Raw genomic sequence first — 83,849 nt, 5'->3', positions numbered from 1 at the left:
GGGACTGCTGCACGAGTAGGTGACATCTGATCTGTGGTGCCGCGAGGCGCCGCTGGAAGGATGTTCGCCGTGCCCAAGCCCTACCCCAAGGAGTTTCGCGACGACGTCGTGAGCGTCGCTCGCAACCGTGAGCCGGGCCAGCACCTGAAGCAGATCGCGGCTGACTTCGGGATCAGCGAGTCGTGTCTGACGAACTGGATGAAGGCTGCCGACGTCGACGAGGGCGTCAAGCCCGGGACCACCGCGGCCGAGAACGTCGACCTGCGTGAGGCCCGCAAGCGGATCCGGCTGCTGGAGCAGGAGAACGAGGTCCTGCGCCGGGCAGCGGCCTACCTGTCCCAGGCGAACCTGCCGGGAAAATGATCTACCCGCTCGTCCGTGAACTCGCCGTCGACGGGATCCCCGTGACGGTGACGTGCCGGGTTCTGAAGATCGCCCGCCAGCCCTACTACCGGTGGCTGGCCGCCCCGGTCACGACCAGCGAACTGGTCGCGGCCTACCGGGCCAACGCGCTGTTCGACGCCCACCGCGACGACCCCGAGTTCGGCTACCGGTTCCTCGTCGATGAGGCCGCTGCCAGCGGGCAGCCGATGGCCGCACGCACCGCGTGGGCGATCTGCGCGGCCAACCGCTGGTGGAGCGCGTTCGGCAAGCCGCGCCGGGGCAAGAGCGGCCGGCCCGGACCTCCCGTGCACGACGACCAAGTCCAGCGGGTGTTCACCGCGGCCGGACCCAACCAGCTGTGGTTGACCGACATCACCGAGCACCGCACGGCCGAGGGCAAGCTCTATCTGTGCGCGGTCAAGGACGTGCACTCCAACCGGATCGTCGGCTACTCCATCGACTCACGGATGAAGTCTCGGCTGGCCGTGACCGCGATCGAGAATGCCGTCGCCCGGCGGGCCGCCGACGGTGCCGAGGTCGCCGGCTGCATCGTGCATTCGGACCGCGGATCGCAGTTCCGCAGCCGGAAGTTCGTCCAGGCCCTCAACCGGCATCAGCTGTCCGGGTCAATGGGCAGGGTCGGTGCAGCCGGGGACAACGCCGCCATGGAGTCCTTCTTCGCGCTGCTGCAGAAGAACGTGCTCGACCGCCGCTCCTGGGCCAGCCGCCAGCAGTTGCGCATCGAGATCGTCACCTGGATCGAACGCACCTACCACCGCCGACGTCGGCAAGCCGGCCTCGGTCGACTGACCCCCATCGAGTACGAGACCATCATCTACACACCGGCAGCTCAGGCCGCCTGACCCAACCTGTCACCGATCCGTGCAGCAGTCCCCAACGTGCAGCCGGCCAGTCCGCAGAAAGTCCGCAAGACGCTCAGTTCTGCCCGTGAACCCCCATGAAGGCCCAACCGCGAAACCGCAGGTCCGAAGCCGTTTCCAACGTCAGCCATTCAAGGTTAAACGCCCCGGAATCGTTCCGCTTCAACGTCTGACGTGCCATCGGACGCAGGCTCTGGCGGAACAGCGGCTACAGCAGCGGCGTTCTGCTGTCGATGTCCCCGGTGGCCCGGAAATGCCGGGGCGGCAGCTCGACCCCACGACCGAGGAGACCTGATGGACTACCTGCGACAGCTGCAGGCGGAGCGGCCGCTGCTCTTCGGGCTACTGCTCCTGGTGGGCTTCATCGTCGCCTTCCAGCTCGCGATCTTCGTGATCCAGCTGATCGTCGGGCCCTTCGGCCTGCCGGGCTGGGCGCCCATCGTGATCCTGGTCGGCGGCCTCGTCCTCATCGCCCGCCGGCAGCAGCGGTAGGCACTCATCCGCCCGCGAGGGCGTTGAGCCGCGCCGCCTGCCGCGTCAGGTGGTCGCGCTCGGGCAGGTTCGGTGCCGACCGGGCGGCCTCGGCGTAGAGCCGCGCCGCGGTCGCCGGGTCGCCGTCCTTCTCGTGCAGGTACGCCGCGACGGCGGTGCAGCGGGGGAGCGACGGGTCGAGGTCGGCCAGTGCGGCCAGGCCGGCCCGCGCGCCGTCGGCCTCCCCGACCGCGACCGCCCGGTTGAGGCGGGCGATCGGGCTGCCGGTGAGCTGCACCAGCTCGTCGTACCACTCGACGATCTGCACCCAGTCGGTCTCCTCCGTGCTGCGTGCGTCGGCGTGCAGCGCCGCGATCGCGGCCTGGGCCTGGAACTCGCCCAGCCGGTCGCGCGCCAGCGCCGCCTGGAGCACCTCGATCCCCTCGGCGATCAGCCCGGTGTCCCACGCGCCGCGGTCCTGCTCGGCCAGCGGCACGAGGCCGCCGTCGGGTCGAGTCCGTGCCGCGCGCCGCGCATGGTGCAGCAGCATCAGCGCCAGCAGCCCCGCGACCTCCTCGGCGTCGGTCACCGCCGCCAGCTGACGGGTCAGTCGGATCCCCTCGGCGGCGAGGTCGACGTCGCCTGAGTAGCCCTCGTTGAAGACCAGGTAGAGCACCCGCAGCACGGTGCCGATGTCCCCCGGCCGGTCGAACCGGACGCCCGACACCGTCCGCTTGGCCCGGCTGATCCGCTGCGCCATGGTCGCCTCCGGTACGAGGTACGCCTGGGCGATCTGCCGCGTGGTCAGCCCGCCGATCGCGCGCAGCGTGAGTGCGACCGCCGAGGCCGGCGTCAGCGACGGGTGCGCGCACAGGAAGTAGAGCCGGAGGGAGTCGTCCGCGTCTTCGGCCGGCCCGGGCTCCGGTTCGGCGTCGACGCGGAGCTCCCGCTGCCGCCGGGAGGTCTCCGCCCGGGTGGCGTCGAGGAACTTGCGCCAGGCCACCGTGACCAGCCAGCCCTGCGGGTCGCGCGGTGGGTCGTCCGGCCACACGCGGACGGCCTCGACCAGCGCCTCCTGGACGGCGTCCTCGGCCGCCGCGAAGTCTGCTCCGCGGCGGCCGAGGATCCCGATCACGGTGGGGACGATCGCCCGGAGCCGGGTCTCGTCCACCGGTGCGGTCACTCCGTGATGGTGGGCGGCGCCGTCAGGAAGGGGCGCAGCTCCAGCCACTCGTGGATCGGCTTCCCACCCGCCCCCGGAGCCGCGGACAGCTCACCAGCCAGCTCGACCGCCCGCTCGTGGCTGTCGACGTCGATCACCATCCAGCCGGCGATCAGGTCCTTCGTCTCCGCGAACGGGCCGTCGGTGACCGGCGGCCGGCCCTCGCCGTCCGAACGGACCCACGTCCCCTCGGGGGCGAGCGCCTGCCCGTCGACGAACTCGCCGGTGCCCTCGAGCCACGTCGCGAAGTCCTGCATGTACTGCACGTGGGCCGAGATCTCCTCCGGCGTCCACTGCCCCATCGGGACGTCGTTGACCGCCGCCGGCGCGCCGCGGTAGTGCTTGAGCAGCAGGTACTTGGCCATGGTGTTCTCCCTGGTGAGGTACGGCCCATCGTGGCCGTTCGCACCCCTGGGACGGAACCGCCCGCGGTTTCTCGACATGGGCTGCCGACCCCGTCGAGAAAAGCCCGGAACGGCGTCAGACCCGGCCGCAGAGGATGCGGTGCCAGTACACCTGCGGCAGCCCGTAGCGGTCGAACAGCCACTGCCACCGCCGCGGCACGAACGGGTCCAGGAAGGGCACCGACGGCTGCGACCGGTTGTTGCGGTCCACCTCGTTGAGCATCAGCTTCCGGCGGCTCACGGTGATCGGCATGACGGTGTAGCCGTTGTAGTGCTGCATCGGCTCGCCCGTCTCGGCGGCCGACAGGTTCTTGCTCAGCACCTTGACCTGCTTGCGCAGCGCCCCACCCGACGGGCGGGTGGCGAGAGCGGCGGCGTCACCGAGACCCCAGACAGACCCGTGGCGGCGGTGCCGCATCGTCTCCGGGTCGACGTCCACCAGGCCCAGCGCCGGGTCGACGGCGAGGCCGGCGTCGGCGATCCAGTGCGGTGCCCGGTAGTGCGGGACGGCGTGCGCGAAGGCGACGTCCTCCAGCACCCGGCGGCCGCTCGGCGAGCCGACCGTGACCGAGTGCAGGTCGCCGTCCACCTCCTCGATCCGCGTCTCGCGGAGCACCTCGATGCCGTAGCCGGCGAACACGTCCTCCAGGAACCGGTCCGCCTCGGGGATCCCCGTCCCGGTCGCCTCCGGGAGGACGAGGCGCACCTGCAGGTCACCCAGCACCCCGGCGCGGCGCCAGTGGTCGCACGCCATCAGCAGCGGCTTGAGTGCGGTCGGCCCGCACGACGCCGGCTCCGGCGGCACGGTGAAGACCGCGGAGCCCGACCGCAGCGACGTCACGCTCGGCCAGACCAGCGGGGCGCTGCCCGGCACGTACGAGGAGGCGGCCCAGCCTTCGGCGTATGCCTGCTGCAGCCCCGGCGTCGCGCCCCAGTCCTCGACCAGGCCGGGGCAGAGCACGAGCGTCGACCAGTGCAGCGTCCGGCCTCCGCGCGTCCGCACCGTGCGGGCGGTGGGATCGACCGCCTCGACGGCGTCGCGGATCCACGCGCACCCGTCCGGCACGACCTCGGCCATCGGGCGTTCCAGCTCCGACATCGACGCCTCGCCGGCGGCTACGTAGTTCAGCAGCGGCTTGTACCGGTGCACCGGCTGCGGAGCCACCACGGTCACGTCGGGGACCCCGTCCCGGAGCAGCCGCGCCGCCAGCGAAATGCCGGCGTTGCCGCCACCGACGATGAGCACGTCCGATCCCGCCACGTCCGCTCCCCACGATCAGGCCGCGGACCTCTCCTCAGCGCCGCAGCTCGGCCACCGTGTCGAGCCTGCCCAGTTCGTGCGGGTTGCGAACCGCATACAGGCGGCTGATCCGGCTCAGCTGCTTCAGCCCGCGAGGCGGGTGCACTCCTCGCAGCGCGCCACCTGCCGCTGCGACGACCAGTCCTGCGCGGCGGCGGCGCGCACCAGCTGGCCGCACAGCGAGGACTCCAGCCCGTCGACCACCGGCTTGGCCACGGCGTGCGCGACGCCGGCGGCCCGCGCGAAACCGTCGTCCCCGGGCCGGACGTCGGGTCCGATCCACCCGACCCGGATACCGATCACGAAGAGGCTCGCCGTCATGACGCCAGCGTGGGCACCCGAGGTGTCCGGCAGGTGACGCAGCCCCGAACTCTCGGCGGGCGACCCGGCGCCTCAGCCCTGGGCGGCCGGCCGGTAGACCACGTGCAGCACGCCGGTCGGCAGCGCCTCGGAGGACACCAGCTCCAGCGGCGTGCGGTCCAGCTCGTCGGTCCAGCGCCGCTCGCCGGAGACCACGACCGGGTCGACCAGCAGCACCAGCTCGTCGAGCAGGCCGGCCGCCAGCAGCGACCGCACGGTGCTGAGGCTGCCCGACATGCCGATGGTGCCCTCGGTGCGCTCCTTGAGCGTCCGCACGTCGTCCAGGCTGCGCAGCACCGCGGTGCCGGCCCAGCCGGAGCGCTCCAGCGTCGTGGACAGCACGAACTTCGGGATCGGGTTGATGAACTCGGCGAACTCGTCGCTGTCGTTGCCCGGCCAGTACTCCGCCCACTGGTCGTGCAGCACCCGGCCCATGAGGTAGGACTCGCAGCGCCCCAGGTGCCGGTCCATGGCCTTGCCCATCGCCTCGTCGAAGTACGGGCCGTGCCACAGGTCGGGGCGCTCGGCCGAGCCGTCGACGGTCGTGAACAGAGCAGCGGCGATGCGTCCCACGGGATCTCCTTCGACGAAGCGGTCGTCGAGAACCTAGACGCGCAGGCGGCGGGGAACTCATCGGCCGGGCGCGCGGCAACGGCGCATCCCCGGCAGGCTGGCGGGGGTGGCCGGCCGGCGGCCACCCCGTGCCGAGGAGGTACCGCGTGCCCCGCCCCCCGTTCCCGCCGTTCACCCTGGAGACCGCCCGGCAGAAGGTGCGCGCCGCGGAGGACGCCTGGAACTCCCGCGACCCGGTGCGGGTGGCGCAGGCCTACACCGAGGACACCGTGTGGCGGAACCGCGCCGAGTTCCTGCGGGGCCGCGACGAGGTGGTGGAGTTCCTGACCCGCAAGTGGCAGCGCGAGCAGGACTACGCGCTGCGCAAGGAGCTGTGGGCCTTCACCGACGACCGCATCGCGGTCCGCTTCCAGTACGAGTGGCACGACGCGGAGGGCCGCACCTGGCGCTCCTACGGCAACGAGAACTGGGAGTTCGCCGCCGACGGCCTCATGCGCCGGCGGGAGGCCAGCATCAACGACGTCCCCATCGCCCTCGAGGAGCGGTGGATCCTCGGCCCGCGGGAGGACGGCGACACCAGCCCGCTTCCGCTGCGCTGAGCGGCGGCCCCTCGACGGCAACGCCCGGCGGCACGTCCGGCAGGGGAGACCCTGAGCCGGGAACCGGGGGCGGATCCGGGTGTCACCGGATGTTCCGGCGGCGCCGCGGGCCGCAGGCTCGTGGCATGACGAACTCGGTTCCCCTCCCTCCCCCCGCGGACGCCCCCGGCACGGAGCAGCAGCCCCCGCCGGGACGGCCCGAGCTCCGGCGCAGCACCACCGACCGGATGGCCGGCGGCGTCTGCGGCGGCCTCGCCGACTACACCGGCATCGACGCCGTCCTCTGGCGGGTCGGCTTCGTCGGCCTCACCGTCGCCGGTGGCGCCGGCGTCCTGGTCTACCTGCTGCTCTGGGTGCTGATGCCCGCCGGGCCGGCCCGCAGCGACGAGACCCCCAGCCCCCTGGAGCGGCTGGTCCAGCGCCTGCACGACGCCCTCACCGGGCGCCGGGCGTCCCCGCCGCGGTGAACGCGGCGGCGGTCCTCCCGACGGGCGACACGCGGACCGGCGCCGGCCCACGACCGGCGCCGGTCCGCCAGGATGGGCGGGCCACAGCCCCGATCAGCGACGGAGCACCGACGTGACCGTTCCCTCCGGACACCAGCCGGCCCCCATGGTCGTCCCGCAGTTCTTCGTCCGGCAGCGGGTCACGATGATGGTCAACCGCTACGAGGTGCTGGCGGCCAACCCCGACGGCAGCGAGGGGCACCTGCTCGCCCTCGCCGAGCAGAAGCGGATGAAGCTGCGCGAGGAGGTCGTCTTCTTCGCCGACGCGGGCAAGAGCCGGCGGGTGTTCTCCTTCAAGGCCCGGCAGCGCCTCGACGTCGGGGCCGAGCACGACATCTTCGACGAGTACGGGCAGCCCATCGGCTACTTCCGCAAGGACTTCGGGGCCAGCCTCCTGCGCTCCACCTGGCACGTCTCCGCACCGGGTGTCGAGGCGGTCGGCCAGGAACGCAACCAGTTCATCGCGGTGCTGCGCCGGGTGTGGAACTTCATCCCGTTCCTGAACAACATCCCGGTGCCGTTCCTCTTCCACTTCGACTTCACCGACAGCCGGACCGGTGCGGTCGTGATGAGCAGCGAGAAGCGGATCGCGCTGCGCGACCACTACACGGTGACCGTCCCCGACCCGCGCCTGGACTTCCGGGTGGCGGCGGCGATGGCGGTGGCCCTGGACGCGCTGCAGAGCCGCTGACCGTCTGACGACGGAGTGCGCGTACGCCCCGGTCCTGGCGGGGGGGGGACCCGGCGTGCGCGCCCCCCCCCCGGGGGACGACGGAGTGCGCGTACGCCCGGTTCCTGGAGGCGCTGGAACCGGGCGTACGCGCCCACACCCGGGGGAAGGACCCGGCCACGTCGGGCGTTGCGCTGGGCAACCGACGCGAAAGGCCGCACCGCATGAGCACCACCCTGTCCGTCCTCGACCTGGCACCCATCCCGCGCGGGGAGACCCCGAGCAGCGCCATCGCCGCGAGCGTGGCCCTCGCCCAGCGCGCGGAGGAGCACGGCTACGCGCGGGTCTGGTACGCCGAGCACCACAACATGCCCTCGATCGCGTCGTCGGCCACCAGCGTGCTGATCGCCCACGTCGGCGCGCAGACCCGCAGCATCCGGCTGGGCGCCGGGGGCATCATGCTGCCCAACCACTCGCCGCTGATGATCGCCGAGCAGTTCGGCACGCTCGACGCCATGTACCCGGACCGCATCGACCTCGGGTTGGGCCGCGCGCCGGGCAGCGATCAGAGCACCATGTACGCGCTGCGCCGCGATCCGCGCGCGGCCGACACCTTCCCGCAGGACGTGCTCGAGCTGCAGGCCTACCTCGCCGGTGAGAGCCGGGTGCCCGGCGTCGACGCGATCCCCGGCAAGGGCTCGCGCGTGCCGCTGTACGTGCTGGGCTCCTCGATGTTCGGCGCCACGCTGGCCGCCGCGCTCGGGCTGCCCTACGCCTTCGCCTCGCACTTCGCGCCCGCCATGCTCGAGCCCGCCGTGGCCGCCTACAGGCAGGAGTTCAAGCCCTCGGAGCAGCTCGCGGAGCCCTACGTCATCGCCGGCGTCAACGTGGTCGCCGCCGACAGCACCGCGGCCGCCCAGGAGCAGCTGCACGCCGTCCGCCGGAACCTGGCCGTCGGACTCTTCGGCCGCGGCCGGGCGCTCACCGACGAGCAGGCCGACCAACTGCTCGCCCAGGGGGCCGGGCACCACGTCGGCACGATGCTCACCCACACCGCCGTCGGCACCCCGGTCGAGGTGCGCGAGCACCTCGAGGGCTTCGCGAAGCTCGCCGAAGCCGACGAGCTGATCGTCGCCCACCAGTCGGGATCCCTCGAGGGCCGGCTGCGGTCGGTGGAGCTCGTGGCCGGGGCGATGGGATCCCGCGCGCTGTGACGTACCCGTGTTTCGGCCCCCGGGGAGCCACGGGTAGGCGGCGCCGGTGACGTACTCGATCGTGGCCCGCGACCCCGAGACCGGGGAGATGGGCGTGGCCACCCAGTCCCAGGCCTTCGCGGTCGGCAACAGCGTGCCCTTCGCCCTCCCCGGGCACGGCGTCATCGCCACGCAGTCGATGGCCGAGCCCATGTACGGCGCCGTCGGGCTCGACCTGCTCCGTGGCGGGTTCACCGCCCAGGAGGTGCTGACGGCGCTCAGCAGCGTCGACCCGCAGCCCGAGCGCCGCCAGGTCGCCGTGCTCGGCCTGGCCGGCGACTTCGCCGTGTACACCGGCACGAGCTGTGTGGACGCCGCCGGTCACCTGATCGGCGACACCTGCGTCGCGCTGGCCAACATGGCCAGCTCCCCGGCGGTGTGGGAGGCGATGGTGGAGCGGTTCGAGGGCTCCGCCGGCCCGCTCGCGCAACGGCTGCTCGGCTCGCTGGTGGCGGGTGAGGAGGCCGGCGGTGACTTCCGGGGGCGCCGCTCGGCCGCGATCACGGTCGTCCGCGCCACCACCACCGGGCGCCCCTGGCACGACATGGTGGTCGACCTGCGCGTCGACGACTCCCCGGACCCGCTGGGCGTGCTGGCCGACCTCACCGTCACCCGCGCCCGCTACCAGGACGTCGTCCGCGCGTTCCAGCAGGCCATCGACGGCGACCCGGTCACCGCCGACCGGGAGCTGGAGCTGCTGCGGCCGATGGACCCGGTCAGCGAGCCCGACCAGCTGATGTGGCGGGCCGTCGTGGCGGCGCTCGCCGGGCGCGAGGACGACGCCCGCGCGATGCTCGTGGACCTGGCCGCCTCCGCGCCGCAGTTCATCGAGGCCGCCAGCCGCTTCGGCAAGGCCGGGCTCATGCCTGCCGACGTGGTCGACCGCATCATCCCGCCGGTGCCGCCCAGCTGACCCCGCGGCGCGGCGTCCCGGTCTCCCCCCGGCGGGGGGATCGGACGTGATCTGCGTTTCAGACGATCCCGTATCGCGCCGATCCTGCGGCCATGGGACAGCGGCGCACCGGGATCGCACGGGAGCGGGGCGCGGACCGCGCGCTGCGCACCGTCCGCATCACCGCCACCGTCGCGACGGCCGTGTGGGTGCTCAGCCTGGCGCTGGCCGCCCTCGGGACGCCGTACGTCGGGGAGTACCTGGCCGCCGGGGGGAAGCTCGTCTTCCTCGCGGCGCTCACCGGCATGCTCGTCGTGCGGGCGCGGGTGTCGCCGGCCACCCGCCGGGCGTGGCACTGCTTCGCCGGCGCGGTCGGCGCCTACCTGGTGGGCGGCGCGGTCTACGAGGCGCACTACCGGTCCCTGGACGTCGTCCCCCGGCCGTCGTGGGCCGATGCGTTCCAGCTGGGCTTCTACCCGCTGGCCTTCCTGGCGCTCCTGCTGATGATCCGAGGCCGGGTGCGGCGCCTGACGGCGAACCTCTGGCTCGACTGCCTGGTCACCGGGCTCACCGCCGGTGCCGTGGCCGCGTCCCTGGTCCTCGGCGACCTGCTGCGCAGCGCCGCCGGTGGCGACGGTGCCGCGTTCGTCGGCATCGCCTACCCGGTGGGTGATCTGCTCCTGCTGAGCCTGCTGGCCGGCGGGCTGGTCGTCATCGGCCGGCACGGCGGGGGCGGGTGGTGGTGGATCGTCACCGGCCTCCTCCTCTTCGTCACCGGTGACACCGTGTACGCCTACCAGGTCGCGCACGGCACCTACGTCGTGGGCAGCCCGCTGGACGTCGTGTGGGGTCTGGCGTTCCTCTGCTTCGGGCTCTCGGCGTGCCACACCCCGAAGAGCGGGCGCACCGACGCCTCGGCGGGGCGTGCACCGCTGCTCGTGCCGGCGGTCTGCACCCTGACCGCGGTCGGCCTGCTGGCGCACGGCTACTTCCACGGGGGCGACCCGGTCGCCGGGGCGCTCGCGCTCGGCGCCGTCCTGGCCGCCCTGGCCCGCACCGCGCTCACCTTCCGCGCCGTGCGGGCGCTGGCCGACAGCCGCCGGCAGGCGCGCACCGACGAGCTGACCGGGCTGCCGAACCGCCGCTCGGTCTTCGAGGCCCTCGACGCCGGCGACGAGCGGCTGCTCGCCGGCGAGGAGATGGCCGTCCTCGTGCTGGACCTCGACCGGTTCAAGGAGATCAACGACTCGCTGGGCCACGGGGTCGGCGACGCGCTGCTGCGCGAGGTCGGCACCCGGCTGCGGTCCCAGGTGCGCGAGGGCGACCTGCTGGCCCGGCTGGGTGGGGACGAGTTCGTCGTCCTTGCCCGGGACCTCGACGCCCGGGGCGCCCGGGCCCTGGCCGAGCGGCTGCGCACCCACCTGCAGCGCCCGTTCCGGCTGGGCGGCATGGAGCTCGCCGTCGACGCCGCCGCCGGCATCGCCGTGGGGCCCGAGCACTCCCGCAACGCCGCCGAGCTGCTGCAGCTGGCCGACCTGGCCATGTACTCGGCCAAGTCCGGCCGGCTGGGCGCCGCCGTCTACGACGAGGACCGCGACGGCCACGGCCGGCACCGGCTCGAGGACATCGCGGCGCTGCGGCGGGCCCTGGAGACCGGCGAGCTGGTGCTGCACTACCAGCCGAAACTGGACCTCCCGACGGGCACCGTGGCGGGCGTCGAGGCGCTCGCGCGCTGGCAGCACCCGACGCGGGGCCTGCTCTACCCCGATGCGTTCATCGACCTCGCCGAGTCGGCCGGGCTGATGGCGCAGCTGACCACCCGGGTGATCGACATGGCCCTGGCCCAGTGCCGCCGCTGGGCCGACCAGGGCCGCTCGCTGACCATGGCGGTCAACGTCAGCCCCTCGAACCTGGTCGACCAGGGCTTCCCGGACGACGTCGCCCGCCTGCTCGCCGTCCACGGCCTCCCCGCCGGCAGCCTGGTGCTCGAGGTCACCGAGAGCCTCCTGATGGAGGACCGGGAGCGCGCCGTCCGGGTGCTCACCCGGCTCCGGGACGCCGGGGTCGGCGTGGCGATCGACGACTACGGCACCGGGCACTCCAGCCTGGCCTACCTCGCGGCGCTCCCGGTCACCGAGCTGAAGCTGGACCGCACGTTCATCGCCGCCATGACCGGCAGCGCACGGGCGGCGTCGATCGTCACCTCCACCCTCCAGCTCGCCCACGCGCTGGACCTGGTGCTGGTGGCCGAGGGGGCGGAGGACGCGGCGACGGTCGCGGCGCTGGCCGAACTGGGGTGCGACGTCGTCCAGGGGTACCACCTGAGCCGGCCGCTCCCGCCGGAGCAGCTGGAGGCCTGGCTGCAGGAGCGGGCCCGGGCGCACGTGTCCTGAGTCCCGGGGAGCGGGGGGCGCGAGGCCTCCCCGACGAGGGCTCGCGGGGCTCAGCCCTCGTCGGGGACGTCTCCTGGCAGCGGTGGGCCGGTCGCGGGGGCCCGAAGGGCCTCCCGACCGGGACACGGGCAGCGGCTCAACGGCGGTCGGGGACCGCACCTGGCCGCGATGTCATCCGGAGGATGACGACGTGCTCAGCTCTTCGGGCGGGCGCCCGCGCGCAGGGCGCCGAGCAGGTCGTGGTTGAGCCGGGAGATGGTCTCCATCGAGATGCCCTTGGGGCAGGAGGCCGAGCACTCGCCGATGTTGGTGCAGCCGCCGAAGCCTTCGCGGTCCTGCTGCGCCACCATGTTGACCACGCGGTCGTTGCGCTCGGGCTGGCCCTGGGGGAGCAGCCCGAGGTGCGTCACCTTGGCGGCGGTGAACAGCATCGAGGAGGCGTTCGGGCAGGCCGCCACGCAGGCGCCGCAGCCGATGCAGGTCGCGGCGTCGAACGCCGCGTCCGAGTCGGCCTTGGGCACCGGCGTCGCGTGCGCCTCCGGCGCGGTCCCGGTCGGCACGCTGATGTAGCCGCCGGCCTGGATGATCCGGTCGAAGGCCCGCCGGTCGACCGCGAGGTCCTTGATGATCGGGAACGCGGTGGCCCGCCACGGCTCGATGTCGATCGTGTCGCCGTCGGCGAAGGACCGCATGTGCAACTGGCACGTCGTGGTCTGCTGCGGGCCGTGCGCCTGGCCGTTGATCATCACGCCGCACATGCCGCAGATGCCCTCGCGGCAGTCGTGGTCGAAGGCGACCGGGTCGTCGCCCTGCATGATCAGCTGCTCGTTGAGCACGTCGAGCATCTCGAGGAAGGACATGTCGGGGGAGATGTCGGTGATCTTGTAGGTCACCATCTTGCCCTTGACCGTCGGCCCCTGCTGACGCCAGATGCGCAGCGTCAGGTTCATGCCGCGCTTCTCCGCCCCGGGGTTGCCGACGCTGGAGCGCATCGCGCCTTCGTGTGTGGCTGTCACTTGTAGCTCCGCTGGGCGAGGTGGACGTACTCGTACTCGAGGTCTTCCCGGTGCAGCACCGGGGGCTGGCCTTCCGGCGTCCACTCCCAGGCCGCCACGTAGGCGAAGTTCTCGTCGTCGCGCAGCGCCTCGCCCTCGGGGGTCTGGCTCTCCGCGCGGAAGTGCCCACCGCAGCTCTCGCGGCGGTGCAGGGCGTCGATGCACATGAGCTCGGCGAGCTCGATGAAGTCCGCGACCCGGCCGGCGTGCTCCAGCGTCTGGTTGAACGAGTGCCAGTCGCCGGTCACCTTCAGGTTGGTCCAGAACTCCTGGCGGATCTCCTGGATGCGGTCGATGGCCTTGCGCAGGCCCTCGTCCGTGCGCTCCATGCCGCAGAGGTCCCACATCAGCTGGCCGACCTCGCGGTGGAAGGACGCCGGGGTGCGGTTGCCGTTGATGCCGAGCAGCTTCTGGGTCTGCTCCTGCACGCCGGTGAGCGCCTCGACGGCGGCCGGGTGGCTCTCGTCGACCTTCTCGAACGGGCCGTCGGCGAGGTAGCTGCTGATCGTCGCCGGGAGCACGAAGTAGCCGTCGGCCAGGCCCTGCATCAGCGCGCTGGCACCCAGCCGGTTGGCACCGTGGTCGGAGAAATTGGCCTCACCGATCACGAACATGCCGGGGATCGTCGACTGGAGGTCGTAGTCCACCCACAGCCCGCCCATCGTGTAGTGCACGGCGGGGTAGATCCGCATGGGCACCGCATAGGGGTCCTCGCCCGTGATCTGGGCGTACATGTCGAAGAGGTTGCCGTACTTCGCCTCGACCGCCGGGCGGCCCAGCCGCTCGATCGCCTCGGCGAAGTCCAGGTAGACGCCCAGGCCGCCGGGGCCGACGCCGCGGCCCTCGTCGCACACGTTCTTGGCCTGGCGCGAGGCGATGTCGCGGGGCACCAGGTTGCCGAACGAGGGGTAGAGCCGCTCGAGGTAGTAGTCGCGGTCGGACTCGGGGATGTCCCGCGGGTCGCGGTCGTCGCCGCGCTCCTTGGGCACCCACACGCGGCCGTCGTTGCGGAGCGACTCCGACATCAGGGTCAGCTTCGACTGGTAGTCGCCCTTGACCGGGATGCAGGTCGGGTGGATCTGCGTGTAGCAGGGGTTGGCGAAGTACGCGCCCCGCTTGTGCGCCCGCCAGATCGCCGTGGTGTTCGAGCCCTTGGCGTTCGTGGACAGGTAGAAGACGTTGCCGTAGCCGCCGCTGGCGATGACGACGGCGTCCGCGAAGTGGGTGCTGATCTCGCCGCTGACCAGATCGCGCGCGACGATGCCGCGGGCGCGGCCGTCGACCACGATCAGGTCCAGCATCTCGGTGCGCGCGTGCTGCTCGACGCTGCCGGCCGCGATCTGCCGCTCGAGGGCCTGGTAGGCGCCGTAGAGCAGCTGCTGGCCCGTCTGGCCGCGGGCGTAGAAGGTGCGCGAGACCTGTGTGCCGCCGAACGAGCGGTTGTCGAGCAGGCCGCCGTACTCGCGGGCGAAGGGCACGCCCTGGGCCACGCACTGGTCGATGATGTTGACGCTGACCTCGGCGAGGCGGTGCACGTTGTTCTCGCGGGACCGGAAGTCGCCGCCCTTGACCGTGTCGTAGAACAGCCGGTGCACGCTGTCGCCGTCGTTCCGGTAGTTCTTGGCGGCGTTGATGCCGCCCTGCGCGGCGACGCTGTGCGCGCGGCGCGGGCTGTCCTGGTACCAGAACGACTTCACGTTGTAGCCGGCCTCGCCCAGCGTGGCGGCGGCCGAGCCACCGGCCAGGCCGGTGCCGACGACGATGACCGTCAGCTTGCGGCGGTTGGCCGGGTTGACCAGGCGGCCGCGGAACTTGCGCTCGCTCCAGCGCTCGCCGATCGGGACGTCGGTGGGGGCCTTGGTGTCGGCGATCGGCTCGCCGACGGTGAACAGCTCGAGAGGCATCTGGGGAGCTCCTCAGTCGATGATGTTGAAGAGGACGGAGAAGGGCACGAGCAGGAAGCCGAGCGTGAGCACGGTCGCGAACGCCACCGCGAAGAGGCTGACGGTCTTCTCGCGGCGGCGGTTGCTCTGGCCCAGGGTCTGCGTGGCGCTCCAGATCCCGTGCCGCAGGTGCATGCCCAGCAGGATCACCGAGATGGCGTAGAAGATCGTGACGAAGGGGTTCTGGAAGCTCGCGACGAGCCGCTCGTACGGCGTGCTGTCGAAGCCCTCGGCGTTCACCGTGCCGGTGGTGAGGTCGAGGATGTGGTAGATGATGAAGGCGCCGATGATCACGCCGCCCCAGCGCATGGTGCGCGAGGCGTAGCTCTGCGCGGTGGCCTTCTTGGTGACGTAGCCCTGCGGGCGGGCCCGCTTGGCCTGGCGCCACAGCGAGACGGCGGCCCAGAAGTGCGCCACCACCGCCACCAGCAGCACGATCCGGATGACCCAGAGCGTCGTCTGGCCCGGCAGCGCGGGGTTGCCGACCGTCCGGATCCAGCCCGAGTACGAGTTGAACGCCTCGGCGCCCGAGAAGGCCTTCAGGTTCCCGATCACGTGCGCGATCAGGTACAGCACCATGATGATGCCGCTGATGGCCATGACGGCCTTCTTGAAGACCGAATTGGTCTTCGCAACCTTGGGGGTCCTGCGCTGCGCGTGCTCCACCGTCACCACAAGTCCCCACGCTAGGACTACACGGTGCTTGCCACCAACCAAACACGAGGTGACACACCTCATGTAAGGCGACCCTCACCGGGCGCCCGCGGGTGGTCGGTGCGACGCCGCGCAGGTCACGCGCGCGGGCCGGTGGTCACGCCGCCCCCCGACCGGGCAGGCTGTGCACGTGCCCACCCCCACCCGCGGCTTCCTCGGCCGTCGCCGCGAGCGCGACCCGCGCCTGCCCCCCGGTCAGTACGACGTCGGCGCCGACTGGCCCGTGCTCACCGCCGAGCCGACCCCGCGCATCACCCCGGAGACGTGGAGCATCACCGTCGACGGGCAGGTGGAGCAGCCCACGACCTGGTCGTGGGACGACGTCCACCGGCTGCCCCCCTCGGAGTACCGCGGCGACATCCACTGCGTCACGACGTGGTCGAAGTTCGACACCCGCTTCTCGGGAGTCTCCGTCGACACGCTGCTCGATGCCGCCCGGCCGACCGCCGAGGCGCAGTTCGTCATGGCGACGTCGAAGACCGGCTACACCACCAACCTGCCGCTGGCTGACGTCACCGGGGGCCGGGCCTGGCTGGTCTGGGACTTCGACGGCCGTCCGCTCACCCCGGAGCACGGTGGTCCGGTGCGGCTGCTGGTGCCCCACCTGTACTTCTGGAAGAGCGCCAAGTGGATCAGCAAGCTCACGCTGCTCCGGCGCGACCAGCCCGGCTTCTGGGAGCAGAACGGCTACCACGACCGGGGCGACCCGTGGCGCCAGCAGCGGTACCAGGGTGACTGAACCGCTGGGGCCGGGGGTCGCCGACGCGCCCACCGGCGGATGGCGCACGGCCGCCGTCGCCGGCGTCCGCCGTCCGGTGCCCCGCTCGGTGCAGCTGCGGCTCGACGTCGCCCACCGGGTCGACCACCTGCCCGGCCAGCACTACGTGGTGCGGCTGACCGCCCCCGACGGCTACACGGCGCAGCGGTCCTACTCGGTGGCCTCGGCGCCGGGTGACCCGCTGCTGGAGCTGTTCGTGGAGCGGCTGGACGACGGCGAGGTGTCCACCCACCTGGCCGACGTGGTCGAGCCCGGCGACGTCCTCGAGGTGCGCGGGCCGATCGGGGGCTGGTTCGTCTGGGACACCGGGAGCCCGGCGCTGCTGGTCGCCGGCGGCAGCGGCGTCGTGCCCTTCGTCTCGATGCTGCGCACCGCGCGGTCGCTGGGGCGCACCGACCTGCTCCGCTGCGCCGTCAGCGTGCGGACCATGGAGCAGCTGCCCTACGCCGACGAGCTGCTCGCCGCCGGCGCCATGGTGGTCACCACCCGGGAGCCGCGCGGCATCCGCCCAGCCGGCCGGCTCACCGCCGCGGACCTGGTGCCGCTGTGGGAGCCGGGGCAGACGGCGTACGTGTGCGGCTCGGCGGCGTTCGCGGGGGCGGCCACCAGGCTGCTGGAGACCCTGGGGACCCCGGCTGCGGCCATCCGGGTGGAGCAGTTCGGCCCGAGCGGCTGAGGACCCCGCGGGGCCCTCGGCCGCCCCGGACCGTCAACCGGCCGCGGTCGGGTTGCCCGGGGTGAACAGCCACCGCTGGAAGAGCTCGTCCAGCTGCTGCCCCGACACCTTCTCCGCGAGCGCGACGAACTCCTCGGTGGAGACGGTGCCGCCGGCCTGCGACGCCACCCACTGCTCGATGATCGCGAAGAAGGCCTCGTCGCCCACCTCGTTCCGCAGCGCCTGGAGGGTCATCGCGCCGCGGTAGTAGACCGCGATGTCGAACAGGTCCTCGGTGGCCGGCCCCGGGTCGCCGATGGTGAGGTCCCAGAACTCCGGCGGGGCGTCGGCGGCGATGTTGTCGAACACCTCCTGCGGAGTCTGCAGCCCCTCCCGCTCGAGCCAGAGCCACTCGGCGTAGGTCGCGAAGCCCTCGTTGAGCCAGATGTGCCGCCACTCGTCGATGCGCAGCAGGTCGCCGATCCACTGGTGCGCCAGTTCGTGCACCACCACGAGGTCGCCGCTCACCGGGTCGGTGAAGAACACCGACGCGTAGATCGGCCTCGTCTGCGTCTCGAGCGCGAACTGGAACTCCGGGTGATCGTCGACGATGCCGCCGGCGGCGCGGAACGGGTAGCGGCTGCCGAAGACGCCCGAGAGGAAGTCGATGATCTCCGGCTGCCGGGCCAGCGACGCCTCGGCCACCTCGCCGGCGGAGGGCCCTTCCGTCTCCGGGTCGAGGTCGAGGGTGAACAGGTCGGGGTCGAGCGCGTCCCAGAACCGGATGCCGCCGGCCCGGTACTCGCGCAGGTCGAACTCGCCGATCGCCAGCGTCACCAGGTAGGTGGCCATCGGCTCCCGTGCCCGCCATTCCCACGTGGTCCACCCGTCCGCGGTGCGGCTACCGCGGAGGACGCCGTTGGAGACGGCCTCCAGCCCCGCCGGCACGGTCGCCCGCACGTCCACCGAGGCGGCGTCGCGGGGGTGGTCGTTGGCCGGGAACCAGGTGGCCGCCCCGTCGGGTTGGCCGGCGACGATCGCGCCGTCGTCGGTGTGCATGAAGCCGGAGGTCCCCAGCGCGTCGGTGAGGGTCTGCGGGACCCCGTCGTAGGTGACCGTGGCGGCGAACCGCTGCCCGGCGCGCAGCGGCTTGGCCGGGGTGATCACCAGCTCGCCGCCCTCGCGCGCCCAGGTCGCCTCGGCGGAGCCCACCCGCACGGAGCGGACCTCCATCCCCTCCAGGTCGAGGTTGAAGCCGGAGAGGTCCTGCAGGGCTCGTGCGGTGATCGTCGCGACGCCGTCGAGCACGTCGGTGGCCGGGTCGTAGCGGACGTCCAGGTCGTAGTGCAGGACGTCGTACCCGCCGTTGCCGTCGAGGGGGAAGTAGGGGTCCCCGATGCCGGGTGCGCCGGGCGCGGGCCGTTCCTCGGCCAGCGCCATCCCGGGGCTCAGGCCGAGCACCACCACCGTCGTTGCGGTCAGCAGCGAGAGTTTCCGGGACATGGCCGCTCCTCCGAACCGTCGCGCGATCTCCTGCGCGGGGACGGTGACGCTAACGGCCCGGGGCGGGCTCGTTCGTCCCGCGGGACCCGGTGCGGCGGCCGCCCCGCGTGGGGCCACCCGGAGGACATGCCCCGTCGCGGGCTGCGACCCGAACCCGGGCGGTGTGGCCCGAGGCAGTCCGGGTAGAGGGCGCCGGAGGACGTGCCGCCCGTTCCCCGGTCCCGGTGCCCCGGAGGTGGAGGAGGTGCGGTGGAGGACCAGGACGCCGAACGCGCACGCACCGAGCTGGGGGACACCGACGCCCCGGCCGAGGACGAGGTCACCGAGGCGTTCGACCGGATCGTCAGCGAAGGCGCGCAGCGGCTGCACCGCACCTGGCGCGAGGTGCTGGCCACCGGTCTGGCCGGCGGCTTCGAGGTGGCCACCGGGCTGCTCGCGCTGCTCGCGGTGTATGCGGCGACCGGCAGCCACCTGCTGGCCGGCCTGGCCTTCAGCACCGGCTTCATCGCCCTCGTGCTCGGGCGCAGCGAGCTGTTCACCGAGGGATTCCTCGTACCCGTGACGGCGGTCGCGGCGGGGCGGGCCAGCGTCCGGCAGCTCGGCAAGGTCTGGGGCGGCACCCTGGTGGCCAACCTCGTCGGTGGCTGGCTGGTCACCTGGCTGGTCGTCCGTGCGCTGCCCGACCTCCGCTCCACGGCGACCGAGCAGGCGGTGCACTTCGTCGACTCCCCGCTGAACCTGCAGTCGATCTCGCTCGCCGTCCTCGCCGGCATGGTCATGACCCTGATGACGCGGATGCAGCACGGCACCACGTCCGATGTCGCGAAGGTGGTGGCGGCGGTCGTCGGTGGCTTCCTGATCGGTGGCCTGCAGCTGTTCCACTCCATCGTCGAGTCGCTGCTGGCCTTCGCCGCCCTCCACGCCGGCGCGCCCTTCGGCTACCTCGACTGGTTGGCGTGGTTCTGGTACACGGCGCTGTTCAACCTGATCGGCGGCCTCGTCGTCGTGACCTTGACGCGGCTGGTCCGGAGCAAGGAGCTCATCGAGCGCGAGCGCGCCGCGGCCCGGCGGGAGGAGTAGGGGCGCGCCGCCACCGGGTGCGCGGCGGGCGTCGGCCATCCTGGCGCGCGTGATCGAGCTCCGCGGCCTGACCAAGCGGTACCGCGCCCGGCTGGCCGTCGACCGGCTCACCGTCACCGTCGAGCCCGGCCGGGTCACCGGCTTCCTCGGCCCCAACGGTTCGGGCAAGACGACCACGATGCGCTGCATCCTCGGGCTGGCCCGGCCCACCGCGGGGACGGCGACGGTGCTCGGCCGCGCGTACCGCGACCTCGCCCACCCGGTGCGGGAGGTCGGCGCGCTGGTGGACCCGCGCGCCCGCCATCCAGGGCGCACCGCGCACGCCCACCTGCTGACGTTGGCGCGCAGCAACGCGCTCCCGCCGCACCGGGTGGACGACGTCGTCGAGCTGGTCGGTCTCGCCCCGGTGGCCCACGAGCGGGTGCGCGGCTTCTCCCTGGGCATGGCGCAGCGGCTGGGGATCGCCGGGGCGCTGCTCGGCGACCCGGAGGTGCTGCTGCTCGACGAGCCGGTCAACGGGCTGGACCCGGAGGGCATCCGCTGGGTGCGCGGGCTGCTGCGCGACCTGGCCGACGAGGGGCGCACCGTGCTGGTGTCCAGCCACCTGATGAGCGAGATGCAGGACACCGCCGACCACCTCGTCGTCCTCGGCCGGGGCCGGCTGCTCGCCGACGTCCCGATGGCCGAGCTCCTCGGCGCGTACGCCGCGGTCCGGGTGCGCAGCCCGCAGGCGCCCCTGCTGGCGTCGGCCGTGCAGCGCGCCGGTGGGCACGTCGAGCTGGAGATCGACGGGGCGCTGCGCATCGACGGGCTGGCCGCGGCCGACGTCGGCGACCTCGCGCACGAGATCGGCGTCCGGCTGCACGAGCTCAGCCCGGTCGCCGGCTCCCTGGAGGAGGCCTACCTGGCGCTGACCGGGGACGACGTGGAGTACCGGGCGGTGGCCCCGTGAGAGGTGGCGTGCCGTTCCGGGCGGTGCTGGGCAGCGAGTGGACCAAGCTGCGGGCGACGCGCTCCACGTGGTGGTGCTCGGTGCTCTTCGTGCTGCTGGCCGGCGGCGCGGGCTGGCTCGCGGCGGCGACGACGCAGTCGGCCCCGCGGGCGGACCTCGCGGTCAGCTCCGCGCTCACCGGGTTCGGCTTCGGGCCGGTGCCGCTGGTGGTCCTGGCCGTGCTGGTGGTCAGCAGCGAATTCCGCACCGGTCTGGCCCTGGCCACCTTCACCGCGGTCCCGCGGCGCGGCCGGCTGCTGCTGGCCAAGACCGTCGTCGTCGTCGGCTGGAGCGTGCTGCTCACCGCACTCGTGGCCGCCGGCTGCCTGCTTGCCGCCACCCGGCTCACCGCCGTGCCGGGTGGCATCCCGCCCACCGACGCCGACGTGCTGCGCCAGCTGTGGCTGCAGGTCGCCGGGGCGGCGCTGACCGGGGTGCTGGCGGTCGGCGCCGCGGCGCTGCTGCGCTCGACGGCCGGGGCGCTCGGCGCCGTCCTCGCCCTCGTGCTCGTGCTCCCGCCGGTGCTGGCGATCGCCGGCACCGAGCTCAGCCTGCGGATCTCGCGCCGGCTGCCGGCGTTCCGGGTGGGGGAGGACGCCTTCCTGTCGGTCGCCACCTCCTGGCAGACCGGGCTGCTGGTGGCCGGCTGCTGGGCGCTGGCGGCCTGGCTCCTCGGCCTCCTGGTGCTGGTGCGCCGGGACGTCTAGCCCCGGGCGGCCCGGCGCACCGCCGCCACGTAGCGGGCGGTGGCCAGCCGCTGGAGGGCCAGGGAGAGCGGGCCCGCGAGCCGGGCGGCCGGTGACGCGAGCCGGAAGAACACGCGCAGGGTGAACACGACCTCGCCCGACGCGGTCAGCCGCACGGCGAACCGCTCCTCGCCGCTCTCGGGGTGGCCCGGGAGGGTGCCGTAGGCGAAGCCCCGCTCGTCGCCCCCGGTGCTGGCCCAGACCACGCGGCAGGGGATGTCGTAGCCGAGCCGGGGCAGGCCCGCCGTCAGGACGACGACCGTGCCGGGGGTGCCGGCCGGACCCGTCGCCCGCACCCGCAGCCCCGCGGCGCGCTGCACCCGCCAGTCCAGGACCGCACCGGCGGCACGCTCGAACGCGGCCCGCCCGGTGCCCACCACCGCCGAGTGCTCGGCCCCGTGGTAGCCGGCGGGCAGCTCGGCATCCGCCGTCGCCCCCACCTCGGCGTACGTGAACGGGGCGTCGGCGAGCCCGGCCGGGCCGAGCGCGCGCAGCAGTCCCACGCGGCCAGTCTCCCGGCCGCGGGCGGTCGCGGCGCGGTCAGACCACGTGCGGGGCGGCGAGCCGCCGGTGCAGGGCGACGACGGAGGCCGGGACGTCCGCGCCCGGCACCGGGCGGGCCGGCACCGCGACCGCCTCGCGCAGGACGCGGGCGCGCAGGGCACCGATGGCAGCCGGCGGTGCGGACGGGGCCACGCGCACCTCCTCCGGTCGGCGTCGTCGCGCGGGACGTGGACCGGCGCCGCCGCGTCCTCGAGCGGGGGTGGGCCGGGCCGTCCCCCCGTCGGGTGGCGCTGCCGCCGGCGGACGTGCCGTCGGGCTAGGTTGACCGCACTGTGCTGCCCTCGGTCACCGCCACCCGCTACGTCACCCCGCTGCGCGAGGGTGGCTCGCTGCCCGGGCTCATGGAGGCCGACGACCTGGGCACGTACGTGGTGAAGTGGCGGGGGGCCGGCCAGGGCGTGAAGGTGCTGGTGGCCGAGGTCGTCTGCGCCGAGCTCGCCCGCGCGCTGGGGCTGCCGGTGCCCGCGCTGGTCACCGTCGACGTCGTCCCCGAGCTCGCCGTGGGGGAGCCCGACCACGAGGTGCAGGAGCTGCTGCAGCGCTCGGCCGGGCGCAACCTGGGGCTGGACTACCTGCCGGGGGCGCTGGACTTCGAGGCGGGCGCCGACGGGGTCGATCCCGAGCTCGCCGGCCGGGTGCTGTGGTTCGACGCGCTGATCGGCAACGTCGACCGCTCGTGGCGCAACCCGAACATGCTGTTCTGGCACGGGCGGCTGCAGCTCATCGACCACGGCGCGGCCCTCACCTTCCACCACCACTGGCCCGGGGCAGCGGCGGCCGTCGAGCGGGCCTACGACGCCTCGGCGCACGCCCTGGTCGAGTGCACCCCCGACGTGGCGGCGGCCGACGCGGCGCTGGCGCCCCGGATCACCCGGGACCTGCTGGACCGGGTGCTCGCCCAGGTGCCCGACGAGTGGCTCGACGACCCCGCGGCCGGGGCCGCGCCCGATGCGGTCCGCGGCCGGTACGCCGACCAGCTGCTCGCCCGGCTCGGCGCCCGCACGGCGTGGCTGCCCGGTGTGGTCGCCGCGGCCGCCGCCGGGGGAGCGGGCCGCCGGCGGCCGCCGCGCGGGGAGAACCGGCCCGCGTGGCTGGGCCCCCCGCCGCCCGAGGGGATCAGCCAGCGGTGAGGACGACGACATCGAGGGACGTCTTCGAGTACGCGGTGCTGCGGGTGGTACCGCGCGTGGAGCGGGGCGAGCTGCTCAACGCGGGCGTGATCGTCTACTGCCGGCAGCGCGACTACCTGGGTTCCCGGCTGCACCTGGACGTCGACCGTCTCCACGCGCTCGACCCCACCGCCGATCCGGCGGCCATCGGCCGGGCGCTGCAGGCGGCCGCGGACGTCTGCGCGGCCGACCCGGTCGCCGGCGCCGCGGGGCGGGAAGCGCTCGGATCGCGGTTCCGCTGGCTCACCGCGCCGCGGAGCACCGTCGTCCAGCCGGGGCCGGTGCACACCGGGCTCACGGCCGACCCCGACGCCGAGGCCGACCGCCTCCTGGAGCTGCTGGTGCTGCCCGTCGCCGGCTGACCGCGATCGGTGTCCGACTGGTCGCCGGTCGTTCACCGTGCTGCCACCGGTGCGTCGTCCCGGCCGGTTTGGGTGCGAGGGCCCCCACCTCCTCGCGACCAGAGGGACCGATGACCGACATCTCCACGCCGCGCACCCGCGCGCTCCTGCCGCTGCTGACCGGCATCCGCCACGGCAGCCGCAGCCACGTCACCTGCTACTACAAGTGCGGCAACGCCTGCGACGCCGCCGTCCCGAACCAGACCGGCAACCCGACGTTCGCCGAGGTCGTCGAGACCGCCTTCAGCCGCCGGAACGTGCTGAAGGCCGCCGGCGCGAGCGCGCTGCTGGTCGCCGCCGGGCCGGTCGCGTCCGCGGCCGCCCGGGAGCGGCAGCCGGTGCCGACCGGTGGCGGCGTCACCCGCGCCCCGGGGAGCGACCTGACGTTCCAGCCGGTCGAGCAGAACTTCCTCGACGAGCTGGTCACCGCGAACGGCTACCGGTACTCCGTGGTCATGCGCTGGGGAGATCCGGTGCTGCCCGGCGCCCCGCCGTTCCGCATCGACCGGCAGACCCCCGAGGCGCAGGCCATGCAGTTCGGCTACAACTGCGACTACATCGGCTTCCTGCCGCTGGACGACCGCGACCGGCAGGCGCTGCTCGTGGTCAACCACGAGTACACCAACGAGCAGCTGATGTTCGCCGGGGTCGCCGGCGAGTCCGCGCCGACGACGCCGGAGCAGAAGCGCATCGCGATGATGGCCCACGGCATCTCCGTCGTGGAGGTGCAGCGGCACGGGAAGACCGGCGAGTGGCGCCCGGTCCGCAACGGCCGGCGCAACCGCCGCATCACCACCGACACCCCGATGGAGCTCACCGGCCCCGCCGCCGGGTCGCCCTACCTGCGGACCAGCGCCGACCCCCGGGGGCGCACCGTCCTCGGCACGCTGAACAACTGCGCGGGCGGGATGACCCCGTGGGGCACCACGCTGCACGGCGAGGAGAACTTCAACCAGTACTTCGGCACGGCGACGCCGATCACCGAGAGCGCGAAGGAACCCCGGCTGGCGCGCTACGGCGTCTCGACGACGCGGCCGCCGGGCCGGCGCTGGGACGAGGTCGACCCGCGCTTCGACCTGGCCCGCGAGCCCAACGAGGTCAACCGCTTCGGCTGGGTCGTCGAGGTTGACCCCTACGACCCGACCTCGACGCCCAAGAAGCGCACCGCGCTCGGCCGGTTCAAGCACGAGGGCGCGAACGTGCAGATCGCCGAGGACGGCCGCGTCGTCGCCTACTCCGGTGACGACGAGCGGTTCGACTACATCTACAAGTTCGTCTCGCGGAAGACCTACCGGCCGGGCACCGACAGCGCCTCGCGGGCGCACAACCTGACGCTGCTCGAGGACGGCGACCTCTACGTCGCCCGCTTCGTCGGCGACTCCCCGACGGGGGAGATCGACGGCAGCGGCGAGCTGCCCGCAGACGGCGAGTTGGACGGTTACGGCGAGTGGATCCCGCTGGTGGAGGACGGCCGGGCGATGATCCCGGGCAAGGACGTCGCCTGGGTGCTCACCTTCACCCGCCTGGCCGCCGACCGCCTCGGCAAGCAGCTCGACGCCAACGGTGACTTCCCCGACCCGGCGAACCCGGTCGTCGTCGACGCCGCGCTGGTGCCGACCAAGATGGACCGGCCGGAGGACATCCAGGTCAACCCGGTCAACGGGCGGGTCTACGCGGCCCTGACCAACAACTCCAACCGCACCGGGGTGAACGGCCGGCCGGGCGCCGACGAGGCCAATCCGATCACCCGCTCGTACGCCTTCGAGCCGGCGGACGAGGAGGCGGGGACGCCGGCGACCTTCGAGCAGCAGCCGGGCAACCGCAACGGGCACGTCATCGAGTGGGAGGAGACCGGGTCGGCCAGCGGCACGTCCTTCACCTGGCGGATCTTCCTGGTCTGCGGCGACCCGCAGTTCCCGGGCACGTACTTCGCCGGGTACGACCGGTCCAAGGTCAGCGCGATCTCCTGCCCGGACAACCTGGAGTTCGACCCCGCCGGCAACCTGTGGATCTCCACGGACGGGAACGTGCTGTCGGTCCGCAACCAGGCCGTCGGCACCCTCGGCGGGACCAACGACGGGCTGTTCGCCGTGCCGACCGAGGGCCCCGAGCGCGGGTACCTCAAGGCGTTCCTCACCGTGCCGCTGGGTGCGGAGTGCAGCGGGCCGCTGATCACCCGGGACGCCCGGTCGGTGTTCGTCGCCGTGCAGCACCCCGGGGAGACCACGGGGTCGACGGTGGAGAACCCGTCGAGCAGGTGGCCGGACTTCCAGGCGTACCGGCCCTTCCCGCGGCCGAGCGTCGCCGTCGTCTATCGCACCGACGGCGGGCGCGTCGGCAGCTGAGGCCGCCCCCACCCGCCGATCATGGCGCGGTGACCACGGGATCGCCCCGATCCCCGGTCACCGCGCCATGATCGCGGTCACGGGTGGGCGGGAAGCAGGGCGTCGATGCGGCGGGCGAGTTCGAGGTCCAGCTCGCTCACCCCGCCGGCGGAGTGGCTGACCAGGGTCAGGTGCAGCGTCCGCCAGCGCAGGTCGACGTCGGGGTGGTGGTCCATCTCCTCGGCGACGTCGGCGATCGCCACGATCGCGGCGACGGCGTCGCGGAAGCTCGGGAGCTGGACGGTCCGGCGCAGGCCGTCGCCGCCCCCCGACCACAGCGGGAGGGCAGGCAGCGCCGCGGCGAGCTCGTCGGGGGACAGACGCGGTGGGCGAGGCACCGGCCCAGTGTCACGCCTGGGACGGCCTCGTTCCAGGGCTCATGGTGACGTGCTGGATCGAGGTCCTTCAGGTGTGGAGGCCGCACTCCGTCTTGGTGGAGCCCGCCCAGCGCCCGGCGCGCGGGTCCTCGCCCTGGGCGACCGGCCGGGTGCAGGGGGCGCAGCCGATCGAGCCGTACCCGATCTCGAACAACGGGTTGACCGGGATCGCGTGCTCGGCGATGTAGCGGTCGACGTCCTCCTGCGTCCAGGCGGCGATCGGGTTGATCTTGACCATCTCGCGCTTGGCGTCCCAGTCGACGATCTTCGTGCCCGCACGGGTGGGTGACTCGTCCCGCCGGACGCCCGACCCCCAGGCGACGTACCCCGACAGCGTCCGGGCCAGCGGCTGCACCTTGCGCAGCGAGCAGCACAGGTCGGGGTCGCGGTCGTGCAGCGCGGCGCCGAACTCGAGGTCCTGCTGCGCCACGGTCTGCTCGGGCTGGACGTTGACCAGCGTGATCGGCAGCACCGAGGAGATCCACTCGCGGGTGCCGATCGTCTCGGCGAAGTGGTAGCCGGTGTCCAGGAAGACGACGTGCACGCCGGGGATCGCCCGCGAGGCCAGGTGGGCCAGCAGCCCGTCGGCCATGGACGAGGTGATGGCGAACTCGTCGCCGAAGGTGTCGCCGGCCCACGTGAGCACGGCGAGCGCCTGCTCGACCGGGTCGGCGATGCCGTCGAACCACGCGTCGGCGGCCTGGGCCAGCAGCGGCGTCGGCCGCAGCGCGATGGTCATTCCTGCACCCCCGTGGCGATCAGGCGGACCGAGAAGGCCCGCAGGCACGCGCCGCAGCGCCACCCGTCCTCGTGCGGCGTCAGCTCCTCGTCGCCGCAGTACGGGCAGTGGAACACCGGCAGCTGGCGGGCCCTTCCCGACGTCGGCTCCTCGGTCACAGCAGCCACTCCTCGTCCGCCCGGGACACGTAGTGGGCGAACGACTCGCCCGGCGTCCGGCGGTCGAGGAAGCCGCGGAGCACGCGCTCGCAGTAGTCGGCGGTCTCGGCCTTGGTCACCTTGTGGCCGCGGAACTTGCGGCCGAAGGCGGCCTCCACGCCGAGGTGGCCGCCGAGGTGGACCTGGAAGCCCTCGACCATCTCGCCGCTCTCGTCGCGGACCATCGAGCCCTTGAAGCCGATGTCGGCGGTCTGGAACCGGGCGCAGCTGTTCGGGCAGCCGTTGACGTTGATGCCGATCGGCACGTCGAAGTCGGGCAGCCGCTTCTCGAGTTCCGCGTAGAGATCCTGCGCGTGCTGCTTGGTCTCGACGATCGCCAGCTTGCAGAACTCCAGCCCGGTGCACGCCATGGTCCCCCGGCGGAAGGCGCTCGGGCGCACCTGCAGGTCGTGCTCGGCCAGCGCCTCGACCAGGGCCTCGACCTTCTCGTCCGGGACGTCGAGGATGACCAGTTTCTGCTGCGTCGTCGTCCGGATGCGCCCCTCGGCGTACTCGTCGGCGAGGTCCGCGATCGTGGTGAGCAGCGAGCCGCTGATCCGGCCGGTGCGCAGCGCGAACCCGACGGCGTTGCGGCCGTCCTTCTGCCTGCTCACGCCGACGTGGTCGCGCTGGTCGTGCTTGGCGGGGGCGGGGGCCGGGCCGTCGGGCAGCTGCTCCTCGAGGTACTCGTCCTGGAGCACCTGCCGGAACTTCTCCGGGCCCCAGTCGGCCATGAGGAACTTGATCCGGGCCCGGTTCCGCTGGCGGCGGTAGCCGTAGTCGCGGAAGACGGCGGTGCAGGCGGCCCAGACGTCGGTCACCTGGTCGGGCCGGACGAAGACGCCGATCCGCTGGGCGAACATCGGGTTGGTGGAGAGCCCGCCGCCGACCCAGAGGTCGTAGCCGGCCTCGCCGGCCTCGTTGACGACGCCGACGAACGAGACGTCGTCGATCTCGGGCTCGGTGCAGTGGTCGACGCAGCCGGACATCGACGTCTTCCACTTGCGCGGCAGGTTGCTGAACTCGGGGCTGCCCACGTACTTGGTGACGGTGTCGGCGATGACATCGGTCGCGTCGATCACCTCGTCCTCGAGGATGCCGGCCAGCGGGCAGCCGAGCATGACGCGCGGCACGTCGCCGCAGGCTTCCATGGTGGAGAGGCCCACCGACTCCAGCCGGCGCCAGATCTCGGGCACGTCCTCGATGCGGATCCAGTGGTACTGGACGTTCTGCCGGTCGGTGACGTCGGCGACGTCGCGGCCGAACTCGGTGCTGATGCCGCCGAGCACGCGCAGCGCGTCGCTGGTCAGCTGCCCGCCGTCGATGCGGGCCCGCATCATGAAGTAGGAGTCCTCGAGCTCCTCGGGCTCCAGCACGGCGGTCTTGCCGCCGGGGATGCCCTGGGCCCGCTGGGTGTAGAGGCCCAGCCAGCGCATGCGACCGCGCAGATCACCCGGGTCGATGCCGTCGAAGCCGGTCTTCGAGTAGATGTCGAGGATCCGCTGCTGGACCTCGAGGCCGTCGGAGTCCTTCTTCATCCGCTCGTTGGGGTTGAGCGGCTCGCGGTAGCCCAGCGCCCACTGGCCCTGACCGCGTTGCGGCCGGTTGCTGGTGCGGGTGGGGGTGCTCACGTGGCGTACTTCTTCCTGCGCTCGCCGACCGCCCGGCAGCCGGCCGGGGTGGGAGGCGCTGCTGGTTCGGGGCGCAGCGGGACAGCTGCGCGGAGGACCTGGGTCAGCGCAGGGCGCGACAGGCGGCGCTGGAGACGAGCGCCAGGTCGATGTGCAGGCGCGCGACGAGGAGGCTGCCGCGGTCCGTCATGCCGCCGATCCTCCCACATCCCGCGCGACCGGGTGCGGAGCTCACCCGACGGGGGCGGGCCCGGCGCCGCTCAGCGGGGTGCGGGCTCGCTGAAGGACCGCCACGCGGTGTCGATGGCGACCAGCTCGGCGGCGTGCGAGGGGAGCTGCCCGGCGACGACGTCGGCCACGGTGACCCCCTCGAGCACCCGGCGGTAGGCCTCGCGGGCGGCGACCCAGACCTCGGCCAGCCCGGCGGCGGCGCCCGGGTAGGTGACCTCCTCCGGCCGCTGGCCGTGCACCTCGGCCAGGAAGCCCTGCTCGACCCGCATCACGCGGGCGATGGAGATCTCCGATGCGGGCAGGGCCAGCCGGTACCCGCCGTCCCGGCCGCGCTGGCTGGTGACCAGCCGAGCGTGCTGCAGATCGGCGAGGATCGCCTGCAGGAAGCGGTTCGGGATGCCCTGGGCGGTCGCGATGCGGTCGCAGGTGAGCGCCCCGGGCGCCGCCGCGGCGAGCTCCACGACGGCTCGGACGGCGTAGTCGACCCGGGCGTTGATGCGCACGCTGCCCATACTGCCGCCATCTGCGAGAGTGCCCCGGTGTTCCGGCTGCGTTTCACCGCGTTGGTGGAGGCGCCGTTGACCGTGGCGTTCGACGTCGCCCGGGCGCTGGGCCGCCCGTGGCCGTTCCCGCTGGAGGAGGTCGTCTCCGTGCGTCCGGAGCACGACGTCTTCACCGCGCCGTTCGGCGCACGGGGCCGGGTCGCGCACTCGCGCCGCTTCACCCCCACCGGCGCCGGCACGCGCGTGGACGAGCAGGTCGAGTGGGAGAGCGGGCTACCCGGTGCGGTGGGCGCCGTCGTCGACCGGGTGGTGCTGCGCCCGCGGGTGGCCCGCGCGATGCGGGCGCACCTGGACGCCCTCGCCGCCGGGGCCGCGCTGCGGGCGCGCGAGGTGGTCCAGGTCGTGGGTGCCGCGCTGGTCGAGGGGGACCGGGTGCTGGTGGCGCAGCGCACGGGCGGGCCGTACGACGGGTGCTGGGAGTTCCCCGGCGGCAAGGTCGACCCGGGGGAGAGCGATCTCGCCGCGCTGGTCCGCGAGTGCGCCGAGGAGCTCGGGGTCGCCGTCGCGCCGCAGTCCTTCCTCGGTGAGGTGCCGCTGGACGGGGTCGTCGCCGGCGGGGCCCCCGGGGCCTCGACCATGCGGGTCTGGTGGGCGCGGATCACCGACGGCCGCCCGGTGGCGCAGGAGCACGCCGAGCTGCGGTGGGTGGGCGCCGCTGACCTCGACGCGCTCGACTGGATCCCCGCCGACCGCCCGTTGCTGCCCGCCGTCCGGGCCGTCCTCGCCGCGCGCTGACGTCACGTCCCCGCAGAGGGCGCGGAAACGCGACGGGCGCCGCTCCCCGGTCGGGAGCGGCGCCCGTGCCGACGTCGTGGAACGGTCCCGTCGCGAGCCTGCGAGCAGCGGGCGCTACTTCTTGAAGGCGTCCTTGACCTTCTCGCCGGCCTGCTTGAGGTTGCCCTTGGACTCTTCCTTCCTGCCCTCGGCCTGGAGATCGCGGTCGTCGGTGGCGTCACCCACCGCCTGCTTCCCCTTGCCGGACATCTCCTCGATCTTGTTCGTCAGCTTCTCCGTGCCGCTCATCGCGTGGTCCCTCCGGTCGTCGTCGGCTGCCTGGGGGCACCGGTACCCCGTCCGTGACCCGGCGACACGGCTGCCGGAAAGCCTCCGGCGCAGCCGACGAGGGGGCTGGAGGACGGCCCGCCGGACGGCCCGTGCGGCGTGGAAGTTACGGTTGCAACGCGGATCGTGAGCCCAGGTCACAAGTCGGTGACGTCCGTGGACACCCCCTCCGAGGCGTGCCTAGGGTCCACCCGTCGCAGTCTGCGGTCCCCCGTGGTCCGGCTGCGTCCGGCTCGAGACCAATCAGTCGTCCACTCGCCCGCGGGGCCTGGTCGACCTGTCCGTTCCCCCCGCAGACGCGGGACGAGGGAGGCATTGCACGTGAAGTTGAGCAAGCGCAGAGGTGGGCTCGTCGCCGCAGGCGTCGCCGCCGCGATGATGCTGTCCGCCTGTGGTGGCAGCGACGACAACGGCGGCGAGGGCGGCACCGCCGCCGAGGGTGGCGGCTCGTTCAGCGTCTACGTCGGTGAGCCGGAGAACGCCCTGGTCCCGGGCAACACCACCGAGAGCGAGGGCCACCAGGTCATCTCCTCCCTGTGGACCGGCCTGATCGAATACGCCGCCGACGGCGCCGTGGAGTACACCGGTGTCGCGGACTCGATCACCTCCGAGGACAACACCACCTGGACCATCGAGCTGAAGGACGGCTGGACCTTCCACGACGGCACCCCGGTGACCGCGCAGTCCTTCGTCGACGCGTGGAACTACACCGCCTACAGCCCGAACGCCCAGGGTGCGTCCTACTTCTTCTCGAACATCCTCGGGTACGACGACCTGCAGGCGCCGACCGACGAAGAGGGCAACGTCACGGGCGACCCCGCCGCCGAGGAGCTCGGCGGGCTGCGCGTCATCGACGAGAACACCTTCGAGGTGGAGCTCGCCGAGCCGTTCGCCCAGTTCCCGGTGACCGTCGGCTACAACGCCTTCTGGCCGCTCCCCGAGGCCTTCTTCGAGGACCCCGAGGGCTTCGGCGCCCAGCCGATCGGCAACGGCCCGTTCCAGGCCGAGGGTGAGTTCGTCCCCGGCCAGGGCATCACCGTCACCCGGTACGAGGACTACGCCGGCGAGGACCCGGCGAACGCCGAGACCGTGGAGTTCCGGGTCTACGCCGACCTGAACACCGGCTACAACGACCTGCAGGCCGGCAACCTCGACGTCCTGCCGGACCTCCCGCCTGACGCCATCGCCTCGGCCGAGGACGTGCTCGGTGACCGCTTCCTCGAGGCGCCGTCCTCCGGGTTCACCTACCTCGGGTACCCGACCTACGACGAGCGGTTCTCCGACCCGCGCGTGCGCCAGGCGCTGTCCATGGGCATCGACCGGCAGGCGATCTCGGACGCCATCTTCGCCGGTAGCCGCGAGCCCGCCGACGCATTCGTCGCGCCCGTCGTCGACGGTTACCGCGAGGGTGCCTGCGAGTACTGCGATCTGGACGTCGACGCCGCGAACGCGCTCCTGGACGAGGCCGGTTTCGACCGCAGCCAGCCCGTCGAGCTGTGGTTCAACGCCGGCGCCGGCCACGACGCGTGGGTGCAGGCCGTCGGCAACCAGCTCCGCGAGAACCTCGGCATCGACTACGTCCTCCGGGGCGAGCTGGACTTCGCCGAGTACCTGCCGCTGCTCGACGAGCAGGGCGTGACCGGTCCGTTCCGCCTCGGCTGGGCGATGGACTACCCGAGCCCGCAGAACTACCTGGAGCCGCTGTACTCCACGGCGGCGCTGCCGCCGGCCGGTTCGAACGCCACGTTCTACTCGAACCCGGAGTTCGACGCGCTGATCCAGCAGGGCAACAGCGCCGAGAACAACGAGCAGGCGATCGAGTTCTACAACCAGGCGGAGGACATCCTGCTGGAGGACATGCCGAGCATCCCGATGTTCTTCGACGTGGAGCAGGCCGCTCACTCGGAGAACGTCAGCGACGTCGTGATCGACGTCTTCGGTGACATCGACATCGCCAACGTGGTTCCCGTCAGCTGACGCGACCGCACACCGCAGGCCGCCGCCGGGGACCCTCGCCCAGACCGGGCAGGGCTCCCCGGCGGTCGGCCGCTCGGGCTCGTCCCGCATCATGGACGACGCGTCCGCGCCCACGACAGGGGCCGGCGTGTCCTGACCGAGGAGCGACATGGGCCGCTACATCGCGCGCCGCCTTCTACTCACGATCCCGGTCATGCTCGGGGCCTCCTTCCTGATCTTCGCGCTGGTCTACGCGCTGCCGGGCGACCCGATCCGGGCCCTGGGCGGTGACCGACCGCTCGCGCCGGCCGTGGTGGCCCAGCTGACCGAGGAGTTCAACCTCAACGACCCGCTGTGGCTGCAGTACGTCAAGTACGTGGGGGACCTGCTGCAGGGTGACTTCGGCACCGACTTCCGCGGCCGTGAGGTGCTGGACACGATCACCCAGCGGATGCCGGTCACGGTGAAGCTGGCGCTGGTCGCCATCACCTTCGAGATCCTCATCGGCATCGTCGCCGGCGTGATGGCCGGCATCCGCAAGAACGGCTTCTTCGACAACGTGGTGCTGGTGAGCACCACGCTGATCGTCTCGATCCCGATCCTGGTGCTCGCCTTCATCGCGCAGTTCACCTTCGGGCTCCAGCTGGGCCTGTTCCCGATCGCCGGCGTCAACGACGGGTGGTACAGCTACCTGCTGCCGGGTCTGGTGCTGGCCGCCGGGTCGCTGGCCTACGTGGCCCGGCTGACCCGGACGAGCATCGCCGAGAACATGCGGGCCGACTACGTGCGGACCGCGCGCGCCAAGGGCCTGCCCCGCCGGGACGTGATCGTCCGGCACACGCTGCGCAACAGCCTGATCCCGGTCGTCACGTTCATCGGCGCCGACATCGGCACGCTGATGGGCGGCGCGATCGTCACCGAGACGGTGTTCAACCTGCCGGGCATCGGCCGGGCGGTCTTCGACGCCGTGCGGGCCCAGGAGGGCGCCGTCGTCGTCGGCATCGTGACGCTCCTGGTCTTCGTCTTCATCTTCTTCAACCTGGTCGTCGACGTGCTGTACGCCGTCCTCGACCCGAGGATCCGCTATGAGTGACCCGAAGCTGACCGCCGTCGGCCACGACGAGGTCGGCGCCGGCGCCGTGACCGGTACGCACGACGAGGAGGCGGGGGCCCGCCAGAACAGCCTCTGGAGCGACGCCTGGCGCCAGCTCCGGCGCAACGTCCTGTTCTGGATCGGCGCCGTGCTGGGCCTGCTGTTCGTCGGGATGGCGCTGCTCCCGGCGGTCTTCGCCCGCGGCGTCGACCCGCGGTCGTGCAGCCTGTCCAACTCCAACGCCAGGCCCTCGGCGGAGCACTGGTTCGGCTTCGACCAGCAGGGCTGCGACTACCTGGCCAACGTCGTCTACGGCGCCCGGAACTCGCTGATCATCGGCCTGCTGGCCGTGATCGTGATCCTGGTGCTCGGGGTCCTGGTGGGCGCCATCTCCGGCTTCTACGGCGGTATCACCGACAGCATCCTGAGCCGGATCGCCGACATCTTCTACGCGCTGCCGCTGATCCTGGGAGCGCTGGTGGTCCTGCGCAGCGGCATCCTCGGCCGCGGCGTCGTCGCGGTCGCGATCGCGCTCGCCCTGTTCGGCTGGATGACCGCCATGCGGCTGGTCCGATCGCAGGTGATCGCGATCAAGAGCTCGGACTACGTCGCCGCGGCCCGGGCCATGGGTGCGTCCGACACGCGCATCCTCGTGCGGCACATCCTGCCCAACGCCGTGGCGCCGGTCCTGGTCTACGCCACGATCACCATCGGCATCCTCATCGCCGCGGAGGCGACGCTGACCTTCCTCGGGGTGGGCCTGCAGCCGCCGGCGATCTCCTGGGGGCTCCAGATCGACACCGGGCAGTCGTTGCTGCGGACCGCGCCGCACGCCGTCCTCTTCCCGAGCCTCATCCTCACCCTGACGGTGATGGCCTTCGTCCTCATGGGTGACGCCCTGCGCGACGCCCTCGACCCGAAGCAGCGTTCATGAGCACCGCGTCCACGTCCCTCCCGTCCGGCCCCGCCCCGCGCGGCGCCGGGGCGCCCGTCCTCGAGGTCGACGACCTGCGGGTGCAGTTCCGCACCGAGTCGGGGCTGGTGAACGCCGTCAACGGCGTGAGCTACACCGTCTCGGAGCGGGAGACCCTCGCCATCCTGGGCGAGTCCGGCTCGGGCAAGTCCGTCTCCGCACAGGCGATCATGGGCATCCTCGACTCGCCGCCGGCCGAGATCACGAGCGGACGCATCGTCTTCGAGGGGCGTGACCTGCTCACGCTGCCGGAGGAGGAGCAGCGCAAGGTCCGCGGCCCGGGTATCGCGATGATCTTCCAGGACGCGCTGTCCTCGCTGAACCCGGTGTACAGCGTCGGCTTCCAGATCGGCGAGATGTTCCGGGCGCACCGGGGCACGTCGCGCAAGGAGGCCAAGCAGAAGGCCGTCGAGCTCATGGACCGGGTCCGCATCCCGGCCGCCAAGCAGCGGGTGGACGACTACCCGCACCAGTTCTCCGGCGGCATGCGCCAGCGGGTCATGATCGCCATGGCGCTCGCGCTGGACCCGCGCATCCTCATCGCCGACGAGCCGACGACCGCGCTCGACGTCACCGTGCAGGCCCAGGTGATGGACCTGCTCAAGGACCTCCAGCGGGACACCGGGATGGGGCTCATCCTCATCACCCACGACCTCGGTGTGGTCAACGAGGTGGCCGACAACGTGGCCGTCATGTACGCCGGCCGCATCGTCGAGCGCGGGACGGTCGACGAGGTGTTCGGCAACCCCGCGCACCCCTACACCGACGGGCTGATGCGCTCCATCCCGCAGGTGGAGGTCAAGGGCGGCCGGCTCCAGCCCATTGGGGGGCAGCCGCCCAACCTCGCCGCCATCCCGTCGGGCTGCCCCTTCAACCCGCGCTGCCCCCGGCGCCGGACCGGCGCGGAGGCCGCCACCGGCCGCGACTGCGTCGCCGACGTCCCGCCGCTGCGGCTGGTCGTCCCGGGGCGCGAGGCGGCCTGCCACTACAGCGAGGAGGTCCTCGGTGTCTGACGCCGTCGACGCAGCAGCCGACCGCCCGGTGCACACGCCGGGCGAGGTGCTGCTCGAGGTCAAGGACCTCAAGAAGCACTTCCCCCTGACCCAGGGCATCGTCCTCAGGCGCACGGTCGGCCACGTCCGCGCGGTCGACGGCGTCAACCTGACGCTGCGCCGGGGTGAGACCGTCGGTCTGGTCGGCGAGTCCGGGTGCGGCAAGTCGACGGTCACCAAGATGCTGGTGGCCCTCGAGAAGCCGACCAGCGGGCAGATCCTCTACAAGGGCGAGGACGTCACGAAGATGAGCGGCCGCGCGCTCAAGCAGTACCGGCGCGAGGTGCAGATCATCTTCCAGGACCCGTACGCCTCGCTGAACCCGCGCATGACCGTCGGCGACATCGTGGCCGAGGGCTGGTCGGTGCACGCCGACATCGCGCCGAAGAAGGGGCGGCTGCAGCGCACGCAGGAGCTGATGGAGCGGGTGGGCCTCAACCCCGACTTCGTCAACCGGTACCCGCACCAGTTCTCGGGCGGGCAGCGGCAGCGCATCGGCATCGCCCGGGCCCTCGCCCTGCAGCCGGAGGTCATCGTCTGCGACGAGCCGGTGAGCGCCCTGGACGTCTCCGTCCAGGCGCAGGTCGTCAACCTGCTCGAGGACCTGCAGAACGACTTCGGGCTCTCCTACCTGTTCATCGCCCACGACCTGTCGGTGGTGCGCCACATCTCCGACCGCGTCGCGGTGATGTACCTGGGCAGCATCGTGGAGGAGGGCACCGACGCGCAGGTCTACGGCTCTCCCGCCCACCCGTACACGCAGGCCCTGCTCTCGTCCGTGCCGGTGCACGAGCCGCACCTGCGCGGGCTCAAGGAGCGGATCCTGCTGCAGGGTGACGTCCCGAGCCCGGCCAACCCGCCGTCGGGGTGTCGCTTCCGCACCCGCTGCTGGAAGGCCCAGGACATCTGCGCCACCGAGCCGCCGGCCCTGGTCGACCGCGGGCAGGGCCACCCGTCGGCGTGCCACTTCGCCGAGGCGCGCGCCGTCGTCCCCACGGAGGGCTGAGCCCCCGCGCCGGCGTCGGTCACGCGGACCCCGCTGGGATCAGGTGACCTGATCCCGGCGCGTCCTCCCTCGCGGTCCGCGGTGGGGGAGGACGCGCTCCGGTGGGGGTGGACGCGGGTGCGGCCCGGGCCTGCGCGCGCCGCGGACCGCCTCGGGGAGAATGGCCGATCGTGACCGCTGACCGACGCCTGCTGCTCGTCCACGCGCACCCCGACGACGAGACGATCAACAACGGGGCCACGATGGCCCGGTACGTCGCCGAGGGCGTCGGGGTCACCCTGCTCACCTGCACGCTGGGGGAGGAGGGCGAGATCCTGGTGCCCGAGCTGGCCCAGCTCGCCGCCGACCAGGCCGACCAGCTCGGCGGCTACCGGATCTGGGAGCTGCGCGAGGCGATGGCCGCCCTCGGGGTCGAGGACGTCCGCTTCCTCGGCGGACCCGGGCGGTACCGCGACTCGGGGATGATGGGGACGCCGGCCAACGAGCACCCGCGGGCCTTCTGGAACGCCGACCTCGACGAGGCGGTGGCGCACGCCGTCGCCGTGGTGCGCGAGGTGCGCCCGCAGGTCGTCGTCACCTACGACGAGTTCGGCGGGTACGGCCACCCGGACCACATCCAGGCGCATCGCGTGGCGATGCGGGCGGTCGAGGCCGCCGCGGACCCGGGCTACCGCCCCGACCTCGGCGCGGCGTGGGAGGTGGTGAAGGTGTACTGGAACGCCATGCCCCGCTCGGTGCTGCGCGAGGGCATCGAGGCCATGGCCGCCCTCGGCGAGGCCTCGCCCTTCGAGGGGCTGGGCGATCTCGACGACATCCCGTTCGTGGTGCCCGACGAGGTCGTCGCCTGCGCCGTGGACGCCCGGGCGTACGCCCGCCGCAAGGACGCCGCCATGCGCGCCCACCCCACCCAGATCACCGTCGACGGCCCCTTCTTCGCGCTGTCGAACAACCTCGGCCAGGAGGTGCTCGGCGTCGAGTACTACCGGCTGGTCGCGGGGCAGCGCGGCCCGGCCACCGGTCCCGACGGCCGGGAGGACGACCTCTTCGCCGGTCTCGAGGGGTGAGCGGCCGGGGGCCGGGCACGGTGGCCCTGGGCGTCGTCGCCGTCGTGGTCGCGGCGTGGCTGGCCGTCGTCGAGGTCCTCTGGCTGCCGCTGCGCGTCGGCGGCGTCCTGGTGCCGGTCTCGGTGGTGGCCGCGGTGGCGGGCAACCTGCTGCTGGTCGGCGCGGCGCTGCGGCTGAGCGGGTCCAAGGTGGTCGCCGCCCTCCCCGCCGTCACGTGGCTGGTGGTGGTGGTCGCGGCCGTGGCGCGGCGGCCCGAGGGGGACCTGCTGCTGGTCTCCGGCGGTGCGCTCGGCCTGGTGAGCACCGCGTTCCTGCTGCTGGGCGTGCTCGCCGGCGCCCTCGCGCTGGGGCTCGCGCTGGGCACACCCGCCCGCCGGATCAGCTCGGCGGGGCCCACCGGTAGTGGTAGCGGTGGTGCGTAGGTGTTCCCCAGCCGGGCGTAGAGGGCCAGCGCCGGGGTGTTCGACGCGGTCACCTGCAGGAGGCAGGACGTCGCCCCGCGGGTGCGCGCCTCGGTGGCCAGCGCCGCCATCACCGCCGTCGCCAGGCCGCGCCGCCGGTAGGGCTCGTCGACGGTCACGGCGCTGACCACGAGGCAGCCGCCGCTGACCACGCCTCGGGCGACCGCGGCCGGCCGGTCCGCCGCGGGGTCGGGCCGCACGGAGGCGAACAGCGGCCGCTCGGCGTGGCGCAGGACGGCCGCCGCGATGGCCGGGAGGGCCGCGCCGCGGTGCCGGTAGCCGGCCAGCCACACCTCGTCGGGGGCGTCGTCGAGCAGCACCGGGTCGTCGGCGCCGGGCCAGGGGCCGGCCGGCCCGACGAGCACCAGCGTGTCCTCGTCGCGGGTCCAGCCGGCGGCGGCGAAGGCGGCGTCGGCGGCCTCGCCCCCGGGGGTCGGGACGGCGGCGCAGGCGCGCAGCCCCCGGTCGGCGTACCAGGCGGTGACCGCGGCGACGGCGGCGCGCAGGCCCTCCGGCGGATCCCCGGTCACGAGCACGGAGTTGGCCCGGCCGGTGAACCCGCCGCCGGCGCGGAGCAGCCAGTCGCCGTAGGGCTCCTTCTCCAGCCCCCGCCAGGTGCGGGCGGCCAGACGTTCCAGCTCGGCGACCCGGGTGGTGGCGGCGGCGGTCACGGCGCCGATCATGGCGTCCGGCACCGCCGGGGGTGGAGGCGCCCCTGCTCAGTCCCGCCGTGGTGCCGCGGCGGGCAGGGGGCGGGCGTTGAGCCAGCCCAGCACCCGCTCGGCCGGCATGGGCCGGGAGATGTGGTACCCCTGCGCGACGTCGCAGCCCCACTCGCACAGCGCGCCCAGCGCGTCGGCGTCCTCGACGCCCTCGACGACCATGCTCATCCCGAGGTCGCGGCTCAGCTGCAGGGTGCTGCGCACGATCGCCGCCGCCCGCGGGTCGGACGTCAGGTGGGTGACGAAGCTGCGGTCGAGCTTGAGCTCGTCCACCGGCAGCGCCCGCAGGTAGGAGAGCGACGAGTACCCCGTGCCGTAGTCGTCCACCGACAGCCGCACGCCCAGCCGGCGCAACCCGGCCATCACCTGCTGGCTGCGGGCGGCGTCGGCCATCAGGACGTCCTCGGTGATCTCCAGGACCAGTGAGCTCGCCGGCACCGAGCAGGTGTCGAGCAGCATCTCCACCTGCTCGGGCAGGGCGACGTCCTGCAGGTTGGACACCGAGAGGTTCACCGCGACCGACAGGTCGTGGCCCTGCGTGCGCCAGGTGTGCAGGTCCCGCAGCGAGCGCTCGAGCACCCGCAGCGCCAGCCGGCGCATGAGGCCGGCCTGCTCGGCCAGGGGCAGGAAGACGTCGGGGTAGAGCAGGCCGCGGTCGGGGTGGTCCCAGCGGACCAGTGCCTCCACCCCGGCGACGGACCCGGTGCGCAGGTCCAGCTGGGGCTGGTAGTGGTTGACGAGCTCCTCGCCGTCGAGGGCCGATCGCAGCTGCTCCAGCGTCTGCAGCCGGTCGCGGGTGGCCGGGGTGCCGTCGGGGGCCCACACCTCGTAGCCCCGGCGCCCGCGCTTCGCCGCGTACATCGCGGAGTCCGCCCGGGCGAGGAGCAGCGAGCGGTCACGGCCGTGGTCGGGGCAGAGGGCGATGCCGATGCTGGCGTCCACGTGCAGCGACATGCCGGCCAGGACGAAGGCGTCACGCAGCGCGGCGCCCAGCCCGTCGGCCACCTCGCGGGCCCGGTCGGCGTCGGCGTCGGGCAGCAGGACGGCGAACTCGTCACCGCCCATGCGGGCCAGCAGGTCGCCGGGGCGCAGCGTCCGCTCCAGGCGGGGGCCGACCAGGCACAGCAGGTCGTCGCCGACGCTGTGCCCGAAGCTGTCGTTGATCTCCTTGAACCGGTCGAGGTCCACCATGAGCAGGGCGCACCGCCGGGCGCGGTCGCCGTGGACGGTCGTCTCGACGGTCTCGATGAACTTGCGGCGGTTGGGCAGGCCGGTGAGCGGGTCGTGGTGGGCCTCGGTGGCCAGCTGGGCCAGGCGCTCCTGCTCGGTGGCGCGCAGCTCGGCGTTCTCCACGACCAGCGCGCCCTCGAGGGTGACCTGCCGGACGGCGTCGCGCACCGAGGGGCTCCAGGTGCGGCTGCTGCCGACCGATCCGGTGACGACCAGGCCCAGGAGCCGGTCGCCGGACATCAGCGGCACGCTGATCCAGGAGCTCACCCCGAGGGTCCGCACGAGGTCCGGGTCGAGCAGGTCGGTGCTGGTCGCGTCCTCGACGAAGACGGGGGCACACTCCTCCGTCGCGAGCCGCCACAGGGGCACGCCGGACGCCGGCCGGCCGACCAGCCGGTCCTGCACGACCTGCTTGTGCTCCTCCGGCCAGTCGACGTGCCGGACCTCGCGGATGCGGTCGTCGCCGTCGACCAGGTAGGCGGCGCTGCGGTCGGTGCCGGCCAGCCGCTGGACGGCGCGGGCCACCACCTCGGCGGCGGCCGCCGCCCCGGTGACGGCCGAGCCGTCGACGAGCAGCTGCCGGACGACCCGGGCGGTCGCGAGCGAGGCCGCGCGGGCCTGGCTGGTGCGGGCCTGCTCGATGACGCCTCCCAGGTGGGCACCGGCGGCGGCGGCCAGCCGGCGGACGTCCTCGGAGAACGGCCGCACCTGGGTGCTGTCCAGGGTGAGGACCCCGGCCAGCTCGGGGCTGCGGCCGAGGGGGACGGCGAGCGCGGAGGCGATCTGGAAGGAGTCGACCCACCACCCCGAGACCAGGTCGGAGTCGCGGTCGGCGGTGAGCGGGTTGCCGGTGCGCAGCACCGTCTCGGCCAGCTCCAGGGCCACGGGTGCGGCGCGGAACTGCTGCCAGGTGGCGAGGTCGCGCCGCCCGTCGGCGTAGGCCGCCATGCGGGGCACGAGGCGGCCGTCCTCGAGGAGGAAGACGCAGGCGCGCTCGACTCCGCCGAGCTCGGCGAGCTGGCGGCAGGCCGAGCCGAGCAGGTGGTCCATCGACTGGGCCTGCGCGGCGGACTCGATCAGCGTGAGCAGGACGCCGGCCTGGTCCAGCCGGCGCTGCTGGGTGCGGCGGGTCCAGGCCTCGGCCAGCGCGGCGGCGATCCGGGGTGTGACCTGGCGCAGCAGGTGGGGGGCCGCGGCGGCGGCGGGCTCGACGGTCAGGACGCCGACGACCTGCCCGTCGAGCAGCAGCGGTTCGCCGTGGCCCGAGCGGATGCCGACCTCGGCGAGCTGGCGGTCCTCGGCGCGGCGGCCGTCGGCGTGGGCGACGACGGCCTGGCGACCGGTGACGACGGCGGACAGGAAGGGGGAGTCGCACAGGTTCGCGGGGGTCCGCAGGGCCGGGTGCAGGGGCAGCGGGTCGCGGGTGGCGGCGGTGGACTGGCGGAACGGGACGACGAGCTCGGTGGTGGCTTCGTGCACCCACACCGACACCCGGGTCGCACCGGAGGACGCGCGCAGCCGGGCGAGCAGGTGCAGCAGGGTGGCGTGGGCGTCGAAGGGCGACGCCGGCGGCTCGAACCGCGGCGCTGCCTCGTCCTGCGTCGTCCCGGGCACGAGGTCGAGATCGGCGTCCGGGCCCGGTGCTTGAGCGGCGGGCGGGGGCCCACCCCCCTTGGGGGGACACCGGGGGCAGCCGGTGCGCGGCCCGCCGCGGTGCCCCGGGCGGGGGACCCGTCGGGTGGCCCGTGGCACGGGAACCGGCGCCGGAGGTGATACTAGGTGCGCATCTGGCACGACCGGCCCCGGCCGGCGCGCCGCCCGAGCGTCCCCGGGAGGGAAACCCCGTGACCTACGTCATCACCCAGGCCTGCGTCGACGTTCTCGACAAGGCGTGCATCGACGAGTGTCCGGTGGACTGCATCTACGAGGGCGACCGGATGCTCTACATCCACCCCGACGAGTGCGTCGACTGCGGCGCGTGCGAGCCGGTGTGCCCGGTGGAGGCCATCTACTACGAGGACGACGTCCCGGACAAGTGGAAGGACTTCTACAACGCCAACGTGGAGTTCTTCTCCGACCTGGGCAGCCCGGGCGGCGCCGCGAAGACCGGGAAGATCGACAAGGACCACCCGCTGGTGGCCGCGCTCCCGCCCCAGGGCGAAGGTCACTGACCGCTCCGGTCCCCGGCGCGCCGCGGGCGCTGCCGGACTTCCCCTGGGATTCCCTGGCGGGTGCACGGGCGCGGGCCGCCCGGCACCCGGGCGGCGTGGTCGACCTGTCGATCGGCACGCCGGTCGACAGCACACCCGCGGTGCTGCGCGAGGCGCTCGCCGGGGCGGCCGACGCCCCGGGCTACCCGACGGCGCTCGGCACCGTGCCGCTGCGCACGGCTGCCGCGGGCTGGCTGGCGCGGCGGCTGGGCGTGCACGTGGCCGACCCGCTGGGCGCGGAGCCCTCGCTGATCCCGACGGTCGGCTCCAAGGAGCTCGTCGCCCTCCTGCCCACCCTGCTGGGGCTGCAGGGCGGTGCGAGCACCGTGGTCGTCCCGGAGGTCGCCTACCCGACCTACGAGGTCGGCGCGGTGCTGGCCGGCCTCGCGGTGCGCCGGAGCGACACCCCGCCGGCGGACGCGGCCGGCGTCTCGCTGGTCTGGCTGAACTCCCCGGGCAACCCCCACGGCCGGGTGCTGACGGTCGACCAGCTGCGCGCGTGGGTCTCCTGGGGGCGGGCGCACTCCGTGCCCGTCGTGGCCGACGAGTGCTACATCACGCTGGGCTGGGACGTGGAGCCCCGCTCGATCCTGCACCCCGACGTCGCCGGTGGGGACCACACCGGGCTGCTGGCGGTGCACTCGCTGTCCAAGCAGTCGACGGCGGCCGGCTACCGGAGCGGCCTGCTCTCCGGCGATCCGGCGCTGGTGCGCCGGATCTGGGAGGTGCGCCGCCACCTCGGCCTGCTGGTGCCTTCGCCGGTGCAGGCCGCCATAGCGGCCGCGCTGGACGACGACTCCCACGTCGACGCCCAGCGCGAGCGGTACCGCCGGCGGCGCGATCGGCTGGCCGCCGCGGTGCGCGCGGCCGGGATGCGCATCGACCACTCGGAGGCGGGCCTCTACCTCTGGGCCACGCGCGACGAGGACTGCTGGGCGACCATCGAGCGGCTGGCTGCCCTGGGCATCGTCGCCGCTCCGGGCAGCTTCTACGGCCCGGCCGGCGCCCGGCACGTCCGGATGGCGCTCACCGCGGCCGACGAGCGGATCGACGCCGCGGTGGAGCGCCTGACCGGCTGACGGGCGACGCCGGGCCGCCGACCGCACCGCACGGACGCCGTCTCCTGCTGCAGCACGGGGGCGGCGACCCGTGGACGAGGCCGGTGCCCGGGGCGGGACCTCCGTCGTCGTGGCCGGGACGGCCGGGCGTCGGGCACCCGCGATCGCTCACCGCCGCGTCGAGGCCCGGATCACGTGCACGGCGGCTCGGCATGCGCACCAGGGCGCAGCGCGTCGGCGAGCTCCTCGGCGAAGGCCGACCACTTGCCGTAGGCGAGCGGGAAGGCGCTGCGCTGGACGGCGTCTGCGACGAGCGTCAGCTCCCCGGTCTCCCAGGCCGGGACCCGCACCAGGCGGTCGTAGAACTGGCCGGCTGCGTAGGCCGGGTCCTGCACCTGCTCCGGTGTGCCCCAACCCTGCGAGGGCCTCTGCTGGAACAGGCCGAGGGAGTCCCGGTCGCCGTGGTCGAGGTTGCGCAGCGTCGACTCCTGCATCGCCGTCGCCAGCGCGATGACGACGGCTCGCTCCGGCAGCCCGCGAGCGCGGCCCACCTCCGCGATGGTGGCGGCGTTCTGCACCTGCTCGGCGGAGAGGGTCACCGACGAGCCGGGCAGGGTGCAGCTGCCCGAGGTGGGGATGTCCACGGTGACGTCGGTCCGCCAGGCGGCGACGACGAGGATGGCGCCGACCAGCAGGGCCGGCCACCACCGCAGCACCCCGGTGGCGCCCGACGGGCGGCGGGTCCTCCCGCGCGAGCGGCGGCCGCTCGACCGGCGTGGGCCACGTCCGCCCGGCCGTCGGCGGGCCGCGGTGCGCGGCCGTGCCGCGGCACCGTGGGTCGCGGGTCGGACGCTGCTCATCGCCTGCCGACTGTAGGTGCCGGACCTGACGGTTCCCTGCACGCGGCCGCGCTGCCTCGCCGGGTGACGGCGGAACGGCCACCCTTCGGGGGCTCGCGCCGATAGCGTGTGCGCGCCGTCGAGGAGGAGCCATGGCCGACACCCTGCTGCCCGGGATCACCGCCACGCGGGTGACCACCCCGCGACTGACCCAGAACGTCGTCCACCCGTCTACCGTGGAGCCGGGGGAGCTCGACTCCGCCGGCGGCGAGGTCGTGCTCTTCGTGCACGGCAACGTCAGCTCCGCGCTCTTCTGGCAGCAGCCGCTGCTGGCCCTGGTGGAGGAGGCGCACCTGCGGCCGATCGCGGTGGACCTGCGCGGCTACGGCGACACCGATCCGCTGCCCGTGGACGCGCGCCGCGGCGTGCGCGACTGGGCCGACGACGTCGCGGCGCTGGTGGAGACCCTCGGCGTCGAACGGGTTCACCTGGTCGGCTGGAGCATGGGCGCGGGCGTCGTCCTGCAGCACCTGCTCGACGCGCCCGCGCGGGTCGCCTCGGTGGCGCTGGTGGCCCCCGTCTCGCCGTACGGCTTCGGCGGCACGGCCGGGTCGGAGGGGCGCCGCCTCGCCGAGGACGGCGCGGGCTCCGGTGGCGGTGCGGCCAACCCCGAGTTCGTCGCCGCGCTCGCGGCCGGCGACACGGGCGACGGCAGCCCGACCAGCCCGCGGTCGATCCTGCGGGCGTTCTACGTGGCGCCGGGGTCGCTGCCGCTGGACCCCGCGATGGAGGACGTCTTCGTCGCCTCGATGCTCTCCACCCGCACCGGCGCCGACCACTACCCGGGCGACTCCGCGGCCAGCCCGACGTGGCCGGGGGTCGCGCCGGGGAACCGCGGGGTGCTGAACACGATGGCGCCGACGGTCATGGACGTGTCGGGTCTCGACGGGCTGGCCGGCAAGACCCCGGTGCTGTGGATCCGCGGGGACGCCGACGCGATCGTGTCGGACACCTCGGTGTTCGACCTCGCCCACCTCGGGCAGCTGGGTGCGGTGCCGGGCTGGCCGGGGGAGGGGGTCTGCCCGCCGCAACCGATGGTCGCCCAGACCCGCGCCGTGCTGGAGCGGTACGCCGCGGCCGGGGGCAGCTACCGCGAGGTCGTCCTGCCCGGGGTCGGGCACTCGCCGCACGTGGAGCGGCCGCAGGAGTTCGTGGTGGCCCTGCTGGAGCACCTCGATGCCGCCGCGGACGCCACTGCCGACCTCACCCGAGGTGAGGCATAGGAAGCTTTACCTGCGTCTCGGGTCGGGAAGGCGCAGGTAAAGCTTCCTATGCCTGGGTCAGTTGGCGTGGAGTTCGGCGTTGAGCGCGCCCCAGTCGCCGTCGCGGGGCAGCGCCTCGAGGGCGCCGCTGACGCTGTTGCGGCGGAAGAGCAGACCGGCGCGGCCGGAGAGCTCCTTGGCCTTGACCGAGGAGCCGTCGGGCAGCGTGACGCGCGAGCCCGCGGTGACGTAGCAGCCGGCCTCGACGACGCAGCCGTCGCCGAGGGAGATGCCGATGCCGGCGTTGGCGCCCAGCAGGCAGCCGCTGCCGATCGAGATCACCTGGGTGCCGCCGCCGGAGAGGGTCCCCATGATCGAGGCGCCACCGCCGATGTCGCTGTCGGCGCCGACGACCACGCCTGCGCTGATCCGGCCCTCGACCATGGAGGGGCCCAGCGTGCCGGCGTTGAAGTTGACGAAGCCCTCGTGCATGACCGTCGTCCCCTCGGCCAGGTGGGCACCCAGCCGCACGCGGTCGGCGTCGGCGATGCGCACGCCGGAGGGGATGACGTAGTCCACCATCCGCGGGAACTTGTCGACGCCGAAGACGGTCACGTGGCCCACGGCGGCCCGCAGCCGGTGGGCGTTGAACGTCGCCGCATCCACCGGGCCGGCGCTGGTCCAGGCGACGTTCGTGAGCAGGCCGAACACGCCGGTCATGTCCGCCCCGTGCGGCTGGATGAGCCGGTGCGAGAGCAGGTGCAGCCGCAGCCAGACGTCGTGGGTGTCCACCGGCGGCTGGGCGAGGTCGGCGATGACCGTGCGGACGGCGATGACCTCGATCCCGCGGGCCTCGTCGCGGCGCACCAGGCCGCCGTAGTCGGGGCCGAGCTCGCCGGAGAGCTCCAGCGCGCCGAGGCGGGTGGTCCTCGTGGCCGCACCGGCGGGCGCGCCCAGCCGGGGCTCGGGGTACCAGGTGTCCAGCACGGTGCCCGAGGCGGTGACGGTCGCCAGACCGGCGGCGACGGCGGAGACGGGGGCGGGCGCTGCGTCAGTCACGCCCGGAACGCTACCGAGGCCGATCCGCGGCGGGGCGGGCCGGTCGGTGAGGTGCTGGAACGGCCTGGCTGCAGGGGCCCGGGGCGAGCGTCAGCGAGTTCCGGGGGGCAGCCAGATCCTCTTACTAAGCTCGGCAGTCGTGAGCACCCCGCCGCAGCTCGACCTGTCCACCGACGTCCTCGCGCTGACCCGCGCCCTGGTCGACGCGCCCTCGGTCTCGGGCGGCGAGACGGCGCTGGCCGACGCGGTGGAGGCGGCGCTGCGGGCGCTGGGCGGGCTGGAGGTCGAGCGCGTCGGGGACGCCGTGCTCGCCCGCACCAACCTCGACCTGCCCACCCGGGTGGTCCTTGCGGGGCACCTGGACACCGTGCCGATCGCCGACAACGTGCCGAGCCGGCTCGACGAGGCGACCGGTCGCCTCTACGGCTGCGGCACCAGCGACATGAAGGCCGGCGACGCGGTGATGCTGCGGCTGGCGGCCACCTTCGGCGTCCCCGGCGCGGCGCCGGCGCACGACCTCACCTTCGTCTTCTACGACAACGAGGAGGTCGAGGCCGTGAAGAACGGCCTCGGCCGGGTGGCCCGGGAGCGGCGCGGCTGGCTGTACGGCGACCTCGCGATCCTGCTGGAGCCGACCGACGGCGAGATCGAGGCCGGCTGCCAGGGCACCCTGCGCGCGGTGCTGGCGACGACGGGCCGCCGCGCGCACAGCGCCCGCAGCTGGCTCGGGGAGAACGCCATCCACGGGCTGACCGGGGCCCTCGCCGCGCTGGCGTCCTACCGGCCGCGGGAGGTGGAGATCGACGGCTGCACCTACCGCGAAGGGCTCAACGCGGTCGGCATCGCCGGTGGGGTTGCGGGCAACGTCATCCCCGACGAGGCCTCCCTCACCGTCAACTTCCGCTACGCGCCCGACCGCGACGAGGACGCCGCCGCGGCGCACGTCCGCGAGGTGTTCGCCGACGCGATCGCGGCCGGCGCGATGCTCACCGTCGTCGACAACTCCGGGGGAGCGCTGCCCGGGCTGTCCGAGCCGGCCGCCGCCGCCTTCATCGCGGCCGTGGGCCGCCCGGCCCGGGCCAAGCTGGGCTGGACCGACGTCGCCCGGTTCGCCGCCTTCGGCATCCCCGCGATCAACTACGGCCCGGGCGACCCGCAGCTGGCCCACACCCGCGAGGAGCACGTCCGGGTGGACCGGCTGCAGCCCGCCGTCGACGCCCTCACCGCCTACCTCTCCGGGAGGACCGCATGACCGCCACGCCACCGCCGGAGGGCCGGCGCCCGCGCCCGACCCGCCACCGCGGGCCGATCATGCTGCGCGGCGGGGAGCCGGACCCGCAGGCCCAGGGCAGCACGACCGACCAGCGGCTGCTGGACCGGCGGGGCCCCACCGACTGGGTCCACACGGACCCGTGGCGCGTCCTGCGCATCCAGAGCGAGTTCGTCGAGGGCTTCGGCCTGCTCGCCGAGCTGCCCCGCGCGGTCAGCGTGTTCGGCAGCGCCCGCACCCCGCGGGACCACCCGCACTACGCCGCGGGCGTGGAGATCGGGGCCGCGCTCTCCCGCGCCGGGTACGCCGTGATCACCGGCGGCGGGCCGGGGGCCATGGAGGCGGCCAACCGGGGGGCGTCCGAGGCCGGCGGCCTGTCGGTCGGGCTGGGCATCGAGCTGCCGTTCGAGCAGGAGCTCAACGAGTGGGTCGACGTCGGCATCTCGTTCCGCTACTTCTTCGTGCGCAAGACGATGTTCGTCAAGTACGCGCAGGCCTTCGTGATCCTCCCGGGCGGCTTCGGCACGCTGGACGAGCTGTTCGAAGCGCTCACCCTCGTGCAGACGCGCAAGGTCACCCGCTTCCCGGTGATCCTCTACGGCACCGACTACTGGCGCGGTCTGATCGACTGGGTGCGCGGCACCATGGCCGAGCACGGGGCGATCGGCCCCGGCGACGTGGACCTGCTGCACTGCACCGACGACGTCGACGAGATCGTGGCGGTCGTCCAGGAGGCGGAGAAGGCGCGGGCGGCGGGCGACAACGGCGGGGGGATGCGGGCCGCGGTGACCGGCCCCTCGGACGCCTGACGTGCTCTCCTTCGTCCTGTTCGTGGTCGCCGTCCTGCTGGTCGGCGGCGCGCTGTTCCTCGTGGCCTCGCTGCTGCTGGGGCGCGGGGAGACGCAGCCGCCGGCCGACCCGGACCGGTCACCGGTCGAGCTGCCCGAGGACCGGCCCGTGGTGGCCGACGACGTCCGGGGGCTGCGGATCGCGGTGACCGCCCGCGGTTACCGGATGGTCGAGGTCGACTGGCTGCTCGACCAGCTGGCGCAGACGCTGGACGAGCGGGACGCGGAGATCGCGGCGCTCCGCGCCGAGCTGGCCGCACGCAGCCGGCCGGAGGCGCCGACCGACCCCGGCGCCGGGCCGGCGGACCGGGAGGGGATGCAGGATGCCTGAGCTGGTGGAGCGGGTGGAGGTGGCGGCGCCGCCCGAGCGGGTGTGGGCGGCGCTCACCGACTGGACGCGGCAGGGCGAGTGGATGCTCGCGACAGACGTCGAGACGGTGGGCGGGCCGGCGCAGGGGGTCGGCGGCCGGCTGGCCGCCCGCACCGGGCTGCCCCTACCGGGCCGGGCCCGGCTCGGGATCCTCGACACGATGGTCATCACGGCCTGGGACCCGCCGCGCCGGGTCGAGGTGCAGCACACCGGGCGGCTGGTGCGCGGGCCCGGCATCTTCGAGATCGAGCCGCGCGGCGAGCAGAGCACCTTCGTGTGGACCGAGCGGCTCGACCTGCCGTACGGGGTCCTCGGCCGGGTCGGCTGGGTGCTGGTCCGGCCGTTCGCCCTGCTGGGGATCCGCTGGTCGCTGCGACGCTTCGCCGATTTCGCGCGGGGACAGCGGGCGGGCTGATCAGTCGGGTCGGCCGGCGATCGCGGCGGCGACCTCCGCGACCACGCGGTGGGTGCGGGTTCCGGGATGGCATTGCCGGGCCACCGCGATCGCGTCGGGGAAGTGGTCGATGTCGGTGAGCACCGGCAGGTCGAGCACCTCCAGGCCGACGTGCTCGAGGGCCGCTCGCGTCCGCTCGGCAGTGTCCTCCCGCGACATGGGCACCTCGGCCAGCACGGCGGCCGGTGCGGGCGAGCGCAGGCCCAGCGCCCACCAGCCGCCGTCCGGGGCGACTCCGAGGACGGCCGACCCCGGGTCGGCCGCGACGAGCCGGTCGAGGCAGCCGGCCAGCAGGTCGGCGGTCACCTGCGGGGTGTCCATGCCGATCAGCAGGGTCGGACGGGCGGCGTCCGCCCCGGTCATGGCGGCGTCGAAGGCGGCGGCCAGCCGCCGGCCGAGGTCGCCCTCGACCTGCGGGACGACGGTGCAGCCGGCGAGGTCCAGGTCGCCCGGGGCGCCGTCGAGAGCGACCACCCGGCGGGCGACGGTGGTGGCGCGTACCGCGTCGAGGGTGTCGCCGACCGCGGCCGCGGCGATCGCGGCCGCCTGCTCCGGGGTGCACGGTGGCGTGAGCCGGGTCTTGCTCCGGCCGGGCACCGGGGCCTTGGTGATGACCAGCAGTTGCGCGTCGCTCATCTGGCGAGCACCTCCCGCATGTCGCGGATCGTCCGGACCGTGCCCAGCACGGTCCCGGTGACCTTCGACCGCGTCCCCTCGGCGCGTGGCGCATACGGGACGTCGACCTCGCGCACCCGCCACCCGGCGTCGGCAGCTCGCGTCACCATCTCCAGCGGGTAGCCGAACCGTCGGTCGGTGATCCCGAGGCCGAGCAGGGCGGTGCGCCGGGCGGCGCGCATCGGGCCGAGGTCGTGCAACGCCAGCCCGGTGCGGCGGCGCAGCATCACGCCCAGCGCGAGATTGGCCGCCCGGGCGTGCAGGGGCCAGGCGCCGCGGTCGGTGGGGCGTCGGCGTCCCAGCACCAGGTCGGCGTCCCCGGCCAGCACCGGGCCGGCGACCCTGGGCAGGTCCGCGGGATCCATGGAACCGTCGGCGTCGCAGAAGCAGACGACGTCGTCGGTGGCCGCCTCGAGGCCGGCGTGCGCAGCGGCGCCGAAGCCTCGCTGTGGCACGTGCACCACCGTCGCGCCGTGCCCGGCCGCGATCGCCGGCGAGCCGTCGGTCGAGCCGTTGTCGGCCACGATCGCCCGGTAGCCCTCGGGCAGCCGGGAAAGGACCCAGGGCAATGCCGCGGCCTCGTCGAGACAGGGCAGGACGACGTGCGGCACGTACGGACGGTAACGGCCGACGGCGATCACCGCCCCTCGTCCGCTCGGCGCCCCCGCCGGTGCGGCCCGGCGGCGAGGGCGCGACCGGCTGGCTAGTCTGCCGTCGATGACCAGGTCCGCCGCCGATGTCGAGTCCGCGGCGGATCCCCCGGACGAGCGCGACCGGGCGCCCGTCGTCGCCGTGCTGGTCGCCGCCGTCGCCATCGCGGTCACCGCGGCGATGGGCGGCTGGCTGGCCGTCGGCGGGGTCGACCTGCACCTGCTCGGCGGCACCGTGCTGCGTGGGCGGTACGACGTGCACCTGGACCCGGCGGTGGCGTTCCCCGTCGTGGTCGGCCTCGCCGGGGTCCTGTGGGGGCCGGCGCTGGCCCGGTGGGCACCCTGGGGGGCGTTGCTGCCAGGTTCGGCCGGGGCCGCTGCGCTGTGGGCGGTGGCTTTGGCGGTCAGCGGTGGCTGGCACCGGCTGACCGAGCCGCTGGCGAGCCGCTACGAGTACCCCTACGACGTCGACCGGGTCGGTGCGCTCGGTCCGTTCCTCGCGACGTTCAACGACCACGTCCCGGCTGCCTCCGCCGATCCCTGGACGACGCACGTCTCGGGCCACCCGCCCGCGGCCCTGCTGGCGTTCGTGCAGCTGGACCGCACCGGCCTGGGTGGGCTGGGTTGGGCGGCGGCGCTGTGCATCGCGGTCGGCGCCCTCGCGGTGCCGGCGGTGCTGGTGGCCGTGCGCGCGGTCGCCGACGAGCCCACCGCACGCACCGTGGCACCGTTCGCCGTCCTCGCGCCGACCTCGCTGTGGATCGCCACCAGCGCCGATGCGATCTTCGCCGGGGTCGCCGCCTGGGGGGTGGCGGCGCTCGCGGTCGCCGCGGCCAGGGAGCGACGTCGGGCACCGTGGGCGGTGGGCGGCGGGCTGCTGCTCGGGCTGGCGCTGTTCCTGTCGTTCGGGCTGACGTCGCTGGGGCTGCTGGCGCTGGCGGTCGTGGTCGTGCAGTGGCGGGCGATCGGCGGGGCCGGCGTGGCGCGGGTGCTGGTGCTGGGCGCGGTCGGCGTGCTGGTCGTCTTCGCCGCGTTCGCCGCCGGCGGTTACAACTGGTTCGACGGTCTGTCGGTCACCGCCGACCGGGTCCGTTCGGGGCCGTCGTACGCCGACCGGCCGCTGGCGTTCTTCCTGGTCGCGAACCTCGCCGCCGCGGCGATCGCGGCCGGCCCGGCGGCCGTGGCGGGCCTGGGCGCCCTGCGACGGCGCGCCCTGGCGCTGCTCCCGGCGGCGGTGGTCGCCGGGATGCTGGTCAGCGACCTCACCGGCCTGGTCCGGGGCGAGACGGAGCGCATCTGGCTGCCGTTCACCGTCTGGCTGGCCGTGGCCACCGCGTTCCTGCCCGCGCGGCAGCGTCGCGGCTGGCTGGCCGCCGCGGTCGTGGTCGCACTCGTCGTCGAGGTCACCGTGCGCACCGAGTGGTGACGGGGCGCCCGCGCGACCGCCGCAGGCGGCGCGGCAGGATGTCGGCGTGACCGCCGCCGCTGGTGGAGCGTCGCGGTGAGCCGGCGCGGATGGACCCTCTTCCTGGCCATGTCGCTCATCTGGGGCCTCCCGTACCTGCTGATCAAGGTGGCGGTGGCGGACCTGGCACCGGTGGTGGTCGTCTTCGGTCGTTGCGCGGTGGGGGCCGCCCTGCTGCTGCCGTGGACCGTCGCGACCGGGCAGCTGCGCCCGGCGCTGCGCCGCTGGCGGCCGCTGCTGGCCTTCACCGTGCTCGAGATGACGGGGCCGTGGCTGCTGCTGGCCTACGCCGAGCAGTCGTTGTCCAGCTCGCTCACCGGGCTGCTGGTGGCCGCGGTGCCGTTCGTCGCCGCTCTGGCCGCTCGGCTCACCGGAGACGAGGACCGCCTCACCCGGGTGCGGGTCGCCGGCATGCTGCTCGGGCTGGCCGGCATCGTCGCGCTGCTGGGGTTGGACATCGAAGGCGCCCAGCTGCTCCCGCTGGCCGCGGTGGCGCTCACCGTGGTCGGCTACGCGACTGCGCCGCTCGTGATCAGCCACCGGTTGCCCGACGTCTCGGGTGTCGCGGCGAGCTCGATCGCGCTGTTCGTCACCGCCGTCGTCTACGCGCCGTTCGCCTTACCACGGCTCGACCGGCTGGACGACGCGAGCGGTACGGCGGTGCTGTCGGTCGTCGTCCTGGGCCTGGTGTGCACCGCGCTGGCGCTGGCGCTGTTCTTCGCGCTGATCCGCGAGGTCGGCCCGCAGCGGGCGCTGGTCATCACGTTCCTCAACCCCGCCGTCGCCGTGCTGCTGGGTGTCGCACTGCTCGACGAGCCGTTCACCCTGGGGCTGGCGATCGGGCTGCCGGTCATCCTGCTCGGGTGCCTGCTGGCGACCTGGCGCAGCCGGCCGCGCGGGGCGATGCCGGTGCCGGCCATCGACGCAGCCGCCTGAGAGCGGCCCGGTCGAGCGCCGAGCCCGTCCGCCAGGCGGGGTCGGGTCGCACCGCTTAGGTTCGAGAGCGCACGTCCGGGTCGTCCCGCTGAGCACCGTCACGGGGGATGCCCGCGCCCACCCGACTCGAGGACGGAGCCGTGAGCCCGATGGCCGATCGCCCCGACGGCCAGGCAGCGGCCGGCGCATCGCAGCACGGAACGGCGGGAGGGCGGCGGGTGACCGGGCAGCATGCGCTGCCGGGCCCGTTCCGGCGCGAGAACTGGCGCAGCCCGGTGCGCGGGCCCTGGCTCACCGCGGTGCTCAGCCTCGTGCTGCTCGTCGGGTTGCCGATCGTGTTCGTCACCGGACTGCTGTCCTACGCCGCCTACAACCCCGACCTGCCCGGCAACGACATGACCCCGGGCAAGGGGCTCTTCGGGTTCTACCTGTTCGACTGGCCCACCGAGCCCTACTGGCTGTACCGGGTGACGCAGGGCACCCACGTCATCCTCGGGCTCGTCCTCATCCCGGTCCTGCTCGGCAAGCTCTGGTCGGTCATCCACAAGCTGTTCGAGTGGCCACCGGTCAGATCGCCCGCTCAGTTCATCGAGCGGATCTCCATCGCGCTGCTCGTCGGCAGCGCGGTCTTCGAGTTCGTCACCGGGCTGCTGAACATCCAGTACTGGTACGTCTTCCCGGCGTCCTTCTACACGATGCACTTCTACGGGGCCTGGGTGTTCATCGCGGCGCTCGCCGTGCACATCGGCCTGAAGATCCGCGTCATGGTCGCCCCGCTGCGCTCGCGGCGGCTCCGTGACGAGTTGCGCACCGACACCGCCCACACCGCGCCCGAGTCCCCCGACCCGGACGAGCTGGTCAGCGCCGATCCGGCCCGGCCGACGATCTCGCGGCGCGGAGCCCTCGGCCTGGTCGGCGCCGGCTCGCTGGCGGTTCTGCTGCTCACGGCGGGGCAGAGCATCGGGGGTGCGCTGCGGTCCACCGCACTGCTGGCGCCGCGCGGCCAGGACCTGGGCTCCGGCCCCAACGGCTTCCAGGTCAACAAGACGGCGGAGTACCGCGGGATCAGCGAGTCGGACACCGGCAGCAGCTGGCGGCTGACCCTGCGCGGCGGAGGGTCGCCGACGACCCTCACCCGCGATGACCTCCTGGCGATGACCCAGCACACCTCGCACCTGCCGATCGCCTGCGTCGAGGGCTGGTCGACGACGAACCAGGCCTGGGTCGGTGTGCGGCTGCGTGACCTGGCCGAGCTGGCCGGTGTCCCCGAGCCGGCGTACGTGCGCGTCGAGTCACTGCAGCAGGGCGGCTCGTTCGGCGCCGCCAGCCTCCGGCGCAACCAGATCCTCGATCCCGACAGCCTGCTGGCCCTGGGGGTCAACGGCGCCGACCTCTCGCTCGACCACGGCTACCCGGCCCGGGTGATCGTGCCGAACAACCCGGGGGTCCACAACACCAAGTGGGTCAGCCGGATGACCTTCCACGTGTCGTGATGCGCGGCTTCCGGGCGCGCTACGGCGCGCATCCCCTCCACCTGTTGGCGCTGCTGGTCAGTCTGGCCGTGGCCGGCTACGCCGCGCTGAAACTGTTCCCGGCCAACCCGATCGGCATCGCCGTGTGGCTGGTCGGGTCCGCTGTCGTCCACGACTTCGTCCTGCTGCCGCTGTACACCGTCGTCGACCGTGGGCTGATCCGCGCCTGGCGGCGGTGGCGCGGTCCCGCCACGGAGCTGCCGCGCGCACCTTGGATCAACTTCGTGCGGGTGCCGTCGGCCGTCTCGGGGCTGCTGCTGGTTTTCTTCTTCCCGCTGATCTTCCGGCTCAGCCCGAATTACACGGGGATCACGGGCATGCCCATCGAGCCCTATCTGGACCGCTGGCTGCTGGTCACGGCCGCGCTGTTCGGCCTGTCCGCCCTCTGCTACGCCGTCCGGTTGAGGCGGGCGCCGGCACCGCACCGGCCGCAGGCCGCAGGCCCCAACGCCCCCGGCTCCTAGAGTGCTGCACCCTGGACGTCGCCTCGGTGTGGTCCGCCGTCGACGCGAACGTGTCGCCGGCGGTGTGGGGGTACGGGCCCAGCTCAGCCGCGCGGTGCCGGGCGCAGGGGCGCGGTGGCGAACTCGCGCATGCCGTCGAGGAAGTCGACCTGCGCGCGGAACCCCAGCTCGGCCTCTGCCCGGGCGGGGCCGGCCACCACGTGACGCACGTCGCCGAGCCGGTACTCGCCGGTCACCACCGGCTCCGGGCCGCCCATGGCGTCGGCGAGGGCCCGGGCCATGTCGCCCACGGTGTGCGGTCGCCCCGACGCGACGTTGTAGGCCCGCAGGGAGGACTCCGCGGGCGGGTGCTCCAGGGCCCGGAGGTTGGCCGCGGCCACGTCCGAGACGTGCACGAAGTCCCGCTGCTGGCCGCCGTCCTCGAACACCGCGGGTGCCCGGCCGGACTCCAGCGCGCTGCGGAAGATGGACGCGACGCCGGCATAGGGGGTGTCCCGGGGCATCCGCGGGCCGTACACGTTGTGGTACCGCAGCGCGACGACGCTGCCGCCGGTCGTGCCTGCCCACGCGGCCGAGAGGTGCTCCTGGGCGAGCTTGGTGGCGGCGTAGGTGTTGCGGGGGTCCGGGACGTCGTCCTCGGTGACGAGGTCCCAGCCCAGCTGCCGGCCGCAGCGGGGGCAGGGCGGCTCGAAGCGGCCGGCGTCGAGGTCGGCGCGACGGCGGGGGGCGGCCGGGACCGGCCCGTGCTCGGGGCAGGAGTAGCGGCCCTCGCCGTAGACGACCATCGAGCTGGCGAGCACCAGCCGGCCGGTGCCGGCGCGGGCCATCGCCGCGAGCAGCACCGCGGTGCCGAGGTCGTTGATGCCCGCGTAGGCGGGCATGTCCTGCACGTCCACGCCCAGGCCGACCATCGCGGCCTGGTGGCAGACCGCGTCGACGCCGTCCAGCGCGCGGTCGACCGCCGCCGCGTCGCGCACGTCGCCGACGAGCAGTTCCACCTCTTCGGGCACCGGGGGCCCGTCGGGGTAGTCGGGGTGGACGGCGGGCAGCAGGGCGTCGAGCACGCGCACCTCGTGGCCGGCGTCCCGGAAGGCGGGGACGACGGCCGATCCGATGAATCCGGCACCGCCGGTGACGAGGACGCGCACGAGCCGGGACGCTACTGGCGCGGGGCCGGCGCCGCTGCCCGGCCGGGACGTCGGTGGCCGGCGCTAGCGTCCGGGGCGTGCTGCGCTGCGCCTGGGCCACGAGCGCCCCCGAGTACGTCGCCTACCACGACGAGGAGTGGGGGGTGCCGCTGCACGGCGACGACGCGTTGTTCGAGCGGCTGTGCCTCGAGGCGTTCCAGTCGGGGCTGTCCTGGATCACGATCCTGCGGAAGCGGCCGGCGTTCCGGGCCGCGTTCGACGGGTTCGCGATCGACGCCGTGGCCGCGTTCACCGACGAGGACCGGGCCCGGCTGCTGGCCGACGCGGGCATCGTCCGCAACCGCGCCAAGATCGATGCGGCGATCGGCAACGCGCGGGCGGCGCAGCAACTCCCCGGGGGGCTGTCGGAGCTGCTCTGGTCCTTCGCGCCGCCGGGCCCGCGCGCCCGCCCGGCGACGCTCGCCGACGTCCCCGCGACGAGCCCCGGGTCGGTCGCCATGGCCCGGGAGCTCAAGCGGCGCGGCTTCGTCTTCGTCGGCCCGACCACGGCCTACGCGCTCATGCAGGCGACCGGGATGGTCGACGACCACGTCACCGGCTGCTTCCGCGCGTCGCTGCCGGAGGACGACGCGACGTCACCCTGACGGGCCTCGTGTTGGACGGAACGCACGCATGCGGGATCATTGCCCCGCAGCTCACAGCATCGGACACCGCACGCCTGCCAGAAGAGGCAGGCGTGCGGCTGGCGAAGGAGGCACGCATGGCGGCCATGAAGCCGCGCACGGGTGAAGGTCCCCTCGAGGTCACCAAGGAAGGGCGCGGCCTGGTCATGCGGGTACCGCTGGAAGGTGGCGGGCGTCTGGTCGTCGAGCTGTCGCCCGACGAGGCGGCCGCGCTCTCGGAGGCGCTGAAGGGCGCCACCAGCTGATCTCGGCGCAGGGCCGCCTCCGGGCGGCCGCGCGCAGGGCACGGCCCGGCCCCGGCCGGCGGCAGCTCGCCGTCGACCGGGGCCGGGTCGTCCCACGTGTTCAGGCGGCGCCGGGAACCGGCGGGCGGCGGAGCGCGGCGAACCAGCGGCCGCCGTCCTCCCAGGAGTCCACGAGCGCCAGCCCGGCCCCGGTGGCGATCCGCTCGATGGCGTCGCACCCCACGTGCGCCCAGTCGAACCAGGAGCTCACCTCGCCGGCCCGTTCCAGCCGCAGGCGGGTCGTGCGCTGGCCCGCACCAGGGCCCTCGGTCTCCACCAGCACCAGGCCGCCGGGGGCGACGATGACCCGGCAGCGGCGCAGCAGCGCGGTGGGGTTCCCGCCGATGCCGATGTTCCCGTCGGCCAGCAGCGTCGTCCCCCACAGCCCCTCTGCGACGACGGGCTCGAAGACCGACCGCCGGATCACCGTGGCGCCCGAGCGGCGGGCCAGCTTCAGCGCCGTCGGCGAGATGTCGACGCCGAGCGCGTGCACCCCACGGCGGGTCAGCTCCGCGGCCAGCCGCCCCGGGCCGCAGCCGACGTCGAGGACGGTGCCCCGGGCCCGCGCCAGGAAGCGGCGGTCGACCTCGTCCGCGTCACCGGTCCACCGCTCCAGGGCACCGGCGAGCGAGTAGGTGCGGCCGTCGAAGTCCCGCACCGACCACGGTTCGGGTGCGGGGGCGTCCGCGGTCCCCGCGGACTGCAGGGCCGCCGCGTAGAGGTCGGTGGCTGCAGGGGGCATGGCGGGCTCGCTTCCGTGGCGCGGTGGACGGGGCCGACCGCCCTCCCGGCGCGGGCGGGCGGCAGGAGGGCGGTGGGTGCGGGTGGGCATAGCCAGAATCGGACGTACTCAACCCAGTGGCGCTCCGGACGACCCGATCGGGTCCCCGGGGTGACCTGCGCTGGCCGCGCCCGGGGAGCCGGGAGAAGCTGGGCCGATGGAGCAGGGCGCATGAGCGAGGACCGGGGGGTCGTGTTCCCCGCGGGGACGGACGGCCGGCGGAGCACGGCGGCCCTGGGTCGGGCCGTCGTCGCGGACGCGCTGCGCCCCGTCGACGCCGCCGGCGCGCTGGCCGCCGAGCGCGAGACCACCTGGCGGGCGGGGTACCTGACGCACTTCCGCCGGCTGGTCGAGGCAGGCCTGCCCTCGCCCGCTGCGGCGCGGTCCATCGCGGACGCCGGGCTGACCTCCCTGCACGCGCGCATGCGGGTGGCGGGACCCGAGGGGGAGACCGGGCTCGCGGAGCTGACCACCGCACCCGCCGGCCGCGCGTTGCACACGGCGGAGATCACCGGCACCGCCGAGCCGGAGCGGGAGCTGTCGCTGCCGTTCCGCGGCGGGCGGCTGCGGGGGGACGCGCTGCTGCGCCGCCTGGACGACTGGGTCGCCGCCGGCGTCGTGGAGCCCTCGTGCGCGGAGGCGGTGCGCGCGGTCGCCGCGCACCCGGAGTGGCTGTCGCTGCCGGGCCGCACCGTGGTGGTCCTGGGAGCCGGTGCCGAGATGGGGCCGCTCACCGCGCTGCTGCGCTGGGGAGCCCGCGTCGCCGGCGTGGACCTGCCCCGGGCGCCGCTCTGGGAGCGGGTGCTCGACATCGCCCGCGGGGGCGCGGGCACCCTGCTGGTGCCGGTGGAGGAGCCGGGTGCGGAGCCGGACCCGGCGCGCGCCGGCGCGGACCTGATCGCCGAGGTGCCGGCGGTCGCCGACTGGACGGCCGGGCTGACGGGCGACCTCGTGCTCGGCAACTACGTCTACGCCGACGGCGCCACCAACGTGCGGGTCTCGACGGCGGTGGACGCGCTCACCGTGCGCCTGGTGGGGGAGCGGCCGGAGCTCGCCCTGGCGTTCCTGGCCACGCCGACCGACGTCTTCGCCGTCCCCGCCGACGCGGTGGCCCAGTCGGTCGAGGCGTACTCCCGCCGCACGCGCACGGCGAAGCTGCTGGGCCGCCCGCTGCGGACGGTCTCGGGCGGCCGGCTGCTGCAGCGCGCCTACGTGCCCGGCACCGACCCGGGCATCGCCGACAGCCTGGTCGCCCAGCAGGGGCCCAACTACGCGCTGGCCAAGCGGTTGCAGCGGTGGCGGGCCACGGTCGCGCGCGCCGCGGGGAGCACGGTGTCGATGAACGTCGCCCCGCCCACGCGCACCCGGTCGGTGGTGAAGAACCGGGCGCTGGCCGCGGCCTACGCCGGCGCCCACCGGTTCGGCGTGGAGATCTTCGAGCCGGCCACCTCGAACGTGCTCATGGCCGCGCTGCTGGTGCACGACCTGCACACCGGCGGCGGTCCGGTCCAGGAGCACCCGTGGCAGGACGAGGCTTACGAGGCGGCGCACGGCGGGCTGTGGCGCGCGGCCTACCAGCCGCGCAGCGCACTCGGGCTGGCCGCGCTGCTCGGCTACGGCGCCGCCCGGGGCTGACCGGCGTCGGGCAGGTGCTGGTGCCCAGCGCGCCGGCGCGCCACAGTGGGGCCCGGCCCACCGGTGGGAGCGCAGATGCCACAGCTGTTCGGCGCACGGACCCTGCTGACCGTCCTGCGGACCGGCAACGCCCGCGCCCGCCTGCGCGCCACGCGCGACGGGCAGGCCGCCGTCCGGCTGCACCTGGGCGCGGCCGGCCTGGCCACCGGGGTCCTCGACGCGGTCGCGACCGGGGCGGCGGGCACGCCCGATCTCGCCCGTCGCCTCGGGGTGCCCGACGAGCAGCTGCTGGGCGCCTTCCTGCAGGTGCTGGCCGCCGCCGGGCTGGTCCGGGAGGACGCCGGGCGCTGGTACCTGGCGGACGCCGGACGGGCCGTGGTGGGCGACGACCTGGTCCGGGCCTCCTACGAGGCGTTCGCCGGGTTCCACACCGGGCTCTACCGCCACCTCGGGGAACTCCTCGCGGGCGGGCCCCGGCGGCGGGACGTCGCCGAGCAGGGGGCGGTCATCGCACGCGTCTCGGCGGCCTTCGAGCCGTTCGTCGACGACGTCCTGCGGGACGTGGTGGCCGCGGTGTCCCCGCGGCGGGTGCTCGACGTCGGCTGCGGCGCGGGGCTGCAGCTGGCCACGGTGCTGGCCGCGGCGCCCCGGGCGGAGGGGGTGGGGGTGGACGCCGACGCCGACGCCGCGGCGCTCGCCCGGCGGACGCTGGAGCAGCGCGGCCTCGGGGGCCGGGCGACGATCGTGCAGGACGACGTCCGGCGGCTGGCCGACGACCGCCCGTTCGACCTCGCGCTGCTGGCGAACGTCGTCTACTACGTCCCGGTGGAGGAGCGACCCGCCCTGCTCGCCGACGTGGCCGGCCGGCTCGCACCCGGAGGGACGCTGCTGGTGGTCACGACGGTGGCGACGCCGCAGCTGTTCAGCCGCCACTTCGACCTGCTCCTGCGGGCGCAGCAGGGCGACATGTCGCTGCCGGCGGTCGACGACCTCACGACCGGGCTGCGCAGCGCCGGCCTGCGGCCGCGGGAGCCCCGGCGGATCGCACCGGGTGCGCCCCTCGTCGCCGTGACGGCGGTCCGGCCCACCTGACCGCCGGCCTCAGGCAGGGCCGACGAGCCCGGCCACGATCTCGGCAGAGAGCCCGACCAGCGGCAGCCCGCCGCCGGGGTGCGCCGAACCGCCCACCAGGAACAGCCCGGGGACGCGGGAGGCGTTGCCCGGGCGCAGGAACGCCGCGCGCGAGCCGTTGCTGGAGCTGCCGTAGATCGACCCGCCCACGCTGCCGGTACCGCGCGCCAGGTCGGCCGGCGTGCGCACCACCCGCCAGCGCAGCCGGTCCCGGACGTCGAGCCCGCGCCGGGCCATGACGTCGAACACCCGGTCGGCGTACCCCTCGGCCAGCCCCGGGGTGTCCCAGTCCACCCCGTGCACCGGGTCGTGCCGCGGCGCGTTCACCAGCACGAACCACGACTCGCTGTCGCCGTCGGGCACCAGTGCGGGGTCGTCGGGCGCGCTGACGTAGACGGTCGGATCGGTGACGGGGCAAGGCCGGCCCGCGTGGCGTCCGGTGCCGAAGACGGCGTCGAACTCCGCGTCGTAGTCCGCGGGGAAGAGGACGGTGTGGTGGTCCAGCCCCGGGGTCCGGCCGCGCAGCGCCAGCAGCAGCACGAACCCCGACAGCGAGGGCGTGGCGCGGGCCAGGTCCCGCCGGACCCGCCGCGTGCGGGGGTCCGGCGCGAGCAGGCCGGCGTGCAGGGCCGTGGCGTCGACCCCCGAGACGACGACGTCGGCGGGCAGCCGTTCGCCGTCGGCGAGCTCCACGCCGGCGACCCGGCCACCGGCCACGAGGACCCGCCGCGCCGTGCACCCGGTGCGCAGCACGGCGCCGTGCGCGAGGGCCCGGTCGAGCACCGCCGGCCCGAGCCGGTGCAGCCCGCCCCGCACGTACCAGGAGCCGAAGGCCTGCTCGGCGTACGGGACGGTCGCCAGCACCGCCGGTGCGCGGCGGGGGTCGGAGCCGGAGTACGTGGCGTAGCGGTCCAGCAGCGTGCGCAGGTGGGGATGGGCCAGGTGGCGCCGGCCGAGACCGCGCAGCGACTGCCAGGGCGCGATCGCGGCGACGTCGGCCGGGCGGCGGGCCAGCCGGGCCAGCGTCGTCGCACCGGCCAGCGGGGTGCGCAGGAACGGTTGCTCGCTGATCCGCCACATCGCGGCAGCCCGCTCCATCAGCGCGGCCCACTGCGCGCCGGCGCCGGGGCCCAGCGCCTCGTCGAGGGCCGCGGGCACGGCGTCCGCGCGCCCGGGCACGGTCAGCCGGGTGCCGTCGGCGAACCGGTAGCCGACCGCCGGGTCCAGGCGGACCAGGTCGACGGCGTCCTCGAGCCGGCCGCCGGTCGCGGCGAACAGGTCGCGGTACACCTGCGGCAGGGTGACCAGGCTCGGCCCGGTGTCGAAGGCGTGCCCGTCGTGGGCGAGCCGGCCGAGCTTCCCGCCGACGGTGGCGGCCTGCTCCACGAGGGTGACGGCGTGGCCGAGGGCCGCCAGTCGCGCCGCGGCGGACAGGCCGCCGAGCCCGGCTCCCACGACCACCACGCGCGCCACCGGCCCACCGTAGCCAGCGCCGCCGTGCGGACCGGGCTCAGCGCGGGACGGAGAGCGCCAGCACGGCGAGGTCGTCGGGCTCGTGGCGGGATCCGGAGAGCTGCCGCTCGACCGCGTCGGAGACCGCGGCGACGATGGCCTCCGCGTCGGCGACCGGGGCGCCGGCGACCACCCGGAGCAGCGCGTCCTCCCCGAACTGCCGACCGGCGTCGTCCCGGGCTTCGGTGACCCCGTCGGTGTAGAGCACGAGCGTGGCCCCCGGCGGCAGGTCCAGCGAGGTCTCGCCCAGCTCCAGGTCGGCGTCGATGCCGAGCGGGCGGCCGGCGGTCCCGATCGCGCGGGCGTCGCCGTCCGGCCCGGAAACCAGCGGCAGCGGGTGGCCGGCCACGCTGAGGCGCAGCCGGGAACCCCGCGCGGCCGGCTCCAGCACCAGGCAGCAGGCGGTGACGAACCGCAGCGGTGCGCTGCCCTGCTCGTGCAGGAGGGCGGCGTTCACCGCGCCCAGGATCCCGGCGGCGCTGCCGGTGGCCGCCGCGGCCCGCGCGGTGTGCCGGGTGACCGCGGTGACGGCGGCCGCCTCCGCCCCGGTGCCGCACACGTCGGCGATGAGGACCATCCACCGGCCGTCGGGCAGGGGCATGACGTCGTAGGTGTCACCGCCGACGAGCGCGGTCCCGCCGCCGGCCCGGTACGTGGCCGCGAGCTCCACCCCGGGGATCGTCGGCAGGTGGGAGGGGAGCAGGCTGCGCTGCAGGGTGTCGGCAAGCTCGCGCACCACCGACTCGGCGCGCAGCCGCGCGAGGAACTGGCCGATCTGCCGGCCGGCGTGGGAGAGCACCTCGGTCAGCTCGGGCGGTACCGGCCGGTGCGTGGTGGAGAACAGCTCGCAGACGGCGAGCAGCATGTCGCCGCTGAACACCGGGAACGCCACGCCGGTGCGCAGCCCGTCGTCCCGCGCGGCCTGCACGCGGACGACCGCGCGCTCGTCGGAGAAGTCTTCGACGCTGACGGTCGCGCGCTGCTGCCAGGCCTCGCCGGGCAGTCCCTCGCCCCGCCGGAAGGTGCGCCCGGCGGCGTCGGCCTCCAGCGCGGGAACCGTCGCGCCCGGAGCGGTCCAGGTGCCGGCGTGCACCAGCCGGCTCCCGTCGCCGTCCGGCTGCCACAGCTGGGCGGCGTCCCAGTCCAGCTCGGTGCAGAGCGTGGGCAGCAGCTCGGCGAAGGCGACGTCGGCGTCCGGGGCCTCCGTCAGCGCCGCCGTGATCCGCAGCGTCGCGGCCAGGTAGCGGCTGATCTCGAACTGCCGCTCCAGCAGGATGGTGGTGCTGGCGTCCCGGAGGACGGCGACCACGAGGGCATCCGTCTCCTCGCCGACGGCCGGCGTCAGGCGGGACAGCGTCAGGTCGACCGGCACCTCGTGCCCGGCCGCATGCAGGGCAGGTACCCGCGTGGTCGCACCGACGAGCTTCCCGTCGCCCGTCGCGCGGTACCGCGAGAAGCCCTCGGTGTGGCCGTGGCGCAGTCGTTCGGGCATCAGCACCTGCAGCGGGAGGCCCGTGACCGCGGCCGGGTCGTGCCCGAGCAACCTCGTGACCGAGGGGCTCACGTAGGCGATGCGTCCTTCGCCGTCGGCGACGACCACCGTGTCCGCCAGGGCGGCCAGGAGAGCGTCCGCAGGCAGCACCGGACCTGTCCCGGGCATGGTTCCCCCTCGAGCATGACGTTCCCCGACGGGTCGTCCGCGCTCCGCCTCGGGCAGCAGCTTCTCACACGCGCGCGGTGAGGGCGCCGGTACGGACCGTCGACGTGTGATCATGTCGACACGGCGACATGTCGCCGTCAGAACGCGTAACGGACGTCCAGCCAGGGCGCGCGCCGGGCGATGAGCTGCCGCAGCCGCGCGACCGCCGTCCGCTTGACGCCCGCGCGGTAGCGCACGTTGTCCTGCCCGTTGGAGCTCGCTCGGGTTCCTGCAGCTCGGGGCGCCACAGCAGCTGCTCCGCGGTGAGGTGCCACCCGAGGTCCATCTCGTGCGGGGCCTCGTCGTGGGTCAGCAGGTTCACCTCGGCGGCTCCCCTGCCGGTGCAGCGCCGGGGCCGCCGAACCGGTGCGAGACTGCGCGCGTGACCGCACCCGGCGCTCCCCGCATCGACCTCAACGCCGACCTGGGGGAGGGTTTCGGCGTCTGGCGCCTGGGCGACGACGACGCGCTGCTGGAGGTCGTGAGCAGCGCCAACGTGGCCTGCGGCTTCCACGCCGGGGACCCGGTCACGATGCGCCGCGTGTGCACCGCCGCCGTCGCCGCGGGGGTGGCGATCGGGGCCCAGGTGTCCTACCGGGACCTCGCCGGCTTCGGGCGGCGGTTCGTCGACGTGGCGCCGGGCGAGCTGGCCGCCGACGTGCTGTACCAGCTGGCCGCGCTGGACGGCGTGGCGCGGGCGTGCGCGGGTCGGGTCGCCTACGTCAAGCCGCACGGCGCCCTCTACAACGCCGTGGTGCACCACGCGGCGCAGGCGCGCGCCGTCGTCGAGGCGGTCACCGACTACGACCCCGGGCTGACCGTCCTCGGCCTGCCCGGCTCGCTCCTGCTGCGCGCTGCGGTGGACGCCGGCCTGCCGACCGTGGCGGAGGGGTTCGCCGACCGCGGCTACGCCCCCGACGGCACGCTCGTGCCGCGGGGGTCGGAGGGCGCGCTGGTGCACGACCCGGCCGCGGTGGCCGAGCGAGCGGTGCGCATGGCCACCGAGGGCACCGTGGTCGCCGTGGACGACAGCCCGGTGCGCGTGGAGGTGGGTTCGGTGTGCGTGCACGGGGACACCCCGGGTGCGGTGGACCTCGCGCGGTCGGTGCGGACGGCGCTGCAGGCGGCCGGGCTGCGGGTCGGGCCGTTCACGGGATGACCGGTCAGTCGGCCGGGCGCAGATCCTCCAGCGAGCGGCGGCCGCCGAGCAGGTCGGCGGCGACCGCGTCGACGGACCGCCCCGACGTGTAGGCGTCGGTGCGGAGCAGGGCCAGCCCCTCCGCCGGGTCGACGTCGAGGGCCACGCTGAGCTCGCCCACCGCCTCCCACACCGCTGCCCGCTGCCTCGGTGCCGGCCCGTGCAGCCAGTCCGGCCCCGCCGCGGGCGTCCAGGTCGACCACAGCGCGGCGTCGCTGAGCGCCGACGTCACCAGTTCCCCCACCGCGACCGCCTCGAAGACGTCGAGCGCGGCGACGTCGGCCGGCTGCGTGAAGAACAGGTCGAGCGCCCCCGGTCCGGCGGGTCCCGGGCGCAGCGGCAGGGCGACGACGGCGCGGAAGGGCGTGCCACCCAGCAGCAGGTCGGCGAACAGCGGCCAGCGGCGCCGGAGGTCCTCCTCGACGGCGAACACCGGCTGGCCGGTGGCCTCGGCGGTCGCGCACGGCCCCTCGCCGGCGGTGAACTGCATGCGCTCGGCACCGGCGGCTTCCGGACCGCTGGCGCCCAGCGGGATCCGCCGGCCGCTGCCGTCGACGAGGGTCAGACCGGCGCCGTCGACCCCGAGCACCTCCGCGGAGGCCCGGCTGAGCCGCTGCGGCAGGGCCTCGGGCCCGGCCAGCGCGGGGTCGTGGTGCTGCGCGAGCGCCGCATCGAACCGCCTCGCGATGGTCACACCCGATTGTCCGCCCGCACACCGGGATCCACATCCCGCGCCGCGTCGCCTCCCCGACCCGGACCATCCGCAGGGCCGGGGCGGTGACCGGTGCCCGATCATGGTGCGGTGACGGGCAGCGAGGGCCTCCGCCGCGCGACGGTCTACGGCGATCGCGCGGTGCTCGTCGAGGTCGCCGACCCCGCCGACGTGCCGGGCCTGCGCGCCGCGCTGCTCGCCGCCCCGCTGGCCGGGCAGGTGGACCTGGTGCCCGCCGCGCGCACCGTCCTGGTCGTGCTCGACCGGCCGGTGACCGACCGCGACGTGGCCGCCCTGCGCGGGCTGGCCCCCGCCGTCCCGGACGGGGAACCGGCCCCCGGCCCCGTGGTGGTGCCGGTGGTGTTCGACGGGCCGGACCTGACCGAGGTCTCCCGGCACACCGGCCGCACGGAGGAGGCCGTCGTCGCCGCGCTGACCGGCGCCGCGCTCACCGTGGCCTTCGGCGGCTTCGCGCCCGGCTTCGGCTACCTGACCGGGCTCCCGGCAGACCTGCACGTGCCGCGCCGGGCCACCCCGCGCACCCGGGTGCCGGCCGGCTCGGTGGCGCTGGCCGGCCCGTACGCCGGGGTCTACCCCCGGGCGTCCCCCGGTGGGTGGCAGCTGGTCGGGCGCACCGACGCGGTGCTCTTCGACGTCGACCGGGACCCCCCGGCGCTCCTCGCGCCCGGCACGGCGGTCCGCTTCCGGGTGGTGGGCTGAGTGCTCACCGTGCTCACGCCCGGCCCGTTCGCGACCGTGCAGGACGCCGGCCGGACCGGCTGGGCATCGATCGGCGTGCCGCGCTCCGGCGCGGCGGACCGGCCGGCGGCGGCGCTGGCCAACCGGCTCGTGGGCAACGAGCCCGCGGCCGCGGTCCTCGAGGCGACGGCCGGGGGGCTGCGGGTGCGCGCCGAGCGCACCCTGCTGGTGGCGGTCACCGGTGCGCCCGTCCCCGTCGTCGTCGACGGGCGGCCGGCGCCGTTCGCCGCGCCCACCACGCTGCGACCCGGCGCCGTGCTGGGGCTCGGGACCCCGACGGCGGGGCTGCGCAGCTACCTCGCGGTGCGGGGTGGCATCGACGTCCCGCCGGTGCTGGGGTCGCGCAGCACCGACACGCTGTCCGGCCTCGGTCCGGCCGTGCTGACGGCGGGGATGCGGCTGCCGGTCGGCGGGCTGGCGGGGGAGGAGCCGCTCGTGGACGTCGCCCCCGTGGCCGCGCCGCCGCAGCGGCCGGTGCTGCGGGTGCTGCCCGGTCCGCGGCGGGACTGGTTCGACGAGGCCGCGTGGCCGGCCCTGCTCGCGGGGGCCTGGGAGGTGGGCGCCGACAGCGACCGGGTGGGCCTGCGGCTGGCCGGCCCCCGGCTCGCCCGGGCCCGCGACGACGAGCTGGCCAGCGAAGGGCTGGTGCCCGGCGCCCTGCAGGTGCCGCCGGACGGGGCCCCGGTGCTGTTCCTGGCCGACCACCCGGTCACCGGTGGCTACCCGGTGCTCGCCGTCGTCGTCACCGCGGACCAGCCGCCGGCCGCGCAGCTGCGGCCCGGGGACGTGGTGCGCTTCCGCGCGGCGCGCTGACCCGTGGAGCCGGTGGCGGTCCGGCCGATGGCGTCCTGGCTCACCGGGCGGGGGGGGGGGGGGGGGGGGGGCGGCGCCGGGGGGGGGGCCCCCCCCCCCCCCCCCGCGCGAGGTGCGCTTCGGCGCGGCGCGCTCACCGGTGGAGCCGGTGGCGGTCCGGCCGATGGCGTCCTGGCTCACCGGGCGGGGTCCTGGCTCACCGTCGACCGTGAGCCAGGACCCCGGACGACCAGGTGACCTGATCATCGAGGAACCGGCGGAGGGTGACCGGGAGCGCCTCGAAGCCGCACAGGGCCCCGACCGGCTCAGGCGCCGCGCACGGGGAGGACAGCGGGGCCGTGCGGTCCCGGGACGATGCGCGCGCGGGCGCCGTAGTGCTCCGACAGCACCGCGGCGGTGAGCACCTCCGCCGGGCTCCCCTCGGCGACCACCCGCCCCTCGGCGAGCAGCGTGAGCCGTTCGGCGTACTGCCCGGCGAGGGTGAGGTCGTGCAGCGTGCTCACCACGGTGAGCCCGTCCTGCCGGCGCAACCGGTCGAGCAGGTCGAGCACCTGCTGGGCGTGGCCGAGGTCGAGGGCGGCGGTCGGCTCGTCGAGCAGCAGCACCCGCGGCTGCTGGGCCAGCGCCCGCGCGAGGACTGCGCGCTGCTGCTCCCCGCCGGAGAGGGTGACCACGGCCCGGTCGGCGAGCCCGTCGAGCTCGAGCCGCCCCATGACGTCGGCGACGACCTCCCGGTCCACCCGGCGGGGTGCGGCCAGCAGCGGGCGGTGCGGGGTGCGCCCCAGCAGGACGTAGTCCCGCGTGCTGATGCCCTCGGGCAGCACCGGGAGCTGCGGGGCGTAGGCCAGCAGGCGGGCGCGGTCGCGGCGCGGCATGCCGGTGAGGGGCAGCCCGTCGATGCGCACCTGGCCCTCGTGGGGGTGCAGCCCCAGCACCGAGCGCAGCAACGTGGACTTGCCCGACCCGTTGGGGCCGATGATGCCGAGCCAGCCGCCGGCGGCCACGGTGAACCGGACGGCGGAGAGCGCCGGACGCCGTCCGTAGCCGGCATCCAGGCCGATCACCTCGACCCGCGCGCCGCCGGTGGGAGGCGGGGCCGCTGCCTGCCCGCTCACCGCCGTCGCGCCCCCGCCCACAGCAGGCCCGCGAAGAACGGGGCGCCGACGAACGCGGTCACCACCCCCAGCGGCAGCTCCGCGGGGGACAGGACGGTGCGGGCGAGCAGGTCGGCGAGCACCAGGAACGCCCCACCGGCCAGCAGGGACACCGGGAGCACCCGGGCGTTCGCGGCGCCGACCAGCCGCCGGACGATGTGCGGCACGACCAGCCCGACGAAGCCGATCAGCCCGCTGACCGCGACGGCGGACGCGGTGGCCAGCGAGGCGGCGACCACCACGAGCAGCCGCAGCCGGCCGGGGTGCACGCCCAGCGACCGGGCTTCGTCGTCGCCCACGGCGAGCACGTCCAGCGGGCGGGCGCACAGCAGCAGCGTGCCCACCGCCACCCCGAGGTAGGGCAGCACCAGGCCGACGTCGGACCACTGGGCGCCGCCCAGGTTCCCGAGGAGCCAGCCGTAGATCTCCCGCAGGTCGTCGGTGTTCTGCTGCTGCACCAGCGTCTGCGCCGCCGCCAGGAACGCGGCGACCGCGATACCGGCCAGCAGCAGCGACGCGCTCTGCGAGCCGCCGGCGACGTGACCCAGGGCCAGGGCGCAGCCCACCCCGACGAGCGCCCCGACGAAGGCGGCCAGCGGGACGACCCCGACCGGGCCGACGTGCTGCCCGGGTGCGTAGGCGATCACCAGGGTGGCGCCCAGGCCGGCCCCGGCCGCCGCCCCCAGGAGGTAGGGGTCGGCGAGCGGGTTGCGGAACACGCCCTGGTAGGCGGCGCCGGCGACGGCGAGCGCGGCGCCGACGAGCGAGGCGAGGACCACGCGCGGCAGCCGGAGCTCCACCAGCACCGCCGCGCGGGTGCCCTCCAGCGCGCCGGGCACGGAGAGGTCCAGCGGCGCCAGGGCGCGGTCGAGCAGCGTCGCGACGACCGCGCCGGGCGGCAGCGGCACCGCGCCGACCCACACGCCGGCCAGCACCGCCGCTCCCAGGACGACGACGGTACCGGCCCCGGTGAGGAGTGCGGAGCGCCGCGACCGCACGGCGCCCGGCCCGGCCGCGGTGCGGCCGGGCCGGGTGCCGGGGGCTGCGGTGCTCATGCCGGGGAGGTCCTCAGCCCTGCAGGGCCTCGGCGACGGTCTCGGCGAAGTCCGCGACGCGCGGACCCCAGCGGGACACGACGTCGTCGTCGGCCTCCACGATCCGGCCCTCCACCACCGCGGGGACGCTGCCGAAGGCCGGGCGCTCGGCCACGGTCTCCGCGCTCTGGCCGCAGCACTTCGTGTCGGCCAGCACGATGATCTCGGGCGCCTGGTCGACGACGTACTCGGCCGAGAGCTGCGGGTAGCCGCCGCTGGCGTCCGCGGCGCCGTCGGCGATGTTCTCCAGGCCGAACATGCTGTAGATGCTGCCGATGAAGGTGCTGCTGTCCGCGGAGTAGAGCTCCGGGCCGAGCTCGTGGAAGACCCGCTGCCCGGCGGCGTCCGCGGGCACGGAGTCGACGGCGGCCTGGATGCGGTCGCGCACGTCGGCGACGACCTCGGCCGCCTCCTCCGGGTGGCCGGTGGCCTCGCCGAGCAGTTCGATCTGTCCGTAGGTGTCGTCGAGGTCCTCGGCGGCCTCGAGCAGCAGCACCGGCACGTCGAGGGTCTCCAGGGCGTCCACGATGCCGTTGGTGTCGTTGCTGAGCACCACCAGGTCGGGGTCGTACCCCGCGATGGCCTCGGCGTTGGGCGTGAACGCCGACAGGTCCGTCGTCGGGGCCTCCGCCGGGTAGTTCGAGTTGTCGTCGGCGGCCTCGACCTGGTCGCCCGCACCGATGGCGAAGAGCATCTCCGTCGCCGTGGCCGACATGGACACGATGTCCTCGGGACGTTCCTCGAGGGTCACCTCGCCGTTGTCGCCGGTGACCGTCACCGGGAACTCGCCGGCGGCCGACGACGGGGCCGGCTCGTCGGCGGCCGTGCCGGACGACCCGCCGCAGGCGGCGAGGGCGAGCAGGGGAGCGGCCAGCAGGCCGACGAGGGCGGGGGAGCGCCGCCACGGGGCGGACGCGCTCGACCGCGCCGCGCGGGGGGATGTGCCGGGCAAGGAGGGCCTCCACGGGAGGCGGCGAGCGTCGTCGCCCGAGCTGGTCCGACGCTCGATGCGCGACCCTTGCCGCGAGGGTCGGATGCACGGCGCAGGGCAGGCGATCTGGCTCGGCCCCGTGGGAGGCCTTCACAGTTGCGGGACAGCGCCGGGTTCGTACCGGACTTCGCTGCCGCTGCACCGCCGGCGCGGAGCCGGCGGGCAGAAAGGTACCAGCGCCGGCGGTCCCGGCCGTCCGCGCGCGGAGCCGGTCGGGTCAGGAGGGCGTGGTGGGCAGCGTGCGCGGACGGGGCCAGGTCGTGGCGAGCACCACCCCGCGGAGCCGCGACTCGTCGACCGGTCCGAAGACGCGGGAGTCGATGGAGCCCTCCCGCTCGTCGCCGAGCAGGAAGACCGAGCCGTCGGGGACGGTGACCGGCCCGAGCGCGGTCAGCCACGGCGCCCGTACCCGGCGACGTCCATCTCGGCTGCTCCTGTCCACCGCCGCGGTCCTGCGCGGTGGGGCCACGGTGCCCTGCGGCACCCCGTCCCGGCAGCCGCGCCCTGGGGCATCCCCGCACCCCCATCCGGGGGGCACCGCTCAGGGGCGGGTGCGCGTCACACCTCGTGGTCGACGGGGAGGTGGACCGCGATGCGGGCCCCGCCGCCCGGCCGGTCGCCCATCTCCAGCCGGCCGCCCAGCGCGGCGACCCGGTCGGCCATGAGCTTCAGCCCCAGGTGGCCGTCGGGTCTGCCCCGGTGGGCCGGGCCGAAGCCGACGCCGTCGTCGGCCACCTCCAACCGGACCGCCGTCCGCCGCCCGGAGCCCTCCGCCTCCAGCGTCACCCAGACGCAGGCCGCCCGGGCGTGGTGGACCACGTTGGCCAGCGAGTCCTTGGCGGTGCGGTACAGCGTCGCGGCCTGCTGGGGGCCCAGCGGCGGCAGCGGACCGGTCCGCACGTCGACGGTCAGGCCCTGCGCTTGCAGGGGGAGGGCCAGGTCGTCCAGGGCCCGCGGGAGCCCGTCGGCCGAGAGGTCCGGGGGGTAGACGTCGAGCATGACGCGGCGCAGCGAGGCGACGGCGGTCCGCACCACGCCGCCAGCCGGTCCCGTCAGGAGCGAGCCCCTCCGCAGGCTGCAGCCTCCGGCCAGGCGCTGCCCCCGTCGGCGACGGTGCGGATGTGGTCGGTGAGGGCGTCGGAGTCCTCGCCCTTCGCGAGGAAACCGGCTGCGCCCAGCGCCTTGGCCTCCGCCATCACGCTCGACACCACGGTGCCGGTCAGCAGGACGACCTTGACGTCGGGGCACTCGTCCCGGAGTTGCGCCGCGGCCTCCAGGCCGGTCATCCGGGGCATCACGTGGTCCAGCAGGGCGACGTGCGGACGGGTGGACCGAGCGGCCGGGAGGACCTCGTCACCGTCGGAGCAGGCGGCCACGACCGCGATGTCGGTGGTGGACCCGAAGAGGTCCACGAGCGCGAGCCGGACCCCCGTGTGGTCGTCGGCGATCAACAGGCGGATCACGTGCACCCCTGTCCTGAGGTGACGGCCGGGAGCGTCGGTGGTTCCGGCGCGTTGCGGCGGTGGGTGGCGGCCGGCTGGCAGTGTGCTTCCCAAGTTGCCCGAGCGCCAACCGGAGGAAGGCGCGTCCCGGGCCTGCGGGGCCGCCGAGGCGGTCGGGTCGGCTCCGGGCGGTGGTCCGCTACGGGGTCACGACAGGGGCGACGGCCCCGCGGCCCGCCCGGGCGCGTGCAGCGGTGGCCCGACGGCAACGGAGCTGGTTCACGGCGACATGCGGGCGGGCGGGGAGTGGCTGCGGGACGGCATGCGGTCCTCCTGTGCGGGTTGGTTCCGATGCCCCTCCCATGGGGCGGGACCATGCGGAGAGTCTCGACGCGCCGGGGACCGCGGACAGCCGACGGGTGGGGAGTGCGTGCCCCCGATGTGAGGGGCCTCCCACCGCGCCCGCCGCGGCCGGCCGGCCGGCCGGCCGGACGGTCACCGCCGAGCGGCCAGGACTCCCGCGTAGACCTCCACCGTCTGCCGGGCGATCGCCTCCCAGCCGAAGTCGGCGACCACCCGCGCGCGGCCCGCGGCACCCATGGCGGCGGCGCGATCCGGGTCGGCCAGCAGCTCGCCGGTGCGGGCCGCCAGGCCGGCGGCGAACCCCGCCGGGTCGCTCTCGTCGTAGGGCACCAGCAGGCCGGTGCGGCCGTCGTCGACGACCTCCGGGATGCCGCCCACCGCGCTGGCCACGACGGCGGTGCCGCAGGCGGCGGCCTCGAGGTTGACGATGCCCAGCGGCTCGTAGACCGACGGGCACACGAACACCGTCGCGCCCGTGATGAGCGGGACCAGCTGCTCCCGGGGCAGCATCTCCTCGATCCAGACCACGCCGTCGCGGCGGCTCTGGAGGGCGGCGACCGCATCGGCGACCTGCTGCCGCTCGGCAGGGGTGTCGGCGGCCCCGGCACAGAGCACGAGACCGGCGTCGGCGGGCAGCTGGTCGGCCGCGGCGAGCAGGTGCACCAGCCCCTTCTGCCGGGTGATCCGCCCGACGAACAGCGCGTACGGCCGGTCGAAGTCCACGCCGAGCCGGCGGACGACGTCGGGGGCGGGCAGCGGCCGGTAGGCCCGGGCGTCGACGCCGTTGCGGACCACGTGCACCCGGGCCGGGTCGAGCTCGGGGTAGACGGCGAGCACGTCCTCGCGCATGCCGGAGCTGACCGCGACGACCGCGTCGGCGGCCAGGTAGGCGGTGCGCTCGGCCCAGGAGGAGAGCCGGTAGCCGCCACCGAGCTGCTCGGCCTTCCACGGCCGGCGCGGTTCCAGCGAGTGCGCCGTGACGACGTGCGGGACGCCGTGCACCAGCGAGGCGAGGAGGCCGGCGGTGTTGGCGTACCAGGTGTGGCTGTGCACCAGGTCGACGCCGGCGAGCGCGGCGGCGATGCCGACGTCGACGCCCACCGCCTGCAGCGCGCCGTTGGTCTCGGAGAGCCCGGCGGGCACGGCGTGGGCGGTCGCGTCCGGCCGCGGTCCGCCGAAGCAGTGGACGTCGATCTGGAGGTCCCGCCCGCCCCCGGTCCCGTCGGGCAGGGCGCGCAGGGCCGCCACCAGGTGCTCGACGTGCACCCCCGCGCCGCCGTAGACGTCCGGCGGCCACTCTCGCGTGACGATCCCGATGCGCACGGCGCCACCCTAGGAGCACCTCGTCCTCCCCACCCTTCGCAGGCTCGGGGCGGTGCCCTGGACGAGGCCGTTCCAGCACGTCACCCGTTCGGGGCCGAGGGGAGAGAGCGCGGGGCCGCGTGCGGCGGGGGCGCGGTCCAGCGGCTACGTTGCGGGGATGCGCGGCGGTCCACGGGTTCTCGGCATCGTCCTGGCGGGCGGTGAGGGGAAGCGGCTGGCTCCGCTGACCCAGGACCGCGCGAAGCCGGCCGTCCCCTTCGGGGGCAACTACCGGCTCGTCGACTTCGTGCTCTCCAACCTGGTGAACGGCGACATCCGGCACATCGCCGTCCTCACCCAGTACAAGAGCCACAGCCTCGACCGGCACATCACCCAGACCTGGCGGATGTCCAGCCTGCTGGGCAACTACGTGACCCCGGTGCCGGCGCAGCAGCGGCTGGGCCCGCGCTGGTACACGGGCAGCGCCGACGCGATCTTCCAGAGCCTCAACCTGATCTACGACGAGCGCCCGGACGTCGTCGTCGTCTTCGGGGCCGACCACGTGTACCGCATGGACCCGGCGCAGATGGTCGACCAGCACCTGCAGACCGGAGCGGGCGTGACCATCGCCGGGCTGCGGGTGCCGCGGCGGGAGGCGACCGAGTTCGGCGTCATCGACTCCGACGCCGAAGGGAAGGTGCGCGGGTTCCTGGAGAAGCCGGCGGACCCGCCCGGGCTGCCCGACTCGCCCGAGGAGAGCTTCGCCTCCATGGGCAACTACGTGTTCACCACCGACGCCCTGCTGGAGGCGCTGCGCGCCGACGCCGAGGACCCCGGCTCGGTGCACGACATGGGCGGCTCGATCATGCCGATGCTCGCCGAGGCCGGGGAGGCGTGGGTCTACGACTTCTCCACCAACGTGGTGCCGGGGGCGACCGAGCGCGACCAGGGCTACTGGCGTGACGTCGGCACGATCGACTCGTACTACGACGCCCACATGGACCTGGTGTCGGTGTCGCCGGTGTTCAACCTCTACAACGACCGGTGGCCGATCTACACGCTGCCGCCGCAGCGCCCGCCGGCGAAGTTCGTGCTGGGCGGACGCGCCGAGGAGTCGATGGTGAGCGCGGGCGCCATCATCGGCGGCGGCTCGGTGCACGGCTCGGTGATCTCGCCGGGGGTGCGCGTGGAGCGCGGTGCCCGGGTCGAGGACAGCGTGGTCATGGACGGCGCCTACATCGGCGAGGGCGCGCACGTCCGCCGGGCCATCCTGGACAAGAACGTCGTCGTGCCGGCCGGGGCGCGGATCGGCGTCGACCAGGAGCTGGACCGCGAGCGCTACCACGTGAGCGCCGGCGGCATCACCGTGCTGGGCAAGGGCGTCCGCGCCTACCTCTGAGACCCCGGGGCCGCCGCCGGACGGTGGACGTCGTCGGTTTCCCCTCACAGCACCCGAGGAGGCCCGGTGGCACGGGACGTCGACGTGGTCACGGAGACGGTGATCCACCGTCCGCGGGCCCAGGTGGCGGCGTTCGCGGGCGATCCCGGTCGCGCGCCGGAGTGGTACCGCGCCATCGACTCGGTCGAGTGGCGGACCCCTCCGCCCGTCGCCGTCGGGTCGCGGGTGGACTTCGTGGCCCGGTTCCTCCGGCGACGGCTGGCCTACACCTACGAGGTCGCGGAGCTCGTGCCGGGCGAGCGGCTGGTCATGCGCACGGCGCAGGGACCGTTCCCCATGGAGACCACCTACACGTGGGAGGAGCTCGCCCCGGGCAGCACCCGGATGACGCTGCGCAACCGTGGCCGTCCGGCGGGCTTCTCCGCCCTCGCCTCCCCGTTCGTCGCCGCCGCCGTCCGGCGGGCCAACCGCGCAGACCTCGCTCGTCTGCGCGACCTGCTCGAGCGGGGATGACGCTCAGCTGCGCTTCGTGGCCACCAGCAGCCCGGTGCCGATCGGCAGGACGGCGGGCAGCAGCGTCTCGTCGTCGCGGATCGTGCGGGCGATCTCGCGCCAGGCCACCGACTGCGGGTCGCGGGCGGTGCGGTCGGCGACGCGGCCACCCTCGAGCAGCCCGTGGCAGGTGAGCGTGCCGCCGATCCGCACCAGGCCGAGCAGTGCGGCGAGGTGCTCGGAGTACTCGCGGGGCGGGCCGGCGCAGCAGACCATGTCGTAGCCGCCGGGGGAGAGCCGGGGGAGCACCTCACCGGGGGTGCCGAAGATCAGCCGGGCCCGGCTGGCGGGCACCTTCGCCTCGGCGAGCGCCGAGCGCGCCGCCCGGAGCTGCTCGGGATCGGCGTCCAGCGCGGTGAGGACGCCGTCGGGCCGCATCCCGCGCAGCAGCCAGAGCGCGGCCAGGCCGCCGCCGCTGCCGATCGAGACGACCGAACGGGCGCCGCTCGTCGCGGCCAGCACGGCCAGGGTGGCGCCCACCGGCGGCTCCACCGGGGTGGCGCCGGAGAGGAAGTGCGCGCGCCGCCGGGCGGCCACCATCTCTGGCGACTCGGCGGCGAAGCGGTCGGCGTAGGCGGCGCCCTGGTCGGTGCCGCCCGCGGGCGGCGGCTGATCGGCGCTCATCACCGGCCGAGGGTAGTGGCCCGGGGCCCCGTGCCCGCGTGCGCGGGCGGACCTGTGCGTCTCCTGGGAGTCCCGGTGCACGGGAACACGGGTGTGCCCACCGTCCGTTGATCAGGACGTGCGCCTGATGCGACCCGTGTCCCGACCCGCCGACTCCGGGGAGGTCGTGGGCGGTCCCGTCTGCGATCCTGGTGCCGTGCCCGAGACCACCCCGACGTCCGCTGCTGCCGCGGCGGAGCAGGAGGGCTGGGTGGCGCCCACGTGGGAGCAGGTGGTCCGCGACCACTCGGCCCGGGTCTACCGGCTGGCCTACCGCCTCTCGGGCAACCCCCAGGACGCCGAGGACCTGACCCAGGAGACCTTCGTCCGGGTGTTCCGCTCGCTGGCCGACTACTCGCCGGGCACCTTCGAGGGCTGGCTGCACCGCATCACCACGAACCTCTTCCTCGACATGGTCCGCCGCCGGCAGCGGATCCGGTTCGACGCGCTGCCCGACGACACCGAGCGGCTGCCCGGCCGGGCACCGAGCCCCGAGCAGGTCTACGCGGACACCCACCTCGACCCGCAGGTGCAGGCGGCCCTCGACGCGCTCTCGCCGGAGTTCCGGGTGGCTGTCGTCCTGTGCGACATCGAGGGGCTCACCTACGAGGAGATCGCCGCCACGCTGGGCATCAAGCTCGGCACCGTGCGCAGCCGCATCCACCGGGGGCGGGTGCAGCTGCGCGAGGCGCTGGCCCACCTGGCCCCGCGCCGGACGGGTGTCACGGGGGAGGGCTCGTGAACGAGCTCGCGAGCTCACCATGGAGCACAGCAGCACCGCGAACGCGGCCGACGAGCGCTAGCGAGGAGGGCTCGTGAGCATCCCGGAGAGCCACCTGGCCCAGGAGGCGATCGCCGCGCTGGTCGATGGCGAGCTCTCCGCCGGCCCGGCGGGCCGGGCGGCCCGCCACCTCGCCGGCTGCACCACCTGCCGGATGGCCGTGGCCGCCCAGCGGGAGGCCAAGGAGGCGCTGCACGGCTCCGCCGACGTGGCGATGCCCGGTGACCTCATGTCGCGGCTGTGCGCGATCCCCTTCACCGCCGAGTTCCCGGGTTCGAGCACGGGTCCCGGTGACGTGCGCGCCTCGGCCGGGGAGCTGACGGTCACCGGCAGCTCCGGCGCCTTCTCCCTGGACCTCACCGAAGGGGCGCACCGACGAGGTTCGGCGGGCGGCCGCTGGTTCCGCCGCGGGGTCGCCGGGACGATCGTCGGCCTGGGCGCCGGCGTGACGGCGCTCGCGCTCACCCTCCCCGGCGACACCGGCCGCGCGCCGGCGGCCGACCCGGTGCAGCCCCAGCAGCACACCGAGGTCGCGCCGCCCGTGCTGCGGACGGTCACCGTCGGCAGCCCCGGCGGGCTCGGCGCCCCGGGCGGCACCCCCTGAGCAGCGCGCGGTACGACCCACCAGCCGGACCGGGCCCCGGCGACGCCGCCGCGTACGGGCGGCCCGACGGGCAGTCGGGCGCCTTCGACGAGACGACGGCGCCCCGGCTCGAGGCGCGACCGGTGCACGCTCCCCGGCCCACGTCCGCCCAGGCGGGTGCCTTCGGCCGGCCCGAGCAGGTGGCGGGCAGCTTCGCCGGCGACCGCCCGCCGCCGGCACCGCGCCCGGTCCCGCCGCCACCGCCCGAGGCGCTGCTGCGCGCCTTCGGCCCGCCGGCCCCCGGTCGGAGCGGGCTGCAGGAGCCGCCCGGGGGACGTCCCGGTCGGCGGCGCACCGCCACCGGTCCGTGGTGGAAGGCGGACGCCCGAGTCGACCCGTGGCGCGACCCGTCGTCCCCGGCCGGCCTGGGTGCCCCGGCCGTCTACGACGACGAGGACAGCCAGCCCGGCCCGGTCGTCTTCGACCCCCGGGGGCGCCGCAAGGTGCGGCTGCGCGACCTCTCGGTGCGCCTGACCACGCTCGTCGTCCTCGGGCTGCTGGTCGTCGGGATCCTCGGCGGCGGTGTCGGCTGGTACCTGACCCGCACCGCGGACGAGGCGCCGCTGTTCACCCCGGGCACGACGCTGGCCCAGGTCGAACCGCGCGGCACCGGCGAGCGCAGCCCGGTCTCCGACATCGCCGAGGCCGTCATCCCGGCCGTCGTCTCCATCGAGGTGCGCGTCGGCCAGGCCGGTGCGACCGGTTCCGGTGTCGTCATCGACGGCGAGAACGGCTACATCGTCACGAACAACCACGTCATCTCCGGCGCCGACGGCGTCGAGGGCGCCGAGATCCGGGCGGTCTTCTCCGACGGCAGCGGGTCCGCCGCGCGCATCGTCGGCCGCGACCCGGCCAGCGACCTCGCCGTCATCAAGGTGGAGAAGCCCGGCCTGGTGACGGCCGAGCTGGGCCGCTCCGGCGACGTCGTGGTCGGCGACCCGGTCGTGGCGATCGGCTCGCCGCTGGGTCTGGCCGGCACGGTCACCAGCGGGATCGTCAGCGCGCTGGACCGCCCGGTGCGGCTCTCCGGCGAGGGCACCGACACCAACGCGGTCATCAGCGCCGTGCAGACCGACGCCCCGATCAACCCGGGCAACTCCGGCGGGGCGCTCGTCGACGCGAGCGGAGCCCTCGTCGGCATCAACACCGCGATCGCCTCGACCGGCGCCGGCGGGTCCATCGGCCTGGGCTTCGCGATCCCGGTGGACACGATGAAGCGGATCGTCGAGCAGCTGATCGCGACCGGCTCGGCCGTGCACGCCACGCTCGGGGTGAATGCCCGCTCGGTCACCGACGGCACCCGCGACGGCGCCCTGGTGCTCAACGTCGAGCCCGGCAGCCCCGCGTCCCAGGCCGGCATCCGCGAGGAGGACGTGATCATCGCCGTCGACGAGACGCCGGTCGGCAGCTCCGAGGAGCTCTCCGTCGCCGTCGACGCCCGGCAGCCCGGTGACGTCGTCACGGTGGAACTGGTCCGCGGTGGCAGTTCGCGCACGGTCGAGGTGACGCTCGGGGCCGCATAGCCCCGAAAGGCGGCTACGCTGACCCCCGGCAGCGCTGGCGGTCGGAAGGGCGAGGAGCGCGGTGTTCGACTCGATCGGCTGGGGCGAGATCCTCGTCCTCGCGCTCGCCGCGCTCTTCATCTTCGGTCCCGAGCGGCTGCCCGACCTCGCGAAGGAGGCGGCCGCCGGGCTCAAGCGGATGCGCGGGGCCATCACCGGCGTCCGCGCCCAGGTCAACGAGTCCCTCGGCGACGACTTCGAAGGGCTGCGCGACCTCGATCTGCGCAAGTACCACCCGCGCACGTTCATCCGCGAGCAGCTGCTCGGCGACGACGAGCCGCCGGTCTCCCCGGCCCGGGCCGGGGGTGCCACGGCCGCCACGGTGGTCGCCGCGCAGGTGCGCGACCGCAGCGTCCCCCCGCCCTTCGACGTCGACGCGACCTGACCCGCCCCGTTCCCGGCGGCGAGGCCCCGCTCGCCCCGGCGGCGGGGATCAGGTGACCTGATCGTGGAGCGTCCTCCCTCAGCGCAGACGGTGAGGGAGGACGCTCCGCGGTGGGGGAGGACGACGCCGCACGGACGGCGACGGGGTCGCGCGGCTGCTAGCGGCGGACGGGGGTGAGCCCCAGGGACATCCCCTGCAGCCCGCGCTGGCGGACGGCGAGCCCGTCGGCGATCTTCTCCAGGGCCTGCGCGGCGGGGGACTCCGGCTCGGCCAGCACGATCGGCGCACCGGCGTCGCCGGCCTCGCGGAGCCGGGTGTCCAGCGGGATCTGGCCGAGCAGCGGCACACGGGCACCGAGCGTGCGGGTGAGCGCGTCGGAGACCGTCTGCCCGCCGCCGGAGCCGAAGACCTCGACGCGCGAGCCGTCGGGCAGCTCCATCCAGCTCATGTTCTCGATGACCCCGACGACCTGCTGGTGAGTCTGGGTGGCGATCGCGCCGGCCCGCTCGGCGACCTCGGCCGCGGCCAGCTGCGGCGTGGTGACGACGAGGATCTCGGCGTTGGGCAGCAGCTGCGCGATGGAGATCGCGACGTCGCCGGTGCCGGGCGGCAGGTCCAGCAGCAGGACGTCGAGGTCACCCCACCAGACGTCGGCGAGGAACTGCTGCAGCGCGCGGTGCAGCATCGGCCCGCGCCACACGACCGGGGTGTTGCCGGGGGTGAACATGCCGATCGAGATGACCTTCACACCCAGGGACTGCGGCGGCATGATCATGTTGTCGACCTGCGTGGGCTTGTCGTCGACGCCCAGCATGCGCGGCACCGAGTGGCCGTAGATGTCGGCGTCCACGACGCCGACCGACAGCCCGCGCTTGGCCAGGGCCGCGGCGAGGTTCACGGTGACGGAGGACTTGCCGACGCCGCCCTTGCCGGAGGCGACGGCGTAGACGCGGGTGAGCGAGCCGGGCTGGGCGAAGGGGATCACCGGGTCCGCGGCGTCGGTGCCGCGCACCGTCTTCCGCAGCTCGGCCCGCTGCTCGTCGTTCATCACGTCGAGGGCGACCTGCACCGAAGTCACCCCCGGCACCGCGCCCACGGCCTGGGTGACCCGGTTGGTGATCGTCTCCCGCATCGGGCAGCCGGCGACGGTCAGGTAGACCTCGACGGCGACCGAGCCGTCGGGCCCGATCCGCACGTCCTTGACCATGCCCAGCTCGGTGAGCGGGCGGTTGATCTCGGGATCCTGGACGGTGGCCAGAGCGGCGTTGACGGCGTCGAGCGCCGGCGTGCCGGTCAGCTGGTCGGACATCGTGTTCGTCTGTCTCCTCACGAGCGGGGGACCGGCGTCCGGTGGTCGCGGCCGGAGCGGCGACCCGCGCGATCGGTCGCCTGCCACTCTACGGCGGCACGCGGACCCGACGGCCCGGCGGAGGGTGATCTGGCGCGCACCGGGGCGGAACTAGGGTCGTCGCCGTGCAGCCCGACCGTGCCGAGACGCTGCGGGACGCGGTGGGTCTCGGGCTCGCCGTCGGCCTCTACGGGGTGGCGTTCGGCGCCGCGGCCGACGCCGCCGGGCTCGACGTCTGGCAGGCGCTGGTGCTCTCGGCGGTGATGTTCACCGGCGCCTCGCAGTTCGCCCTCATCGGCGTCCTCGGCGCGGGCGGCAGCCCCCTGGCCGCCGTCGGCAGCGCGCTGCTGCTGGGTACCCGCAACACCGTCTACGGCGTCCGGCTGGTGCCGCTGCTCCGGCCGCGGGGCCCGCTCCGCCGCGCCGGGACGGCGCACTGGGTCATCGACGAGACGACGGCGCTGGCGCTGGCCGCCCGCGACCGGGCGCTGGCCGGGCTGGCGTTCCTGGTCGGCGGGGCGACGCTCTACCTGACCTGGAACGCGACGACCGTGGTCGGCGCGCTCGGTGCCGCCGCGCTGGGCGGCACGGCCCGGGCGGCGCTGGACGCGGTCGTCCCCGCCGCGTTCCTCGCCCTGCTCTGGCCGCGGCTGGGCCGGGCGTTCCCCGAGCCCGCCGTGCAGCGCCGGGTGGCGCTCGGCGGCGCGGTGGTCGCGCTGGCGCTGACCCCGTTCGTGCCGCCCGGCGTGCAGGTGGTCGCCGCGGTGGTGGCGGTCGCCCTGGCCGGCCGGCCCCGCCGTGCGGTGGCGTCGTGAGCGGGACCTGGACGGCGGTGCTCGTCGCCTCCGTCGGCTGCTACCTGCTCAAGCTGGCCGGGCTGTCGGTGCCGGCGTCGTGGGTGGAGCAGCCCTGGGTCGCGCGCGTCGTCGACTTCGTCCCGGCGGCGCTGCTCGCCGCACTCGTCGTCGTCCAGGGGCTGACCAGCGGCGCGGAGATCGTGGTGGACGGCCGGCTGGCCGGGCTCGCCGTCGCGGCGCTGGCCCTGGCGCTGCGGGCGCCGTTCATCGTCGTGCTCCTGCTCGCCGGGGCGGCGGGCGCGGCGGTGCACCTCCTGACGGGCTGACCCCCCGTGGGGCGCTGACGAACCCGCGACCGGAGTCGCCGATCCGGTCCTCGACGCTCGCGCCCGGCGCGAGCCGCCGGCCTCGGCTGCGCGGGTCACTCCGAGTGGCGGCCGGGGTAGGTGATCGCTCCGGGCGGTGGGTCGAAGTCGATGTCCTCCGGGGCGTAGATGCCGATCCCTTCCGGGGTGTCGAGGTGGAAGCCGCCCTGGGCGAAGAACACGACGTAGCCGGGCAGCAGCCGGCCGTCGTCCTCGCGGACCAGCACCGCCTGTCCCTGCCGGTAGTACGGCGGTCGCGGCGTGTCGAGCTCCACCGCGGCCAGCGACTCGGGGTCCACGCCGGCATGCGCTGCGACCCGGGCGTGCGCGGCCGGGTACAGGTCCCGGCTGCGTTGCACGGTGCCGAGGTCCAGCGGTGTGCCGGCCGTCTGCAGCCACAGCCGGTAGCTGCGGTCGGGCAGGTGCTCGACGCGCACCACGAAGCCGCTGCTGGGGTTACCCATCGCCGCAGCCTGCCAGTCCGGTGCGGCGGGTGGCGGCCGCGCCGCCCCGGCAGCCACGATCGGTCCGCGTTCACCGACCTCGTCCTGCGACGAGGGCCTGTCGCCCTCGGGGCGATGGCGCTGCTGGGACTGCTCGCCGGCGTCCTGGCCACGGCAGCGGACGAGACGACCTGGCGGTGGGCCGTCGGCCTGGGTCCTGCACCTTCGGCTGGAGCCGGCTGCTGCCGGTGTGGCTCGTCCTCGTGCCGCCCCGGCAGCGGTCGAGCCGGGTCTGGGGGCTGCGCCTGCTTCCACTGGCGACGGTGCTCGCCCTGCGGCTCTTCGACGTCTTCGGCGGGCCGATCAGCTGACCTCCGGCGCGCGCCGGAGGTCAGGCGGTGGCCGCTCCGCCGCGCGCCTCGGCCTCCTCGCGCTTCTTCCGCCTTTTCTGGCGCTTGTCGGCGTCCTCGCCATCGTCGCTGGCGAGGCGGTTGAGCTCGCCGCGGATGAAGTCGCGGGTGGCCAGCTCGCCGACGGCCACCCGCACCGCCGCCAGCTCGCGGGCGAGGTACTCGGTGTCGGCGCGGGTCGACGCCGCCCGGGCCCGGTCCTCCTCGGCCTGCACGCGGTCGCGGTCGGCCTGCCGGTTCTGCGCCAGCAGGATCAGCGGCGCGGCGTAGGCGGCCTGGGTCGAGAAGGCCAGGTTCAGCAGGATGAAGGGGTAGGGGTCCCAGCGCAGCCGGACGGCGAAGACGTTGAGCGCGATCCAGACGATGACGACGATCGTCTGGACGGCGAGGAACCGCCCGGTGCCCAGGAACCGCGCGATGCCCTCGGCGAACTGGCCGACGGCGTCGGGGTTCAGGCGCA

Annotated in this window: 90 protein-coding genes and 1 pseudogene (1 of these 91 only partly in view); 51 read left to right on the top strand and 40 right to left on the bottom strand. The window is 74.7% G+C overall.

Annotated elements, in window-relative coordinates; all coding sequences use genetic code 11:
- Positions 1-69: 69 nt before the first annotated feature.
- Both QOZ88_RS15350 and QOZ88_RS15345 read left to right on the top strand, forming a co-directional pair.
- Positions 70-1,247, top strand: a protein-coding gene (locus QOZ88_RS15350; RefSeq protein WP_305998280.1) for an IS3 family transposase whose coding sequence is annotated in 2 segments (ribosomal slippage) — positions 70-354 and positions 357-1,247 — 1,176 coding nt in all. Because the reading frame shifts where the segments join, the coding sequence is not laid out codon by codon here.
- Positions 1,248-1,559: 312 nt separating this feature from the next.
- On the top strand, positions 1,560-1,757 hold the full coding sequence (locus QOZ88_RS15345) for a hypothetical protein (RefSeq protein ID WP_306000611.1): 198 nt from the start codon (positions 1,560-1,562) through the stop codon (positions 1,755-1,757).
- 4 nt (positions 1,758-1,761) lie between these two features.
- Here QOZ88_RS15345 and QOZ88_RS15340 read toward each other — a convergent pair whose 3' ends face one another.
- The 5 genes from QOZ88_RS15340 to QOZ88_RS15320 form a co-directional block, all read right to left on the bottom strand.
- Positions 1,762-2,919 carry an RNA polymerase sigma factor gene (locus tag QOZ88_RS15340; protein WP_306000610.1) on the bottom strand — a complete coding sequence of 386 codons (1,158 nt, stop codon included), beginning with the start codon at positions 2,917-2,919 and terminating at the stop codon, positions 1,762-1,764.
- Complete coding sequence (locus QOZ88_RS15335) at positions 2,916-3,323, bottom strand: YciI family protein (protein WP_306000609.1); 408 nt, start codon at positions 3,321-3,323, stop codon at positions 2,916-2,918. The genes QOZ88_RS15340 and QOZ88_RS15335 overlap by 4 nt, the downstream gene beginning before the upstream one ends.
- A gap of 115 nt (positions 3,324-3,438) precedes the next feature.
- Positions 3,439-4,623, bottom strand: coding sequence for an NAD(P)/FAD-dependent oxidoreductase (locus QOZ88_RS15330; RefSeq protein ID WP_306000608.1), 1,185 nt, complete (start codon positions 4,621-4,623; stop codon positions 3,439-3,441).
- 123 nt (positions 4,624-4,746) lie between these two features.
- Positions 4,747-4,983: a hypothetical protein gene (locus QOZ88_RS15325; protein WP_306000607.1), complete on the bottom strand. Its 237-nt coding sequence runs from the start codon at positions 4,981-4,983 to the stop codon at positions 4,747-4,749.
- Positions 4,984-5,055: 72 nt separating this feature from the next.
- Positions 5,056-5,595: a dihydrofolate reductase family protein gene (locus QOZ88_RS15320; RefSeq protein ID WP_306000606.1), complete on the bottom strand. Its 540-nt coding sequence runs from the start codon at positions 5,593-5,595 to the stop codon at positions 5,056-5,058.
- 146 nt (positions 5,596-5,741) lie between these two features.
- Here QOZ88_RS15320 and QOZ88_RS15315 point away from each other — a divergent pair, with 146 nt between their 5' ends.
- The 6 genes from QOZ88_RS15315 (at position 5,742) to QOZ88_RS15290 (ending at position 11,908) form a co-directional block, all read left to right on the top strand.
- On the top strand, positions 5,742-6,194 hold the full coding sequence (locus tag QOZ88_RS15315; protein WP_091930658.1) for a nuclear transport factor 2 family protein: 453 nt from the start codon (positions 5,742-5,744) through the stop codon (positions 6,192-6,194).
- A gap of 125 nt (positions 6,195-6,319) precedes the next feature.
- Positions 6,320-6,661 carry a PspC domain-containing protein gene (locus QOZ88_RS15310; RefSeq protein ID WP_306000605.1) on the top strand — a complete coding sequence of 114 codons (342 nt, stop codon included), beginning with the start codon at positions 6,320-6,322 and terminating at the stop codon, positions 6,659-6,661.
- Between the two features lie 112 nt (positions 6,662-6,773).
- Positions 6,774-7,391 (top strand): LURP-one-related/scramblase family protein, encoded by a 618-nt coding sequence (locus tag QOZ88_RS15305; RefSeq protein ID WP_306000604.1) that lies wholly within the window; start codon positions 6,774-6,776, stop codon positions 7,389-7,391.
- A gap of 203 nt (positions 7,392-7,594) precedes the next feature.
- Positions 7,595-8,584 (top strand): LLM class flavin-dependent oxidoreductase, encoded by a 990-nt coding sequence (locus tag QOZ88_RS15300; RefSeq protein ID WP_306000603.1) that lies wholly within the window; start codon positions 7,595-7,597, stop codon positions 8,582-8,584.
- 46 nt (positions 8,585-8,630) lie between these two features.
- The gene (locus QOZ88_RS15295; protein WP_306000602.1) at positions 8,631-9,536 is read left to right on the top strand and encodes a DUF1028 domain-containing protein; all 906 of its coding nucleotides are present in this window, start codon (positions 8,631-8,633) and stop codon (positions 9,534-9,536) included.
- A gap of 92 nt (positions 9,537-9,628) precedes the next feature.
- Positions 9,629-11,908 carry a putative bifunctional diguanylate cyclase/phosphodiesterase gene (locus QOZ88_RS15290; RefSeq protein WP_306000601.1) on the top strand — a complete coding sequence of 760 codons (2,280 nt, stop codon included), beginning with the start codon at positions 9,629-9,631 and terminating at the stop codon, positions 11,906-11,908.
- A 194-nt stretch (positions 11,909-12,102) separates the two neighbouring features.
- Here QOZ88_RS15290 and QOZ88_RS15285 read toward each other — a convergent pair whose 3' ends face one another.
- From QOZ88_RS15285 to QOZ88_RS15275, 3 genes are read right to left on the bottom strand one after another with little or no spacing between them, the layout of a single operon-like run.
- Positions 12,103-12,924 (bottom strand): succinate dehydrogenase/fumarate reductase iron-sulfur subunit, encoded by an 822-nt coding sequence (locus tag QOZ88_RS15285; RefSeq protein WP_306000600.1) that lies wholly within the window; start codon positions 12,922-12,924, stop codon positions 12,103-12,105.
- Positions 12,921-14,867, bottom strand: a complete 1,947-nt coding sequence (locus tag QOZ88_RS15280; protein ID WP_306000599.1) for a fumarate reductase/succinate dehydrogenase flavoprotein subunit — start codon at positions 14,865-14,867, stop codon at positions 12,921-12,923. Before QOZ88_RS15280 ends, QOZ88_RS15285 begins: the two co-directional genes overlap by 4 nt.
- A 12-nt stretch (positions 14,868-14,879) precedes the next feature.
- Positions 14,880-15,578, bottom strand: a complete 699-nt coding sequence (locus QOZ88_RS15275) for a succinate dehydrogenase cytochrome b subunit (protein ID WP_244523938.1) — start codon at positions 15,576-15,578, stop codon at positions 14,880-14,882.
- Positions 15,579-15,750: 172 nt separating this feature from the next.
- Between QOZ88_RS15275 and QOZ88_RS15270 the strand changes: the two genes are divergently transcribed.
- The gene (locus QOZ88_RS15270; protein ID WP_306000598.1) at positions 15,751-16,359 is read left to right on the top strand and encodes a sulfite oxidase-like oxidoreductase; all 609 of its coding nucleotides are present in this window, start codon (positions 15,751-15,753) and stop codon (positions 16,357-16,359) included.
- Positions 16,352-17,074: an FAD-binding oxidoreductase gene (locus QOZ88_RS15265; RefSeq protein ID WP_306000597.1), complete on the top strand. Its 723-nt coding sequence runs from the start codon at positions 16,352-16,354 to the stop codon at positions 17,072-17,074. Before QOZ88_RS15270 ends, QOZ88_RS15265 begins: the two co-directional genes overlap by 8 nt.
- 33 nt (positions 17,075-17,107) lie before the next feature.
- Here QOZ88_RS15265 and QOZ88_RS15260 read toward each other — a convergent pair whose 3' ends face one another.
- Entirely contained in the window at positions 17,108-18,556 is a 1,449-nt protein-coding gene (locus tag QOZ88_RS15260) for a M1 family metallopeptidase (protein WP_306000596.1), read from the bottom strand.
- A 249-nt stretch (positions 18,557-18,805) separates the two neighbouring features.
- Here QOZ88_RS15260 and QOZ88_RS15255 point away from each other — a divergent pair, with 249 nt between their 5' ends.
- From QOZ88_RS15255 to QOZ88_RS15245, 3 genes are read left to right on the top strand one after another with little or no spacing between them, the layout of a single operon-like run.
- Entirely contained in the window at positions 18,806-19,636 is an 831-nt protein-coding gene (locus QOZ88_RS15255) for a formate/nitrite transporter family protein (RefSeq protein ID WP_306000595.1), read from the top strand.
- 49 nt (positions 19,637-19,685) lie between these two features.
- A complete protein-coding gene (locus QOZ88_RS15250) occupies positions 19,686-20,588 on the top strand; it encodes an ABC transporter ATP-binding protein (RefSeq protein WP_306000594.1) in 903 nt (300 codons plus the stop codon).
- 8 nt (positions 20,589-20,596) lie between these two features.
- On the top strand, positions 20,597-21,334 hold the full coding sequence (locus QOZ88_RS15245; RefSeq protein WP_306000593.1) for an ABC transporter permease: 738 nt from the start codon (positions 20,597-20,599) through the stop codon (positions 21,332-21,334).
- Here the strand turns inward: QOZ88_RS15245 and QOZ88_RS15240 are convergent.
- Together QOZ88_RS15240 and QOZ88_RS15235 are read right to left on the bottom strand one after the other, a co-directional pair.
- Positions 21,331-21,876 carry a DUF1990 family protein gene (locus tag QOZ88_RS15240; protein ID WP_306000592.1) on the bottom strand — a complete coding sequence of 182 codons (546 nt, stop codon included), beginning with the start codon at positions 21,874-21,876 and terminating at the stop codon, positions 21,331-21,333. The two genes, QOZ88_RS15245 and QOZ88_RS15240, sit on opposite strands and share 4 nt — an antisense overlap.
- Before the next feature lie 37 nt (positions 21,877-21,913).
- Positions 21,914-22,069: a hypothetical protein gene (locus QOZ88_RS15235; RefSeq protein ID WP_306000591.1), complete on the bottom strand. Its 156-nt coding sequence runs from the start codon at positions 22,067-22,069 to the stop codon at positions 21,914-21,916.
- Positions 22,070-22,209: 140 nt separating this feature from the next.
- Between QOZ88_RS15235 and QOZ88_RS15230 the strand changes: the two genes are divergently transcribed.
- The 3 genes from QOZ88_RS15230 to QOZ88_RS15220 all read left to right on the top strand — a co-directional run bounded on the left by QOZ88_RS15230 (position 22,210) and on the right by QOZ88_RS15220 (position 25,852).
- Positions 22,210-23,067, top strand: coding sequence for a HipA family kinase (locus tag QOZ88_RS15230; protein WP_306000590.1), 858 nt, complete (start codon positions 22,210-22,212; stop codon positions 23,065-23,067).
- The gene (locus QOZ88_RS15225; RefSeq protein ID WP_306000589.1) at positions 23,064-23,468 is read left to right on the top strand and encodes a DUF3037 domain-containing protein; all 405 of its coding nucleotides are present in this window, start codon (positions 23,064-23,066) and stop codon (positions 23,466-23,468) included. Before QOZ88_RS15230 ends, QOZ88_RS15225 begins: the two co-directional genes overlap by 4 nt.
- 110 nt (positions 23,469-23,578) lie before the next feature.
- Positions 23,579-25,852: a PhoX family protein gene (locus QOZ88_RS15220; RefSeq protein WP_306000588.1), complete on the top strand. Its 2,274-nt coding sequence runs from the start codon at positions 23,579-23,581 to the stop codon at positions 25,850-25,852.
- 77 nt (positions 25,853-25,929) lie between these two features.
- Here QOZ88_RS15220 and QOZ88_RS15215 read toward each other — a convergent pair whose 3' ends face one another.
- From QOZ88_RS15215 to QOZ88_RS15195, 5 genes are all read right to left on the bottom strand, one after another.
- On the bottom strand, positions 25,930-26,229 hold the full coding sequence (locus QOZ88_RS15215; protein ID WP_306000587.1) for a 4a-hydroxytetrahydrobiopterin dehydratase: 300 nt from the start codon (positions 26,227-26,229) through the stop codon (positions 25,930-25,932).
- Positions 26,230-26,296: 67 nt separating this feature from the next.
- A complete protein-coding gene (locus QOZ88_RS15210; protein WP_306000586.1) occupies positions 26,297-27,007 on the bottom strand; it encodes a phosphoadenylyl-sulfate reductase in 711 nt (236 codons plus the stop codon).
- Positions 27,004-27,165: a hypothetical protein gene (locus QOZ88_RS15205; protein ID WP_306000585.1), complete on the bottom strand. Its 162-nt coding sequence runs from the start codon at positions 27,163-27,165 to the stop codon at positions 27,004-27,006. Before QOZ88_RS15205 ends, QOZ88_RS15210 begins: the two co-directional genes overlap by 4 nt.
- Positions 27,162-28,835 carry a nitrite/sulfite reductase gene (locus QOZ88_RS15200; protein WP_306000584.1) on the bottom strand — a complete coding sequence of 558 codons (1,674 nt, stop codon included), beginning with the start codon at positions 28,833-28,835 and terminating at the stop codon, positions 27,162-27,164. Before QOZ88_RS15200 ends, QOZ88_RS15205 begins: the two co-directional genes overlap by 4 nt.
- A gap of 260 nt (positions 28,836-29,095) precedes the next feature.
- Positions 29,096-29,578: an RrF2 family transcriptional regulator gene (locus tag QOZ88_RS15195; protein ID WP_306000583.1), complete on the bottom strand. Its 483-nt coding sequence runs from the start codon at positions 29,576-29,578 to the stop codon at positions 29,096-29,098.
- Positions 29,579-29,605: 27 nt separating this feature from the next.
- On the opposite strand from QOZ88_RS15195, the gene QOZ88_RS15190 reads away from it, so the two are divergent.
- Complete coding sequence (locus QOZ88_RS15190; RefSeq protein WP_306000582.1) at positions 29,606-30,364, top strand: (deoxy)nucleoside triphosphate pyrophosphohydrolase; 759 nt, start codon at positions 29,606-29,608, stop codon at positions 30,362-30,364.
- A 114-nt stretch (positions 30,365-30,478) separates the two neighbouring features.
- Here QOZ88_RS15190 and QOZ88_RS15185 read toward each other — a convergent pair whose 3' ends face one another.
- Entirely contained in the window at positions 30,479-30,652 is a 174-nt protein-coding gene (locus QOZ88_RS15185; protein ID WP_306000581.1) for a CsbD family protein, read from the bottom strand.
- 360 nt (positions 30,653-31,012) lie between these two features.
- Between QOZ88_RS15185 and QOZ88_RS15180 the strand changes: the two genes are divergently transcribed.
- From QOZ88_RS15180 to QOZ88_RS15150, 7 genes are all read left to right on the top strand, one after another.
- The gene (locus tag QOZ88_RS15180; protein ID WP_306000580.1) at positions 31,013-32,668 is read left to right on the top strand and encodes a peptide ABC transporter substrate-binding protein; all 1,656 of its coding nucleotides are present in this window, start codon (positions 31,013-31,015) and stop codon (positions 32,666-32,668) included.
- 148 nt (positions 32,669-32,816) lie between these two features.
- A complete protein-coding gene (locus tag QOZ88_RS15175) occupies positions 32,817-33,740 on the top strand; it encodes an ABC transporter permease (protein ID WP_306000579.1) in 924 nt (307 codons plus the stop codon).
- Positions 33,733-34,674: an ABC transporter permease gene (locus QOZ88_RS15170; RefSeq protein WP_306000578.1), complete on the top strand. Its 942-nt coding sequence runs from the start codon at positions 33,733-33,735 to the stop codon at positions 34,672-34,674. Before QOZ88_RS15175 ends, QOZ88_RS15170 begins: the two co-directional genes overlap by 8 nt.
- Entirely contained in the window at positions 34,671-35,726 is a 1,056-nt protein-coding gene (locus QOZ88_RS15165) for an ABC transporter ATP-binding protein (protein ID WP_306000577.1), read from the top strand. The genes QOZ88_RS15170 and QOZ88_RS15165 overlap by 4 nt, the downstream gene beginning before the upstream one ends.
- Positions 35,719-36,771 carry an ABC transporter ATP-binding protein gene (locus tag QOZ88_RS15160; protein ID WP_306000576.1) on the top strand — a complete coding sequence of 351 codons (1,053 nt, stop codon included), beginning with the start codon at positions 35,719-35,721 and terminating at the stop codon, positions 36,769-36,771. Before QOZ88_RS15165 ends, QOZ88_RS15160 begins: the two co-directional genes overlap by 8 nt.
- Before the next feature lie 170 nt (positions 36,772-36,941).
- A complete protein-coding gene (gene mshB / locus QOZ88_RS15155; protein WP_306000575.1) occupies positions 36,942-37,835 on the top strand; it encodes an N-acetyl-1-D-myo-inositol-2-amino-2-deoxy-alpha-D-glucopyranoside deacetylase in 894 nt (297 codons plus the stop codon).
- Complete coding sequence (locus QOZ88_RS15150) at positions 37,832-38,257, top strand: hypothetical protein (RefSeq protein ID WP_306000574.1); 426 nt, start codon at positions 37,832-37,834, stop codon at positions 38,255-38,257. The genes mshB and QOZ88_RS15150 overlap by 4 nt, the downstream gene beginning before the upstream one ends.
- A gap of 65 nt (positions 38,258-38,322) precedes the next feature.
- Here QOZ88_RS15150 and QOZ88_RS23265 read toward each other — a convergent pair.
- Positions 38,323-38,979 (bottom strand): annotated as a pseudogene (locus QOZ88_RS23265) (GNAT family N-acetyltransferase); the annotation flags it as partial.
- A 36-nt stretch (positions 38,980-39,015) separates the two neighbouring features.
- Positions 39,016-41,862 carry an EAL domain-containing protein gene (locus QOZ88_RS15135; RefSeq protein WP_306000572.1) on the bottom strand — a complete coding sequence of 949 codons (2,847 nt, stop codon included), beginning with the start codon at positions 41,860-41,862 and terminating at the stop codon, positions 39,016-39,018.
- 230 nt (positions 41,863-42,092) lie between these two features.
- Between QOZ88_RS15135 and fdxA the strand changes: the two genes are divergently transcribed.
- Together fdxA and dapC are read left to right on the top strand one after the other, a co-directional pair.
- Positions 42,093-42,419 (top strand): ferredoxin, encoded by a 327-nt coding sequence (gene fdxA, locus QOZ88_RS15130; RefSeq protein ID WP_163611556.1) that lies wholly within the window; start codon positions 42,093-42,095, stop codon positions 42,417-42,419.
- Positions 42,416-43,537 carry a succinyldiaminopimelate transaminase gene (dapC, locus tag QOZ88_RS15125; protein WP_306000614.1) on the top strand — a complete coding sequence of 374 codons (1,122 nt, stop codon included), beginning with the start codon at positions 42,416-42,418 and terminating at the stop codon, positions 43,535-43,537. Before fdxA ends, dapC begins: the two co-directional genes overlap by 4 nt.
- 170 nt (positions 43,538-43,707) lie before the next feature.
- Here the strand turns inward: dapC and QOZ88_RS15120 are convergent, their stop codons facing one another.
- Positions 43,708-44,376, bottom strand: coding sequence for a hypothetical protein (locus tag QOZ88_RS15120; protein ID WP_306000571.1), 669 nt, complete (start codon positions 44,374-44,376; stop codon positions 43,708-43,710).
- 131 nt (positions 44,377-44,507) lie between these two features.
- Between QOZ88_RS15120 and QOZ88_RS15115 the strand changes: the two genes are divergently transcribed.
- Positions 44,508-45,638: an alpha/beta hydrolase gene (locus tag QOZ88_RS15115; RefSeq protein WP_306000570.1), complete on the top strand. Its 1,131-nt coding sequence runs from the start codon at positions 44,508-44,510 to the stop codon at positions 45,636-45,638.
- 57 nt (positions 45,639-45,695) lie between these two features.
- Here the strand turns inward: QOZ88_RS15115 and dapD are convergent, their stop codons facing one another.
- Positions 45,696-46,676 (bottom strand): 2,3,4,5-tetrahydropyridine-2,6-dicarboxylate N-succinyltransferase, encoded by a 981-nt coding sequence (dapD, locus tag QOZ88_RS15110; protein WP_306000569.1) that lies wholly within the window; start codon positions 46,674-46,676, stop codon positions 45,696-45,698.
- 139 nt (positions 46,677-46,815) lie between these two features.
- On the opposite strand from dapD, the gene dapE reads away from it, so the two are divergent.
- From dapE to QOZ88_RS15090, 4 genes are read left to right on the top strand one after another with little or no spacing between them, the layout of a single operon-like run.
- Positions 46,816-47,928, top strand: a complete 1,113-nt coding sequence (dapE, locus tag QOZ88_RS15105; RefSeq protein ID WP_306000568.1) for a succinyl-diaminopimelate desuccinylase — start codon at positions 46,816-46,818, stop codon at positions 47,926-47,928.
- A complete protein-coding gene (locus tag QOZ88_RS15100) occupies positions 47,925-48,755 on the top strand; it encodes an LOG family protein (RefSeq protein WP_306000567.1) in 831 nt (276 codons plus the stop codon). Before dapE ends, QOZ88_RS15100 begins: the two co-directional genes overlap by 4 nt.
- 1 nt (position 48,756) lies before the next feature.
- Positions 48,757-49,125, top strand: a complete 369-nt coding sequence (locus QOZ88_RS15095) for a DivIVA domain-containing protein (protein ID WP_306000566.1) — start codon at positions 48,757-48,759, stop codon at positions 49,123-49,125.
- The gene (locus tag QOZ88_RS15090) at positions 49,118-49,579 is read left to right on the top strand and encodes an SRPBCC family protein (RefSeq protein ID WP_306000565.1); all 462 of its coding nucleotides are present in this window, start codon (positions 49,118-49,120) and stop codon (positions 49,577-49,579) included. The genes QOZ88_RS15095 and QOZ88_RS15090 overlap by 8 nt, the downstream gene beginning before the upstream one ends.
- Here QOZ88_RS15090 and QOZ88_RS15085 read toward each other — a convergent pair whose 3' ends face one another.
- Together QOZ88_RS15085 and QOZ88_RS15080 are read right to left on the bottom strand one after the other, a co-directional pair.
- On the bottom strand, positions 49,580-50,254 hold the full coding sequence (locus QOZ88_RS15085) for a TIGR04282 family arsenosugar biosynthesis glycosyltransferase (RefSeq protein ID WP_306000564.1): 675 nt from the start codon (positions 50,252-50,254) through the stop codon (positions 49,580-49,582).
- Positions 50,251-50,904 (bottom strand): glycosyltransferase family 2 protein, encoded by a 654-nt coding sequence (locus QOZ88_RS15080; RefSeq protein ID WP_306000563.1) that lies wholly within the window; start codon positions 50,902-50,904, stop codon positions 50,251-50,253. The genes QOZ88_RS15085 and QOZ88_RS15080 overlap by 4 nt, the downstream gene beginning before the upstream one ends.
- A gap of 106 nt (positions 50,905-51,010) precedes the next feature.
- On the opposite strand from QOZ88_RS15080, the gene QOZ88_RS15075 reads away from it, so the two are divergent.
- The 4 genes from QOZ88_RS15075 to QOZ88_RS15060 all read left to right on the top strand — a co-directional run bounded on the left by QOZ88_RS15075 (position 51,011) and on the right by QOZ88_RS15060 (position 55,340).
- Positions 51,011-52,369 carry a hypothetical protein gene (locus tag QOZ88_RS15075; RefSeq protein WP_306000562.1) on the top strand — a complete coding sequence of 453 codons (1,359 nt, stop codon included), beginning with the start codon at positions 51,011-51,013 and terminating at the stop codon, positions 52,367-52,369.
- 75 nt (positions 52,370-52,444) lie between these two features.
- Complete coding sequence (locus QOZ88_RS15070; protein WP_306000561.1) at positions 52,445-53,344, top strand: DMT family transporter; 900 nt, start codon at positions 52,445-52,447, stop codon at positions 53,342-53,344.
- Between the two features lie 218 nt (positions 53,345-53,562).
- On the top strand, positions 53,563-54,837 hold the full coding sequence (locus QOZ88_RS15065) for a molybdopterin-dependent oxidoreductase (protein WP_306000560.1): 1,275 nt from the start codon (positions 53,563-53,565) through the stop codon (positions 54,835-54,837).
- On the top strand, positions 54,837-55,340 hold the full coding sequence (locus QOZ88_RS15060; protein ID WP_306000559.1) for a hypothetical protein: 504 nt from the start codon (positions 54,837-54,839) through the stop codon (positions 55,338-55,340). The genes QOZ88_RS15065 and QOZ88_RS15060 overlap by 1 nt, the downstream gene beginning before the upstream one ends.
- 83 nt (positions 55,341-55,423) lie before the next feature.
- Here QOZ88_RS15060 and QOZ88_RS15055 read toward each other — a convergent pair whose 3' ends face one another.
- On the bottom strand, positions 55,424-56,488 hold the full coding sequence (locus QOZ88_RS15055; protein ID WP_306000558.1) for an NAD-dependent epimerase/dehydratase family protein: 1,065 nt from the start codon (positions 56,486-56,488) through the stop codon (positions 55,424-55,426).
- A gap of 77 nt (positions 56,489-56,565) precedes the next feature.
- Between QOZ88_RS15055 and QOZ88_RS15050 the strand changes: the two genes are divergently transcribed.
- A complete protein-coding gene (locus QOZ88_RS15050; RefSeq protein WP_306000557.1) occupies positions 56,566-57,132 on the top strand; it encodes a DNA-3-methyladenine glycosylase I in 567 nt (188 codons plus the stop codon).
- 116 nt (positions 57,133-57,248) lie between these two features.
- Positions 57,249-57,416: a DUF3117 domain-containing protein gene (locus tag QOZ88_RS15045; protein ID WP_012947303.1), complete on the top strand. Its 168-nt coding sequence runs from the start codon at positions 57,249-57,251 to the stop codon at positions 57,414-57,416.
- Positions 57,417-57,516: 100 nt separating this feature from the next.
- Here QOZ88_RS15045 and QOZ88_RS15040 read toward each other — a convergent pair whose 3' ends face one another.
- Positions 57,517-58,197: a class I SAM-dependent methyltransferase gene (locus QOZ88_RS15040; RefSeq protein WP_306000556.1), complete on the bottom strand. Its 681-nt coding sequence runs from the start codon at positions 58,195-58,197 to the stop codon at positions 57,517-57,519.
- Between the two features lie 210 nt (positions 58,198-58,407).
- On the opposite strand from QOZ88_RS15040, the gene QOZ88_RS15035 reads away from it, so the two are divergent.
- Both QOZ88_RS15035 and QOZ88_RS15030 read left to right on the top strand, forming a co-directional pair.
- Positions 58,408-59,871 carry a hypothetical protein gene (locus QOZ88_RS15035; protein WP_306000555.1) on the top strand — a complete coding sequence of 488 codons (1,464 nt, stop codon included), beginning with the start codon at positions 58,408-58,410 and terminating at the stop codon, positions 59,869-59,871.
- A gap of 141 nt (positions 59,872-60,012) precedes the next feature.
- Positions 60,013-60,963 carry an SAM-dependent methyltransferase gene (locus QOZ88_RS15030; RefSeq protein WP_406568229.1) on the top strand — a complete coding sequence of 317 codons (951 nt, stop codon included), beginning with the start codon at positions 60,013-60,015 and terminating at the stop codon, positions 60,961-60,963.
- Positions 60,964-60,972: 9 nt separating this feature from the next.
- On the opposite strand, the gene QOZ88_RS15025 is transcribed toward QOZ88_RS15030, so the two are convergent.
- The 3 genes from QOZ88_RS15025 to QOZ88_RS15015 all read right to left on the bottom strand — a co-directional run bounded on the left by QOZ88_RS15025 (position 60,973) and on the right by QOZ88_RS15015 (position 64,461).
- Positions 60,973-62,475, bottom strand: coding sequence for a phytoene desaturase family protein (locus tag QOZ88_RS15025; protein WP_306000553.1), 1,503 nt, complete (start codon positions 62,473-62,475; stop codon positions 60,973-60,975).
- 37 nt (positions 62,476-62,512) lie between these two features.
- Positions 62,513-64,174, bottom strand: a complete 1,662-nt coding sequence (locus QOZ88_RS15020) for a SpoIIE family protein phosphatase (RefSeq protein WP_306000552.1) — start codon at positions 64,172-64,174, stop codon at positions 62,513-62,515.
- Positions 64,175-64,311: 137 nt separating this feature from the next.
- On the bottom strand, positions 64,312-64,461 hold the full coding sequence (locus tag QOZ88_RS15015) for a hypothetical protein (protein ID WP_306000551.1): 150 nt from the start codon (positions 64,459-64,461) through the stop codon (positions 64,312-64,314).
- A gap of 134 nt (positions 64,462-64,595) precedes the next feature.
- Here QOZ88_RS15015 and QOZ88_RS15010 point away from each other — a divergent pair, with 134 nt between their 5' ends.
- A complete protein-coding gene (locus tag QOZ88_RS15010) occupies positions 64,596-65,372 on the top strand; it encodes a LamB/YcsF family protein (RefSeq protein ID WP_306000550.1) in 777 nt (258 codons plus the stop codon).
- A 4-nt stretch (positions 65,373-65,376) separates the two neighbouring features.
- Here QOZ88_RS15010 and QOZ88_RS15005 read toward each other — a convergent pair whose 3' ends face one another.
- Positions 65,377-66,105 (bottom strand): ANTAR domain-containing protein, encoded by a 729-nt coding sequence (locus QOZ88_RS15005; protein WP_306000549.1) that lies wholly within the window; start codon positions 66,103-66,105, stop codon positions 65,377-65,379.
- Positions 66,106-66,213: 108 nt separating this feature from the next.
- Here QOZ88_RS15005 and QOZ88_RS15000 point away from each other — a divergent pair, with 108 nt between their 5' ends.
- Together QOZ88_RS15000 and QOZ88_RS14995 are read left to right on the top strand one after the other, a co-directional pair.
- Positions 66,214-66,843 (top strand): 5-oxoprolinase subunit B family protein, encoded by a 630-nt coding sequence (locus tag QOZ88_RS15000; protein ID WP_306000548.1) that lies wholly within the window; start codon positions 66,214-66,216, stop codon positions 66,841-66,843.
- The gene (locus tag QOZ88_RS14995) at positions 66,844-67,695 is read left to right on the top strand and encodes a 5-oxoprolinase subunit C family protein (RefSeq protein WP_306000547.1); all 852 of its coding nucleotides are present in this window, start codon (positions 66,844-66,846) and stop codon (positions 67,693-67,695) included.
- 305 nt (positions 67,696-68,000) lie between these two features.
- On the opposite strand, the gene QOZ88_RS14990 is transcribed toward QOZ88_RS14995, so the two are convergent.
- The 7 genes from QOZ88_RS14990 to glgA all read right to left on the bottom strand — a co-directional run bounded on the left by QOZ88_RS14990 (position 68,001) and on the right by glgA (position 74,062).
- Complete coding sequence (locus QOZ88_RS14990; RefSeq protein WP_306000546.1) at positions 68,001-68,810, bottom strand: ABC transporter ATP-binding protein; 810 nt, start codon at positions 68,808-68,810, stop codon at positions 68,001-68,003.
- Positions 68,807-69,904, bottom strand: coding sequence for a FecCD family ABC transporter permease (locus QOZ88_RS14985; RefSeq protein ID WP_306000545.1), 1,098 nt, complete (start codon positions 69,902-69,904; stop codon positions 68,807-68,809). Before QOZ88_RS14985 ends, QOZ88_RS14990 begins: the two co-directional genes overlap by 4 nt.
- Positions 69,905-69,917: 13 nt before the next feature.
- Positions 69,918-70,895 carry an ABC transporter substrate-binding protein gene (locus QOZ88_RS14980; RefSeq protein WP_306000544.1) on the bottom strand — a complete coding sequence of 326 codons (978 nt, stop codon included), beginning with the start codon at positions 70,893-70,895 and terminating at the stop codon, positions 69,918-69,920.
- 256 nt (positions 70,896-71,151) lie between these two features.
- Positions 71,152-71,376: a S26 family signal peptidase gene (locus QOZ88_RS14975; RefSeq protein ID WP_306000543.1), complete on the bottom strand. Its 225-nt coding sequence runs from the start codon at positions 71,374-71,376 to the stop codon at positions 71,152-71,154.
- Between the two features lie 116 nt (positions 71,377-71,492).
- Positions 71,493-71,969: a sensor histidine kinase gene (locus tag QOZ88_RS14970; protein WP_306000542.1), complete on the bottom strand. Its 477-nt coding sequence runs from the start codon at positions 71,967-71,969 to the stop codon at positions 71,493-71,495.
- Between the two features lie 17 nt (positions 71,970-71,986).
- Positions 71,987-72,397, bottom strand: coding sequence for a response regulator (locus tag QOZ88_RS14965; protein WP_306000541.1), 411 nt, complete (start codon positions 72,395-72,397; stop codon positions 71,987-71,989).
- 474 nt (positions 72,398-72,871) lie between these two features.
- The gene (glgA, locus tag QOZ88_RS14960) at positions 72,872-74,062 is read right to left on the bottom strand and encodes a glycogen synthase (RefSeq protein WP_306000540.1); all 1,191 of its coding nucleotides are present in this window, start codon (positions 74,060-74,062) and stop codon (positions 72,872-72,874) included.
- Positions 74,063-74,219: 157 nt separating this feature from the next.
- Here glgA and glgC point away from each other — a divergent pair, with 157 nt between their 5' ends.
- Together glgC and QOZ88_RS14950 are read left to right on the top strand one after the other, a co-directional pair.
- A complete protein-coding gene (gene glgC / locus QOZ88_RS14955) occupies positions 74,220-75,440 on the top strand; it encodes a glucose-1-phosphate adenylyltransferase (protein ID WP_306000539.1) in 1,221 nt (406 codons plus the stop codon).
- A 66-nt stretch (positions 75,441-75,506) separates the two neighbouring features.
- Entirely contained in the window at positions 75,507-75,953 is a 447-nt protein-coding gene (locus QOZ88_RS14950) for an SRPBCC family protein (RefSeq protein ID WP_306000538.1), read from the top strand.
- 3 nt (positions 75,954-75,956) lie between these two features.
- Here the strand turns inward: QOZ88_RS14950 and QOZ88_RS14945 are convergent, their stop codons facing one another.
- Positions 75,957-76,616 (bottom strand): O-methyltransferase, encoded by a 660-nt coding sequence (locus QOZ88_RS14945; protein ID WP_306000537.1) that lies wholly within the window; start codon positions 76,614-76,616, stop codon positions 75,957-75,959.
- A 196-nt stretch (positions 76,617-76,812) separates the two neighbouring features.
- Between QOZ88_RS14945 and sigE the strand changes: the two genes are divergently transcribed.
- The 4 genes from sigE to QOZ88_RS14925 all read left to right on the top strand — a co-directional run bounded on the left by sigE (position 76,813) and on the right by QOZ88_RS14925 (position 80,026).
- The gene (gene sigE / locus QOZ88_RS14940; RefSeq protein ID WP_306000536.1) at positions 76,813-77,397 is read left to right on the top strand and encodes an RNA polymerase sigma factor SigE; all 585 of its coding nucleotides are present in this window, start codon (positions 76,813-76,815) and stop codon (positions 77,395-77,397) included.
- Positions 77,398-77,470: 73 nt separating this feature from the next.
- Positions 77,471-78,040: an anti-sigma factor family protein gene (locus QOZ88_RS14935; RefSeq protein ID WP_306000535.1), complete on the top strand. Its 570-nt coding sequence runs from the start codon at positions 77,471-77,473 to the stop codon at positions 78,038-78,040.
- A 122-nt stretch (positions 78,041-78,162) separates the two neighbouring features.
- The gene (locus QOZ88_RS14930; RefSeq protein ID WP_306000534.1) at positions 78,163-79,602 is read left to right on the top strand and encodes a S1C family serine protease; all 1,440 of its coding nucleotides are present in this window, start codon (positions 78,163-78,165) and stop codon (positions 79,600-79,602) included.
- A 61-nt stretch (positions 79,603-79,663) separates the two neighbouring features.
- On the top strand, positions 79,664-80,026 hold the full coding sequence (locus QOZ88_RS14925; RefSeq protein ID WP_306000533.1) for a twin-arginine translocase TatA/TatE family subunit: 363 nt from the start codon (positions 79,664-79,666) through the stop codon (positions 80,024-80,026).
- 157 nt (positions 80,027-80,183) lie between these two features.
- On the opposite strand, the gene QOZ88_RS14920 is transcribed toward QOZ88_RS14925, so the two are convergent.
- On the bottom strand, positions 80,184-81,335 hold the full coding sequence (locus QOZ88_RS14920; protein ID WP_306000532.1) for an Mrp/NBP35 family ATP-binding protein: 1,152 nt from the start codon (positions 81,333-81,335) through the stop codon (positions 80,184-80,186).
- Between the two features lie 164 nt (positions 81,336-81,499).
- Between QOZ88_RS14920 and QOZ88_RS14915 the strand changes: the two genes are divergently transcribed.
- Both QOZ88_RS14915 and QOZ88_RS14910 read left to right on the top strand, forming a co-directional pair.
- Complete coding sequence (locus QOZ88_RS14915) at positions 81,500-82,189, top strand: AzlC family ABC transporter permease (protein ID WP_306000531.1); 690 nt, start codon at positions 81,500-81,502, stop codon at positions 82,187-82,189.
- A complete protein-coding gene (locus QOZ88_RS14910) occupies positions 82,186-82,497 on the top strand; it encodes an AzlD domain-containing protein (RefSeq protein ID WP_306000530.1) in 312 nt (103 codons plus the stop codon). The genes QOZ88_RS14915 and QOZ88_RS14910 overlap by 4 nt, the downstream gene beginning before the upstream one ends.
- A gap of 95 nt (positions 82,498-82,592) precedes the next feature.
- Here the strand turns inward: QOZ88_RS14910 and QOZ88_RS14905 are convergent, their stop codons facing one another.
- Positions 82,593-83,000 carry a hypothetical protein gene (locus QOZ88_RS14905; RefSeq protein WP_306000529.1) on the bottom strand — a complete coding sequence of 136 codons (408 nt, stop codon included), beginning with the start codon at positions 82,998-83,000 and terminating at the stop codon, positions 82,593-82,595.
- Between the two features lie 176 nt (positions 83,001-83,176).
- Here QOZ88_RS14905 and QOZ88_RS14900 point away from each other — a divergent pair, with 176 nt between their 5' ends.
- Positions 83,177-83,350, top strand: coding sequence for a hypothetical protein (locus tag QOZ88_RS14900; RefSeq protein ID WP_306000528.1), 174 nt, complete (start codon positions 83,177-83,179; stop codon positions 83,348-83,350).
- 20 nt (positions 83,351-83,370) lie between these two features.
- Here QOZ88_RS14900 and QOZ88_RS14895 read toward each other — a convergent pair whose 3' ends face one another.
- Positions 83,371-83,849, bottom strand: partial view of a DUF1003 domain-containing protein gene (locus QOZ88_RS14895; protein WP_306000527.1) — the 3' portion only. The gene runs 61 nt beyond the window's last position; the window shows 479 of its 540 coding nt (coding positions 62-540); the start codon falls outside the window, past its right edge — the gene reads right to left on this strand; it ends in the stop codon at positions 83,371-83,373.

Origin of the sequence: Blastococcus carthaginiensis (assembly GCF_030731085.1) — a bacterium.
GTDB classification, from domain to species: domain Bacteria; phylum Actinomycetota; class Actinomycetes; order Mycobacteriales; family Geodermatophilaceae; genus Blastococcus; species Blastococcus carthaginiensis.
This window is presented reverse-complemented; position numbering and strand designations above follow the sequence as displayed.

What these genes read in the sequence shown, in the direction of transcription:
- QOZ88_RS15325 (WP_306000607.1), bottom strand. Translation starts at nt 4,983, where the DNA reads ATGACGGCGAGCCTCTTCGTGATCGGTATCCGGGTCGGGTGGATCGGA.
- QOZ88_RS15185 (WP_306000581.1), bottom strand. Translation starts at nt 30,652, where the DNA reads ATGAGCGGCACGGAGAAGCTGACGAACAAGATCGAGGAGATGTCCGGC.
- QOZ88_RS15045 (WP_012947303.1), top strand. Translation starts at nt 57,249, where the DNA reads ATGGCGGCCATGAAGCCGCGCACGGGTGAAGGTCCCCTCGAGGTCACC.
- QOZ88_RS15075 (WP_306000562.1), top strand. Translation starts at nt 51,011, where the DNA reads ATGACCAGGTCCGCCGCCGATGTCGAGTCCGCGGCGGATCCCCCGGAC.
- QOZ88_RS15020 (WP_306000552.1), bottom strand. Translation starts at nt 64,174, where the DNA reads ATGCCCGGGACAGGTCCGGTGCTGCCTGCGGACGCTCTCCTGGCCGCC.
- QOZ88_RS15310 (WP_306000605.1), top strand. Translation starts at nt 6,320, where the DNA reads ATGACGAACTCGGTTCCCCTCCCTCCCCCCGCGGACGCCCCCGGCACG.
- QOZ88_RS15220 (WP_306000588.1), top strand. Translation starts at nt 23,579, where the DNA reads ATGACCGACATCTCCACGCCGCGCACCCGCGCGCTCCTGCCGCTGCTG.
- QOZ88_RS15090 (WP_306000565.1), top strand. Translation starts at nt 49,118, where the DNA reads ATGCCTGAGCTGGTGGAGCGGGTGGAGGTGGCGGCGCCGCCCGAGCGG.
- QOZ88_RS15100 (WP_306000567.1), top strand. Translation starts at nt 47,925, where the DNA reads ATGACCGCCACGCCACCGCCGGAGGGCCGGCGCCCGCGCCCGACCCGC.
- QOZ88_RS15040 (WP_306000556.1), bottom strand. Translation starts at nt 58,197, where the DNA reads ATGCCCCCTGCAGCCACCGACCTCTACGCGGCGGCCCTGCAGTCCGCG.
- QOZ88_RS15260 (WP_306000596.1), bottom strand. Translation starts at nt 18,556, where the DNA reads ATGTCCCGGAAACTCTCGCTGCTGACCGCAACGACGGTGGTGGTGCTC.
- QOZ88_RS15280 (WP_306000599.1), bottom strand. Translation starts at nt 14,867, where the DNA reads ATGCCTCTCGAGCTGTTCACCGTCGGCGAGCCGATCGCCGACACCAAG.
- QOZ88_RS15120 (WP_306000571.1), bottom strand. Translation starts at nt 44,376, where the DNA reads ATGAGCAGCGTCCGACCCGCGACCCACGGTGCCGCGGCACGGCCGCGC.
- QOZ88_RS14945 (WP_306000537.1), bottom strand. Translation starts at nt 76,616, where the DNA reads ATGAGCGCCGATCAGCCGCCGCCCGCGGGCGGCACCGACCAGGGCGCC.
- QOZ88_RS15290 (WP_306000601.1), top strand. Translation starts at nt 9,629, where the DNA reads ATGGGACAGCGGCGCACCGGGATCGCACGGGAGCGGGGCGCGGACCGC.
- QOZ88_RS15195 (WP_306000583.1), bottom strand. Translation starts at nt 29,578, where the DNA reads ATGGGCAGCGTGCGCATCAACGCCCGGGTCGACTACGCCGTCCGAGCC.
- glgC (WP_306000539.1), top strand. Translation starts at nt 74,220, where the DNA reads ATGCGCGGCGGTCCACGGGTTCTCGGCATCGTCCTGGCGGGCGGTGAG.
- QOZ88_RS15175 (WP_306000579.1), top strand. Translation starts at nt 32,817, where the DNA reads ATGGGCCGCTACATCGCGCGCCGCCTTCTACTCACGATCCCGGTCATG.
- QOZ88_RS15060 (WP_306000559.1), top strand. Translation starts at nt 54,837, where the DNA reads ATGCGCGGCTTCCGGGCGCGCTACGGCGCGCATCCCCTCCACCTGTTG.
- QOZ88_RS15170 (WP_306000578.1), top strand. Translation starts at nt 33,733, where the DNA reads ATGAGTGACCCGAAGCTGACCGCCGTCGGCCACGACGAGGTCGGCGCC.
- QOZ88_RS15115 (WP_306000570.1), top strand. Translation starts at nt 44,508, where the DNA reads ATGGCCGACACCCTGCTGCCCGGGATCACCGCCACGCGGGTGACCACC.
- QOZ88_RS14920 (WP_306000532.1), bottom strand. Translation starts at nt 81,335, where the DNA reads ATGTCCGACCAGCTGACCGGCACGCCGGCGCTCGACGCCGTCAACGCC.
- QOZ88_RS15210 (WP_306000586.1), bottom strand. Translation starts at nt 27,007, where the DNA reads ATGACCATCGCGCTGCGGCCGACGCCGCTGCTGGCCCAGGCCGCCGAC.
- QOZ88_RS14985 (WP_306000545.1), bottom strand. Translation starts at nt 69,904, where the DNA reads ATGAGCACCGCAGCCCCCGGCACCCGGCCCGGCCGCACCGCGGCCGGG.
- QOZ88_RS15165 (WP_306000577.1), top strand. Translation starts at nt 34,671, where the DNA reads ATGAGCACCGCGTCCACGTCCCTCCCGTCCGGCCCCGCCCCGCGCGGC.
- QOZ88_RS15035 (WP_306000555.1), top strand. Translation starts at nt 58,408, where the DNA reads ATGAGCGAGGACCGGGGGGTCGTGTTCCCCGCGGGGACGGACGGCCGG.
- QOZ88_RS15335 (WP_306000609.1), bottom strand. Translation starts at nt 3,323, where the DNA reads ATGGCCAAGTACCTGCTGCTCAAGCACTACCGCGGCGCGCCGGCGGCG.
- QOZ88_RS15300 (WP_306000603.1), top strand. Translation starts at nt 7,595, where the DNA reads ATGAGCACCACCCTGTCCGTCCTCGACCTGGCACCCATCCCGCGCGGG.
- QOZ88_RS14905 (WP_306000529.1), bottom strand. Translation starts at nt 83,000, where the DNA reads ATGGGTAACCCCAGCAGCGGCTTCGTGGTGCGCGTCGAGCACCTGCCC.
- QOZ88_RS15085 (WP_306000564.1), bottom strand. Translation starts at nt 50,254, where the DNA reads ATGAGCGACGCGCAACTGCTGGTCATCACCAAGGCCCCGGTGCCCGGC.
- QOZ88_RS15345 (WP_306000611.1), top strand. Translation starts at nt 1,560, where the DNA reads ATGGACTACCTGCGACAGCTGCAGGCGGAGCGGCCGCTGCTCTTCGGG.